A 113165-nucleotide genomic window follows, 5' to 3' on the forward strand; every position below is an offset into this window, starting at 1 on the left:
GAGGAGACACCTGATGAAACGTAAGGGCATGTATTTGTTGATTGCCTTGGCCCTGAGCGGCGTGGGAGCGGTTCATGCGCAGGACACGGCTGCGCCGGACAGCGCCACGACGAGCACGCCGAGCTACGACGGGCGCTGGTACATCGCGCCGACGATCGGTGGCTACTACAACGACACCGACCGGAACACGAACAGCCGCCAGGTCTACTACGGTCTGGGGGTGGGCCGGTTCGTGTCGCCGAACGCATCGATCGACCTGTTCATCGACCGCACCAGCCGCGACCGTGACGGCGGCGGCAGCTGGGCGAACAACAACTACGGTGTGGCGGCGCGTTTCTACGCGGGTGAGTGGAACGCGTGGCGTCCGTACCTGCTGGCGGGCGTGATGGGCAGCTACCACACCAACAGCGGCGACCGCGGCTGGGCGCCGGCGGCGGAGCTGGGCGGCGGCGTGTCCAAGACGATCACGGACAGCTCGGACATCCGCATCGAGGCGGGCTACCGGTACGACTGGGACGACAAGTCGCAGCGCAAGGAAGACGGCTACGGCGACTGGTTCCTGGGCTTCAGCCTGGTGTCGCGCTTCGGCGAGCCGGCGGCCGCGCCGACCCCGCCGCCGCCGCCGCCGGTCAACGACTGCTCGACGAAGGACAGCGACGGCGACGGCGTGAACGACTGCGACGACAAGTGCCCGGCGACGCCGGCGGGCACGATCGTGGGTCCGGACGGCTGCCCGCAGAAGGTGGTGATCGACCTGCGTGGCGTGAACTTCAAGTTCGACTACCCGAAGAAGGGCCACGTGAAGGCGGAGGAGATCGGCAAGGCGCTGGCCGAGCCGACGAGCGACTCGATCGCGATCCTGGACCAGGCGGTGGATACGCTGAAGCGGTATCCGGACGTGAAGGTGACGGTGGCGGGCTACACGGACTCGGTGGGTACGGATGCGTACAACCAGAGCCTGTCGGAGCGTCGTGCGCAGATCGTGTACGACTACTTGACCAGCCACGGGATCGACGCGAGCCGTCTGCAGGGTCCGATCGGTCATGGCGAGAACGACCCGATCGACAGCAACGACACGGATGCCGGGCGTGCGCGCAACCGCCGCACGGAGCTGCAGGTGCAGCAGTAAGTCGTCCGGTCGCCTTGGTGACGGAGAAAACCCCGCTAATGGCGGGGTTTTCTTTTGGGTCTGATTAAAAATTGACCACTGCGCCCGGATCGGGGGTTTGGGGACGGGTCCAAAATCCTGAACAAGGGCTCACCGGCTATTATCTTTGCGTAGAGTTCCCGTGTGCGAACCGCTTAACGGTTTTGCTACACTTCGCCACGCTTGCTGTAGGGAAGCGGATGTCAAGCAAAGGGCAAAGGGCGAGGTCCTGAGGCTGGTTGGCAGTTCCGACGCGTTATCCGTCTGGGGTGGAACGGACGCGAATATCCAATAAACAAAGGAGACACCTGATGAAACGTAAGGGCATGTATTTGTTGATTGCCTTGGCCCTGAGCGGCGTGGGAGCGGTTCATGCGCAGGACACGGCTGCGCCGGACAGCGCCACGACGAGCACGCCGAGCTACGACGGGCGCTGGTACATCGCGCCGACGATCGGTGGCTACTACAACGACACCGACCGGAACACGAACAGCCGCCAGGTCTACTACGGTCTGGGGGTGGGCCGGTTCGTGTCGCCGAACGCATCGATCGACCTGTTCATCGACCGCACCAGCCGCGACCGTGACGGCGGCGGCAGCTGGGCGAACAACAACTACGGTGTGGCGGCGCGTTTCTACGCGGGTGAGTGGAACGCGTGGCGTCCGTACCTGCTGGCGGGCGTGATGGGCAGCTACCACACCAACAGCGGCGACCGCGGCTGGGCGCCGGCGGCGGAGCTGGGCGGCGGCGTGTCCAAGACGATCACGGACAGCTCGGACATCCGCATCGAGGCGGGCTACCGGTACGACTGGGACGACAAGTCGCAGCGCAAGGAAGACGGCTACGGCGACTGGTTCCTGGGCTTCAGCCTGGTGTCGCGCTTCGGCGAGCCGGCGGCCGCGCCGACCCCGCCGCCGCCGCCGCCGGTCAACGACTGCTCGACGAAGGACAGCGACGGCGACGGCGTGAACGACTGCGACGACAAGTGCCCGGCGACGCCGGCGGGCACGATCGTGGGTCCGGACGGCTGCCCGCAGAAGGTGGTGATCGACCTGCGTGGCGTGAACTTCAAGTTCGACTACCCGAAGAAGGGCCACGTGAAGGCGGAGGAGATCGGCAAGGCGCTGGCCGAGCCGACGAGCGACTCGATCGCGATCCTGGACCAGGCGGTGGATACGCTGAAGCGGTATCCGGACGTGAAGGTGACGGTGGCGGGCTACACGGACTCGGTGGGTACGGATGCGTACAACCAGAGCCTGTCGGAGCGTCGTGCGCAGATCGTGTACGACTACCTGACCAGCCACGGGATCGACGCGAGCCGTCTGCAGGGTCCGATCGGTCATGGCGAGAACGACCCGATCGACAGCAACGACACGGATGCCGGGCGTGCGCGCAACCGCCGCACGGAGCTGCAGGTGCAGCAGTAAGTCCGGTCGCTGCAGTGACGAGGAAAGCCCGGCGCATGCCGGGCTTTCTTTTTGGCGGCAGGCCGTCGCCCGGATGTCGCCGCCGGCACGCCGGCGACACGATGCCTAAACCGGCGGCCGTCGCCGGATGCCATGATGGAGGCCGTGCGACCGTGCCGGGTTCGACAGCATGCCGCGGCCGCCCGAAGATACCCCCATGCCCCGCTCGCCCGCCACGACTCCACGCCACGGCCTTGCCCGCGTGCTCAGCAAGCTCGGCGCCTGCTCGCGCAGCCAGGCCGAGCGCGCCGTGCGCGAGGGGCGCGTCTGCGTGGACGGCCGTCCGGTGCGCGACCCGCAATGGCCCACGTCGCCGGAGCGCCACCGCATCACCCTGGACGACGTGCCGGTCGCTGCCGCGCGGCGCGTGTACCTCGCGCTGAACAAGCCCCGCGGCGTGGTCACCACCGCGGCCGACGAGCGCGGCCGCGCCACGGTCTACGACCTGCTCGCGGCGGCGGGCCTGCCCTGGCTGGGGCCGGTGGGCCGGCTGGACAAGGCCAGCGAGGGCCTGCTGCTGCTGAGCAACGACACCGCGTGGGCCGCGGCGCTCACCGACCCCGCGCGGCACGTGGACAAGACCTATCACGTGCAGATCGACGCCGTGCCGGACGACACCCTGCTGGAGCGGCTGGCGTCCGGCGTGGTGGAAGGCGGCGAGCGGCTGGCCGCGAAGCGCGTTGTCCTGCTGCGCCGCGGGGAGAAGCATGCCTGGCTGGAGATCGTGCTGGACGAGGGCCGCAACCGGCACATCCGCCGCCTGCTCGCGGCCTGCGGCATCGGCGTGCTGCGCCTGGTGCGGACGGCGATAGGGCCGCTCGCGCTGGGCGAACTGCCGAAGGGGCAATGGCGGCACCTGCGCCCGGAGGAGGTGGACCAGCTGGCCCGGGCGGCAGGGAGCGCGGCGAAGCGCCGCGAGGCATGGTCCACCCAGGCTCCGGTGCGCTAAGGTCGGGCCGCCGCGGAAGCGGCCCGCACGACAGCGAGCGTGCGCTCGACGGCCGGATGGACGCCACCGGCGGGAGGGAGCCGGGCGTAGACGGTGTTGCGGCAGGGCGAGCCTGGCTTGCGCACGGCGGCCACCTCGCCGCGCCGCGGGTAGCGTGCGAGGCAGTCGGCGGGCACGATGGACAGGCCACGCCCCGCCGCCACCCAGTCCAGCACTTCCTCCAGCTCCTCGAAATGGGCGGCCACGTCGAGCTGTCCCGGGCTGGCGCCCAGCACCTGGGTGAACCAGGTCGCGAAGACGTAGTCGCTCTCGTCGTAGGTGACGAAGCGCATGCGCCGCAACGCGGCGAGGTCCAGCGCCGGCGCGGGCGAGTGCGCCGGCGCCGCCAGCACGATCTCCTCCGTGCCGACCGGCCGGCAATCCAGCCGGCTGCGCGCCGGCAGCACGTGCACGAAGCCGAGGTCGCAGGCGCCGTCCTCCACTTCGCGCGCCACGTCGTCCGCGGTGGGGAAGCGCATGCGGATCGGCAGGTCGGCCAGCGGGCCGTCGCGGAACAGCGGCAGCAGGACGTAGCGCCCGTACCCGCTCACCGCCGCGATGCGCAGCGGCGGCGCATGGTCCGGCGCCGGCTCCCGCAGCGCGTCGCGCACGCGCGTCCAGTCGCGGCCCATGTCGCGGCAGCAGCCGAACAGGCGCCGGCCGGCCGGGTTCGGCCGTAGCCGGCCGTTGCCGCGCTCGAACAGGGGCAGGCCCAGCGCCTCCTCCAGCCGGCGCAGCTGGTAGCTCACCGCCTGCCCGGTGCGGTGCAGCTCCGCGGCGGCGGCCGGGCGGCCGACCTATGCGCTGGAACGCGCGCCGAGCTTCGGCACGCCGCTGGAGGAGCGCAAGCCGAGCGCGACGGTGCAGGTCGGCTACTTCCACCTGCGCCCCGGCACCGAGGCGCGCTTCCGCCGCGCGCTGGAGGCGGCGCACGCCGCCCTGGCCCGGCTGCCGGGCGCGCCGGCGCACACCTGGTACCGGCTGGTCGCCGGCGGGGACCAGCCGCAGTACCTGCTGATGGTGGCGCGTGCGGACTGGGCCAGCTACGACCGCTTCGACCGCGACGTGCCGGCCCTGCTGGCCGGCGACGCCGATGCGCTGGCGGCTTTCGCCGCCGCGGTCGCCGCGGTCGAGACGGAAAGCTGGCGCTACCGCGCCGACCTCAGCAACCTGCCGTGAGCCCGGCGCCGGCTCAGCCGGCGAGCACGCCCAGCCGGCGGCCCACGCGGGTAAAAGCGTCGATGGCGCGGTCCAGGTGCTCGCGGGTGTGCGCCGCGCTCATCTGCGTGCGGATGCGCGCCTGGCCCTGCGGCACCACCGGGTAGAAGAAGCCGGTGACGTAGATGCCTTCCTCCAGCAGCGCGGCGGCCATCGCCTGCGCCTTGGGCGCGTCGTAGATCATCACCGGCACGATCGGGTGCACGCCTGGCTTGATGTCGAAGCCGGCGGCGGCCATGCGCTCGCGGAAGTAGGCGGTGTTCTCCTGCACGCGCGCGCGCAGCTCGCCGGCCGAGACCAGCATGTCGAACACCTTGATCGCCGCGGCCACCACGTGCGGCGGCAGCGAGTTGGAGAACAGGTACGGCCTGGAGCGCTGGCGCAGCAGCTCGATCACCTCGGCCGGGCCGGTGGTGAAGCCGCCCAGCGCGCCGCCCAGCGCCTTGCCCAGCGTGCCGGTGAAGATGTCGATCTTGTCCAGCACGCCGTGCACCTCGGCCGAGCCGCGGCCGGTGGCGCCGAGGAAGCCGGTGGCGTGGCACTCGTCGATGTGCACCATCGCGCCGTACTTCTCGGCCAGCGCGGCGATCCGGTCGAGCGGCGCGATGAAGCCGTCCATCGAGAACGAGCCGTCGCTGGTGATCAGCTTGGTGCGCGCGCCGGCGGCGTCGGCGGCCTGCAGCTGCTTCTCCAGGTCCGCCATGTCGCAGTTGGCGTAGCGGAAGCGCCTGGCCTTGCACAGGCGGATGCCGTCGATGATCGAGGCGTGGTTGAGCGCGTCGGAGATCACCGCGTCCTCCTCGCCCAGCAGCGGCTCGTACAGGCCGCCGTTGGCGTCGAAGCAGGCGGCGTAGAGGATGGTGTCCTCGGTGCCGAAGAAGTCGGCGATCTTCTTCTCCAGCTGCTTGTGCAGGTCCTGCGTGCCGCAGATGAAGCGCACCGAGGCCATGCCGAAGCCGTGGGTGTCCAGCGCCTGCTTGGCGGCGGCGATCACCTCCGGGTGGTCGGCCAGGCCCAGGTAGTTGTTGGCGCAGAAGTTGAGCACCTTGCGGCCGCCTTCCAGCTCGATCTCGGCCGACTGCGGCGAGACGATGACGCGCTCGCCCTTGAACAGGCCCTGCGCGCGGATGGAATCGAGTTCGGCGGCGTAGCGGTCGCGGGCGGTGTAGGTCACGGTAGGTCTCCGGTCGGGTGGGGCGCTGCGGGATGGGTGCAGGGCGCCCGTTTTCTCTTGGCCGTCATTTCCGCGGAAGCGGGAATCCGTCGGGCCATGTTCTCGCCCGAGGGCGAAACGGTTTCCGCTTCCGCGGGAATGACGCCGGCCCAGTGCAGGCGGGGTCGCAGGGAAGCCGCCGCCTCAGGTCCAGCTGCAGACCACCTTGCCGCACTGGCCGGCGTCCATCAGGTCGAAGCCGCGCTGGAAGTCGTCGATGGCGATCTGGTGGGTGAGCACCTTCTGCAGCGGGAAGCCGGTGAGCACCATCTGGGTCATCTTGTACCAGGTCTCGTACATCCGGCGGCCGTAGATGCCCTGCAGGGTGAGGCCCTTGAAGATCACCTTGTCCCAGTCGATGCCGGCGCCCTTGGGCAGGATGCCGAGCAGGGCGATCCTGCCGCCGTGGTACATGCAGTCGAGCATGTCGTTGAAGGCGCGCGGGTTGCCGCTCATCTCCAGGCCCACGTCGAAGCCTTCCATGTGCAGGTCGGACATCACGTCCTTCAGCGACTGGTTGGCCACGTTCACCACGCGCGTGGCGCCCATGTCGGCGGCCAGCTTCAAGCGGTAGTCGTTGACGTCGGTGACCACCACGTTGCGCGCGCCCACGTGCTTGGCGATGCCGGCGGCGATGATGCCGATCGGGCCGGCGCCGGTGATCAGCACGTCCTCGCCGATCAGGTCGAACTCCAGCGCGCAGTGCGCGGCGTTGCCGTAGGGGTCGAAGAAGGCGGCCAGCTCGGACGGGATCGGGTCCGGGATCGGCCACAGGTTGGAGGCCGGCATGGTCATGTACTCGGCGAACGCGCCGTTGCGGTTCACGCCGATGCCGATGGTGTTCGGGCACAGGTGCTGGCGTCCCGCGCGGCAGTTGCGGCAGTGGCCGCACACGATGTGGCCCTCGGCCGAGACGCGGTCGCCGACCTTGTAGCCGGTGACGCCGGGGCCGATCTCCACGATGCGGCCGACGAACTCGTGGCCGATGGTCAGGCCGGGCTTGATGACGCGCTGGCTCCACTCGTCCCACTTGTAGATGTGCAGGTCGGTGCCGCAGATGGCGGTCTTCTCGATCTTGATCAGCACCTCGTTCGGGCCGACCTGCGGCACCGGCACCTCCTCCATCCAGATGCCTTTCTCGGGGTGGCGCTTGACCAGGGCTTTCATCGTCTGCGGCATGGGGATGTCCGTCGGCAGGCCCGCGTGGCGGGCGGGGAAACGTCCATTATAGAGGCCGCCGGTGCAGCGACGCCTTGCGCGCTGCGGCATCGGCCCGGGCCGCCGCCTACAATGCGCCGATGCCTGCCGACCGCCGTCCGCCCGCCGTGTTCCTGATGGGGCCCACCGCCTCGGGCAAGACCGCGCTCGCCTGCGCGCTGCGGGAACGCTTCCCGGTCGAGCTGGTGAGCGTGGACTCGGCGCTGGTCTACCGCGGCATGGACATCGGCACCGCCAAGCCCGACGCGGCCACGCTGGCCCGGCACCCGCACGCGCTGCTCGACCTGCGCGACCCGGCCGAGCCGTACTCGGCGGCGGACTTCCGCGCCGACGCGCTGGCGGCGATGCGTGCGATCGGCGCGCGGGGCCGCGTGCCGCTGCTGGTCGGCGGCACCGGGCTGTACTTCCGCGCGCTGCAGCGCGGGCTGTCGGCGCTGCCGGAAGCCGAGCCGGCGATCCGCGGGCGGCTGGCCGCGGCGGCGGCGGCGCACGGCTGGCCGTTCCTGCACGCGCGGCTGGCGCGGCTGGACCCGGCGGCGGCGGCGCGGATCGGCCCCAACGACGCGCAGCGGCTGCAGCGCGCGCTGGAGGTGATCGAGCTCACCGGGCGGCCGCTGTCCGAACAGCAGCGCGGCGGCAGCGGCGAGCCCTTTCCCTGGCGCGTGCTCAAGCTGGCCCTGCTGCCGGGCGACCGCCGCCCGCTGCACGAGCGGATCGCCCGCCGCTTCGACGCCATGCTCGCGGCGGGCTTCCTGGACGAGGTGCGCGCCCTGCGCGCGCGCGGCGACCTGCATCCGGACCTGCCCGCCATGCGCGCGGTGGGCTACCGCCAGGCCTGGGAGCACCTGGACGGCATCACCGACGCGGCGGCCTTCCGCGACCGCGGCGTCTACGCCACCCGCCAGCTCGCCAAGCGGCAGGTCACCTGGCTGCGCGGCGAGCTGGACGCCCGCGCGCTCGATCCGGAAAGCCCGCGGCTGCCCGAAACCGCCGCCGCCGCCTTGGAACTGTTCCTGGGCGCCCCCATCTAGCCGTCCCGGGCAACGGCCGGGACTGCGCAGCAGGCCACATCAATGCTGTTCCCCATGCCATTTGAAACCGGCTAACATCCCCTTGTCTTGGGCCGGGCGCCGCGTGCGTCTTTCTCCGGCCCGCCGTTTGCGAGGGGGGAAACAACAATGTCCAAAGGGCAGTCATTGCAAGATCCATTTCTCAACGCACTGCGCCGCGAGCGCGTGCCGGTAGCCATCTATCTCGTCAACGGCATCAAGCTGCAGGGCACGATCGAATCGTTCGACCAGTTCGTCGTCCTGCTACGCAACCAGGTGAGCCAGATGGTCTACAAGCACGCCATCTCGACCGTGGTGCCCAGTCGCAACGTCCGCGTCGGCAACGGCCACGACGGCCATGGCCACGAAGGCCATGCCGACGCGCACCCCACGTCCGCCGAGGCGGAAGGCTGATCGATTCTGTTTGACCGTCAGAAGAAGGGCGAACGCGCCGTCCTGGTGCTGCCGCATTCGCGCGGGGAGAGCGACGCGGCGCGGCGGGCGGAGGAATTCGCCGAGCTGGTGAAGTCGGCCGGCGCCGAGGTGCTGGGTAGCGTCTCGGCGCGGGTCGAGCAGCCCAATCCGCGCTACTACATCGGTTCCGGCAAGGCCGAGGAGGTCGCCGAGATGGTGCGCGCGCTCGGCGCCGACCTGGTGCTGGTCGACCACCAGCTATCGCCGGTGCAGGAGCGCAACCTGGAGAAGCTGCTCAACGTCCGCGTGATCGACCGCGCGGGCCTGATCCTGGACATCTTCGCCCAGCGCGCCCGCTCGCACGAGGGCAAGCTGGAAGTGGAGCTGGCCCAGCTCAAGCACCTGGCCACCCGCCTGGTGCGCGGCTGGACCCACCTGGAGCGCCAGCGCGGCGGCGCGATCGGCCTGCGCGGCCCGGGCGAGACCCAGCTGGAAACCGACCGCCGCCTGCTCGGCGAGCGCGTGAAGATGCTCACCAGGCGGCTGGAGAAGGTGCAGACCCAGCGCGGCCAGCAGCGCCGCGCGCGCCTGCGCAACACCGTGCCGCGGGTGGCGCTGGTGGGCTATACCAACGCGGGCAAGTCCACCCTGTTCAATGCGCTGACCGCCGGCGAGGTGTACGCGGCCGACCAGCTGTTCGCCACGCTCGACCCCACCGTGCGCCGCATCGAGGACCTGTCCTGCGGGCCGGCCGTGCTGGCCGACACCGTGGGCTTCGTGCGCGACCTGCCGCACGACCTGGTCGCCGCCTTCCGCGGCACGCTGGCCGAGGCGCGCGACGCCGACCTGCTGCTGCACGTCAGCGACGCCGCCGACGAGGAGCGCGAGCACCTGCGCCAGGTGGTCGACCAGGTGCTGGAGGAGATCGGCGCCGGCGACATCCCGCAGCTGCGGGTGATGAACAAGATCGACGTCCTCCCGGCCGGCGCGGCATCGGCCGGCGCCGACGGCGAAGAGCGGGAAACCGCCGTTTCCGGGCGGGACGCCGGGGCCCGGAACACGTCGCCGCGCATCGACCGCGACGCGCAGGGCCGGCCGCACACCGTGTGGCTGTCCGCCGCCACCGGCGCGGGCCTGGACCTGCTGCGCGAGGCGCTGGGCGAGCTGCTGGGCGGCGACCGCGTGCGCTCGGAGCTGCGCCTGCCGCTCACCGCCGGGCGCCTGCACGCCAGGCTGAAGGCGGCCGGGGCGATCGCCGGGGAGCGCGTGGACGAGGACGGCTGGCACCTGTCGATCGACGCGCCGCGCGCGGTGCTCAGCGCACTGGGTGGCGCGGAGGCGGAGCCGGTGCGCGCGCTGCTGGGCGGGATGCGGGCCGACGCGGGCTGAGCGCCGCCGGCCGCCGTGCCGCCACCGCGGCCTGAACAACGCACCGCATCGCGCTTCGTCATCCCGGCGCAGGCCGGGATCCGGTGGCGACAAGGCCCGGCCAGGCCGCACCGTCCCTGGATGGCGCGCTGCGCTCGCCTCCGCGGGGTCGTCCGCTGCGCGGACGTTCTGCGCGCTTCGCGCTGACCCGGCCTGCGCCGGAACGGCGACGGAGAGCATGCCGCTGGCGTGAAGCCGCGGTCATCCGCGGCCCAGGGGCATCCAGCGCGACATCCGCTATCCGGATGCGAAACCCGCGATCCCTCCAGCCCGCAAAAGGATGCCCCCGAACACCGGGGGCATCGCGCGGGCAGGCCGGGGAGGGCGCCTGCTCAGAACCAGAAGCCCAGCTGCACGCCGTAGGTGCGCGGCGGCAGGTACTGCGAGGTGAAGGCCACCGTGCCGTCGGCCAGCAGCGTGCTGCCGGCGGCGCTGCTCTTGACCTTGCCGTCGGACACGTTCTGCACGTAGGCGTTGACGTACCACTTGTCGCCCGGCTCGGTGTAGCGCAGCGAGACGTCGCCGCGGACGTAGGACTTCTGCTTGTCGCCGGCGCCGAAGTTGAACCAGCTCAGCCACTGCGCGCTCTGGTACTGCGCGCTCAGGCGCGGGGTCAGGCGGCCGCCGTTGCCCAGCACGAAGTCGTGCTCGTAGATGGCGGTGAGCGAGACGTTCGGCGCGTGCGGCAGGTCGTTGCCGGAGATGTCCATGCAGTTGTTGCTGATGGTCGATTCCGGAGGGCAGGCGGTCGGCACGTAGTAGTCGTTGCTGGCCGCGTACTTCTCCGTGCCGAGCTTCTTCTCCGGGATCCACGACAGGATCAGGTTGGCGCGGTCGTTGGCCTGCGAGTAGGCCAGCTCGGACTCGAAGCCGGCCACCTTGGTCTTGCCGCCGACGTTGGCGAAGCCCAGGCCGTGCGTGCCGTCGGGGTAGGTGACCGGCGCGGACAGCTGGTAGTTCTTGAACACCTCGTAGTAGGCCGCGCTGTTCCAGGTCAGGTGGCCGTCGAGGAAGGCGAACTTGGCGCCGATCTCGTAGTTGGTCAGCGTCTCGGGCTTGTACAGCGCGCCGCCGTCCTGCGTGCCGCCGGACTTGTAGCCGGTGGAGACGCTGGCGTAGATCAGGCCGTCCGGGCCCAGGTCGTGGTCCACGCGCACCAGCCAGGTCGGCTTGCTCTTGCTGTAGGTGGCGTCGTTGCGCTGGCTGATGCTGAAGCCGACGTCGCCGGGCTGCTCGCCGGGCGAGATCGGCAGCTGCGGGTAGGCCGGGTCGTAGGCCCAGCCCCAGTTGATGCCGCCGTTGTTCTCGCGCCGGTCGTGCGACCAGCGCGCGCCGCCGGTGAGGCGCCAGCTGTCGCTGATGTGCCAGGTGGCCTGGCCGAAGACCGCGGCGGTGGACACCACTTCCTCCGGCTGGATGAACGAGCCCTGCCAGTTCACGGTGCCCTGCTGGGTGCCGTTCATGATCGGGATGTCGAAGCGGATGTTGTTGTTCTCGTGCGCGTAGTACAGGCCGAGGATCCAGTCCAGCGCGTTCTCGCCGGTGGACTTCAGGTCCAGCTCGTGGCTGTAGCTCTTGTAGTTGGAGAAGTTGGTGCGGTCCTCCTGGTACACGCCATTGGTGGCGAAGCTGGTCGGCACGTTGACGCCGGCGTCCTGGTCGTAGTCGCTCTTGCCGGAGTAGCGGTTGAAGCCGGCCACGTAGGTCAGCTGCACGCCGTCGCCGATGTTCCAGTCCATGCGGCTGCGCACCGTGTGCGAGGTGCGGTCCAGATACGGCGCCACGTCGATCAGCGCCGACCAGAAGTCCTGGCCCGGGCGCGGATGCTGCATCAGGTTCATGCTGGGCGTGCCGCGGTCGGCGAAGTACTCGTAGGACAGGTCCCACAGGAAGCTGTCGGAAGGCTGCCAGCGCGCGCTCACGCGGGCGGCCGACTGGTCCTGCGCGTCGTACTTCTTGCCCTTCTGCACGAACAGGTTGGTATTGATCGGCTGGAAGGCGGCCGGGTCGCCGCCGGCGGCGAGGTAGTTCGCGCGCTGCTGGTCCACCGCGGGGATCTGGCCGACCGGGTTCTGGTAGTCGACGTAGCCGTCGTGCTGCTCGTGCACCGCCGCCACGCGCATGGCAAAGGTGCTGCTGACCGGCAGGTTCACCGCGGCGCGCACGCCGCTCTGGTTGAAGTTGCCCGCCTCGACCATGCCGTTGCCGTAGAAGCCGCCGCCGATGTCGGGCTTGGCGGTGGTGAAGCTGATCGCGCCGGCGGTGGAGTTGCGGCCCCACAGCGTGCCCTGCGGGCCGCGCAGCACTTCCACGCCGTCCATGTCCAGCAGCAGGCCGGCGGCGGCCTCGGCGCGCGGGGTGTACACGCCGTCGACGAAGGTGGCGACCTCGGGGTCGGCGTACTCGGTCTTGGCCGAATCGTTGCCGATGCCGCGCAAGGTCAGCGTGACCACGCCGTGGTCGCCCTGCGAGGTGCCCTGCAGGCCGGGCACCAGCTTGACGATGTCCTGCACGGTCATCACGCGCTCCTTGTCGAGCGTGTCGGCCGTGATCGCGCTGACCGCGACCGGCGTCTTCTGCAGCGGGGTCTCGCGCTTGGTGGCGCTGACCTCGATGGCATCGAGCTGTTTGACCTTCCTGGCCTGGTCCTGCTTGTTCGCCTGGTCCTGCGGCGAGGCGTCCTGGCCCGCCGCGAGGGCGGGGCCGGTGGCGAGTACGGCGGTCAAGGCCACGTACAGCGCCGAGTAGCGCAGCTTCATTTCGCTTCCCCTCCAAAGTCGTTCCGAATATGGATGCCGTCGGCGTGAAAGGCGTCGAACGGCTTTGCCCCGTGCCATCTGACAGCGCTGTCATTTCCCGATCTGACAGCGCTGTCATGGTTTGATGGTATTGTGATCCGCGACGCAATGCTTGACGCATAGCAGCAAGCCTGGGAGGGCGGCGATGGCACGGTTGCGCAAGATACTGATCGTGGGCGGCGGCGCGGCCGGCTGGCTGGTCGCCTGCTACCTGGCCAAGGCGGTGAACGCGGCCGCGCCGGACGCGATCCGGGTGGAGCTGGTGGAGTCGCCCGGCATCGGCCTGCTGGGCGTGGGCGAGGCGACCTTCCCGTCGATCCGCGGCACGCTGTCGGCGATCGGCCTGGACGAACGCCGCTTCCTCGCCGGCGCCACCGCGACCTACAAGCAGGGCATCCACTACCGCCACTGGGTGCGGCCGCCCGGCGCGCCCGGTGCCGACCACTTCTTCCATCCGTTCAACGCGCCCAGCCAGCGGCCCGGCGGCCCCGAGCTGCTGCCCTACTGGCTGCTGGGCGAGGCGCCCGCCGGCCTGTCGTTCGCCGAGGCGGTGTCGATGCAGACCCTGCTGGTCGGGCACAACCGCGCGCCCAAGCGCCTGCGCGACCCGGACTACCAGGGGCCGCTCAACCACGCCTACCACTTCGACGCGGCGCTGTTCGCCCGCGTGCTCGCCGAGCACGGCGAGCGGACCCTGGGGGTGAGGCGGCACCTGGCCACCATCGGGCGCGTCGAGCTGGACGAGGGCGGCGCGATCGCCGGCGTGGTCACCGCCGAGCTCGGCACGTTCAGCGCCGACCTCTACGTCGACTGCACCGGGCTGCGCAGCCTGCTCAGCGGCGGCGCCATGCGCTCGCCGTTCCGCAGCCGCCGCGACGTGCTGTTCGCCGACCGCGCGGTGGCGATGCAGGTGCCGTACCCGTCGCCGGACGCGCCGATTCCCTCCTGCACCATCGCCACCGCGCAGGAGGCCGGCTGGATCTGGGACATCGGCCTGCAGCGGCGCCGCGGTACCGGCTACGTGTACTCCTCGCGCCACACCAGCCAGGAGCGCGCGGAGGAGGTGTTCCGCCGCTACCTCGGCCCCGCCGCCGAGGGCGTCGAGCCGCTGCACATCAGGTTCGAGACCGGCTACCGCCCGCAGCACTGGCGCAGGAACTGCGTGGCGGTGGGCCTGGCCGGCGGCTTCGTGGAGCCGCTGGAATCCACCGGCATCGCGCTGGTCGAGCTGGGCGCGTACCTGCTCACCCACCTGCTGCCCGGCGACACCGGCGACATGGAGCGGGCCGCGCGCCACTACAACGAGATGATGGTGGCCCGCTACGAGCGCATCATCGACTTCATCAAGATGCACTACTGCCTGAGCCAGCGCCGCGACGCGCCGTTCTGGGCCGACAACGCCGATCCGGCGGGCATCCCCGACGCGCTGAGGGACAAGCTGGCGCAATGGCGCCACCGCCCGCCGCACCGGCTGGACTTCGTCGGCGACCTGGAGATGTTCCTGGTCTCCAGCTGGCAGTACGTGCTGTACGGCATGGAGTTCAGGACCGACCTCGAACCGATGCGCAGCGCCTATCCGCGCGCGGAGGAGGCGCGGCGCGAGTTCGCGATGATCCAGCTGGCCGCGCGCCAGGCCCTGGGCGACCTGCCCGGGCACCGCGAGCTGGTCGAGGGCCTGTGCCGCGAGCACGCGCAACGCGGCCGGGACGCGGCCGCGGCGGCGGCCGGCTGAGGGCGGGACATGCCCCGGCGGGCGAACCGCCGGGGGCAATCTGCTAACATTCGCGGTTGGGCCGCCTCATCGCGCCTGATTCTCCCCCTCACCGCGATCCGCCACCGCCGACCCGTCACCATGCCGAATGCCCGTTCGACCCATGCCCGGCCGTCCGCGTCGGTCCGTCCCCTGCCTGCGGGAGCCTGAGCCCATGGCCTGGAACGAGCCCGGCAGCAACGGCCAGCGCGATCCCTGGAACCGCAACCGCCCCTCCGGCGACAAGCACGGCCTGGAGCAGGCCTGGCGCCAGCTCAAGGCCAGGCTCGGCAAGTTCGGCGGCGGTCCCGGCGGCCTGGCCACCATCGTGCTGGCCTTCGTGCTCGCCTGGCTGCTGTGGAGCGCCTGCGTGGTGGTCGGCCCCACCGAGTCCGGCGTGGTGCTGCGCTTCGGCCAGTACGCCCGCACCCTCGGCCCGGGCCTGCACTTCAAGCTGCCGCGGCCGATCGAGAGCGTGGCCAAGGTCGAGACCACCCGCGTGCGCTCGGTGGCCGGCAACGTGCGCATGCTGACCCGCGACGAGAACATCATCACCATCGACTTCACCGTGCAGTACCAGGCACTCGACGCGCGCAAGTACCTGTACTCGGTGGACAACATCGACACCACCATCGCCGCCGCCGCCGAGGCCGCGGTGCGCACGGTGATCGGCCAGAGCACGATGGACCAGATCCTCTCCGGCCAGGGCTCGGCGCTGGTGGCCGACGCCGGCAAGACGCTGCAGCACACCCTGGACGGCTACGACTCGGGCGTGCGCGTGACCGAGGTGAGCTTCCAGAACGTCGCCCCGCCGCAGGAAGTGAAGGACGCCTTCGACGACGTCAACAAGGCCCGCGAGGACAAGCAGAGCGCGGAGAACAACGCGCTGGCCTACGCCAGCAAGGTGGTGCCGATCGCCCGCGGCGACGCCGCGCGCATCGCCGCCGAGGCCGAGGGCTACAAGGCCGAGCGCATCGCCCGCGCGCAGGGCGACGCCGAGCGCTTCAGCCTGCTGCTGAAGGAATACCGGGCCGCGCCCGAGGTCACCCGCCGCCGCCTGTGGCTGGAGACGATGGAGCAGGTGCTGGCCGACAACGCCAAGGTGATCGACGGCTCCGGCGGCCGCAACATCATCAACCTGCCGTCCGCCCCGGCGGCCGCGGCGCCGCCGGCCGTGCAGGCCGACGCCGCGCAGGGCGGCGCCACCGAGGCCAAGCCATGAAGATCGGAGCCGTGGTCCTGGCCGTGCTGCTGGTGCTGCTCGGCCTCAACAGCGCCTTCGTGGTGAACGAGGGGCAGAACGCGCTGCTGCTGCAGTTCGGCCGCATCGTGCGCACCGACTACAGGCCGGGCCTGCACTTCAAGCTGCCGCTGCTGCAGCAGGTGATCCGCCTGGACGACCGCATCCTGGAGCTGGACGCCGACTCGGAGCGCTACTTCACCTCCGAGAAGAAGAGCGTCGTGGTCGACTTCTACGTGAAGTGGCGCATCGCCGACAACGCCGCCTACTACCGCGCCACCCGGGGCGACCAGGCGCAGGCCGTGCAGCGCCTCACCCCGATCGTGAAGGACGCGCTGCGCTTCGAGTTCAACGCGCGCGACCTGCAGGAGCTGGTCTCCGGCGGCCGCAAGGACATTTCCGAGCGCGTGCGCCAGCTCACCGACGCCTCCGCGCGCAGGAACCTGGGCATCGCCGTGGTGGACGTGCGCATCAAGCGCATCGACCTGCCGGAGGAGGTGAGCGAGTCGGTCTACAAGCGCATGCGCGCCGAGCGCCTGCAGCTGGCCAACGAGCTGCGCTACACCGGCCAGGAGGCCGCCGAGAAGATCCAGGCCGACGCCGACCGTCAGGGCCAGGTGCTGCGCGCCGACGCCGAGCGCGACGCTGCCCGCACGCGCGGCGAGGGCGACGCCCAGGCCGCCGCGATCTACGCGCAGGCCTACGGGCAGGACCCGGAGTTCTTCGCCTTCTACCGCAGCCTGGGCGCCTACCGCGCCGCCTTCGGGGACGGCAAGGGCGTGATCGTGCTGAAGCCGGACGCCGAGCTGCTGCGCTACTTCAACGACGCCGGCGCCAGGCGCTGAGGCCGCCGCGATGCCGCGCGAGCTCTACGCCGCCCTGTGCCTGGTCCTGGTCGTCGAGGGCCTGCTGCTGTTCGCGGCGCCGCGCGGCTGGCAGGCCATGGTGCGCGAGGCGATGAAGCTGCCGCCGCGCATCTTGCGCCTGTGCGGCGCCGGCGCGATGGTGCTCGGCCTGCTGGCGCTGCGGCTGGTCCACTGAGCCTGCACGGCCTTTCGATTCCATTCCCACCACAAGGCTCCCCGCGGAGCGCACCCGAACGAGCGAGAAGATCATGGGCAAGTCAGTCGTCATCCTAGGAGCCCAGTGGGGCGACGAAGGCAAGGGCAAGATCGTCGACCTGCTGACCGAGCGGGTCGGCGCGGTCGCGCGCTTCCAGGGCGGCCACAACGCCGGCCACACCCTGGTCATCAAGGGCAAGAAGACCGTGCTGCACCTGATCCCCTCGGGCATCCTGCGCGACGACGCGCTGTGCCTGATCGGCAACGGCGTGGTGCTGTCGCCGGCCGCGCTCAAGCAGGAGATCGAGGAGCTGGAGGCGCAGGGCGTGCACGTGCGCTCGCGCCTGAAGATCAGCCCGGCCACGCCGCTGATCATGCCCTACCACATCGCCGTGGATAAGGCGCGCGAGGCCGCCGCCGGCAAGGGCGCGATCGGCACCACCGGCCGCGGCATCGGCCCGGCCTACGAGGACAAGGTGGCCCGCCGCTCGATCCGCGTGGCCGACCTGATGTACCCGCACGAGCTGCCGGAGAAGGTCCGGGCGGCGGTGGACTACCACAACTTCATCCTCACCCAGTGGCTGAAGGCGGAGGCGGTGGACTACCAGCAGGTGCTGGACGACGCGCTGGCCTACGGCGAGTTCATCCGTCCGATGGTGGACGACGTCGCCACCATCCTGCACGACGTGCGCAAGAGCGGCGGCCACATCCTGTACGAGGGCGCGCAGGGCGCGCTGCTGGACATCGACCACGGCACCTATCCCTACGTCACCTCGTCCAACACCACCGTCGGCGGCGCGCTGGCCGGCACCGGCGTGGGCGCGGGCGACATCGACTACGTGCTGGGCATCTGCAAGGCCTACGCCACGCGCGTGGGCGGCGGCCCGTTCCCCACCGAGCTGCACGACGAGATGGGCGAGCGCCTGCGCAAGGTCGGCAACGAGTTCGGCGCCAGCACCGGCCGCCCGCGCCGCTGCGGCTGGATCGACCTGGTGGCGCTCAAGCGCGCGGTGCAGATCAACGGCATCAACGGCCTGGCCATCACCAAGCTGGACGTGCTCGACGGCCTACCCAGCATCAAGGTGTGCATCGCCTACGAATACCGCGGCAAGCGCCGCGAGCTGGCGCCGCTGGACGCCGACGGCTGGGCCGAATGCAAGCCGGTCTACCTGGAATTCCCCGGCTGGGAGGAATCCACCGCCGGCATCCGCGAGTGGGACAAGCTGCCCGCCGCCGCCCGCGCCTACCTGCGCGCGGTGGAGGAACTGTCCGGCTGCAAGCTCTCCATCGTCGCCACCGGCGCCGACCGCGAGGACACCATCGTGCTGGACGATCCGTTCGCCTGAGCGGCATGCCGCACCGGGAACGGAGAAGCCCCGCCTCGAGCGGGGCTTTTTCGTGGGGAGCACGCATGCCGGGCGCCCGCGGGCCGCATTCGTGCGGCAACCGACGGGCTCGGCGCCGGCGCACGGCCGCCGCCGGTTCGATACCTCCGCGCCGCCGCCGGCCGGCGGCCCGGTCGGAAGGCCGTGCCGGTCATGAATGTGAGCGTCTGCTTTGCCGCGATTTCACGGCCGCGGTACCCGGGTTCGCCTAGAACGGACTCGGCCGCAATTCCGCGGCGTCGGAGGTTGTCATGGACAAGAATCGCATCGAAGGCACCAAGCACGAGATCAAGGGCACCATCAAAGAAGGCGTGGGCAAGGTCACCGGCAACCCGCTGAAGCAGGCGGCGGGCAACATCGAGAAGAATGCCGGCAAGGTACAGAAGGAAGTCGGCAGGGAGCTGGACCGCCAGCGCGAGGCCGAGCGCCGTCACTGAGCAGTTCGTCCGGGATGGGCAGCGCAAGGTGCCCGCCGGATCGATCCCGCGCAGGAAAGCATGGGCCCGCCATGGCGGGCCTTCGCTTTGTCCGCTTGGTGCCGGATGGAATCCGCCGCTTGCGCCGACGCCGACAGGATTGCGGTCCCGGACGAGGGAACGATTCTCCTTCCGGCCACGGTCGATGCGGCGGCGCCGAAGGCCGGGTCCGGGCCGGGCAGGGCACCGGCCCACGCTGCAGCGTGTCCCGCCATCGCTTTCGCCGCTTCGCCTGCGCATGACCTGTGGCCATGGGCCGCTTCACTGCCTGCGGGCGGCGGGCGCATCCAGTTCCTGCCTTCGGCTTGCTGCGTGGCTCCGCGCCGCGCGGCAGCAGGGTGGCACACGCCTTCGCCCGTGCGCCGGGCGGCCTTGTCGTGCGGCGGCCGGCATGCATGTTCGTATTCGGGAGCGATGCGGGCGGTTGAGCGGGGGCCATGACTTCCGGCGGTGTCCGCGGCCGGCCGGCGGGCCGCACCATGGGCGTATTTCGCACCCATTCCCGGCGACGGTACGCCGGGAGCACCGTCACGAGGACACGTCCCATGCGCAGACACCTGGTATCCGCCATCGCCCTGGCCCTGGCCGGCGCTTCCTTCGCCGGCCTGGCGACCACGCCCGCCGCCGCGCCCCGGGCCCGGCAGCAGGTCACCACCCAGCTGCCGCGCACCGTGCGGCCCACGCACTACGCGGTGGCGGTGACGCCGCATGCCGACAAGCTGGCTTTCGACGGCACCGTGGCGGTGGACGTGCAGGTGCTCAAGCCCACCGCCAGCATCATGCTGAACGCGATCGACATGGCGTTCTCCTCGGTGAAGCTGGCCGCCGCCGACGGCAAGGCCGCCTTCCCGGCACCGAAGGTGAGCGTGGACGGGAAGGCGCAGACCGCCACCTTCACCTTCGCCAGGCCGATCGCGCCGGGCAGCTACACGCTGACCATGGCCTACACCGGCAAGATCGGCACCCAGGCCAACGGCCTGTTCGCGATCGACTACGACACCGCCTCGGGCAAGAAGCGCGCGCTGTACACCCAGTTCGAGAACTCCGACGCGCGCCGCTTCATCCCCTCGTGGGACGAGCCGGCGTACAAGGCCACCTTCGACCTCAGCGTGACCGTGCCGGCCGGCGAGATGGCGGTGAGCAACATGCCGGTGGCCGCGCGGACCGACCTCGGCAACGGCCTGGCCAGGGTGACCTTCCAGACCTCGCCGAAGATGTCCACCTACCTGCTGTTCTTCGGCCTGGGCGACTTCGAGCGCGCCACCACCACGGTGGACGGCACCGAGATCGGCGTGATCACGCAGAAGGGCAAGCGCGACCAGGCGGCCTTCACGCTGGAGTCGGCCAGCGCCGTGCTGAAGGAATACAACGACTACTTCGGCGTGCCGTACCCGCTGCCGAAGCTGGACAACATCGCCTCGCCGGGGCAGAGCCAGTTCTTCTCGGCGATGGAGAACTGGGGCGCGATCTTCACCTTCGAGTACGCGCTGCTGCTCGACCCGTCGATCTCCACCCAGGGCGACAGGGAGCAGGTGTTCAACACCGCCGCGCACGAGATGGCGCACCAGTGGTTCGGCGACCTGGTGACCATGGCCTGGTGGGACGACCTGTGGCTCAACGAGGGCTTCGCTTCGTGGATGGCTGGCCGCATCACCGAGAAGCTGCACCCGGAATGGAACACCAGGCTCGACGCGATCGGCGTGCGCGAGGGCGCGATGTCGCGCGACGCGGTGGCCACCACGCATCCGGTGGTGCAGCACGTGGAGACGGTGGAGCAGGCCAGCCAGGCCTTCGACGCGATCACCTACGCCAAGGGCGAGGCGGTGATCCGCATGCTGGAGGGCTACGTCGGCCCCGAGGCCTGGCGCCAGGGCGTGCGCGACTACATCAAGGCGCACGCCTACGGCAACACCGTGTCCGACGACCTGTGGCACGCGATGGACGGCGTGGCCGGCGGCAAGCCGATCACCACGGTGGCGCACGACTTCACGCTGCAGCCGGGCGTGCCGCTGATCGAGGTGGACTCGGCCCTGTGCAGCGGCGGCGCGACCACCGTCAGGCTGACCCAGGGCGAGTTCACCAAGGACCGCCCGGGCAAGCGGCCGCTGCGCTGGCACGTGCCGGTGATCGCGCAGGTGGTGGGCCACGCCGCCGCCAGCACGCTGGTGGACGGCCAGGCCACGCTGAAGCTGGAAGGCTGCGGCCCGGTGCTGGTCAACGCCGGGCAGAGCGGCTACTACCGCACGCTGTACGCGCCGACGCAGTTCGCGGCGCTGAAGGACGGCTTCACCAGGCTGGCGCCGATCGACCAGCTCGGCCTGATGGGCGACACCTGGGCGCAGGGCATGGCCGGCCTGCAGCCGGTGTCCGATTTCCTCGACCTGGCCAAGGCCACGCCGGCGGATGCCGACCCGGAGATCTGGGCCGAGGTGGCCGGCAGTTTCGCCAGCCTGGACGCCTACTACCGCGGCGACAAGGCGCGGCAGGCGCGCTTCCGCGCCTACGCGGTGAGGCAGCTCAAGCCGGCGTTCGAGCGCCTGGGCTGGCAGTCGCGCAAGGGCGAGAGCACCTCCGCCACGCTGCTGCGCACGCAGCTGATCGGCGTGCTGGCCGAGCTGGGCGACCAGGACGTGCTGAACGAGGCGCGCCGCCGCTACGAGGCGCAGTCGAGCGACCGGGACGCGGTGCCGGCCGAGCTGCGCAAGACCATCCTGGCCATCGTGGCGACCCACGCCGACGCCGCCACCTGGGACAAGCTGCACGCGCAGGCCAAGGCGGAGAAGACCCCGCTGATCAAGGACCACCTGTACGACATGCTGGCCCTGGCCGAGGACGCGGCGCTGGCCCGGCGCGCGCTGGACCTGGCGCTCACCGACGAGCCGGGCGCCACCAACAGCGCCGGCATGATCGCCGCGGTGGGCTACCGCCACCCGGAGCTGGCCTACGACTTCGCCATGGCGCACCGCGCGCAGGTGGACAAGCTGGTCGACTCCACCTCCAGCAGCCGCTACTACCCGGCGCTGGGCGGCAGCTCGTTCCAGCCGTCGATGATCGACAAGATCAAGGCCTACGAGCAGACCATCGCGCCGAGCTCGCGCCGCGCGGCGGAAACCGTGATCGCCAACATCAAGTACCGCATGATGATCCGCAACGAGCGCCTGCCGGCGGTGGACGCCTGGCTGCAGAAGAACGGCGGCTGATCACCGCGCGGCCTGCCATCCAGGCGTCGAGGGAAGGCCCCGTGCGGGGCCTTTCTTCTGGGCGCTTCCCGCTCGTCATTCCTGCGCGGTGCTTTTCAACAGCCGAAGGGGTGACCAGCAGAATGCGGTACCTTTGCGTTCCATGGCCTGCAGGCGCTGGATGCGAGTTTTTGCCGGGGTGGGCAAAATCAGCAATGGCCTTCCGGAGACTGAGCGCCGGAATTAGGCTATGGCCGTAGCCGGATGTCGTCGTCGAACAGAGGGGGAGCCATGAACGTCTTTCCTAGGTTCTTTGCGGGGGCCGCAGCGGCCGTGTGCTTGGCGCAGCCCGCATGGGCGGACTGGCGGCCGGCCAATCCCGACGTTGCCGCGGCGGCGAAGGATGCGCGAATCGCCGCCGCCCTGAACGCGGTGAACGCGATCGATCGCGCCGCCGTCCGCGATGACCACGCCGCCTTCGCCGCGCTTCTGGCCGATGACCTGGCCGTCAACAACCCCCAGAACGGCGTGTCCGTGCGCGGCGCGACCGCCCAGCGCAGCGCTGCCGGCAAGATCAGCTACGTCCGTTACGACAGGATCGTGGAATACGCAGGGCTGCGCGATGGCATGGTCCTGCTGATGGGAGAGGAGATCGTCCAGCCCAGGGGCGACGGCAACGCGCCGGCCAGTGAAGTCCATCGGCGCTTCACCGACCTCTGGAAGCCGGTGGGCGGAAGCTGGCGTCTTACGGCCAGGCAGGCAACCATCATCAACCGCCCCTAGAGCGCCCCGGTCCGCGCCGTTGCCGTTCAGTGGCAGCCGCTGCGGCGGCATTCGGCGGAGATCGAAAGACAAAGGCCCCCACGGGGCCTTTGCCTCGAAGCGTGGATGATCGGGCGTGTCAGGCCACGTTCGGCTCGCTGAAGGCCTCGATCTCGCCCTTGAACGCCTCCACCGGCACGCAGCTGCAGAACACGTTCTTGTCGCCGTAGACGTTGTCCACGCGCGCCACCGGGGGCCAGTACTTCTGCCGCTTCAGCGAGGGCAGCGGGAAGGCGGCCAGCTCGCGCGGGTAGGCGTGGGTCCACGCGGTCGCGGACACCTGGGTGGCGGTGTGCGGGGCGTGCTTGAGCGGGTTGTCCTCGCGGTCGAGCTTGCCCTGCTCCACCGCGCGGATCTCCTCGCGGATCTGGATCATCGCGTCGACGAAGCGGTCCAGCTCGTGCTTGGACTCGCTCTCGGTCGGCTCGACCATCAGCGTGCCGGCCACCGGGAAGGACAGCGTGGGCGCGTGGAAGCCGAAGTCGATCAGGCGCTTGGCCACGTCCTCGGCGCTGATCCCGGTGGCGTCCTTGAGCGGGCGCAGGTCGAGGATGCACTCGTGCGCCACCAGGCCGTTGCGGCCGGTGTAGAGCGTCTCGTAGTGCGGCGCCAGCCGCCTGGCGACGTAGTTGGCGTTGAGCAGCGCGACCTGGGTGGCCTTGCGCAGCCCGGCGGCGCCCATCAGGGTGATGTACATCCAGCTGATCGGCAGGATCGAGGCCGAGCCGAAGCTGGCGGCGGAGACCATGCCCACGTGGTTTTGTTGAGAAGTGCGGCCATGGATGGCCGCTTTTTGATCTTCGCCGACATGGATGTCGGCATAAGTACGCGGCAGGAACGGAGCCAGATGCGATTTCACCGCGCACGGCCCCGCGCCCGGACCGCCGCCGCCGTGCGGGATGCAGAAGGTCTTGTGCAGGTTGAGGTGCGAGACGTCCGAGCCCCACTTGCCCGGCTTGGCCAGGCCGACCAGCGCGTTCATGTTGGCGCCGTCGGTGTACACCTGGCCGCCGTGCCTGTGCACGATCTGGCAGATCTCCACCACGTCCTCCTCGAACACGCCGTGGGTGGAGGGGTAGGTCATCATGATCGCGGCGAGGCGGTCGGAATACTTCTCGGCCGCGCGGCGGATGTCCTCCACGTCCACGTTGCCGTTGGCGTCGCACTTGGTCACCACCACCTGCATGCCGCACAGCTGCGCGGAGGCCGGGTTGGTGCCGTGGGCGGACTCCGGGATCAGGCAGATGTCGCGGTGGCCCTCGCCGCGCGCGCGGTGGTAGGCACGGATCGCCAGCAGGCCCGCGTACTCGCCCTGCGCGCCGGAGTTGGGTTGCAGGCTCACCGCGTCGTAGCCGGTGCATTCCACCAGCATCGCCTCCAGGCCGTCGATCAGCTCCTTGTAGCCCTGCGTCTGCGCGGCGGGGGCGAGCGGGTGGATGTTGGCGAACTCAGGCCAGGTCACCGGGATCATCTCGGCGGTGGCGTTGAGCTTCATGGTGCACGAGCCCAGCGGGATCATCGTGCGGTCCATCGCCAGGTCCTTGTCGGCGAGCTGGCGCATGTAGCGCAGCAGCTCGTGCTCGCTGTGGTGGGTGTTGAACACCGGGTGGGCGAGGAACTTGCTCTTGCGCCGCAGGGCGGCCGGCAGTGCGTCCGGCGTGGCGGCGTCGAGCGCGTCGATGTCGCCCGCGTCGGTGCCGAACAGGGCGGCCAGCGCCGCCACGTCCTCGCGGGTGGTGGTCTCGTCCAGGCTGATGCCCAGGCTGCCGGCGTCGATGCGGCGCAGGTTGATGCGCGCCGCCTCAGCCCTGGCGTGGACCGCCGCGGCGTCGACGCCGGTGACGTGCAGGGTGTCGAAGAAGTCGCCGCCCACGGCGACGCCGGCCTTGCGCAGCGCGGCAGCCAGGATCGCGGCCAGGCGGTGGGTGCGGCGGGCGATCCGGGTCAGCCCCTCGGGGCCGTGGTAGACCGCGTACATCGAGGCCATCACCGCCAGCAGCACCTGCGCGGTGCAGATGTTGGAGGTGGCCTTCTCGCGGCGGATGTGCTGCTCGCGGGTCTGCAGGGTGAGGCGGTAGGCCTTGTTGCCCTCGGCGTCGATCGACACGCCGATCAGGCGGCCGGGCATGTTGCGCTTGTAGGCGTCGCGGCAGGCCATGAAGGCCGCGTGCGGGCCGCCGAAGCCGAACGGCACGCCGAAGCGCTGGCTGTTGCCCACCACGATGTCCGCGCCCCACTCGCCGGGTGCGGCGATCAGGGTGAGCGCCAGCAGGTCGGTCGCCACCGCCACCAGCGCGCCGCGCGCGTGCGCGGCCTCGGCCAGCGCACGGTAGTCGCCGATGCGGCCGAAGGTGTCCGGGTACTGCAAGAGGATGCCGAAGCTGTCCACCGTGGCCGCCTCGGCGTCCTCGCCCACGTGCAGCGCGATGCCCAGCGGCTCGGCGCGGGTGCGCAGCACCTCCAGCGTCTGCGGGTGCACGCCCCGGGACACGAAGAACACGTTGGACTTGCTCTTGGCCGAGCGCCTGGCCAGCGTCATCGCCTCGGCCGCCGCGGTGCCCTCGTCGAGCAGGGATGCGTTGGCGATCTCCATGCCGGTCAGGTCGGCGCACAGGGTCTGGAAGTTGATCAGCGCCTCCATGCGGCCCTGCGAGATCTCCGCCTGGTACGGCGTGTAGGCGGTGTACCAGGCCGGGTTCTCCAGGATGTTGCGCAGGATGACGTTGGGCGTGTGGGTGCCGTAGTAGCCCTGGCCGATGAAGCTGCGGAACACCTGGTTCCTGGCGGCGATGGCGCGGATCTTCGCCAGCGCCTCCACCTCGGTGACCGCGGCGGGCAGGGCCAGCGGCGCGGCGGACTTGATGCTGGCCGGCACGATCGCGTCGGTCAGCGATTCCAGCGAATCGTGGCCGACCACGCGCAGCATCTGCGCGATCTCGGCGTCGTTGGGGCCGATGTGGCGCTCGACGAAGGCGCCGTGGTCTTCGAGGTCGCGCAGGGAAGTGTTCTGGCTCATGGCAAGGGCGTCCGACAGGCAACGTGCGAAGCCGCACGCGGGGCGCCCCTCTGTCCTTTTGCCTGAGAGTTTGGAAGCGCGGACGCTTCGTGCCCCTTCGGCGCCGGATCGAACCGGTCTCTCCAGAGTGTGTCTTGCGCGCGGTGGTATCGGGGCCTGAGCGATTACGGGCGTTGCGCCTTCGGCAGCGGCTGCTCGCCGCTTCTCCCACCGTGTGCCAAGCGCCGGATTATACAGCCCGCGGGCCGGCTGTTGCCGGCCGCCGCGCCGCGCGTTCAACTAGGCGCCTTCCCCGACGCCCGGAGCGGACACCATGCCCCCCTTCAGGCTCCGCCAGCTCGACCATGTGGTGCTTCGCGTGCGCGACCTGGCCGCGATGCAGGCCTTCTACTGCGACGTGCTCGGCTGCCGCGTGGAGCGGCGCCAGGACGAGCTCGGCCTGGTGCAGCTGCGTGCCGGCGCCTCGCTGATCGACCTGGTCGGCGTCGACGGCAAGCTCGGACGCCAGGGCGGCGCGGCGCCCGGCGCCGAGGGGCACAACGTGGATCACGTGTGCCTCAGCGTGGAGGGTTACGACGAGGCCGCCATCCGTGCCCACCTCGAAGCCCACGGCGCGTGCGTGGGCGAGACCGGGCTGCGCTACGGCGCGGAGGGCGAGGGGCCCTCGCTGTACCTGTACGACCCGCAGGGCAACATGGTCGAGCTGAAGGGCCCGGCCATTTCGCCGCCGGCGGACGGCAGCGCGGGCACGTAGGGGCCGCGCCGCCGCTCCCGCCGAACCGCTATGCTGGGGCTTCCCCGCCTTGCTCCCCGCCGCCGATGAACGTGCCCGCCCTGCCTTCCGACGCCGAACTGCGCGACCTGGCCGAACAGGTGGCTGCGGAGGTGCGCCAGCAGAAGCTGATGCTGGTCACCGCCGAATCCTGCACCGGCGGCTGGATTGCCAAGACGCTGACCGACCTGCCGGGCAGCTCGGCCTGGTTCGAGGCCGGCGTGGTGGCCTACAGCTATGAGGCCAAGGAGGCGCTGCTGGGCGTCAACCCGCGCACGCTGGAGCGCCTGGGCGCGGTGAGCGAGGAGACCGCGCTGGAGATGGTCTCCGGCGCACTGGCGCGCTTCGGCGCCGGCGTGGCGGTGGCGGTCACCGGCATCGCCGGCCCCTCCGGCGGCACGCCGGACAAGCCGGTGGGCACCGTGTGGATCGGCTGGAAGCGCCGCGGCGGCTACGCCCACGCGCAGCTGTTCCACTTCCCCGGCGACCGCGAGGCGGTGCGGCGACAGACCGTGGCGGCGGCGCTCGTCGGCGTGCGGAAAGCGCTGACAGCCTGACGAGCCGCGCGCCGCCCCGGACCGGCTTGACCGCTGTGGGATACTTCGTGGCCTGCCGGCTTATCGCAGCCCGTGAGACGACGGATGGGCATCATGCCCTCCATTCCACATCCCAACCAGAGACTTACCGTGATGGATGACAACAAGCGCAAGGCCCTCGCCTCGGCCCTCGGCCAGATCGAAAAGCAGTTCGGCAAGGGCGCGGTGATGCGCCTGGGCGACCGCAGCGACGACGCGGTCGACACCGTGTCCACCGGCTCGCTGGGCCTGGACATCGCGCTCGGCGTGGGCGGCCTGCCGCGCGGCCGCGTGATCGAGATCTACGGCCCGGAGTCCTCCGGCAAGACCACGCTCACCCTGCAGGTGATCGCCAACTGCCAGAAGAACGGCGGCACCGCCGCCTTCGTCGACGCCGAGCACGCGCTCGATCCCTCCTACGCCGCCAAGCTGGGCGTCAACGTGGACGACCTGCTGGTCAGCCAGCCCGACACCGGCGAGCAGGCGCTGGAGATCGCCGACATGCTGGTGCGCTCGGGCGCGGTGGACGTGGTGGTGGTGGACTCGGTGGCCGCGCTCACGCCCAAGGCCGAGATCGAGGGCGAGATGGGCGACTCCCACGTCGGCCTGCACGCGCGCCTGATGAGCCAGGCGCTGCGCAAGCTCACCGCCAACATCAAGAAGTCCAACTGCCTGGTCATCTTCATCAACCAGATCCGCATGAAGATCGGCGTGATGTTCGGCAACCCCGAGACCACCACCGGCGGCAACGCGCTGAAGTTCTACGCCTCGGTGCGCCTGGACATCCGCCGCATCGGCGCGGTGAAGAAGGGCGAGGAGGTGATCGGCTCGGAGACCCGCGTCAAGGTGGTCAAGAACAAGGTGGCGCCGCCGTTCCGACAGGCCGAGTTCGAGATCCTCTACGGCGAGGGCACCTCGCGCGAGGGCGAGATCATCGAGCTGGGCGTGGCGCAGGGCCTGATCGACAAGTCCGGCGCCTGGTACAGCTACAAGGGCGAGCGCATCGGCCAGGGCAAGGAGAACGTGCGCCAGTTCCTCAAGGACAACCCGGCCGTCGCCGACGAGATCGACCGCGAGCTGCGCGCGCGCCTGCTGGTGAACGGCGGCAACTCGCCGCTGCCGGCGGTCGAGGTGGAGGAAGCGTAACGCCCCGTCCTTGCTGTTCCCTCTCCCCGCCGGGGAGAGGGCCAGGGTGAGGGGCCGGCCCTGCGCAAACGGTGGCCAAGGCCGGCTCCGTTGCCGGGCAGAAACCAGCCTGCCACTCACCTCCGTCCTCTTCCCCCGGCGGGAAGAGCAGGCCAGGAGCATGAAGCGCAAATCCGCCGATCCCGACGCCAGCCCGAAAAGCGCCGACAAATCCAAGCCCAGCGCCTACGCCAAGGCGCTGGGCCTGCTCGCGCGCCGCGAGCATTCCCGCCGCGAGCTGGGCCAGAAGCTGCGGCGCGGCGGCTACGCCGGCGACGAGGCCGACGAGGCGCTGGCCCGCCTGGGCGAGCAGCGCTACCAGGACGACGGGCGCTTCGCCGAGGTGCTGATCCGCAACCGCATCGCCCAGGGCTACGGCCCGGCCCGGCTGCGCGCGGAACTCAAGAACCACGGCCTGCCGGACGCGCGCATCCGCGCCCTGCTGGAGGCCGCCGAGGCCGACTGGGACGCCGCGGCGACGGCCCAGCTGCAACGCCGCTTCGGCCCCGCCGGCAGGGCCGCCGATCCCGCCGAACGGGCCCGCCGCGCCCAGTTCCTCTTGCGCCGGGGCTTCTCCGCCGCCACAGTACGGCGTGTTACCCACGCCGACGTGGACGACGCCGACGCCGATTCCTGACGCCCGGGAAGCCGGCCATCCGGCGTCGCCGCGGCGTGGCCTTTTTCGCAGCTTGCCGCCACGACGCATGAAAACCGCCGACATCCGCTCCGCCTTCCTCGACTTCTTCCGCGCGAAGGGCCACACCATCGTGCCGTCCAGCTCGCTGGTGCCCGCCAGCGACCCGACGCTGCTGTTCACCAACTCCGGCATGGTGCAGTTCAAGAACGTGTTCCTGGGCTCGGAGAAGCTGCCCTACGTGCGCGCCGCCGACGTGCAGCGCTGCCTGCGCGCGGGCGGCAAGCACAACGACCTGGATTCGGTGGGCTACACCGCGCGCCACCACACCTTCTTCGAGATGCTGGGCAACTGGTCGTTCGGCGACTACTTCAAGCGCGAGGCGATCGCCTGGGCGTGGGAGCTGCTCACCCAGGTGTTCAAGCTGCCGGCCGAGCGGCTGTGGGTCACCGTCTACCACACCGACGACGAGGCCTACCGGATCTGGCACGAGGAGATCGGCGTGCCGGCCGGGCGCATCGTGCGCATCGGCGACAACAAGGGCGCGCCGTTCGCCTCCGACAACTTCTGGCAGATGGCCGACACCGGCCCGTGCGGCCCCTGCACCGAGATCTTCTACGACCACGGCCCGGAGGTCGCCGGCGGCCCGCCCGGCTCGCCGGACGAGGACGGCGACCGCTACATCGAGATCTGGAACCTGGTGTTCATGCAGTTCGACCGCGCGCCGGACGGCACGCTCACCCCGCTGCCGGCGCCCTGCGTGGACACCGGCATGGGCCTGGAGCGCCTGGCCGCCGTGCTGCAGCACGTGCACTCCAACTACGAGATCGACCTGTTCCAGCACCTGATCCGGGTCGCGGCGGGACTGACCGGCACCGGGGATCTCGCCAACAAGTCGCTGCGCGTGATCGCCGACCATATCCGCGCGTGCAGCTTCCTGATCGTGGACGGCGTGCTGCCGTCGAACGAGGGGCGCGGTTACGTGCTGCGCCGCATCATCCGCCGCGCGCTGCGGCACGGCTGGATGCTCGGCGTGCGCGGCGACTTCTTCTGGAAGATGGTGCAGCCGCTGGTCGAGGAGATGGGCGAGGCCTACCCGGAGCTGAAGGAGAAGCAGCGCTTCGTCGAGGACGCCCTGCGCACCGAGGAGCAGCGCTTCGGCGAGACGCTGGAGCACGGCATGCGCGTGTTCGACGAGGTGGCCGCGAAGTCGGGCAGCACGATCCCCGGCGCCGACGCCTTCCGCCTGTACGACACCTACGGCTTCCCGGTCGACCTCACCGCCGACATCGCGCGCGAGCGCGGCCTCTCGGTGGACATGGCCGGCTTCGAGCAGGCGATGGAGCAGCAGCGCGAGCGCGCCCGCGCCGCCAGCCGCTTCGAGGCCAAGGGCCAGATGCCGGCCGAGCTGGCCAGCCAGCTCGCGCCCACCGCCTTCCTCGGCTACGAGACGCTGGCCACGCAGGGCTGCAAGGTGGCCGGCATCGTGCGCGAGGGCAAGCAGGTGGCCGAGCTCGCCGAGGGCGAGGAAGGCCTGGTGATCCTCGACCGCACGCCGTTCTACGCCGAATCCGGCGGCCAGGTGGGCGACACCGGCGCGCTGGCCAACGGCAACGGCCGCTTCGAGGTGCGCGACACGATCAAGATGGGCGGCGTGTTCTTCGGCCATGCCGGCCGCTGGCACGGCGCGCGGCCGCTGAAGGCCGGCGACGCGGTGGACGCGCAGGTGGACGCCGCGCGCCGCCAGGCCATCGTGCTCAACCACTCCGCCACCCACCTGCTGCACGCTGCGCTGCGCAAGGTGCTGGGCACGCACGTCACGCAGAAGGGCTCGCTGGTGGCACCCGACCGCCTGCGCTTCGACTTCGCCCACCACAAGCCGGTGGGCCGCGAGGAACTGGCGCGGATCGAGGCGCTGGTGAACGCCGAGGTGCGCCGCAACGCCGAGGCCGAGGTGCGCCACATGGCCTACGACGACGCCATCGCCTTCGGCGCGATGGCGCTGTTCGGCGAGAAGTACGGCGACGAGGTGCGCGTGCTGAGGATGGGCGAGTTCTCCACCGAGCTGTGCGGCGGCACGCACGTGGGCCGCACCGGCGACATCGGCCTGTTCAAGATCGTCGCCGAGTCCGGCGTGGCCTCCGGCGTGCGCCGCATCGAGGCGGTGACCGGCGACGGCGCGCTGGCCTACGTGGCCGACGAGGAGCGCCGCCTGGGCGAGCTGTCGCAGCTGCTGTCCAGCGGCGGCGACGACGCGGTGGAGAAGCTGCGCCAGCTGCTCGATCGGCAGAAGAGGCTGGAGCGCGAGCTGGAGTCGCTGCGCGCCAAGGCGGCTGGCTCGGCCACCGCGGACCTCGCCGGTTCCGCCCGCGACGTGGACGGCATCAAGGTGGTGGCGGCGCGGCTGGAGGGCTTCGACGCCAAGGCGCTGCGCGACAGCGTGGACCAGCTCAAGCAGCAGCTGAAGAATTGCGTGGTGCTGCTGGCCGGCGCCGCCGACGGCAAGGTGTCCCTGGTGGCCGGCGTGCACGGCGCGGCGCTGGGCCGCATCAAGGCGGGCGACGTGGTGGCCCACGTCGCCCGGCAGATCGACGGCAAGGGCGGCGGTCGGCCGGACCTGGCGCAGGGTGGCGGCAGCGACAGCGCACAGCTGCCGCAGCTGCTGTCGGCACTCCCGGAATGGCTTTCCACGCAGCTGGGGGCGGCTGCATAGGCCATAAGTCATAGGGGGTGACTGCCGGGTAAATGCGTTGCGTGTCTGCTCGGCGCTCGGCTAGTATCCTACGAATGTGCATTGTCAAAGACGGCAATCGCACCGGTCCGGCGCCTCGCGCCGAATCGCGCGCCGGGGAAGGCGGTAGGGCCTTCGACGGACACAACGTCGAGCTGTCTGGCGTCGGGACTCAGGGGTGAGGTCTCCCGCCATGCAGGCCTGAGACCAACAGCATCATGGAGTACAAACATGTTGATTCTGACCCGCAGGGTCGGTGAAACCCTGATGATCGGCGACGAGGTGACCGTCACCGTTCTCGGCGTAAAGGGCAACCAGGTGCGCATCGGCATCAATGCGCCCAAGAACGTAGCCGTGCATCGCGAAGAGATCTACCAGCGCATCAAGGGCGAGCACGAGGGCGAGGCCACGCCGGGCGAATCCGGCGACCACTGAGCCGGAGGCTTTACCTCGACCGCCGCGGCCGGTATTCTTGCCGGCTCCGCCGCAAGGCGGATCATACCCGGAGAGATGCCCGAGAGGCCGAAGGGGCTCCCCTGCTAAGGGAGTATAGGGTCAAAAGCCTTATCGAGGGTTCGAATCCCTCTCTCTCCGCCAGTACCGAGAAACCCCTGTTTCTACAGGGGTTTTTGCTTTTCTGAGGAAGGGCTTGTCGCTCCAAATATCGCTCCACAAGCGAGCCGATATGCGCATCCCCAACTATCTACAGGGGGCTGAGTATGGCTAGGGATAGCGTTCCAACTGCGTCAATGATCCTCAAGGCCAAGCGCCATGAGGGGATGAACCGCGACCGTCAGGCTTTCGCGCTGCCCGGCCTCCGGCTGCACCTTACGCAGTCAGTTGTGCTGTGTCTGCGGTGTGCAACCGAGCTTGGCGGCCACCGACTGGATCGTGGCCCACTCCGACGGATGGTCAGGCTCTGGTGCTGCCGCACCATGCGCGCAGCTCGCTCCCGGACTTCCTTCGAACACTTCTGCTTCGTCATCGCTCCATCCTCTCAAGGTTCGGAGCCTCCGACAAAGCCGGGGCGGTTCAATCAGGCGCAGTAGCACGCCGCGCTCGTGAGCCCACGTGACCATGGTTCTCCCGCAGAACTCCTTGCCATTGTCCGAGCGGATGACCTTCGGCAATCCTCGGCTCAACGCCAGACGTTCGAGCACGCGGACGACGCAGTGGCCGGAAATCGCACGCTCCGTCTCGATCTCGACCGCTTCGTGCGTGGCGTCGTCGACGACGGTCAGGCACTTGATCACGCGACTGTCGGCCGTGCGGTCGAACACGAAGTCCATCGACCACACTTCGTTGGCTTGCGCGGGGCGTTCCAGCGGCTGCCGTTCGCCGATCGGGATCTTCTTGCGCTTGCGCCGGCGAGTCTGCAGATGGGCTTTGCGGTTTAGCCGCTCGACCCGCTTGTAGTTTGTTCTCTCACCCACCTGGCGCAACTGGAGATGGATCATCCCCACGCCGCAGCGGCGATGCCGATGCGCCAGGGCGATGATCTTCTGGCGCAACGCCACGTCCCGGCCCGGGCGCGGCGAATAGCGTAACGTGCTCCCACTCAGCTGCTGGGCTGGCAGCTCTCGCGCAGCGGCAAGGCCAGTACGGCGGCGGCGCTGGAGCAGGCGCTGATCATCCGCTTCGGAACGTTGGAACGGGTGCAGAGCCCCTTCCTGCTGCGCTCGGACAACGGCCTGGTGTTCATCAGCCGCGACTGCATCCGGCGGGTGCGCAGCTACGGTGTGCGCCAGGAGTTCACCCCGCACTGCCCGCAGCAGAACGGGATGGTGGAGCGTCTCATCCGCACGCTGAAGGAGCAGTGCGCCTACCGCCATCGCTTCGAAAGCCAGCAGCACGCCAGCCGCGTGATCGGCGACTGGAGCCAGTTCTACAACCACCGGCGTCCGCACCAAGCGCAGGGCATGAAGACATCCGCCGAGGCGTATGCTTTAGGGCCATGACCTGTGCAGAAACCGCTGGGTCATTACAACGCTTCCGAAGCGGCGAGCCTTCACACGCTAGGTTCCGGGGAGTGCTGCCGCCCAGGTCTGACCTTACAATGACGCACTGCTGCAAACTGTCGGTCAACTCCGTGCATGCCTCAGATTCTGAGAACATCGCACGTTATAGCGCATGCGTGAGGCGCCACCACGAGAATCGCAATGAAGAAAGATAAGCAGTTGGATTTGTTAGATGTAGCAAGTGAAACCGAAGTTGGGGCGAAGAAGAAAAAGCGGACGCAGGGGGGAGTGGCGACGAGCGATGTTGTGATGTCGGCGCATTTTTCGGGGAATGCTGACGTATTTCCCCAGATTTTGGCGCTACATGTTCCCGAGGGGGCGAAGATTGCAGACACGACCTACGGTAGTGGTGTGTTCTGGAAAAAGGTCGACCTATCGAAATATGAGCTGTTGGCGACTGACATCGCGCAAGGCATCGATTGCCGCAAGCTGCCGTATGACTCTGAAAGTCTAGATGCCGCCGTCCTCGATCCTCCCTATATGGAAGGTCTGCTTCGTGCGTCTAAGGAGCACAAAGCAGGCGGAGGGTCTCATTCCGCATTCCGTAGCTACTACTCGAACGGGGATGAGACGCATGGTGAAGGTCCCAAATACCACGCGGCGGTAGTCGATTTATACTACCGTGCGGGAGAGGAAGCTCACCGAGTTTTGAAGCCGAAAGGCGTTTATATTGTCAAATGTCAAGATGAGGTCTCGGCAAATCGTCAATGGTTGACGCACGTTGAGATAATCAACCATTACGAAAAAATAGGTTTTTATGCCAAGGATATCTTCGTAACGATGCGTTTGAATGCGAGTGTATCACGGTTAAAAAAACAGGTCCACGCTCGCAAGAATCATAGTTATTTCTTGGTGTTCGTGAAGGTGCCAAAAGGCAAGACCGTTTTGCAGATGAAAAGCTAATCGGTAACAATTACGGTATCCTTCCCGTCGTCCCGGTTAGTTTTTTCAATAATAATGGGGCCGTCTTGGTTCCGCTCGTTTACCAGCTCGTCTAAGAGTTCGAAGGGATTTTCGGTGAATGGAGGGCGTGGCGGCCACTCGACCGGAACCAGTGAAGCGATGAGTTGTTCGCGTTGCGCTGGGGTGTATTTCTTGAATGTCGAGGTGGGCAGGTCGCGGTTTTTTGCAAAGGCAAATTTCCACGTATCACCAAACGCGAAGCAGTTGACGGCAAGCAAATCAAATTCACCGCGAAGGAGCAAGGTGGTGTTGAGTTCGGTGCCGTCTGGGGAATTTGACAATCCGCCGATCACTCCCGTCCACCTGCGCTTTACCCGTCCAACGCCCATCTTCTGCCTGTCGACACATCGCTGTTTGCAGGCTCTTAACCTCAATCGTGAGTGTTTGGCCCTTATATTTGATCCGCCTATCTCCCTTCTTCTTACGGTCATGGTCGTCGTCCTTGTCCACTTCGGTGATGGAGGGGTGATCCAAAAAAGCGTCGTGAAATTTGCGCTCAGCCACATAGCCTAAAATCATTCCGCGCAAACTAGGATTTTGATCAATAAGGTCGCTAAGGTTTTCTTCGGTGATACCCCAGCGTTCGAAAATTAAAGGCTTCTTGTCGCTCATCCTGTCCTACCGATTTCGGCAATAACGTCCATTGGGTCAATGCCGAGAACGGTGCACACATCGAGGAACTCGACAACATCGAGCCCGCGCTCGCCCGATTCATATTTGGACACGAACGATTGAGGGCGACCAAGCGCAGTTGCGACCTGTTGCTGGGTAAGACCTCGGCGAGTGCGTGCCTCAGTGAGGGCCTTTTCAAGGCGGTTGTAGCGATCATCTCTCGGCATGCGCCCATCGTCCTATCCTGAATTTGGATATCCCAAATCAGGATCATGGCGGCCATGGTTGACCTTGACGGCAACTAGCAAGGCGGACGAAGTTCGGGACACGTTTCAGGGGCACGTTTTGGGAACCGACAGGCGTTGGGGTTGTGGGTTACGATCACGTCCCTCCGTACTTTCGCCAAGTCGATCAAGGGCCCTGAGACGTCGGGGCTTTTGTTATGAGCGTATCCGTGCGCTCAGCCCTCCGCCCTACCAAGCCGATTGCGCCCTGCCGCCTTCGCCTCGTAGAGCGCCTCGTCCGCCGCCTTGAGCAGCCTTTCCAGGTCGCGGTGCCGGCCACGCTGGAACGCGGCGACGCCCGCGCTCGCGGTGACGGTGCGGGACGGGTGGTTGCCGGCGTGCAGGATCTGCAACCCGCCGACCCGGGCGCGCAGCGCCTCGACGATCTCGCCGGCCCTTTCGGCGGCCGTTCCCTCGAACAGCATCAGGAATTCCTCGCCGCCGTAGCGGCCGACCGTGACGCCCGCGTGCGCGAGGGCGCCGTTCCGCAGCGTCGCGCCCACCGCCGAAAGGCAGTCGTCGCCGGCCAGGTGGCCGTAGGTGTCGTTGAACGCCTTGAAGTGGTCGATGTCCATCATCGCCACCGCCAGGGCCTCGCCCTGCTCGACGGCGCGCTCCCAGGCGCGCTCGAGCGCGCGCTGGATGCCGCGCCGGTTGGCCAGTCCGGTCAGTTCGTCCTGGAAGACCGACTGCTGCAGGCTGCGGCGCAGGACGCGCCGCTCGTCCTCCACCGACAGGTGGTGGGCGGTGAGCAGCGCGTTGCGCGCGCCGTAGGCCACCACGGCGAGCAGGATCATGACGCGCGCCAGCACGGGCTCGGAGGGCAGCAGCACGAGCGCCAGCCCGGTGAGCGCCAGGCTCAGCGCGAAGGGCACGATGCTCGCCGTCAGGTTGACGGTCAGCCGCGACGGCCGGTAGCCGCGCAGCCATGCCCTGCGGCGGCTCAGCAGGACGCCGAGCACGGCGGGCGGCACGGCATGGAGCAGCTCGGGCAGGTAGGACTCGCTGGCGAGGATGAGGCGGTTGTGCGCGCCGGCGCAGAGCGCGTCCAGCCAGGCGTAGCTGGCCAGCACGAAGAAGAAGCGCCGCTCGTCGGCGCGCCGGCTGGCCAGCAGGCGCAGCGTGGCGAAGGCGGCGACGAAGAGGTCCATGCCGTCGAACATGCGCGACAGGAACAGGGCCGCCGCCGGGCTCTGGCCGGAGGGCGGCAGCTGGACGTGGAGCAGGTCGTAGAACAGCCAGGCGATCGACGCGGCGAGGATGCCGTCGATCAGGTTGGTCCAGCGCGCGACCGGCGAGCCGGGGTTGTAGGAGGCGGCGACCACCATCAGCAGGGCGGACACGCAGAAATGGAACGCCGGGTCGACGGCCACCAGGGTGCCGTCGGTGTGGACCCAGGCGTCGGCCGCGAGCAGGGCGTAGGCCGCCAGCTTGGCGCACAGGGCCAGCAGCAGGATGCGCCAGAAGGGCCGGTTGTGGGTGACGCTGAGCCGGCTGCGCTGCCAGCACAGGCAGAGCGTCAGGCCGTACATCGCCACGACCAGCAGGTAGCTGCGCAGCAGGGCGTCGGCCGGCGCCAGCGCGACCACCCACAGCTGGGCGGCGAGGAGCAGCGCGTAGATGCGGGGCGTCCACTGCTGGGTTTTCATGGCCAGCGGTCCTGGGTGGTGCCCGTCGAACCGAGGCCTTCGCTGCAACGGCGCAGCGTGGGCCGCCATGCGGCACCGGCGCGGGGCGGCGGCTGCAATCCTCGGCCAGGGCGGCGCGGGAAGTAAAGGGCGTCCTGCGGATCCTGCGAGGCAGGTCGCCGGAAGGGCGCGGCGCGGCTCAGCCCGGCGCCAGCCCGCGCAGCTCCACGCCCTCGGGCGCCACCCGCAGCACCGAGCCCTGCTCGTACCAGTCGCCCAGCACGATGCGCTCGGCGGGGCGGCCGTCGAGCTCGAAGCGGTGGATCGCGGGGCGGTGGGTGTGGCCGTGGATCAGCCGCGTGACGCCGGCCTTGCGCATCGCCCCGGCGACGGCATCGGCGTTGACGTCCATGATGCTTTCCATGGTGCTGCCGGTGTGCGCCTTGCTGTCGGCGCGCGCCTTGGCGGCGAAGGCGCGGCGCGCCTCCAGCGGCATGGCGAGGATCTGCGCCTTCCACTCCGGCGTGCGCACCTGCCGGCGCACGGCCTGGTAGGCGAGGTCGTCGGTGCACAGCACGTCGCCGTGCATCAGCAGGGTGGGGCGGCCGTACAGGTCGTGCACGATACCGTCCTGCAGCAGCTCGAAGCCGGCGCGGCGGGCGTAGTCCTCGCCGAGCAGGAAGTCGCGGTTGCCCGCCATGAAGTACACCGGCACGCCGGCCTCGCGCACCGCGCGCGTGGCGCGGGCGATGCGCGCGGGCAGCTCGGCGTCGTCGTCGTCGCCGATCCAGGCCTCGACCAGGTCGCCCAGGATGTAGAGGGCGTCGGCCTGCCGCACCTCGTCGCCGGCGAGGTAGCGCTCGAACAGCTCGGTGATCCGCGGCCGGCTGTCGTCCAGGTGCAGGTCGGCGATGAACAGGCTGGCCATGGCTCAGTGCCTGGCCTTGCCCGTCTTGGCCGGCGCGGCGGGCCTGGCCGTGGCGGACGGGACGGCGGGAGCGGCCGCCGGCGCCGCGCTGCCGGCCGGGGCGGCCTCGCCGACCACGCTGGCGCTCTCGATCACCACCAGCGGGTCGGGCACGTCGTTGGCGAAGGGGCCGAGCCCGCGCGTGGGCAGCGCGGCGATCCTGTCGACCACGTCCATGCCCTTGGCCACCTTGCCGAACACCGCGTAGCCCCAGGTCAGGCTGCTCTGGTTGCCGGCGTAGTCCAGGCGGCGGTTGTCGACCAGGTTGATGAAGAACTGCGCGGTGCCCGAGTTGGGGTCGGCGCCGCGCGCCACCGCCACGGTGCCGCGCAGGTTGGACAGGCCGTTGTCGGCCTCGCTGGGCACCGCGGCGTGGGTGCGCTTGGGTTGCAGGTCGCGGGTGTACAGGCCGCCCTGCACCAGGTAGCCGGGAATGGCGCGGTGGAACACCGTGCCGGCGTAGAAGCCGCTGCGCACGTACTGCAGGAAGTTGGCCACGCTCTTGGGCGCCTTGTCCGGGTACAGCTCCAGCGTGATGTCGCCCTGGCTGGTGTGCAGCAGCACCTGCGGGTGCGGCGCGGCCGGCGCGGTCTGGGCTCCCGCGGCGAGGGACAGGCAGAGCAGCAGCGAGGCGGGCAGGAAACGGTTCATGGCGTCACGGAAGGTCGGCGGCATCCGCGCATGATACGCGCGCATGGCGCCGCATGGACCCTGCGCTCAGGTCGGCAGGATGGCGAGCGCGAGGCCGAGCTCGGCCATCGGCGCGCGCTCCTGCTCCAGGTCGGCCTCGCTGAGCGGGTGCTGCTCCAGCCACGCGGCGGGCAGCGCCAGGCGCAGGCGCTGGCTGGTGGCGGCGAGCCTGAGCGGCGGCAGCGACTCGGCGCGCCGCGCGCGGCGGAACAGCACGGCCAGGCGCAGCAGCGCGGTGATCTGCCGGGCCAGCTGGCGGTAGCGCTGCGGCAGCGCGGAGAACACCGCCTTGTCCGGCTTGCGCCGGTGCGATTCGACGATGGCGGCGAGCAGCTGCTGTTCCTGCCGCGAGAAGCCGGCCAGGTCGGCATGGCGCAGGATGTAGGCGCCGTGGTGGTGGTGCTGGCTGTGCGCGATGGCCAGGCCGATCTCGTGCACGCGCGCGGCCCAGGACAGCCACTCGCGCGCCTCGCCGTCCAGCTTCCACGCCGGCGCCACCTGGTCGAACAGCTGCAGCGCGGTGGCTTCCACCCGGCGCGCCTGCGCGCGGTCGACGCCGTAGCGGTTCGCCAGCGCGTCGATGCTGGCGGTGCGCGGGTCGCTGCCGCCGGCGCGGCCGAGCAGGTCCCACAGCAGGCCCTCGCGCATCGAACTCTCGCACACGCGCATGCGCTCGATGCCCAGCGCCTCGAACGCCGCCTCGAAGATCGCCACCGCGCCGGCGATCACCGGCGCGCGGTCCTCGGTCAGGCCGGGCAGGCGGATCGCCTCGACCTGGCCCTGCTCGATCAGCGCGTCGCGCACGGCGGCGAGCGCGGCCGGGGTGACGCCGTCGTCGGAGAGCTTCATCGCCTGCACCACCGAGCCGATCGCCTTGGCGCTGCCGGAGGAGCCGTAGGTGTCCTGCCAGCCCGACTCGCGGTAGTCCTCGGCGAACTGCTGCAGCAGCACGCCCAGCTCGGCGCGCGCGCGCTGCCAGCGCTTGCGGGTGAGCTTGCCGCCGGGGAAGAAGTGCAGCGTGGAGGCGATGCAGCCGGCCTGCACGCTCTCGGTGTGCAGCGGCGCCACGCCGCGGCCGATGATGAATTCGGTGCTGCCGCCGCCGACGTCGATCACCAGCCGCGGCTCGCGCGAGGCGGGCAGGTCGTGCGCCACGCCGAGGAAGATCAGGCGGCCCTCCTCGCGGCCGGAGACGATCTCCACCGGATGGCCCAGCGCGGACTCCGCCGCGGCCAGGAAGGCCTGCGGCGAGGCCAGCCGGCGCACCGTGTTGGTCGCCACCGCGCGCACGCGCGCCGACGGGATGCCGGCGATGCGCTGGCCGAAGCGGGCCAGGGAGGCCAGCGCGCGGGCGCGGTGGGCGGTGTCCAGCGTGCCGTCGGCGCGCAGGCCGGCGGCCAGGCGCACGGTGTCGCGCAGGCGGTCGATCACCCGCGGCTCGCCGTGCTCGACGCGGGCCACCACCATGTGGAAGCTGTTGGAGCCGAGGTCGACGGCGGCGATCAGCTCGCCGTCGCGGATCTGCATCTGGTCGCCTTGGCTCACGCGGTGCTCCTTGCGGACGAGGCCGGGATTCTCGCATGCCGTGGCGCGACCGCGGCGGGACCCGTCGCCGCGGGCCGCGTGCGGCATGCGCGGCGCGCGGCCGCGCCGGAACGCCGCGTCACGCGCCGCACAGCCGCTCCAGCAGGGTCTGCTGCGCGTTGTGCGGCGGCTGCTCGCCGGGCGTGGCGCGCACGTAGCGGCCGTCGCCGCCGAGCAGCCAGGCCTGGGTGTTGTCGGCCAGGCCGTTGGCCAGCGTCTCCTCGAACACGCGCGCGGCCAGCGCCGGGTCGAGGATCGGGAAGGCCACCTCGATGCGGCGCATCAGGTTGCGCTCCATCCAGTCGGCGCTGCCGCAGTACAGCTCGCTGTCGCCGTCGTTGTAGAACCAGTACACGCGGCTGTGCTCGAGGAAGCGGCCGACGATGGAGCGCACGCGGATGCGCTCGGAGACGCCCGGCAGCCCGGGGCGCAGGGTGCAGGCGCCGCGCACGATCAGGTCGATCTCCACGCCGGCCTGCGAGGCGCGGTACAGCGCCTGGATCACGTGCGCCTCGTTGAGCGCGTTGAGCTTGGCGACGATGCGCGCCGGCTTGCCGGCCTGGGCGTGCGCGGTCTCGCGCTCGATCTTCGCCATCACGCTCTTGTACAGCGTGAACGGCGACTGCAGCAGGCGCCGGAGGTGGATCACCGGCCCCAGCCCGGAGAGCTGCTGGAACACCTTGTGCAGGTCCTCGGTGATCTCCGGCTGCGCGGTCATCAGGCCGATGTCGGTGTACACGCGGCTGTTGGCCTGGTGGTAGTTGCCGGTGGACAGGTGCGCGTAGCGGCGCAGCGCGCCGCCCTCGCGGCGCACGATCAGCATCATCTTGGCGTGGGTCTTGTAGCCCACCACGCCGTACACCACCTGCACGCCCACCTCCTGCAGGCGCGTGGCGAGGCGGATGTTGGCCTCCTCGTCGAAGCGCGCGCGCAGCTCGATCACCACGGTGACGTCCTTGCCGTTGCGCGCGGCCTCCACCAGCAGGTCCACCAGCGGGGTGTCCTCGCCGGCGCGGTAGAGCGTCTGCTTGATCGCCAGCACGTCCGGGTCGGCGCTGGCCTGGCGCAGCAGCTCGACCACCGCGCCGAAGCTCTCGTAGGGATGGTGCAGCAGCACGTCGCGCTGGCCGATCGCCTCGAACATGCAGCGCCCCGGCCCGATCGCCGGCGGCTGGCGCGGGGTGAAGCGCGGGAACTTGAGGTCGGGCCGGTCCACCCAGTCGTACACCAGCCCGGCGCGGATGATGTTCACCGGGCCGTCGCAGCGGTAGACGTCGGCCTCCTCCAGCTCGAAGTTGTTGACCAGCATCCGGGTGATCGCCTTCGGGCAGTCGTCGGCGATCTCCAGCCGCACCGGCCGCGCGTAGCCGCGCCCGGCCAGCTCCTCGCTGAGCGCGCGGGCCAGGTTCTCCACCTCGGCCTCCTCCACCATCAGCTCGCTGTTGCGGGTGACGCGGAACTGGTAGGAGCCGACCACCTTGAAGCCGGGGAACATCAGGTCGACGAAGGCCTGCAGCAGCTCGGCCAGGAACACGAAGTCGTCGCCGCCGCCGTCCACCTCGGGCGGGATGCGGATGATCCGCGGCAGCGAGCGCGGCGCGCGCACCAGCGCCATGTGCCCCTCGTGGCCGAAGGCGTCGCGGCCCTTGAGCACCACCGCGATGTTGAGCGTCTTGTTGAGGATGCGCGGGAACGGGTGCGCCGGGTCCAGCCCCAGCGGCGACAGCACCGGCAGCACCTCGTGCTCGAAGTAGCCCTGCAGCCAGCGGCGCTGGCGCTCGCTCCAGCGGTCGCGGGTGAGGAAGCGGATGCCCTCGGCCTCCAGCTGCGGCCCCAGCTCGCCGCGCCAGGTGGCGTACTGCTCGCCGACCAGGTCGAGCACGCGGGCGCGGATGCGCGCGAGCAGCTCGCCGGAAGGGATGCCGTCCGGCCCCGGCGCCGCCGAGCCGTACATGTGGTGGTGCTTGAGCATCGCCACGCGCACCTCGAAGAACTCGTCGAGGTTGTTGGCCACGATGCTGAGGTAGCGCAGCCGTTCCAGCAGCGGCACGGCGGGATCGTGCGCCATCGCCAGCACGCGGAAGTTGAACTCCAGCGCGGCCAGCTCGCGGCTCAGGTACAGCTCGGGCGCGGCCAGGTCGGGGGTGGCGAGGGCGGCGGTCGGCGGGGGCTTGCGGGTCATGCGGTCATTCTGGCCGATGCCGGCGGGCAGTACATGCCGCAGTGCCGCGCGGGACGGCGGCGGTTCAGATCTCCTCGCCGTTGCCCGGCTCGAGCAGCCGCTCGGACCCGAAGTGGCAGGCGAAGGTGGAGCCCCGGCCGGGCGCGCTGTCGATGGTCAGCCGCGCCTGGTGCAGGTTCAGCACGTGCTTGACGATGGACAGGCCCAGCCCGGTGCCGCCGCTCTCGCGCGAGCGGCTGGAGGAGACGCGGTAGAAGCGCTCGGTGAGCCGCGCCAGGTGCGCGGCGGGGATGCCGTAGCCGGTGTCGGCGACCGAGTAGACCGCGCCGCCCGGCTCGCGCCGCCAGCGGATCGAGATCTCGCCGCCGGTCGGGGTGTAGCGCACGGCGTTGCTGACCAGGTTGGACAGCGCGCTGTGCAGCTCCTTGGGCGAGCCGAGCAGGTCGGCCGCGGCGGTGGACTCCACGCTGATGCGGTGGCGGCCCTGGCTGAGCGCCTCGGCCTCCTTGCGCAGCGTGGCCAGCAGCGGCGCCATCGGCACGCGCTCCTCGGTGATCCGCTCCTGCGTCTCCAGCCGCGACAGCGTGAGCAGGTCCTCGACGATCTGGCCCATGCGCTTGGACTGGGTGCGCATCTCGCCGAGCACGGGCGCCAGCTCGGGCACGTCCTCGGGGTCGAGCAGCTCCAGGTAGCCGTGGATCACGGTGAGCGGCGTGCGCAGCTCGTGCGAGACGTTGGCGACGAAGTCGCGGCGCACCTGTTCCAGCCGCGCCAGGTCGCTGATGTCGCGCGCGATCAGCAGGCGCTGGCCGCGGCCGAAGGCGAGCAGGGTGGCGTTGAGATGGCCGTCCGGGCGGCCCGGCGCGGGGATGTCGTTGAGCGGCTCGCGCGCGCCGTCCTGCAGCCAGGCGGCCAGCGCGGTGCCCAGCAGCCGCTCGTGCAGGCGCACGCCGCGGTCCTGCGGGCGGCGCAGCCCGAGCAGGCGCTCGGCGGCGTGGTTGAACCAGCGCACGCGCTGGTCGTCGTCCATCAGGACCACGGCGTCCGGCAGGCTGCCGGCGGCGCTGCGCAGGTCGCGCAGACTGGAGGCGAGGCGGCGGGAGCGCGTCATGAAACGGTCATGCTGCAAGGGTGAGGGGGCTTGGCCGGGCATGATGGAGCGGGCCGGATGACCGTTTCGGGACAGCAGCGCGACAACTTCCGCCACGGCGACGACCGCCACGCCCAGCGCGGCATGGCCCAGCCACGCGCCGGCGAGTCCGCCGGCGGCCAGCGCGGCGGCGAGGGCGAGCGGGAGTTTCCAGCGGGCGGGGGGCGGCGTCATCGGGCGGTCGGCGGCGGGCGATCCAGCATCGGCAATCGCGGGGCGTCCGGCAAGCGCGGGCGGGGCTGGGCGATCCTCGAAGATTCGGGATCGCGGCTGGAGGCCGCTCCCACAAGCTTGCGGCAGCCCTGCGGGAGCGGCCTCCGGCCGCGACAGCCAGGCATCGCATCCCGTCCCGGACCGTTCCCCGGCGCGCTCAGGGACTGGCCGAGAAGCGGTAGCCCGAGCCGCGCACGGTCTGCACCATGCCGTCCAGCTGCCACGGCTCCAGCGTCTTGCGCAGGCGGCGGATGTGCACGTCCACCGTGCGCTCCTCCACGTACACGCTGCCGCCCCACACGTGGTCGAGCAGCTGCGCGCGGGTGTAGACGCGCTCGGGGTGGGTCATGAAGAAGTACAGCAGGCGGTACTCGGTGGGGCCGATCGGCACCGACTCGTCGCCGGCGAACACGCGGTGCGCCGGGCCGTCGATGCGCAGGCCGCCGATCTCCACCACGCCGGAGCCGTCGTCGCCCTGGCTGCGCCGCAGCACCGCCTTGATCCGCGCGATCAGCTCGCGGGTGGAGAACGGCTTGACCACGTAGTCGTCCACGCCGGCCTCCAGGCCGTTGACGCGATCCATCTCCTCGCCGCGCGCGGTGAGCATGATGATCGGGATCTCCCGGCTCAGCTCCTCCTTGCGCAGGCGCCGCGCCAGTTCCAGGCCGCTCATGCCGGGCAGCATCCAGTCGAGCAGGATCAGGTCCGGCACCTGCTCGGCGATGGCCATCTGCGCGGCGCGCGCGTCGGCCGCCTGCGCGGCCTCCATGCCGGCCTTGCGCAGGGCGAAGGCGACCATGTCGCGGATCGAGGCTTCGTCTTCGACGATCAGGATGCGCTTGTGCACGCGGGTGTCTGCCGTGGCTTGTGACGCGATTATTGCAGCGGCCCAATGTTACGCGGCGATGACATGCGCGGCCGCGCCGGCGCCGGTCAGCCGCCGCCCGCGCTAAAGCACAGCCGGCCCGTGCAGCCCTGCGCGGGAGACGACTGCAATTGCTGCGGATGGTCGGGGTTGTCCTCGGTCTGGATCTTGCGCTTGCGCAGCTCCATCACCAGCGGGGTGAGCTGCGCGATGCGGCCCTGGATGCGCGCGCGCGCGTAGTAGTCCAGGTCGTCGCGCCTGAGCAGGCGCCTGAGCTGTTCCAGCGCGTCGAACGGGCGGCCGGAGAGGTAGCTGGCGTCCGCATACGCCTCGCCCGCGCGCACGCCGTCGCCGGCCTTCTCGCTGGCGCGGGCGTAGGTGCGGTAGATGTCCGGCTCGTCGCTGTCGTCGAGCAGCGGGCGCAGCAGGTTGGCGGCGGCGGCGGCCTCGTCCTTGCCGCCGCCCTCGCTGAGCGCCTTGGCGTAGGCCAGCGCCACCGCGCGGTTGCGCGGCGAGCGGGCGCTGAGGTCGCGGTAGATGGCCAGGGCGTCGGCGCGCCGGCCGGCCTGCAGCTCCGCCTCGGCCTGGGCCAGCTGCAGGACCTGGTTGCCGGGATGGGCCGCCAGCAGCGGCTGCAGCTGGGCCAGCGCCAGCGCGCCGCGGTCGCTGCGCGCCAGCGCCAGCGCGTAGCCGTAGCGGTTGGCCGGCGTGTCGAACTCCGGGTGCTTGGCCAGGCTGGAGCCGTAGTAGGTAGCCAGCTTGGCCGCGTCGCCGGACAGCACGCGCACGCGCTCGCGCATCAGCGCATAGGTGTCCAGGCCGCCCGCGCCGCCGGGGCGCGGCTGCAGCGCGGTCGGGTCCTTCAGGTAGGCCATCGGCGCGGTGGCCTTCTCCCACTGCTCGCGGGTCAGGGTGGAGCCGGCGGGGCGCAGCTTCTGCTGCGCGGCGAGCACGTCGGCGCGCGCCCTGGCGTCGCTGATGCGCGCGGGGAACACCGGGTGGTCCTGCAGCAGCGCCGGCACGTCGCCGCCGGCGCCGGCGCGCAGGGTGTCCTGCATGTGCTCGAAGAACGAGGCCATCGCGTGCGGGTCGAAGCCGGCGTTGGCCAGGGTCTGGATGCCGACCCGGTCCGCCTCGGTCTCGTCCTTGCGGGTGAAGTTGATCTCGCGCTGTGCCAGCAGCCCCTGGCCGCCCATCAGCACCGCCGCCGGCGCGTCGCCGGAATGCGAGCCGGCGCCCGCGGCGATCGCGCCCAGCAGCACCAGCGCCAGCAGCGGCGCGTTCTTCCTGGAGTCCTCGAAGGCGCGCTGCAGGTGGTTCTGGTTGATGTGGCCGATCTCGTGCGCGATCACGCCGGCCAGCTCGCTCTCGTTGCGGGTGAGCACGATCAGGCCGGAGTTCACCGCGATGTAGCCGCCCGGCGCGGCGAAGGCGTTGATCACGTCGTCCTTGACGATGAAGAACGAGAAATGGTCCTTCGGCTTCTCGCTGCCGGCCACCAGCCGGTAGCCGAGGTCGTTGATGTAGTCGTCCAGCAGCGGGTCGTCCAGCACCATGTCCAGCGCGCGCATCTGGCGCAGCATGGCGGCGCCGTAGTCCTGCGCGTCCTGCGGCGAGATCAGCGCGTCGGCCGAGCTGCCCAGGTCGGGCAGGCGCACGCCGTCCTGCGCGGCGGCGCCGGCGGCGGACACGAGGGCGGCGGCGAGCAGCAGCGGCCGCAGGAACGGAGCGGGGCGTCGTTTAGCCATGGCCATAGGCGGTTGACGATACCACTGGGACCGCGCCGCGCGCCGCCGGTTCAGCGCCGCTTGCATCCGCTCCGCCTAGCCCCCACATTGCGCGGCTGCAACCGCTTCCCGGAGGCGCTCCATGCCCAAGATCGAGATCTTTTCCACCGCCGTCTGCCCCTACTGCGTGGCCGCCAAGAACCTGCTCAGGGCCAAGGGGCTGGAGTGGAGCGAGGTGCGCGTGGACAGCGACCCGGCGCAGCGCGAGCTGATGCTGGAGCGCAGCGGCGGCCGCCGCACGGTGCCGCAGATCTTCGTCAACGGCCGGCACGTGGGCGGCTACGACGACCTGGTGGCCGCCGACCGCAGCGGCCGGCTGGCCGAGTTGCTCGGGAGCGCGGCATGAGCGGGGGCGCGGAGAAGGACCGCGTGGCCGAGTTCACCGCGTTCCGCCAGCGCATGAACGAGCGCATCCTGGCCGAGGACAACCAGGTGGTGCGGCGCTTCTTCGCGCTGGACACGCAGACCTACAAGCCGGGCGCGCTGGACGTGAAGACCAAGGAGCTGCTCGGCCTGGTCGCCTCGCTGGTGCTGCGCTGCGACGACTGCATCAGCTACCACGTCGCCCAGTGCAAGGACGCCGGCGTGACGCGCGAGGAGTTCTTCGAGGCGTTCGGCGTGGGGCTGGTGGTGGGCGGCTCCATCGTGATCCCGCACCTGCGCCGCGCGGTGGACTTCCTCGACCGGCTGGAAGGCGGCGCCGTCGCGGCGGAAACCTGCGCCGACCACGCCTGAGGCGATCGGCTCCCGCTCCCCTCCGGGGAGCGGGCCGGGGTGAGGGGCCGGGGCTTGCGGAAGCGCCCGATACGTCCGGCTCCGCCCGTCCCCTCATCCGCCTGCCGGCACCTTCTCCCCGGCGGGGCGAAGGTCTCGGCCATGAATGCCACGGCATGTCCCGGGCCACCACGCCGGCGCCGCTGACGACGGAGGACTCGCCGACCCGTGTACGCCTTGCTTCCTCATCTCTTCCGGGGAGAGGAGGAAAGCGCGGAGCATGCGAGTTCCTGCAACGCTCCGTGCGAGGATTTGCAACGTCCCGACCGGGCCCGCGCCTGTTCGTTGCCGGCCATATCGGCGATAATCGCAAGGTTATCGACCCCTCGCGCCTCCCCCGGCGGCGGTCGACCGGTTCATTCCAAGGAGTTCCCCCATGAGCAAGACCATCGCGGTGATCCCGGGCGACGGCATCGGCCCGGAGATCATGACCGCCACGCTGCGCGTGCTCGACGCGCTGGACTGCGGCCTGGCCTACGACTTCGTCGACGCGGGCATGGTGGCGCTGGAGAAGCACGGCGACCTGCTGCCCCCGGCCACGCTGGACAAGATCGCCGAGCACAAGGTGGCGCTGAAGGGCCCGCTGACCACGCCGATCGGCGGCGGCTTCACCTCGATCAACGTGACGCTGCGCCGGCACTTCGACCTGTACGCCAACGTGCGCCCGGCGATCAGCTTCCCCGGCACCAAGGCGCGCTACGAGAACATCGACATCATCACCGTGCGCGAGAACACCGAGGGCGCGTACCTGTCCGAGGGCCAGACCCTGTCCGAGGACGGCGAGGTGGCCACCTCGATGGTGCGCAACACCCGCAAGGGCAGCGCGCGCATCGTGCGCTACGCCTTCGAGATGGCGGTGAAGAAGGGCCGCAGGAAGGTCACCGCGGTGCACAAGGCCAACATCATCAAGACCGCCTCGGGCCTGTTCCTCAACGTGGCGCGCGAGATCGCCAAGGAATACCCGCAGATCGAGTTCAACGAGATGATCGTGGACAACGCCTGCATGCAGCTGGTGATGAAGCCCGAGCAGTTCGACGTGATCGTCACCACCAACCTGTTCGGCGACATCCTCTCCGACCTGTGCGCCGGCCTGGTCGGCGGCCTGGGCCTGGCGCCGGGCGACAACATCGGCGAGCACGCGGCGATCTTCGAGGCGGTGCACGGCTCGGCGCCGGACATCGCCGGCAAGGGCATCGCCAATCCCTGCGCGCTGCTGCTGGCCGCGGCCGACATGCTCGACCACCTGGGCATGGTGGAGAAGGGCGCGAGGATCCGCCAGGCGATCCGCGACGCGCTGGTCCACGACCGCGACGCGGTGACGCCGGACCTGGGCGGCAAGGGCGGCACGCAGAGCTTCGGCGAGGCGATCGCGCGGCGCGTGCAGGCCTGAGCGCAGGCTCGTTCCGCGAACGGAAGGGCCGCGGCGGCGTCCGCGGCCCTTCCGTTTCGGGGACCGCCGGCGACGGGCTGGGATGCCGGCGGAGCAAGCCTGCATGCCGCCGCCCTTTCCGCGATGCCACTGACGCCCTGGACCTTCGTCTATTTCGCCGCCGCCGTGCAGGCCGCGCTGCTGGGCGTGGCGCTGTGGCGGCGCCCGGCCAACCGCGCGGCCGACCGCCTGCTCGCCGTGTGGGTGGCGCTGGCCGGCGCGGACCTGGCGGTGAAGGCGCTGTACTGGCACCTGCTGTCGCCGGAGTGGTTCCGCGCCTACCGCCTCGTCGCGCTGTTCCCGTTCCTCTACGGCAGCCTGTTCTACCTGTACGTGCGCGCGCTCACCCAGGGGCGCGGGTTGGTCCAGAAGCCGGTGCCGTAGCCGGTGTCCAGCGTCCGCGAACGGCTGTAGGCCGCCCAGCCCCCGGGCAGGATGCGCCGCCCGCCCGCCACGCCGTCGTCCAGGTAGAGCTGGCCGAAGCGGGCGAAGTCGCGCGCGGAGGCGTGCATGAAGCCGGAGCCGAGCAGGGTGCCGGCGGCGTCGGTCTCGATCACCGAGTGGTTCATGCCCAGCGGCGCGAACAGTTCGCGGCGGGCGAAGTCCCCGGCGCCGACGGCGGTGCCGCCGGTGGCGTCGCCGACCAGCTTCGACGGCAGCGCGAAGCCGAGGTTGCTGTAGCCCCACGCGGTGCCCGGCGGATGCGCCAGCGGGATGCGCGCCGCGTAGGCGGCCGAATCGGCCTCGCGGAACCACATGTGGGTGGCGGGGTCCACCGGGCCGTCGGTCTCGTCGAAGGGCAGGCCGCTGTCCATGCGCAGCAGCTGGTCGACGGTGATGGCGTGGTGCGGGTCCGCCGGCGAGGCCCAGGCGGCGAGCGGCGCGGGCTGGTCCGGCCGCAGCCGGCCCTGGCGCACCAGGACGCCGACCAGCGCCTGGGTGACTTGGTGACCGAGTGGCCCCAGATCGGCGTCTGCGGGCCGTAGCCGGGGGCGTAGCGCTCGGCGATCAGCTTGCCGTCGTGCAGCACCACCACCGCCTTGGTCAGGCGCGGATGGGCCGGGTCGGGCTCGGCGAAGGCGAGATCGAGCGCGCGGCGCAGCGCCGGATCGGCGGGCTCGACGACGGCGGTGCCGAAGGCGTCGGGAGTCTCCGTTTCCTTGAAGCCGGCGGCCTCGGGCACCGGGCCGTCGCCGTGCATCACCAGGCAGCCCAGGCCCTCGCGGTACACCGCCCGGGCGGGGAACAGGCCCAGCACGTTGCTGCGCACCTCGTGGCGCGGGCGGTCCACCGCATAGCGCACGGCCCAGCCGATGGCGCCCATCAGCGGCCGCTGTTCCTCGGCATAGACCCGGTCGGGATCGACTTTCGAGACGAAGGCCGCCGCGTACAGCGAGCGGCTCACCGAGCCGGTGGCGATATGCAGCGCCTCGCGGTTCAGCAGCACGACGCCGGCCGCGGCGGCGTGCAGCGAGGCGGCCAGCACGGCGACGGGACGGCGCCAGCCGATGGACGATGGATGCGACATGGACCCTCCTGGGGTGCGGACGAGGCGGCCAGGATGGGCGGCCGGGCCCGCCGGGTCGTCCGATCCGGCGGATTCGTACGGCCGTACCGTGACTTCGGACGGCCGGCGGCGGCCGGGGCGCCCCGCCGCAAAAAGGCGCCTCCCCCTGCAGGCCGGGGGAAGCGCCGCCGTCATCGCCCGAACATGCCGGGCCGGTAGCCGCCGGCCTCGGTGCGGGCGGCGATGTTGAGGCGGTTCCAGCCGTTGATCAGGGTCACCAGCAGGGTGAGCTGGACCAGCTCCTCCTCGCTGAACTGCGCGCGGACCTCCTCGTGCAGCGCGTCCGGCACGGCGTCGTGCCCGCCCAGGCGGGTGAGCGCCTCGGCCCAGGCCAGCGCGGCGCGTTCGCGCGGGCTGTAGAGCGCGGTCTCGCGCCAGGCCGGCAGCAGATACAGGCGCTGCTCGGTCTCGCCGGCGGCGCGCGCGTCCTTGCTGTGCATGTCCAGGCAGAAGGCGCAGCCGTTGATCTGCGAGACGCGCATGTCCACCAGCTCGCGCAGCGCCGGCTCCAGGCTGCCGGCGCGGATGCTCTTGCCCAGCGCGAACAGCGGCTGCAGGGCGGCGAAGTGTTGCTGGAAATCGAAGCGGGACATGGGAACTCCTCGGGGGAAGGCGCGGCCGGGATTGGCCGCGTCCGGCGCAAGGACGTTCCAGCCGCCGGCTTCGTGACCGCGGGGCGCCGGGTTCGGCGGCGCCTGCGCCGGTGCAGCCGGGCCAGGCGCGCGCACTTCGCGCAGTCGGGATGGCGATAGAGACGGATCGTGGCCATGGGGTCCTCGTGCGACAGGGTTGGCCGGGGTGGCCAACTCAGTGCAGGGACGCGGGCCTTTCCGCGCGCGTGGCCGCGAGCAGGCGCTCCAGCTTGGCCGGGTTGCGCAGGGCATGGACCGCGACGATGCGCTCGCCGTCGCATTCCAGCCACATCGCCGTGGTCAGCGCGTCGCCCATCCAGGTGAGCAGGGCGGGCATGCCGTTGAGCATGACGATGGAGTGGCGCGGACGGTAGGGGCGGAGGTTGCGGGCGATCTGCAGGTACAGCCGCGCCAGCCGCTCGGCGCCGTGCAGCGGGCGCAGCGTGGCGGTGGCCTGGCCGCCGCCGTCGGCGATGTGCACCGCGTCCTCGGCGAACAGCGCACGCAGGCACTCCAGGCTGGGCCGCTCCATCGCGGCGACCAGTCGTTCCAGCAGCCGCCGCTGCGCGGCGGCGCCGACGCGGAAGCGCGGCCGCCCCTCGCGCAGCCGCGCCTTGGCGCGGTGCACGCGCTGGCGGCAGGCGTCCTCGGCGATGCCCAGCATCGCGGCGGCCTCGGCGTGGCTGTAGTCGAACACCTCGTGCAGCAGGAAGGCGGCGCGTTCCTCCGGGCTCAGCCGTTCCAGCAGCGCAAGGAAGGACAGGGTGAGCGTCTCGTCGCGCTCCAGCGCGGCGTCGGGGTGCTCGGACTCGGCCACCAGCGGCTCGGGCAGCCACGGGCCGGGGTAGTGCTCGCGCTCGGTCCTGGCGCGGCGCAGGCGGTCCAGCGCCAGGCGCGTGGTCACGGTGACCAGCCAGGCCTCCGGGTCGTCCAGCGCGGCGGCGTCCTGCGCGTGCCAGCGCAGCCAGGCGTCGTGCAGCACGTCCTCGGCGTCGGCGGGCGTGCCGAGCATGCGGTAGGCCAGCCCGAACAGGCGCGAGCGGTGCTGCTGGAACAGGGCGGTCTGCGGGTCCATGGGATGCTCCTGCGGGAGGGATGCAGCCAGGACGCGCGGGGCGCGCGGAACGTGACCGGCCGGTCAGCGCACCAGCGGCCAGGGCGCCAGGAACACCAGCCAGATCAGCAGCACGATGCCGGCGTACTTGACCGCGCGGAACAGCCTCGGGTGCTTCTTCTTGAACGCGCGGTTGCGCTCGCGGTTGCGCTGGTTGAGCGCGAACAGGCGGTTGACGAAGCCGGTCCGCTCCTCCGGCGACTCGGTGTTCGGCGAGGCGGTGATCTTGCCCATGAAGGCGCCCACGCGCTTGTTGACCGCGCGCATCAGGCGCGAGCGCAGCGGGCGCTCCACGTCGGCGAACAGGATCACCCGGGTCTGGTCGGTCTTGTTCTCCACCCAGTGCACGTAGGTCTCGTCGAACACCACGTCCTTGCCGTCGCCCCAGGCGTGCTCCTCGCCGTCGACGAAGATGCGGCAGTCGCGCGAGTTGGGCGTGATCAGGCCCAGGTGGTAGCGCAGCGAGCCGGCGAACGGGTCGCGGTGCGGGTTGAGCTTGGAGTGCGGCGCCAGCGTGGCGAACATCGCCGCCTTGATGCTGGGGATGGAGTTGAGCAGCGCCACCGTCCTCGGGCACAGCGCCTCGGCCGAGGCCAGCGGCTCGCCGTACCACTTCAGGTAGAAGCGCTTCCAGCCCTGCTTGAAGAAGCTGTTGAAGCTGGCGTCGTTGTGCTTCTCGGCGGCGCGGATGCGACCCTCGTCGAGCAGCGCCAGCGCCTCCTCGCGGATGGCCTGCCAGTTCTGCTGCAGCAGGTCCAGTTGCGGGAAGCCGCGGCGGTCCAGGATCGGCTTCGCCGGCACCGCCGAGAAGGCGTACATCAGCAGGTTGTACGGGGCGAAGATCGCCGAGTGGTCCACCAGCTGGCGGTCGAAGCGCAGCCGCGCGCGCCCGCGCAGGTGCACCAGCAGCACGCACAGCGCGAAGGCGAGCAGGATGCAGAGGACGACGAGGCGGGGACCGAAGATGCTCATGGTGTTCCGGACGGTTCGGCGGGCGCGGGCGGACGGGCGCGCGGGACGCGCCTAGGATAGCGCCGCGGCGCCGCGGGAGGGTGCGGCTCAGTGCCCCAGCACGTGCACGCGGCCGCCGCCCGGACGGTAGCCGCGGCCCAGCGCGCGGCGCACGTAGGCGGTCGCGCGGCGCACCGCCGAGCGCGGCGCGCGGCCCCTGGCCAGCTCGGCGGCCACCGCCGAGGCCAGCGTGCAGCCGGTGCCGTGGAACTCCTGCGGCAGGCGCGGGTGGCGCAGTTCCAGCCGGCCGCGCCCGTCGTAGTAGCGGTCCACCACCTCGCGGCCGCCGGCGTGGCCGCCCTTGAGCAGCACCGCGCGCGCCCCCAGCGCCAGCAGCGCCTCGCCTGTGCGGTCGAAGTCGGCCGGCCTGCGGATCGGCCGGCCCAGCAGCGCCTCGGCCTCGGGCAGGTTGGGGGTGAGCACGTCGGCCAGCGGGATCAGCTCCTCCACCAGCACGGCGACCGCGTCGGCGTCGAGCAGGCGCGCGCCGCTGGTGGCGATCATCACCGGGTCCACCACCAGCCAGGCCGGCTTGCGCGCGGCCATCTCGCGCGCGACCAGCCGCGTGATCGCGGCGCTGCCGAGCATGCCGGTCTTGACCGCCGCGACCGGGAAGTCGTCGAACACCGCGGCGATCTGGCTGCGGATGTGCTTCAGCGGCACCGGATGCACCGCGGTCACGCCGCGGGTGTTCTGCGAGGTGATCGCCGCGACCGCCGACAGCCCGTGCACGCCCAGCGCCTGGAAGGTCTTGAGGTCGGCCTGGATGCCCGCGCCGCCGCCGGAGTCGGAGCCGGCGATGGTGAGGGCGATGGGAGGGGGAATGCGGGGCATCGGATCTGCGTGGAAGGGTGTTGGGTGAACCGAACGTGCTCGCCACCGGATGCCCGCCTGCGCCGGCATGACGTCTCCGATCACTTTGGGCCGGTTCCGGTCCCGGCCGCCTACAGCGCCTCCGACGCGAAATCCGCCAGCCGCGAGCGCTCGCCCCGGCGCAGGGTGATGTGCGCCGAGTGCGTCCAGCCCTTGAAGCGGTCCACCGCGTAGGTGAGGCCGGAGGTGGTCTCGGTGAGGTAGGGCGTGTCGATCTGCTCCACGTTGCCCAGGCAGACGATCTTGGTGCCGGGGCCGGCGCGGGTGATCAGGGTCTTCATCTGCTTGGAGGTGAGGTTCTGCGCCTCGTCGATGATCAGGTAGCGGTTGAGGAAGGTGCGCCCGCGCATGAAGTTGAGCGAGCGGATCTTGATGCGCGAGGCGAGCAGGTCGTTGGTGGCCTGGCGGCCCCAGGCGCCGCCCTCCTCGGGATTGGCGAGCACCTCCAGGTTGTCGGTGAGCGCGCCCATCCACGGCGTCATCTTCTCCTCCTCGGTGCCGGGCAGGAAGCCGATGTCCTCGCCCACCGAGACGGTGGCGCGGGTCATGATGATCTCGCGGTAGCGCTGCTGGTCCATCACCTGCGCCAGGCCCGCGGCCAGCGCCAGCAGGGTCTTGCCGGTGCCGGCGGTGCCGAGCAGGGTGACGAAGTCCACCTCCGGGTCCATCAGCACGTTGAGCGCGAAGTTCTGCTCGCGGTTGCGCGCGGCGATGCCCCACACGCTGTGGTTGGCGTGGCTGTGGTCGTCCAGCAGCGCCAGCGTGGCCTGCGCGCCGTCGGCCTGCAGCACGCGCAGCTCCACGCTGTTCTCGCCGGGCAGGTACAGGCACTGGTTGGGATACCACTCCTCGTCCGCGCGCGGCGCGAGCCTGTAGAAGGTGCGGCCGCGCTCGTTCCACGACTCCACCTCCGGGTGGCGCTCCCAGAAGTCCTCCGGCAGCTCGGCCGAGCCGGTGTAGAGCAGGGCGAAGTCGTCCAGCGCGCGGTCGTTCTCGTAGTCCTCCGCGTGGATGCCGTAGATCTTCGCCTTGATGCGCAGGTTGATGTCCTTGCTGACCAGCACCACCGCGCGGTCGGGGTTCTGGTCGCGCAGCTCGATCACCGCCGAGAGGATCTGGTTGTCGGCCTTGCCGTGGCCGTTGGTGGTGCGCTGCTGGAAGTACAGCCGGCCCACCCCGTCGCCGCGGCGCAGGTTGAGCCCCTCGGGGCTGGCCAGCTCCAGGCCGTTGCTGATGCCGTGCCCGTTGCCGCGCTCGATCAGCTCGTTGAGGAAGCGGCTGACCTGGCGGCCGTTGCGCGAGACTTCCGAGCCGCCTTTCTTCTTCTCGTCCAGCTCCTCCAGCACCGTCATCGGGATGAAGATGTCGTGCTCCTCGAAGCGGAACAGCGACGTCGGGTCGTGCAGCAGCACGTTCGTGTCGAGCGCGTAGATGCGCTTGCTTCCGGTCATGCGGAAGGGGCCTCGCTGGTTGGGAACGGACGGGAAGGCGCGCGCACGCCGCGCGCGCCGGCGGAGCCGCGCCGCGCGGCCGCTGCGGTGGACCGGACGGCGCGGCGGATCACTGGGCGGGGATGGCGTCGAGCACGGCCTGCGCGTGGCCGGGCACCTTCACGTTGCGCCACTCCCGCGCGAGCCGGCCCTGCGGGTCGATCAGGAAGGTGCTGCGCACCACGCCGAGGTGGCGCTTGCCGTAGAGCACCTTCTCGTGGATCACGTCGAAGGCCTTGCACCAGGCCTCGTCGGTGTCGGCGACCAGCGGGAACGGCAGTTCCTGCCTGGCGGCGAAGCTGGCGTGGGAGCGGGCCGAGTCGCGCGAGACGCCGACGATCTCGGCGCCGCGCCGGCGGAACTGCGGATAGAGGTCGCGGAAGTCGCGCGCCTCACTGGTGCAGCCGGGCGTGGAGTCCTTGGGATAGAAGTACACCACGATCCAGTGGCCTTTCAGGTCGTCGAGCTTGAGGGTGCCGCCGTCGCCGGTGGTGCCTGCGAGCTTGGGCGGCTTCTTGCCGATTTCAGGCATGCGTTCTCCGGAGGCCGGGCGGCCTCGTCTGCGGTTGCGAGGGGAGGGAGGAGGCGTGCGCGGCGCGGCGGCGCGGTCGCGGCGGGGCGTGCGGGCTTGGGTCCGGACTCGGCATGGCCTCGATCCCGTGGAGTCGGGCAGAGCCTAGCGCGGCGGCGGGCCGCTCGAACAGCCTTGCCAGCCGCCGCGCATCGCGCGATGCTCAGAATTTCACCGGGTCCATGATGGCGTCCAGGTTCAGGCCGTCGCACAGTTCCAGGAAGTCGTCGCGCAGCGCGGCCAGGTGCAACTCCGCTGGGATGCCGATGGTGATCTGCGCCTGGAACATCTCCGCCCCGGTCTGCAGCGCCTGGTAGCGCATCGAGGAAAGCTGCTCCACGCGGATGTCGTGGTGGCTGAAGAACTCCACGATCTTGACCAGGATGCCGGGGCGGTCGGCCGCCACCACCTCCACCAGGTACGGCAGCAGGTGGCCGCTGGGCTCGCGCGGGCCGGTGCGGTAGTGCTGCAGGTGCAGCTCCGGGTCGCGGCCGAGCTTGGCGAGCGCGGTCTCCAGCTTGGCCACCGCGTCCCAGGAGCCGCTCGCCAGCAGCATCAGCGAGGCGTCGTTGCCGATCGTCGAGACGCGCGCGTCGGCCAGGTTGCAGCCCGCGTCGGCGATGCGCTTGGCCAGGCCCAGCAGCGGGGCCCGCGAGGCCGGGGTCAGCGTATGGATCAGCAACTGGTGGTCGTTGCCGGCACGCGAAGGGGGACGGTTCAAGGGAAGCCTGCCTGCTGTATGCGGATGCTTGCGGCGCCAGGGCGGGCCGCGAAGGGCTCCGGCCAGCTTACTTGCCCGTCGCGCGAGGCCGCAAGTAACATCCGGAGTTCGGATTTCGGCGGAATCTTGCCTTGGACATTCGCGGAAGCATCTGCGCGCTGGCCACCCCGTTCACGGCGGACGGCGCGCTCGACCTGGAGGCTTTCGGCCGGCTGGTCGACCACCAGCTCGCCGGCGGCACGCAGGCGGTGGTCGTGGCCGGTTCCACCGGCGAGGCGCACATGCTCGAACACGACGAGTACGAGCGCCTGCTCGCCTTCGCGCTGGAGCGCGTGGCCGGGCGCGTGCCGGTGATCGCCGGCACCGGCGAGGCCGGCACCGCCAAGACCGTCGCGCTGACCCGCCGCGCCAGGGCGCTGGGCGCCGACGCCGCGCTGGTGGTGGCGCCGTACTACGTGCGGCCGACCCAGGAGGGCCTGCGCCGGCACTTCCTCGAGGTGGCCGAGCGCGGCGGCCTGCCGGTGATCCTCTACAACGTGCCCGCGCGCACCGCCTGCGACCTGCTGCCGGAGACCACGGCGGCGCTGCGCGAGCACCCGGCCATCGTCGGCATCAAGGAGGCGCGCGCCGACGCCGAGCGCATCCGCGCCACCGCGGAACTTGCGCGCCCGGATTTCGTCTATCTGTCCGGCGACGACGGCACCGCCGGGCAGGCCATGCTGGCCGGCGCGGCGGGCACCGTCTCGGTGGTGGCCAACCTCGTGCCGCAGGCGTTCCGCGCGCTGTGCGACGCGGCCACCGCCGGCGACGCCGCCGGCACGGCGCGCCGCCACGCCGCGCTCGAACCGCTGGTGCAGGCGCTCAACTGCGCGCCGAATCCGATCGCGGTGAAGGCGGGCCTGCCGCTGCTGGGGCTGGGCACGGCGACCCCGCGCCTGCCGCTGGTGGCGCTGGAGGACCCGGCGGCGCTGGCGCGGCTGCGCGAGGCGCTGGCGACTCTGGCATCCTTGGCGCGGGCCGCATAGCCGCCATCCTTCGTTCCTGCACACGCACGATCCACTCACGGAATCCGCTTACATGAAGAAAACCTCGCTCGTCGTCGCCCTGCCGGCCCTGGCCATCGCGGGCCTGCTGCTCTCGGGCTGCGGCATGTTCCGCTCGACGAAGGCTTGGGAAACCGCCAAGCAGGAGTCGCCGCTGGAAATCCCGCCGGGCCTCGACACGCCGTCCGCCAGCGAGGCGCTGGTGATCCCGCCGCCGGGCGCCAACCAGCCGACCGCCAACGGCGCCACCTCGCGCTTCGGCGCGAACGGCGGCACCATCACCGACGGCTTCGTGCTGAACGACACGGTGGACAACGCCTACCGCCGCGTCGGCGAGGCGCTGGAAGGCGGCACGCTCGGCCAGGTGCTGTCGCACGACGATGCCGCCCACAGCTACGTCCTGAGCGTGACCGCCTCGCCGGTGCCGCGCGAGAGGCCGGGTTTCTTCGGCCGCATGTTCGGCCACAAGAGCGAGGACGCCGGCGACGCGCCCGACGCCAAGCCGCACCAGGTGCAGCTCACCGTCAGCAGCAGCGGCAGCAGCGCCAGCGAGGTCCGCGCGCAGGGCAACGTCGGCGCGGTGGCGCGCCTGATCGACGGCCTGCGCGGCCGCCTGGGCGTCGGCTACAAGTAGGGCGCTTCGCCATGCGCATGCGAAAAAGCCGCCCGGTGGGCGGCTTTTTTTTCATGAGAGGCGAGGTACGGCTTGCGTGCGGGAGAAAGGCCGTCCCGGCCCGATGCCTTGTCGCTGTCGCGGCCGGAGACCGCTCCCACACGATTTGCGGGATCGCGGGAGGCCGCCTCAGCGCTGCAGGTATTCGAGCTTGTTGGGCTGGCCTTCCCAGTCCTTGGCGTCGGGCAGGGCGTCCTTGCGCTCGGTGATCACCGGCCAGGCCTTGGCCAGCTCGGCGTTGAGCGCGACGAAGTTCTCCTGGCCGGCCGGCACGTCGTCTTCCGGGTAGATCGCGTTGATCGGGCACTCCGGCTCGCACAGGGTGCAGTCGATGCACTCGTCCGGATCGATCACCAGGAAGTTGGGGCCTTCATGGAAGGCGTCGACCGGGCACACCTCGACGCAGTCGGTGTACTTGCACTTGATGCAGTTGTCGGTGACGACGAAGGTCATTGGAACGTGTCTTCTCGGTAACGCCGCCTAGTATGACCGCAACCGGGCTTTGGTGAGAAGTGGAACGCGCGCTCCGCGCACCGGCATGCAGTCGCGTCGCGCTTTTCCGGTGGCGCTGTTCGCGGGCGGTTTCGTGCAGGCATCAGCTGCGCGCGACCATCAGCCACGCGGCCGTCGGCATGCGCATACGCATACGCGATACGAGGCAAGCACCCGGCCACCCGGAAACAGAAAAAAACAAGGATCCCGGCCCACCCGGCCCGGAGTATGCTTTTCTTGAAAAGTGCGGCCATGGATGGCCGCTTCTGGCGCCAGGGCGAAGCGTAGCGTGCAAAAACTGCTACCCGCTCGAGCTTGCCGCGATCACGGACGATCGCAAAGGCGACCTCCATGGATGGCCGCTTCTGGCGCCAGGGCGAAGCGCAGCATGCAAAAACTGCTACCGGCCCCGAGCTTGCCGCGATCACGGACGATCGCAAAAAGAAATGGCGCTCCCTACGAGGTTCGAACTCGTGTTCCCGCCTTGAGAGGGCGGTGTCCTGGGCCACTAGACGAAGGGAGCGTTGTCCGGCGAGGCGCGCTAGTATAGCGGAATTGTTTCGCCCGGCAATGCCCGGGAGCGAAGCTTCCCGCTTCGCGTTCCGGCATGGCGACGGCCCGCACGGGCACGGCGCCGCGCCGTGCGGTGGACCACGGCCAAGGGCGCGGCGCGCCCGTGAAGGATTCCGGACGCTTGAACCAGGAAGCCAGTACAGAGGCGAAACCCGTGTTGCGCATCATCCCGCGCGAGCAGCACGTCATCTCCCGCAAGAACATCAGCAAGGCCGCGCTGCGCGTGCTCTACCGCCTGCACGAGGCCGGCTACGACGCCTTCCTGGTCGGCGGCGCGGTGCGCGACCTGCTGCTGGGCGGGCATCCCAAGGACTTCGACGTCGCCACCAACGCGACGCCGGAGGAGGTGAAGAAGCTGTTCCGCAACTGCCGGCTGATCGGCCGGCGCTTCCGCCTCGCGCACGTGGTCTACGGCGACGAGATCGTCGAGGTGGCCACCTTCCGCGGCACCGGCGAGGAAGGCGGCGAGGGCGACGGCGACCGCCACATCGTGGACGGGCGCATCGTGCGCGACAACGTGTGGGGCACCATCGAGGAGGACGCGCTGCGCCGCGACTTCCGCGTCAACGCGATGTACTACGACATCGGCGACTTCTCCGTGCGCGACTACGTCGGCGGCATGCAGGACGTCGAGAACAAGGTGCTGCACCTGATCGGCGACCCGGCCACGCGCTACCGCGAGGACCCGGTGCGCATGCTGCGCGCGGTGCGGCTGGCGGCCAAGCTCGGCTTCCGCATCGACGCGAAGGCGGCCGCGCCGTTCGAGGAGCTGGGGCCGCTGCTGGCCGAGGCCTCGCCGGCGCGGCTGTTCGACGAGTCGCTGAAGATGTTCCTGGCCGGCCACGGCCTGGAGAGCTTCCGCCTGCTGGAGCAGACCGGGCTGCTCGGGTTCATGTTTCCCGCCGTGGCGCGCGCGCTCAAGCGCGGCGACGAGGCGCTGCGCGCCCTGATCGAGCAGGGGCTGTCCAACACCGACGCGCGCGTGGCCGAGGGCAAGTCGGTCACGCCGGCGTTCCTGTTCGCGGTGCTGCTGTGGGGCGAGGTGCGCGACCTGGCGCACGCCTGGATGGCCAAGGGCCTGGACGGCAACGAGGCGTGGGCGCGCGCCGCCGCGCACGTGGTGGGCGAGCAGTGCCAGCGCGTGGCGATCCCGCGCCGCTTCACCCTCACCATGGAGGAGATCTGGTCGCTGCAGCCGCGCTTCGAGCAGATCCAGCGCAAGAAGGTGTTCCGCCTGATGGCGCACCCGCGCTTCCGCGCCGCCTTCGACTTCCTGCTGCTGCGCGCCGCCGAGTCGCCCGCGGTGCGCGAGCTGGGCCGGTGGTGGGAGCACGCCCAGCAGCTGCCGCACGAGGTGCTGGCGGCGGCGCTGCCGGCCAGCGGCGGCCACGCGGGGGAACCCGCCGCGGCGGCGGCAGGCCCGGGCGCCGCGCGCAAGCGGCGGCGCCGCCGCCGTCCCGGCGGCAAGCCTTCCGCATGACGCTGGCCTACGTCGCGCTGGGCGGCAACCTGGGCGAGCCGCGCCGCCAGCTGGAGGACGCGCTGGCGGCGCTGGCGCGGCTGCCGTCCACGCGGCTGCTCGCGCGCTCGCGCTTCTACCGCACGCCGCCGTGGGGCGTGACCGCGCAGCCGCCGTTCCTCAACGCCGCCGCGGAACTCGACACCGCGCTGTCGCCGCACGCGCTGCTCGACGCCCTGCTAGACATCGAGCGCCGGGCCGGCCGCACGCGCGACGGCGGGCGCTGGGGGCCACGCACGCTGGACCTGGACCTCCTGCACATGGACGGCGTGGCGATGCACGACGGGCGCCTGACCCTGCCGCATCCGCGCATCGCCGGCCGCGCCTTCGTGCTGCTGCCGCTGGCCGAGCTGGCGCCGCGGCTGGAGCTGCCGGGGCAGGGACGGGTGGACGCGCTGCTGGCCGCCGCCGACGCCGCCGGCTGCGAGCCGCTGCTTGAGCCGGCGCATCCGGGGGCCGGATAATCGGCCTTCGCATCATCGAGGAAACGCCGTGTACGTGGACAACGCCAGCGCTCCCGCCCGCAAGCCGGTCACCGTGCCGGGGCTGCGCGCGATGAAGGCCGAAGGGCGCAGGATCGTGATGCTCACCGCCTACGACGCCAGCTTCGCCGCGCAGCTGGAGGCGGCCGGCGTGGACGTGGCGCTGGTCGGCGATTCGCTCGGCATGGTGGTGCAGGGACACAGGAGCACGCTGCCGGTGACGCTGGACCAGATGGTCTACCACACCGCCGCGGTGGCGCGTGGCCTGTCCGCCACGCTGCTGGTGGCCGACCTGCCGTTCATGGCCGATCGCGGCGTGTCCCATGCGCTGGAGGCCGGCGCGCGGCTGCTCGGCGAGGGCGGCGCGGCGATGGTGAAGATCGAGGGCGCCGCGGCGCACGTCCTGCAGGCGATCGAGGCGCTCGCCGCGCGCGCGGTGCCGGTGTGCGCGCACCTGGGTCTCACCCCGCAGTCGGTGCACAAGTTCGGCGGCTTCCGCATCCAGGGCCGCGCGCAGGACGCCGCGGACCGCGTGGTGGAGCAGGCGCTGGCGGTGCAGGCCGCGGGCGCCGACCTGCTGGTGCTGGAAGGCGTGCCCACCGCGCTGGGCGAGCGCGTCACCCGCGCGGTGGAGATCCCGGTGGTCGGCATCGGCGCGGGACCGCACTGCGACGGCCAGGTGCTGGTCTGCTACGACATGCTGGGCATCACGCCGGGCAAGCGGCCCAAGTTCAGCAAGGATTTCCTCGCCGGGCGCGGCTCCGTCGCCGCGGCGATCGCCGCCTACGCCGACGAGGTGCGCAGCGGCGCGTTCCCGGCCCCCGAACACGGCTTCAACTAGACGAGCGATTCCATGCAGACAGTGCAAGACGCCGCGGGGCTGCGCGCGGCGATCCGCGGGTGGCGCGCGCAGGGCCAGACGGTGAGCCTGGTGCCCACCATGGGCAACCTGCACGCCGGCCACTACTCGCTGATCCGGCTGGCGCGCGCGCGCGCCGAGCGCGTGGTGGCCAGCGTGTTCGTCAACCCCACCCAGTTCGGGCCGAACGAGGACTTCGAGCGCTACCCGCGCACGCTGGCGCAGGACCAGGCCGGGCTGGCCGAGCACGGCTGCGACCTGCTGTTCGCGCCGGACGTGGCGACGATGTACCCGTACGGCCCGCAGCACGGCGTCAGCATCCACGTGCCGCAGATCACCGACGTGCTGGAGGGCGCGCACCGCCCGGGCCACTTCGACGGCGTGGCCACGGTGGTGTGCAAGCTGTTCAACCTGGTGCAGCCGGACATCGCGGTGTTCGGCCAGAAGGACTACCAGCAGCTGAAGGTGATCGAGCGCATGGTGCGCGACCTGGCGCTGCCGGTGAAGGTGCTCGCCGCGCCGACCCAGCGCGCCGACGACGGCCTGGCGCTGAGCTCGCGCAACCAGTACCTCTCCGCGGAGGAGCGCGCCCTGGCGCCGGCGATCCACGAGACGCTGCAGCAGATGCGCGAGCTGGTGGCGAACAAGGGCCACGCCTGGCGGGTGGTGGAGCAGGCGGCCTTCTCCAAGCTGGAGCGCGCGGGCTTCGTGCCCGACTACGCGGCCATCCGCCGCGCCGAGGACCTGTCCGAGCCCGGCCCGGACGAGCGCGCGGGCCTGGTGGCGCTGATCGCCGCGCGGCTGGGCGGCACCCGGCTGATCGACAACTTGCCGTTCGACTGAACCGCCCCCATCTGCCTTCCAGGGCCGCGTTGTTGCGGCGCAATGCCGCGCGGTCCGATAATGACGGGCTAGGCAGGCCGTCCCTGCGGGAAGTGGAAGTCATGCACCTGAACATGCTCAAGGCGAAGATCCATCGCGCCACCGTCACCCAGGCGGAGCTGCACTACGAGGGCTCGATCGCCATCGACGGCCTGCTGCTGGACGCCGCGGGCATCCGCGAGTACGAGCAGATCCACGCCTGGGACATCAACAACGGCCAGCGCTTCGTCACCTACGCGCTGCGCGCCGAGGAAGGCTCCGGGATCGTCTCGGTGAACGGCAGCGCCGCGCGCAGCGTGCAGGTGGGCGACCTGGTCATCGTCGCCGCCTTCGCGCAGCTCGACGAGGCGGAGCTGGCCAAGTTCCAGCCCACCCTGGTGTACGTGGACGCGGCCAACCGCATCACCCACACCAACCGCTCCATCCCCAAGCAGATGGCCGCGGCCTGAGGCGTCCGCGCCGCCGCCGCGCCGGTTGGATTCCGCCGGCGCTGCGATAAGATCGGGCATTCGACCGCCGACCGCCGGGTGCCCATGACCGCCGATCCCCGTTCCCTGTTCGCCGACCACGCGCAGCGCCTGGCCGGCACCACGCTGCGCGAACTGCTCGCGGACCCGTCGCGCAACGCGCGCCTGCGCCAGCGCCTCGGGCCGATCCTGCTCGACCTCGGCCGGCAGAAGCTGGACCTGGCGGCGCTCGACGCGCTGGGCGCCCACGTCGAGGCCGGGGACTGGCAGCGCGCGCGCGACGCGATGTTCGCCGGCGCGCCGATCAACGCCTCCGAGCAGCGCGCGGTGCTGCACACGGCACTGCGCGCCGAGGGTTCGAGCCTGCCCTCGCCGGCGCCGGCCGAGGTGCTCCACGAGATCGGCGAGGTGCTGGCGCGGATGGAGGAGCTGGCGAACGCGCTCGGTCAGGGCGAGGGCGGCCGGCTCGGGCTCGCCGACGGCATCACCGACGTGGTCAACATCGGCATCGGCGGCTCCGACCTCGGGCCGCGGCTGGCGGTGCGCGCGCTGACCCCGTTCCACGCCGGCCGGCTGCGCAGCCACTTCCTCACCAACGTGGACGGGCAGGCCGCGTACGAGCTGATGCGCGCGCTCGACCCGAAGCGCACGCTGGTGGTGATGGTTTCCAAGACCTTCACCACCCAGGAAACCCTGCTCAACGGCAACGTGCTGCGCGAATGGGTCGCCGCGGCCTACGCGGGCGACGAGCGCCAGGCGGTGGCGCGCCACTTCGTGGCGGTCAGCGCGAACGTCGGCGCGGCCGCCGCCTGGGGCATCCCGGCCGCGCACGTCTACCCGATGTGGGACTTCGTCGGCGGCCGCTTCTCGCTGTGGTCGGCGGTGGGGCTGTCGCTGGCGCTGGCCGTCGGCATGGACCACTTCCGCGCCATGCTCGCCGGCGCGGCGCAGGTGGACGACCACTTCCGCACCGCGCCGTGGCAGCGCAACCTGCCGGTGCTGCTGGCGCTGGTCGAGTTCTGGAACCGCAACGTGCAGGGCCGCGCCAGCCGCGCGGTGGTGCCCTACGCCGACCTGCTTTCCGACCTGACCGCCTACCTGCAGCAGCTGGAGATGGAGAGCCTGGGCAAGCGGGTCACGCCGCAGGGCGAGCCGGTGGCGCAGGCCACCGTGCCGGTGGTGTGGGGCAGCGTGGGCACCAACGCGCAGCACGCCTACTTCCAGGCGCTGCACCAGGGCACCGACGTGGTGCCGCTGGAGTTCATCGGCGTGGCGCGGCCGGCGCATCCGCTCAGGGCCAACCACGACGCGCTGCTGTCCAACCTGCTGGCGCAGGCGGCGGCGCTGGCGCTGGGCAAGACCTTCGAGGAGGCGCTGGCCGAGTCCGGCGGCGACCCCGTGCTGGCCGCGCAGCGCACCTTCCCCGGCGACCGGCCGAGCACGGTGATCCTGCTCGACGCGCTCACGCCGGCGAGCTTCGGCGCGCTGGTCGCGCTGTACGAGCACAAGGTGTTCATGCTCGGCCACCTGTGGGGCATCAACGCCTTCGACCAGTGGGGCGTGGAGCTGGGCAAGTCGATCGCGCGGCAGATCCTGCCGGCGCTGGCCGACGGCGACGCGGCGGCGCTGGACCCGGCCACCCGCGCGCTGGTGGCGGAGATCCGCGAGCGGCGCGAAGTGGCGGGCTGAGCGGGCGCTTCCCGATCCGGACGCGCGCACTTCGCGGTGCGCCACCCATTTCCCTCACCGTCATTCCGGCGAAAGCCGGAATCCAGTCTCAATCATGTTGTGCGAAGCACTCGAAACAGGTGTTGCCGCGCTTCGCGGGACGCACTCGACTGGATTCCGGCTTCCGCCGGAATGACAGGCAAGGGCGGCGCCGTGCCCGAACCGGAACGACTCAGCCGCCCTGCCGCGCCAGCGCCCACGCCACGTGCTCGCGCACGACTGCCGAGGGATGCCCGCTGCGCGCCCGCAGCGCCGCGCGCACCGCGTCCGAGCGCGGCGCGTTGCCCAGTGCCACCGCGATGTTGCGCAGCCAGCCCTCGTAGCCGGCGCGGCGGATCGCCATGCCCTCGGTGCGCCGGAGGAACTCCTCCTCGCTCCAGCCGAACAGCTCCACCAGCTTCGCCCCGTCCAGGCGGTGCCGCGGCGCGAAGTCCGGCTCGGCGGCTTCCTGCGCGAACTTGTTCCACGGGCAGACCAGCTGGCAGTCGTCGCAGCCGAAGATGCGGTTGCCGATCGGCGCGCGCAGTTCCTCCGGGATCGAGCCCTTCAGTTCGATGGTGAGGTAGGAGATGCAGCGCCGCGCGTCCAGCCGGTAGGGCGCGACGATCGCCCGCGTGGGGCAGACGTCGAGGCAGCGCCGGCAGCTGCCGCAGTGCGCCGTCGCCGGTTCGTCCACCGGCAGCGGCAGGTCGGTGTACAGCTCGCCGAGGAAGAAGTACGAGCCGGCGCGGCGGTTGATCAGCACGGTGTGCTTGCCGATCCAGCCCAGCCCGGCGTTGCGCGCCAGCGCCTTCTCCAGCACCGGCGCGGAATCGACGTAGGCGCGGAAGCCGAACTCGCCGACCGCCGCGCGGATGCGCTCGGCCAGCTTCTGCAGGCGGTGGCGCATCAGCTTGTGGTAGTCGCGGCCCAGTGCATAGCGCGCCACGTAGCCGGCCTCGGCGTCGCCCAGCACCTCCCAGGCGTTGCGCGTGCCCGGCGGCACGTAGTCCATGCGCACCGAGATCACCCGCCGCGTGCCCGGCTCCAGCTCCGCCGGCCGGCTGCGCTTGCGGCCGTGGCGGGCCATGTACGCCATCTCGCCGTGCAGGCCGTCGCCGAGCCAGCGCTCCAGGTGGCGCTCGTCCTCGCCCAGGTCGACGCCGCTGATGCCGGCCTCGGCGAAGCCGAGCTCGCGCGCCCAGCGCTTGATGTCGCGGGCGAGGGCGGCGTAGTCGGGGGCGGCGATGGTCATGCGCGCATTGTAGATGCCGCCGGCGCATGCGCCGTCCCTATAATCGGCCGATGACCGCGAACACGCAGGGACTGGCCCTCCACACCGTCGAGCAGGCGCGCGCGCTGGACCGGCGCGCCATCGACGGGCTCGGCATCGCCGGCTTCGAGCTGATGCGCCGCGCCGCGGCGGCGGCGCTGGCCGCGCTGCGCCGGCGCTGGCCGCAGGCGCAGCGGCTCCTGGTCTGCTGCGGCCCCGGCAACAACGGCGGCGACGGCTACCTGCTCGCCGCGCTGGCGCGCGAGGACGGCCTGCGCGTCGAGGTGGTGGAGCTGTCCGCCGCGGCGCGCGGCGACGCCGCGCTGGCGCGCGAGGCGTGCGTGCGCGCCGGCGTGGCGCCGCGCCAATGGGAGGACGACGGGACGCTGCCCCACGCCGACGTGGTGGTGGACGCGCTCTACGGCACCGGCCTGCGCCGCGCGCCGGAAGGCGCGGCGGCGGCGCTGGTCGCGCGGATCAACGCGGCGGGCGCGCCGGTGCTCGCGGTCGACGTGCCCTCCGGCGTCGACGCCGACACCGGCCGGGTGCCCGGCGCCGCGGTGCGCGCGGACGTCACGGTGACCTTCATCGTCGCCAAGCGCGGCCTGTACACCGGCGGCGCGCCCGCGCACACCGGCGTGGTCGAGCTCGACGCGCTCGGGCTGCCGGCCGCGCTGTTCCGGGACGCGCCGCCCGACGCGCGGCTGCTGGCCGCGCAGGCGCTGCCGCCGCGCGCGCGCGACGCGCACAAGGGCGACAACGGCCACGTGCTGGCGATCGGCGGCGACCGCGGCACCGCCGGCGCGATCCGCCTGTGCGGCGAGGCGGCGCTGCGCGCCGGCGCCGGCCTGGTCAGCGTGGCGACGCAGGCCGAGCACATCGCCGCGCTGAACGCCGCGCGCCCGGAGCTGATGGCGCACGCGGTGAACGGCCCGCAGGCGCTGCAGCCGCTGCTCGCGCGCGCCGGCGTGCTGGCGCTGGGGCCGGGCCTGGGGCAGGGCGCCTGGGGCCACGCGCTGTGGCTGGCCGCGCTGGACAGCGGCAAGCCGCTGGTGCTCGACGCCGACGGCCTCAACCTGCTGGCGCGCGATCCGCGCCGCTTCGCGCAGCCGGCCGTGCTGACCCCGCATCCGGGCGAGGCCGCGCGCCTGCTCGGCGCGACCGTGGCGCAGGTGCAGGCCGACCGCTTCGCCGCCGCGCGCGCGCTGGCCGCGCGCTACGGCGCGGTGGCGGTGCTGAAGGGCGCGGGCAGCCTGGTCGCCGAGCCGGATGGACGTCTGGACGTCTGTCCGTGGGGCAACCCCGGCATGGCCTCCGGCGGCATGGGCGACCTGCTCACCGGCATCGTCGCCGCCCTGCTGGCGCAGGGCTGCTCCGCACCGGAGGCGGCGCGCCTGGGCGTGGGGCTGCACGCGCGCGCCGGCGACCTGGCCGTGCGCGGCGAGGGCGAGCGCGGCCTGCTGGCCAGCGACCTGCTGGCGCCGCTGCGCCGCCTGCTCAACGGGATCGCGGCATGAGCGCGCGGCAGGTCGAACTGCCCGACGAGCAGGCCACCGGGGCGCTGGCGCAGGCGCTGGCCGCGGCGCTGGACGGCGGCCTGGTGATCCTGCTGCACGGCGAGCTGGGCGCGGGCAAGACCAGTTTCGCCCGCGCGCTGCTGCGCGCGCTGGGCGTGGGCGAGCGGATCAAGAGCCCGACCTACAGCCTGGTCGAGTCCTACCGCCTGCCGGGCGGCACGGCCTGGCACCTGGACCTCTACCGCATCGCCGACCCGGCCGAGCTGGAATGGCTGGGCCTGGACGCGCTGGCCGACCCGTCCGCGCTGGTGCTGGTGGAATGGCCCGAGCGCGGCGAGGGTGCGCTGCCGCCGCCGGACCTGCGCATCCGCCTGGACTACGCCGGCGGCGGCCGCCGCGCCGAGCTCGAGGCCGCCAGCCCGCGCGGCGCGCGGCTGCTGGAGCGGCTGGGCTGAGGGCGCCCTCGCGGCCGCCGCGCCGCGCGGCCGAACGTAAGTGACGGCTCCGTATGGAAAAAATGCGGCCGGTCCATGGCCGAAAGTCCGCTTGCCGTCGAAGCGCTTGCGAGCGATAGCTTGATAACCTCTGACGAATACCCTGCAGGTTATGGATATTCAAGGGAAAAGTGCTTGCAATCCCAAGGGCGCTGGGGTTCAATGCGGCGCCATGGGCGGATCGCTGACACGGTGGGGCATCCTGGGACTCGCGGCGCTGGCGGCGGCCACGCCGCTGCGCGCGCCGCAGGCGGCCGAGGTCAAGGCCGCGCGGGTCTGGGCCGGCCCGGAATACACCCGCGTCGTGTTCGACCTGTCCGGCCCGCTGGACTACAAGCTGAGCCGCCAGGGCGACCGCGTCGTGCTCGAGCTGGCGTCCAGCCGGCTGGCCGGCGCCTTCGGCGCGCCGGCGGCGACCGGGTTGTTCAAGGGCCTGAGCAGCGCCCGCGCCGGCGGCGCGCTGCGCCTGGCGGCCCAGGCCGCGCCCGACAGCCGCCCCAGGAGCTTCCTGCTCAAGCCGGCCGGCGACTACGGCTACCGGCTGGTGCTGGACCTGTACCCCGGCAAGGCCTCCGCGCCGCCGCCGGCGCGGGCCGCCGGAAGCGCGGCGGCCACGGCCGACGCCAGCGCCCCCGACGCGGTGAAGGACGATCCGGCGCCGGTGATGGCGGCCCTGCGCAGCGCGCGCAACGGCACGCTGACCACGCGCCAGGCCGCGCTGCTGCTGAAGGGCGACCGCAAGGTGGTGGTGGCGATCGACGCCGGCCACGGCGGCGAGGACCCCGGCGCGCACGGCCCCGGCGGCACGCTGGAGAAGAACGTCACCCTGGCGGTGGCGCGCGCGCTGGCCGCCGAGATCAACAAGCAGCCCGGCATGCAGGCCGTGCTGACCCGCGACGGCGACTACTTCATCCCGCTCAAGCGGCGCTACCAGATCGCCCGCGAGAAGAACGCGGACATGTTCGTGTCGATCCACGCCGACGCCTTCACCAGCGGCGACGCGCGCGGCTCGTCGGTATGGGTGCTGTCGCCGCGCGGCAAGACCTCGGAGGCGGCGCGCTGGCTGGCCGACCGCGAGAACAGCGCGGACCTGATCGGCGGCGTGTCGCTGGACGACAAGGACGACAGCCTCGCCGCCGTGCTGCTGGACATGCAGCAGGGCTACGCGATGCAGGCCAGCGAGGCGATCGCCGGCAACGTGCTGCGCGCGCTGGGCCAGCTCGGCCCCACCCACCGCGGCTACGTGGAGCGCGCCAACTTCGTGGTGCTGCGCTCGCCCGACGTGCCCTCGATCCTGGTCGAGACGGCGTTCATCAGCAATCCGGCGGAGGAGCGCAAGCTGCGCGACCCCGCGCACCAGAGGGAGCTGGCGCAGGCGGTGATGGGCGGCGTGCGCAGCTATTTCGAGTCCACGCCGCCGCCGGGCACCTGGTTCGCCGCGCAGGCGGCGCGCCGCAGCGGCCTGCTGGCCGTCGCCGACGCGGCGCGCGACGACGACCGCGCCGCGCCGGCCGGCACGGCGCCGGACAGGCCGTCGAGGCCGGCCAGGCAGACCGGCGCGGTCGCCTCGGCGTCCGCCGCTTCCCGCGCCGACGACGGCGTGCGCGACCTGCACCGCGTCGGCCGGGGCGAGAGCCTGCGCAGCATCGCGCGGCAGTACGGCGTGAGCGTCGGCGCGCTGAAGAACGCCAACAACATGCAGAACGACACCGTGCGCGTGGGCGCGGTGCTGGCCATCCCGGCCGGCTAGCATCAAGGTTCCGTTCCGGCCGGCCCCTCGTCTGCCTGCCGGCGCCTTCTCCCGGAGGGAGAAGGGTTCACTGGCAAACGCATCGCCCCTGGCACCCCTCTCCCCTCGGGAGAGGGGTGAGGGTGCGATCCGGCGCGCTTCCGGCCCTTTGCGCACCTTTTGCGCCGCCCGGTCCGAACGACGCCTCGCTTTCGCCGCCCGCCGCCCTCGCTTAAGCTTCGCGGATGCCTGCCATCCGCGTGCTCCCTCCCGACCTCGTCAACCAGATCGCCGCCGGCGAAGTGATCGAGCGGCCGTCCTCGGTGGTGAAGGAGCTGGTGGAGAACAGCCTGGACGCCGGCGCCGGCCGCATCGAGGTGGACATCGAGCAGGGCGGCGCGCGGCTGATCCGCGTGCGCGACGACGGCGGCGGCATCCCGCCCGAGCAGCTGCCGCTGGCGGTGGCCTCGCACGCCACCAGCAAGATCGGCAGCTTCGACGACCTGGAGCGCGTGGCCAGCATGGGCTTCCGCGGCGAGGCGCTGGCCTCGGTGTCGTCGGTGGCGCGCTTCGCGCTCACCTCGCGCACGGCGGGCAGCGACGCCGCGTTCCGCATCGAGGTGGACGGCGGCAAGGTGCAGGCCGCGCGGCCCGCGCAGCACCCGCCGGGCACCAGCGTGGAGGTGCGCGACCTGTTCTACAACGTGCCGGCGCGGCGGAAGTTCCTGCGCGCCGAGCGCACCGAGTTCGCGCACATCGACGACCTCCTGAAGTCGCTGGCGCTGGCGCGCGGCGACGTGGAGTTCCGCCTCAGCCACAACGGCCGGCCGGTGCGCGTGTGGAAGGCCGCGCGCGACGAGCAGGCCGCGCTGGCGCGCGTGGCCGAGGTGCTGGGCGAGGATTTCCCCGCGCAGAGCCTGCGCATCGAGCAGGCCGCGGCGGGCCTGCGGCTGTCCGGCTGGGTGGGCCTGCCCACCGCCTCGCGCGCGCAGGCCGACGCGCAGTACTTCTACGTCAACGGCCGCCTGGTGCGCGACCGCGTGGTGGCGCACGCGGTGCGCCAGGCCTACGCCGACGTGCTGTTCCACGGCCGTCACCCGGCCTTCGTGCTGTACCTGGAGCTCGACCCGGCCGGGGTGGACGTGAACGTGCATCCGGCCAAGCACGAGGTGCGCTTCCGCGAGCAGCGGCTGGTGCACGACTTCCTGTTCCGCAGCCTGCACGAGGCGCTGGCGCAGACGCGCGCGGGGCAGGTGTCCTCGCAGGCGCAGCTGGACGAGGGCGCGCTGCGCATGGCGGTGGCCTCGGCGCCGGTGGCGTCCCCGTCCGCGCCGGCCGCTTCCGCGCGGCCGTGGCCGCAGGCGGCCAGCCAGAGCCGCCTCGCGCTCGGCGTGCGCGACGAGCCGCTGGCGGACTACGCCGCGCTGCTTGGCGAGCCGCCCGCGCCGTTCTCCGCCGCTTCGCCCGCGCCGCTGCCGGAAGCGGCACCGGGCGAGCCGCCGCCGCTGGGCTTCGCCATCGCCCAGCTCAAGGGCATCTACATCCTCGCCGAGAATGCGCACGGCCTGGTGCTGGTGGACATGCACGCGGCGCACGAGCGCATCACCTACGAGAAGCTCAAGGCCGGCCGCGCGTGCAGCAACCTGCGCTCGCAGATGCTGCTGGTGCCGCTCAGCCTCGCGGTGAGCGCGAAGGAGGCCGCCGCCGCCGAGGAGCATGCCGAGGCGCTGGCCGAGTGGGGCCTGGAGCTGTCGCGCAGCGGCCCGTCCTCGGTGGTGGTGCGGCGCATCCCCGCGCTGCTGGAGGGCGCCGACGTCGGCCAGCTCGCGCGCGACGTGCTGGCGGAGCTGGCCCAGCACGGCAGCTCGCGCCGCCTGCAGGAACTGGAGAACGAGCTGCTCTCCACCATGGCCTGCCACGGCTCGGTGCGCGCCGGCCGCCGGCTCGGCGTGCCGGAGATGAACGCGCTGCTGCGCGAGATGGAGGCCACCGAGCGTTCCGGCCAGTGCAACCACGGCCGCCCGACCTGGACGCAGCTGAGCCTGGCCGAGCTGGACCGGCTGTTCCTGCGCGGCCGCTGAGCCCTTGCCGTCATTCCTCCGGCGCAGACCGAATCCAGTCGCGGTTGCGTCCGCCATGGCTCCGTTCCGCCCCTGCCTTGTCGTCTTGCCGCGAAAATCCAGCGGGATCGCCACTGGATTCCGGCCTGCGCCGGAATGACGGCGGGGAAGCCGCGCGGCCGGGCGTGCATATGCTTATGCCCATGCGCCGTTTGCCCTGGCGGCGAATGGACGTCCATACTGCCATTTCCGAATCCATCGCCGGGGCGGCCATGCAGCGTACTATCATCCTCGCTTTCGCCCTCAGCCTTGGAGTCGCCGCCGTGCATGCCCAGTCGTCCGGACCCACCGCCGCCGAGATCGTCCAGCAGGCGCACGACTGGCAGCGGCAGCGCCTGGCCCGGCTCACCGCGCCCGACGGCTGGCTCAGCCTGATCGGGCTGGAATGGCTGGCGCCGGGCGACAACCGCGTGGGCAGCGCCGCCGACAACGACATCGTGCTCAAGGCCGGCCCCGCGCACCTGGGCGTGGTGACGCTGGCGCAGGACGGCGGCGTGCGCATCGCGCTGGCGCCCAACAGCGGCGCCACCATCGACGGCAAGCCGCTGCGCGAGGCCGAGCTGGTCGACGACGCGAAGGCGGGCGCGCACGGGCCGACCACGGTGGCCTTCGGCAGCGCCAGCTTCTACGTGATCGACCGCGACGGCCGCAGGGCGCTGCGCGTCAAGGATGCCAACGCGCAGACACGCACGCACTTCTTGGGCCTGGACTACTACCCGGTCGACCCGTCCTGGCGCATCGAGGCCGACTGGGTGCCGTTCAAGCCCGCGCACAAGCTGGAGATCGGCAACGTGCTGGGCAGCATCGACGCGGTGGACGTGCCGGGCAAGGCGGTGTTCCGCCGCGACGGCCGGACCTTCGAGCTGCTGCCCTACCAGGAGGAGCCGGGCGGCGAGCTGTTCTTCGTGCTGGCCGACCGCACCTCCGGCAAGGAGACCTACGGCGCCGCGCGCTTCCTCTACGCCGCGCTGCCGGCCGGCGGCATCGACCAGCCGGGCAAGGTGGTGCTGGACTTCAACCGCGCCTACAACCCGCCGTGCGCCTTCACCCCGTTCGCCACCTGCCCGCTGGCGCCGCCGGAGAACCGGCTGGACATCGCCATCACCGCCGGAGAGAAGAAGTACCGTGGCTCGCACTACTGAGCGCCTCGCGCTCGCCGCGCTGCTGCTCGGTGCCGTCGCCGTCCACGCGGCCGACGCGCCGGCCGACTACGCGCGGCAGGTCGCCAAGGCCCGCGCCGAACGGGTGGAGCGCCTGCGGGCGCCCGACGGCTACCTGGCGCTGACCGCCTCCGGCTGGCTGGAACCGGGCGACAACAGCGTGGGCAGCGCGGCCGACAACCGTTTCCAGGTGCCGGACGCGCCGGCGCACCTGGGCGTGCTGCACCTGGGGGCCGATGGCGCCGTCGAGCTGCGGCTGGCCGGGACGCGCGGCATCACCGTCGACGGCAAACCGGCAGCGGACGCGACCGTGCCGCTGCGCACGCAGGGCGCGGACGAAAAGCAGAAGCCGACTCGCGTGGGCTTCGGCGCCAGCTATCTCTACGTGGTGCAGAACGGCGACAAGCGCGGCCTGCGCGCGAAGAACAACGACGCGCCGCTGCGCACGCACTTCCCCGGTTTCGACTATTTCCCGGTCGACCCGTCCTGGCGCATCGAGGCGCGCTGGGTGCCATCCAGGCCGCAGGAGCACCTGCGCATTGCCTACGTCACCGGCACCGAGGCGGACGTGCCGGTACCCGGCAAGGCGGTGTTCGAGCGCGACGGGCAGACCTACGAGCTGCGTCCCATCGAGGAGGACGGCCGCCTGTTCTTCATCTTCGGCGACCGCACCGCCGGCAGGCTCACCTACGGCGGCGCGCGCTTCCTCTACGCGGGCGCGCCGAAGGACGGCAAGGTGCTGCTCGACTTCAACCTGGCCGAGAACCCGCCGTGCGCGATCACACCGCACGTGGTGTGCCCGCTGGCGCCGCCGGAGAACCGGCTGAAGCTGGCGGTGACCGCGGGCGAGCTGAAGTTCAGCGGCGGCGGGCACTGAGCGCCGCCGCCGCGCGGCGTCAGCGGCCCTTGAACGCCGCCTTGCGCTTCTCCAGGAACGCGCCGGTGCCCTCGCGCATGTCCTCGGTGGCGAACATCAGGGCGAAGCCCTGCGTCTCGAACTCCAGGCCCTGGTCCAGCGGCGTCTCGCCGCCCTGCAGCACCGCGTCGAGGATGCCGGCGGCGGCCAGCGGCGCGGCGGCGGCGAGCTGGTCGGCCAGCGCGTCCACCGTCTCGTCCAGCGCCTCCGCCGCCACCACGCGGTTGACGATGCCCAGCTCGTAGGCGCGCTGCGCCGTGACCGGCGCGCCGGTCAGGCACAGCTCCAGCGCCGCGCCGCGTCCGGCCAGGCGCAGCAGGCGCTGGGTGCCGCCGAAGCCGGGGATCAGGCCGAGGTTGATTTCCGGCTGGCCGAACCTGGCCTTCTCGCTGGCCACGCGCAGGTGGCAGGCCATCGCCAGCTCCATGCCGCCGCCCAGCGCGAAGCCCTGCACGCGCGCGACCACCGGCTTGCCGAGTCGCTCGATGCTCGTCATCAGCCGCTGCCCGGCGCGCGAGAAGCCCTGCGCCTGCGCCGGCGTGTAGCCGTGCATCTCGGCGATGTCGGCGCCGGCCACGAAGGCCTTGTCGCCCGCGCCGGCCAGCACCACCGCGCGCACCGCGTCGTCCTGCGCGGCCTGCGCGAAGGCGATGCCCAGCTCGTTGAGGGTGTCGCGGTTGAGCGCGTTGAGCTTGTCGGGGCGGTTCACGGTGATCGTGCGCACCGCGCCGCGGTTGCCGATCTCGAGGTTGCGATAGGCCATGGGAACTCCTTGAGCTGGCGAAGCCCGAGATGGTAGCAGCGGGAACCTTTGCCGCCCGCGGGGTTCTCAGAAGCGTCGCCGCGCGACGCTGCACGACCGGCGCAAACCGCACTAGGATGCACGGGTTGCGCCCGCTCAATCCGGAGGAACGGCATGACTCGACTGCGCTGGTTGGCTTGCGGACTGCTCACGCTGGCGGGGGCCGCGCAGGCGCAGAGCGGCGGCGCGGCGGTGCCCGCCGCGGCCACCGCGGCGAAGCTGGACAAGCACAAGCTGTCCTACGCGATCGGCTACCAGATCGGCAGCCAGTTCGCCGGCGGCGAGCCGGACGTGGACCTGGCCACCATGCAGAAGGCGATGCAGGACGCCTACGACAAGCGCCCGCCCGGCGTGCCGATCCAGGACATGCGCGACCAGCTGCGCGCGCTCGACGAGATGATGCACGCCAAGGCGGTGGCCGAGTTCCGGCGCATCGCCGCGGCCAACGCCAAGCGCAGCGCCGACTACCTGCAGAAGAACGCCAGGCAGCCGGGCGTGGTGCAGCTGCCTTCGGGCATCCAGTACGCGGTGATCAAGAAGGGCGACGGCAAGGCCAGCCCCACCGTGGCCAGCACGGTCACGGTCAACTACCGCGGCATGCTGGTGGACGGCACCGAGTTCGACAGCTCCTGGGCGCACGGCGCGCCGGTGAACTACCCGGTCAGCCGGATGATCCCCGGCTGGCAGGACGTGATCCCGCGCATGCACGTGGGCGACCGCTGGAAGGTGGTGATCCCGCCGCAGCTGGCCTACGGCGAGCGCGGCGAGCTGCCGCGCATCGGCCCGAACGAGGCGCTGGTGTTCGACATCGAGCTGCTCGACATCAAGTGACGCGGGCGCTGCCGGCGACGCCCGCCATCGGCTAGCATGGCGGGGATGTCCGACGCAGCGCCAGCCCCAGCCGTTCCTCCGCTCACCCCGTGCATCGGCGTCTGCCGGCTGGACCCCCGCGGCTACTGCATCGGCTGCCTGCGCAGCGGCGAGGAGATCGCCCGCTGGCGCGGCATGGACGACGCCGAGCGGCGGCGCTACATGGCCGAGATCCTGCCCGCGCGGCGGAGGGCGCGGTGAACGCCCCGCTGCTGGACGCGCTGCAGGGCGCGCTGCGCCCGCTCGCCGACCCGCCGCAGGGACCGGGCTGGAACCACGCGGAGATGGCCGAGTTGCTCGGCGACGCGCCGCGCCGCCCGGCCGCCGTGCTGCTCGGCCTGCGCGAGGGCGTGCAGCCGCGGCTGGTGCTCACGGTGCGCAACGACAGCCTGCAGTCGCACGCCGGCCAGGTCGCCTTTCCCGGCGGGCGCAGCGACCCGGACGACGCCGACGCGGTGGCCACCGCGCTGCGCGAGAGCGAGGAGGAGATCGGCCTGGCGCGCCACTGGGTGACCCCGCTGGGCTTCCTCGACCGCTTCGAGACGATCAGCGGCTACACCGTCACGCCGGTGGTGGCGCGCGTGGCCGCGAGCGCGCTGCTGCGGCCCGCGCCGGCCGAGGTGGCGGAGGTGTTCGAGGTGCCGCTGGAGTTCTTCCTGGAGCCGGCCAACCTGCGCCGCTACACGATGGAATTCCGCGGGCACCGCCGCCCGATGGTCGAGTTCGTCCACGGCGGCCACCGCATCTGGGGCGCCACCGCGGCGATGCTGCTGAACCTGCTGACGAGGATGGGCCGCGCATGAAGACCTGCGACACGCTGATCGCCGCCGCCGAGCTGGCCGCGCTGCCGGCCGGGAAAGTGCTGGTCGTCGACTGCCGCCACGAGCTGGCCGATCCGGGCAAGGGCCGGCACGACTACCTGGCCGGGCACATCCCCGGCGCGGTGTTCGCCGACCTGGACACGGACCTCGCCGATCTCTCCCGCGTCGCCGCGGGCCTGGGCCGGCACCCGCTGCCTTCGGCGGCGACGTTCAGCGCCGCGCTGGGCCGCTGGGGCTGGCGGCCCGGCCTGCAGGTGGTGGGCTACGACGCCGCCGGCGGCGCGCTGGCCGCGGCACGGCTGTGGTGGCTGCTGCGCCTGTGCGGCGTGCGCGAGGCGGCGGTGCTCGACGGCGGCCTCGCCGCGTGGCAGGCCGCCGGGCTGCCGCTGGAGACGGCGGTGCCCGTGCGCGCGCCCACCCGGGTGGCGCTCGACTACGACCCGCGGCAGGTGATCCTCGACTCCGCCGCGCTCGCGGCCGTGCCGCTGCTGCTGGACGCGCGCGCCGCGCCGCGCTACCGCGGCGAGGTGGAGCCGATCGACCGCGCCGCCGGCCACGTGCCGGGCGCGCGCAACCGCCCGTACACCGAGAATCTCGGCGCGGACGGCCGCTTCAAGCCCGCCGCGGCGCTGCGCGAGGAGTTCGGGCGCCTGCTCGCCGGCCGCGCGCCGGCCGAGGTCGTGCACATGTGCGGCTCGGGCGTCACCGCCTGCCACAACCTGCTGGCGATGGAGCACGCCGGGCTCGTCGGCTCGCGGCTGTACGCGCCCTCGTGGAGCGGCTGGGTCAGCGACCCGTCGCGGCCGGTGGCGACCGGCGAAGGCTGAACTGCCCCCCTCTCCCTCCGGAGGGGCTAGGGGTGAGGGTGCGGCCGGAGCGCGACACCCATCCCTGTCGGCAAGCCGCCATTCCCCGCTCTGCGCGAACCCTCGCCCGCCTGCCGGCACCCTCTCCCGGAGGGAGGCATTCCCGAGGGACAGGGGCGAGGCGCCGAGCACGCTGCTGCGAGCCCGCCACTGGAAGCATGGCTCCGCAAGTCTCCCGGCAAGCACTGCTCACCCCGGCTTCTTGCCCTTCAGCCGCTCCACCAGCTGCGCCAGCACCGCCTGCGCCTCCGGCTGGAAGAACGCCTCGACGAAGTCGTCCAGCGGCAGCGCGTCGGGATCGCGCCAGGCGGCGGACAGGTCGGCGCGCGCGGTCCGCCGGGTCGTGAGCATGGCCTGCGGCGGTAGCGCCAGCAGCTCGCGCAGCCAGTGCAGCGCGCGGACCGTCACCTGCTCGACGGCGGCGAGCTCGTCGACGAAGCCGCAGGCCAGCGCCTCGGCCGATTCGATCATCGCGCCGGCCACCAGCAGCCGCTCCGCGCGGTAGGTGCCGACCAGGCGGCGCAGCGCGTGCTGGATGCAGTCGGGCACGATCAGGCCCACCTGCACCTCGTTGAGGCCGATGCGGTAGGGCCCCTCGGCCATCACGCGGTAGTCGCAGAACAGCGCCAGCACGGCGCCGCCGGCCGGGCTGTGGCCGGTCACCGCGGCGACCACCGGCACCGGCGAGCAGGCCAGCGTGGAGGCGGTGTGGAAGAACGCGCGCCAGAACGCGCGCACGCCGTCGCGGTCGCGCCCGAGCAGGGCCGGCACGTCCACGCCGGCGGAGAACATGCCCGGCGCGCCGGACAGCACGATGCCGCGCGCCCCGCCGGCCGGCGCCTGCGCCACCGCCTCGCGCAGCGCGGCCAGCAGGTCCTGGTTCAGCGCGTTGACCGGCGGCCGCGCCAGCCGGATTTCTACGATGTCGCCGTCGTGGGGAAAGATGTCGAGCATGCGGGCTCCGTCACTGGGGTTGCTGGTCCGCCGTCCACGCATAGCGGACGGCGTAGTCGAGGGTGGCCTTGCCGCCGGCCGGCACCGGGACGCGGAACTCCAGCGTGTCGGGCGTCTGCCGCTCCGGCCTGGCCGAGGACGACAGCAGCGTCCATTGCCGCCAGCGGTCCGGGTGCACGCGCACCGTCACCGTGCGCGCCGCCTCGCCGGCGTTGCTCAGCGTGACGCGGAAGGCCTCGTCCATGCTGCGGCCCTGGCGGTCCAGCTTGAACGCGGTGCGCTCGCGCGCGGCGCGCAGGTCGAACACGGTGCCGAGCGCGAGCGTGGCGCGGCCGCCCCTGGGCGTGTCGTCCAGGCGTCCCTCGCCGATGAACTGCGGCGCGCCGCCGCCGGCGGCGAGCACGCGCAGGGTGCCGGCCGGCAGGCTGTCGAAGGCGTCGAAGGCCAGCGTGCCGGTGACGCTTTCGTTGCTTTCCGGGCCGCCGAAGTCCGGCGCGACGACCGGCCGCGGCGGCGACCAGGCGTTGCCCGCCTCGTACAGCGCGGTGCGCTCGCAGTCGAGCGTGCGCGGCGCGTACAGCGGCACCTGGGTCAGGCTGCCGTCGGCCAGGTCGACCGCGCCGGGCAGGGTATAGCTGCGGTAGTCGTCGAGCTGGGCCTGGCGCGGCAGCGCGGGCGCGGCGGCGACGGCGAAGGACTGCGCCTTCAGCATCGGCCGCGGCCCGCCGCCGCTGTCGATGCGCGGCGCGCCCGCCACCAGGGTGAGCCCGACGCTGCGCCAGTCGCGGCCGCTGCGGTTGGCGATGCTGGCCTGCGCGGCGAACCGCATGCGGCAGGCCGGTCCCGGTTCCAGCGTCGCGGTGTACGCCGCGCGCCAGCCGAGGCCGGCGGTCGGGTAGCCCAGCACCGCGTCGGCGGCGCCGGCGCGCGCGGCGTCGACCTGCAGCTCCAGCCGCGAGCCGGTGGCGATGCCGGCGCGGGTGCGCAGCGCGGCGTAGTTGCGCACCACGCTGGTGGTGCCGTCGCCGCCGCGCACCAGCAGGCCGTCGTCGGCGCGCAGCAGGGTGCCGCCGGCGATCAGCTGGCCGTTGTCGCCGACGATCTCGACCGGCTGCCCGACCAGCCCGGCGAGCGCGGCGGTGGACGACTGGCCCAGCGCCTGCACGCGCTTGGACAGCACCGTCGCGCGCTCGCCGAGGTCCAGCGCCAGCGCCTCGCCGTCGACGAAGGCGGGCAGGTCGTCCACGTGCAGGGTCTGCGCGCCGGCCTTGAGGTCGAGGCGCCTGGATTCGCGCACCACGGCGTAGCCGCTCTGCAGGGGCGCGTTGTCGGCGCCGGCGAACAGCGCGGCGTCGTCGCTGCGGTACACCGTCAGCTCGGTCCTTGCCGCGGCGAAGGCCGCGGGGGCGAGGCCCAGGCCGCAGGCGAGGGCGAGGATGCGCGTTCGGGACGGTCTCATGGCGTTCTCCTTGCGATGGCCGTTCGATTCTTGCGCATCCTGCATGAAGCCGCGGCATCCGTGCGCGACCCGCGTCGCGTTCAGTCCGCCGGCGCGGCGGCGTCGCGGATCGCCTGCGGCAGCGGCACCGGGCGGCCGCTGGCCGGGTCCATCCACACCATCACCACGCGGCCGTCGCTGTACAGGCGGTCGGCGTGCCCGGCGTCGACGATGCGGTGGCCGATGGTCATCGAGCTGTTGCCCATCCGCTCGCAGAACAGCTCCACCTTCAGCTGCGCCGGCCATTCGATCGGCCGCCGGTAGTTGACCTCGCTGGCCGCCATCACCGGCATCGCGTGCTCGTCGAACCACGGGCCGGGCACGTGGCTCAGCCACTGCAGCCGCGCTTCCTCGAGGTAGGTGAGGTAGGTGGAGTTGTTGACGTGGTTGAACGCGTCCAGGTCGCGCCAGCGCACGCTGATCGCGGCCGTGTGCAGCGGCAGCGGCGCGGACGCCGCAGTGGCGCCGGCGGCGGCTTCGGTGGCGGTCCTGGCGGCGGACTTGCGCGGCTTGCGGCCGCCGGCGGTGCTGGAGTTCATGCCTGTTTCTTCTTCTTGCCCTTGGCGGCGGCCTTGCCTCCGCCGTTCTTCGCCTTCGCCGCGCGGGCGGGCTTGAGGTGGGGGGCGAGGAAGCGCCCGGTGTGCGAGCCCGGCGTGGCGGCCACCGTCTCCGGCGTGCCGGACACCAGGATGCGCCCGCCGCCCGCGCCGCCCTCGGGGCCGAGGTCGACGATCCAGTCGGCGGTCTTGATCACGTCGAGGTTGTGCTCGATCACCACCACGGTGTTGCCCTGGTCCACCAGCTGGTGCAGCACGTCGAGCAGCTGCTCGATGTCGTGGAAGTGCAGGCCGGTGGTGGGCTCGTCGAGGATGTACAGGGTGCGGCCGGTCTCCCGCTTGGACAGCTCCTTGGACAGCTTCACGCGCTGCGCCTCGCCGCCGGACAGGGTGGTCGCGCTCTGGCCGAGCTTGATGTAGTCCAGGCCCACCGCGCGCAGGGTGTCGAGCTTGCGCGCGATGGTGGGCACGTTCTCGAACAGCCTGAGCGCGTCCTCCACCGTCATGTCCAGCACGTCGGCGATGGTGTGGCCCTTGTAGTGGATCTCCAGCGTCTCGCGGTTGTAGCGCTTGCCGTGGCAGGCGTCGCAGGGCACGTACACGTCGGGGAGGAAGTGCATCTCCACCTTGATCATGCCGTCGCCCTCGCAGGCCTCGCAGCGGCCGCCGCGCACGTTGAAGCTGAAGCGGCCCGGCGTGTAGCCGCGCGCGCGCGCCTCCGGCACCTGCGCGAACAGCTCGCGCAGCGGGGTGAACAGCCCGGTGTAGGTGGCCGGGTTGGAGCGCGGCGTGCGGCCGATCGGCGACTGGTCGATGTCCACCACCTTGTCGAACAGCTCCAGCCCCTCGACCGACTGGTACGGCGCCGGCTGCGCGCTGGCGCCGTTGAGCTCGGCGGCGGCGAGGCGGAACAGGGTGTCGTTGACCAGGGTGGACTTGCCCGAGCCGGACACGCCGGTGACGCAGGTGAACAGCCCGGCGGGGATCGCCAGGTCCACGTGCCTGAGGTTGTTGCCGCTGGCGCCCTTGAGCCTGAGCCAGAGCTGCGGGTCGGGCTGGCGGCGCCGCTCGGGCACCTCGATGGCGCGCGCGCCGGAGAGGTACTGGCCGGTCAGCGAGCGCGGGGTGGCGAGGATGTCCCGCAGCGAGCCCTGCGCCACCACCTCGCCGCCGTGCACGCCGGCGCCGGGGCCGATGTCGAGGATGTGGTCGGCGGCGCGGATCGCGTCCTCGTCGTGCTCGACCACGATCACCGTGTTGCCGAGGTCGCGCAGGCGGGTGAGCGTGCCCAGCAGGCGCTCGTTGTCGCGCTGGTGCAGGCCGATCGAGGGCTCGTCCAGCACGTACATCACGCCGACCAGGCCGGCGCCGATCTGGCTGGCCAGGCGGATGCGCTGCGCCTCGCCGCCGGAGAGCGTGTCGGCCTGGCGGTCCAGGGTGAGGTAGTTGAGGCCCACGTCGTTGAGGAAGGTGAGGCGCTCGCGGATCTCCTTGACGACCTTCGCGGCGATCTCGCCGCGCCAGCCGGCGAGCCTGAGGTCCTCGAAGAAGGCCAGCGCGTCGTCGATCGAGCGGCGGGTCAGCGCGGGCAGCGACTGCTCGGCCACGAACACGTTGCGCGCCGAGCGGTTCAGGCGCTGGCCCTCGCACTCGGGGCAGGGATGGTCGCTGATGTACTTGGCCAGCTCCTCGCGCACCGCGGGCGACTCGGTTTCCTTGTAGCGCCGCTCCAGGTTGGGCAGGATGCCCTCGAAGGGGTGCTCGCGGGTGACCCGGCCGCCGCGCTCGGTGAGGTAGCGGAAGGCGATGCGCTCCCTGCCGCTGCCGTACAGGATCGCCTGCTGGGTGGCCTTGGGCAGGTCCTGCCAGCGCGCGTCCACGTCGAAGCCGTAGTGCGCGGCCAGCGACTGCAGCATCTGGAAGTAGTGCGGGTTGCGCCGGTCCCAGCCGCGGATCGCGCCGCCGGCCAGCGACAGTTCCGGGTGGCCGACCACGCGCGCGGGGTCGAACACCTGGGTCACGCCCAGGCCGTCGCAGGCCGGGCAGGCGCCGATCGGCGAGTTGAAGGAGAACAGGCGCGGCTCCAGCTCGGGCAGCGAGTAGTCGCACACCGGGCAGGAGTAGCGCGAGGAGAACAGCTGCTGCTTCGCCGAAGGGTCGTCCATGTCGGCCAGCAGCACCAGGCCGTCGCCCAGGCGCAGCGCGGTCTCGAACGACTCGGCCAGGCGCTGCTTGATGTCCTCGCGCGGGCGGAAGCGGTCCACCACCACCTCGATGGTGTGCTTGATGCGCAGGCCCAGCGGCGGCACCGCGTCCAGGTCGTGCACCTGGCCGTCCACGCGGGCGCGCACGAAGCCCTGCGCGCGCAGCTGCTCGAACACCTGCACGTGCTCGCCCTTGCGCTCGCGCACCACCGGGGCGAGCAGCATGTAGCGCCGCTCCGGGTCGAGCGCGAGGGTGGCGTCCACCATCTGGCTCACCGTCTGCGCCTCCAGCGGGATGCCGTGGTCGGGGCAGCGCGGCGTGCCCACGCGGGCGTACAGCAGGCGCAGGTAGTCGTACACCTCGGTGATCGTGCCCACGGTGGAGCGCGGGTTGTGCGAGGTGGACTTCTGCTCGATCGAGATCGCCGGCGACAGGCCCTCGATGTGGTCGACGTCGGGCTTCTCCATCATCGACAGGAACTGCCGCGCGTAGGCCGACAGCGACTCGACGTAGCGCCGCTGCCCCTCCGCGTAGATGGTGTCGAAGGCCAGCGAGGACTTGCCCGAGCCGGACAGGCCGGTGATCACGATCAGGCGATCGCGCGGCAGGTCCAGGTCGATGTTCTTGAGATTGTGCGTGCGGGCGCCGCGGATGCGAATGGTGTCCATCGCGTGGGGATATGGGGGTGGATTCCACACTATACCAACCTGGACAGGTCAGTTATTGCCGCTTCAGCGGAAAAGTTCCGGCGGGCGACCCGATGTGGCTAAATGCGTGGCTCGCCTGGCCGCCCGGCCGCCGCCTGGAGTCCCCCCGCATGCGCCTGTCGAACCGGATCGGCCTGCTGTTCGCGCTGTGCGCCGCCTGCGGGCCCGCGGCGGCCGCGCTGGCGTCCAGCGAGCAGCAGGTGCGCGACCTGTTCGAGGCGATGCACATGCAGCAGACCCTGGGCCAGATGAACGCGCAGATGGCCGGCATGATGCAGAAGAAGCTGCCCTGCGTGCCGGCCGAGTACTGGCAGGGCTTCATCGACGGCGACGGCGCCAGGGCGGTGGTGGACCGCATGGTGCCGGTGTTCCAGCGCCACTTCAGTGCCGAGGAGATCGACGGCCTGCTGAAGTTCTACCGCTCGCCGCTGGGCCAGAAGGTGCTCACCGAGATGCCGGCGGCGATGGCCGAGGCGGTGCAGGCCGGGCAGCAGTGGGGCCAGGAGCGCACCAAGACCATGCTGGCGGAGCTGCAGAAGAAGGGCACGCTGAACGCGCAGGGGCGCTGCCCGGCCGCCGTGGCGGCCGATGAGGAATCCGCGGCGGCGCCGGCCAAGCCGGCCCGGAAATCCACCCGGCACCACAAGGCGCCTGCGCACAAGGCCAAGCCCGCGACCAGGGCCAAGCCGGCCGGCAAGGCCGCCGCCAAGCCTGCGGCCAAGCCCGCCGCGACCCAGCCGGCCGCGAAGGGCACGGCCCAGAAGAAGAAAAGCGCGGCCCAGCCGTCCGGAACGGCCGACGGCACGCCCTGAGCCTGTTCACGATCCCTGCGCCGGAGCCGTCGGTGGTCCGGTATCGCGGCCGCAGGCCGCTCCCACAGGGGCCTCCGCCAGCCTTGTGGGAGCGGCCTGCGGCCGCGATGCCCCGCCAGCGCGCCCCGGCGCAGGGCACGGCAGGATTTGAACCGGCCCCAAGCCGGTCCGGCTGGTCAGGAATTGACCAGCTCGCTGCGGCCCGGCTACAATCGCGCGTTCGACCCGGCCGAAACGCCGGGTCGGGACACCCAAGAGAATAACGACAGAAGGGATATTCCCATGAGTTACGCAGTCATCAAGACCGGCGGCAAGCAGTACCGCGTCCAGCAGGGCGACGTCCTGCGCGTGGAGCTGCTGGACGCCGAGGAAGGCGCCAGCGTGAGCTTCGACCAGGTGCTGCTGGTCGGCTCGGGCGAGTCGATCACCGTCGGCGCGCCGACCGTGGCCGGCGCCACCGTCTCCGCCACCGTGCGCAGGCACGGCCGCGCCGACAAGGTGCGCATCATCAAGTTCCGCCGCCGCAAGCACCACAAGAAGCAGCAGGGGCATCGGCAGCACTTCACCGAAGTCGAGATCACGGGCATCAACGCCTGATACAAGCCGGAGTAGACAGTCATGGCACACAAAAAAGGCGTAGGTTCGTCCCGCAACGGTCGAGACTCCAACCCGAAGTACCTGGGCGTGAAGGTGTACGGCGGCCAGGCCATCGAGGCCGGCAACATCATCGTGCGCCAGCGCGGCACCAAGTTCCATGCCGGCACCGGCGTGGGCCTGGGCCGCGACCACACCCTGTACGCGCTGGTCGACGGCACGGTCGAGTTCAAGACCCGCGGCGAGAACAACCGCAAGTACGTCAACGTCGTCAAGGGCTGACAAGCCCCGCGGCGCTTCCGCGAAGGCCCCGCTTCGGCGGGGCCTTTGCTTTGGGGAACAGGGAACGGGGAACGTGGTGATTCCGGTTACCCTTGTCTCTACGCTCTCCCCGTTCCCCGTTCCCCGTTCCCCGTTCCCCGTTCCCCGTTCCCCGTTCCCCGTTCCCCGTTCCCCGTTCCCCGTTCCCCGTTCCCCGTTCCCGGTCCCGAACTATGAAATTCGTCGACGAAGCCATCATCAAGGTCCAGGCCGGCGACGGCGGCAACGGCTGCGCCAGCTTCCGGCGCGAGAAGTTCATCCCGTTCGGCGGTCCGGACGGCGGCGACGGCGGCGACGGCGGCTCGGTGTGGCTGGTCGCCGACGAGGGCCTCAACACCCTGATCGACTTCCGCCACCAGCGCGTGTTCAAGGCGCAGCGCGGCCAGAACGGCATGGGCAGCGACATGTACGGCAAGGGCGGCGAGGACACCGTGGTCCGCGTGCCGGTGGGCACCGTGGTCACCAACGTCGACACCGGCGAGGTGATCGGCGACCTCACCGCGCACGGCCAGCGCCTGCTGGTGGCGCAGGGCGGCAAGGGCGGGCTGGGCAACATCCACTTCAAGAGCTCGGTGAACCGCGCGCCGCGCAAGGCCACGCCGGGCACGCCGGGCGAGGTGCGCGAGCTCAAGCTGGAGCTGAAGCTGCTGGCCGACGTGGGCCTGCTCGGCTTCCCCAACGCGGGCAAGTCCACCTTCATCCGCGCGGTGTCGGCGGCGACGCCGCGCGTGGCCGACTACCCGTTCACCACGCTGCATCCCAGCCTCGGCGTGGTCAGCCTGGGCACCGACCAGAGCTTCGTGATCGCCGACATCCCGGGCCTGATCGAGGGCGCCGCCGAGGGCGCCGGGCTGGGCATCCAGTTCCTGCGCCACGTGGCGCGCACGCGCCTGCTGCTGCACCTGGTGGACGTCGCGCCGATCGACGGCAGCGACCCGGCCGAGCAGGTGCGGGCGATCGAGCAGGAGCTGGCCAAGTTCGACCCGGAGCTGCTGCGGCGCCCGCGCTGGCTGGTGCTCAACAAGGCCGACGTGCTGCCCGCGGACGAGCGCCAGGCGGTGGCCGAGGCCATCGTCCGGCGGCTGGGCTGGACGCAGCCGTGGTTCCTGGTCTCGGCGATCGCGCGCGAGAACACCATGGCGGTGTGCCAGCAGGTGCAGCGCTTCTTCGAGTCGCAGCGGCAGGCGCGCGAGGAGCGCACCGGCATGGCGCCGGGCGACGTGCGGCTGCGCGGCGAGGACGAGGCGCGCTGAGCGGTCGTCGCTGCGCGGCGCGCCCGCCCGGCCCGCGCCGGAACGGCGGGCAAAGAAAAGCCGCCGGGCGCGCAGGCCCGGCGGCTTCCGGGAACCGGCCCGGCGATCAGAAGCGGTAGGTCACCTTGCCGTACCAGTAGCGGCCGTTGAAGCCGAACGGCGACAGCGCGGAGTACTGCAGGCCGTCGGCGCGGTCCTCGTAGACGTTGTAGAGCGCGGCCTTGGTCGGGTACTGGTTGGTGACGTTGTCGCCGCCCAGGGTGAAGGTCCACGCATCCCAGGTATAGCTGGCCGCAAGGTCGAGCAGCCAGCGCGCCGAGAACTTCTGGTCCTCGTCGGGCGTGTCGCCGATGCGGGTGACCGAGCCGTAGCGGGTCAGGTTGGCGTGCAGGCCGAAGCCGCCCGCCGTCCAGTCGCCGCCGAGCACGTACTTGGTGTGCGGCGAGGCGGAGGTGAGCAGGCCCTCGCTGGCGCGGCCGAAGGCCGGGGTGGACACCTCCAGCACCTTGGTCTTGTTGTAGTTGCCGCTGGCGGTGAGGCCGAGCCGGCCCCAGGCGTCCAGGTCCCACTGGTAGTTCAGGATCAGGTCGGCGCCGCGGGTGCGGGTGGCCGCGCCGTTGACGAAGAACTGCACCGCGGTGACCTGGCCGATCGGCTCGTCCAGCGCGATTTGGTCGGAGTACAGGATCTGGTTCCAGATGCGGATCTGGTACAGGTCCAGCGTGGCGCTGAAGGCGTTGCTCGGCTGCCAGACGCCGCCGACGCTGTAGTTGGCGGATTTCTCCGGCTTGAGCGGCTTGGCGCCCAGCGCGACCGCCACCGGGTCGGAGGTGCGGTAGGTGCCGATCTGCGCGAGCTGGCCGTTCTGGATCAGCGTCACCACCGACTCGTAGTTCTGCTGCGCCAGCGACGGCGCGCGGAAGCCGTTGGAGGCGGTGCCGCGCAGGGCGAAGCTGTCGGTGAGCTGGTAGCGCGCGGAGAGCTTGCCCGAGCGGGTGGAGCCGGCGTCGCTGTAGTCCTCGTAGCGCGCCGCCACGCCGGCGGAGAAGCGCTCGGACAGGTCGGTCTCCAGGTCCACGTAGGCGGCCTCGCTGTGCCGCGAGAACGAGCCGGCCACTTCCGGCGACAGGCCGGGGAACACCTGCGAGCCGCCGGGGTAGGGATTGCCGGTGTCCGGGTTGATGGTGTCCGGATCGAAGTAGTACGAATCCGGCTCGCCGGCGTCGATCACGTACTTCTCGTGGCGGTATTCGCCGCCGAAGGCCAGGGTCACCGGGTTCGGCAGGAAGCGCCATTCGAGCTCCCTGGTGAAGTCCAGGTTCACCACGCCCTGCTTGTTGTGGAAGGCGCCGGCGTTGAAGTAGGTGGGCGAGTAGCCCAGCGAATGCCAGAGGTTGGTGTTGATCGAGTCCTGGATGTCGAAGGTGAGGTCGTTCTGGCCGTAGTCGGCCGAGAGGTCCCAGTTCCAGCCGCCGGCGGTCCTGCCGCGGATGCCCAGCACCGCGGCGTAGTCGTTGGTGGGGTTGACGATCTGCGGCAGGAAGCCGTTCGGGTAGACCGCGGCGACGTTGCGGTCGGTGTTGTTCCAGGCGCGGTAGTAGCCGTTGGAGGTGACGTCGCGGCGGCTCAGGTCGAGGTAGCCGTAGAGGTCGACGTTCGGCGCGAGGCCGTAGCCGAAGTTCAGCAGCGACTGGTAGGTCTTCACCGCCGGGTCGCCGTAGCGCTCGTAGGGGATGCCGCTGGGGTTGGGCGCGCCGGCGAGGGTGGTGGAGCGGTCGGCGTTCTCGGCGCGGTTGGTGTTCATGGTGTTCTGGTAGTTCCACGACAGCCGCAGCCAGCCCGGCGCGGCGCCGCCCTTGCCGTCGCCGCCGAGCGGGATGCCGACCGAGCCCTCGATGCCGTTCTGTGCGCCGTCGCCCTTGTCCATGACGCCGCCGCCGGCGGTGACGCTGTTGCCGCCTTCCGGCGCGCCCTTCTTCAGCACGATGTTGACCACGCCGGCGATGGCGTCGGAACCGTACTGCGCGGAGGCGCCGTCGCGCAGCACCTCGATGTGGTCGATCGCGGAGATCGGGATCGAGTTGAGGTCCACCGGCGCGGAGCCGCGACCGACCGAGGCGTTGTAGTTGACCAGCGCCGAGGTGTGGTAGCGCTTGCCGTCCACCAGCACCAGCACGTCGTCCGGCGACAGGCCGCGCAGCGTGGCGGGCCGCAGCGCGTCGTTGCCGTCGTTGATGGCCGGGCGCGGGAAGTCCAGCGACGGCAGCAGCTTGCCCAGCGCGCTGGCCAGGTCGGTGCTGCCGGTCGAGGCGAGATCCTTGGGCGTGAGGATGTCGATCGGCGAGAGCGATTCGGCGACGGTGCGCGTGGTCGAGCGGGTGCCGGTGACCACGACCTGTTGCAGTTGCTTGGCGTCCTGCGGCTGCGCAGGAGCGTTCTCGTCGGCGCGGGTGGCGCCGCTCAGCGCCAGGAGCAGCATGGCGTAGAGCGGCGTATGGCGGACATGGGTCAGCTTCGATACGGACATATCGCGTGATCTCCCCGTGGAATGGATGCGGATGGCGCGGCGGCTCCCCCCGCCGCGGGCGCCCGCGGCGCCTGTCGGTCACGCTAGGGATTCGTGTTGCATTGCGTCAATACGGGCGGGAAGGTATAAGCTGGATGGCCGTCCCATGGGATTTTCATGGGGGAGTTTTCATGTTGCGGAACGGAAGTGCCGAGGCTCTTCCGGCCGTGGCCGGATGGCATCCGCAGGCAGGCCGGCGCCGGTACGGGGAAGGGGCGCGTTGCCGGCATGGGAGGAACGGCGGGTCGCCGGCCCGCCGGCGATCGCGCATGATGGGGCCTTCCGGCTTTCCGGCCGCCGCTACGGACGACTGCTCGATGCCTTCCCGCCGCGACTTCCTCAAGACCTCGATGCTGGCCGCCGGCGCGCTGGCCGTGCCGCGCCTGGCGCCCGCCGCCGCCGCGCGCGCGCAGGGCGCGCTGCCCGCCGCCGGCGGCGCGCGGGTGGTCTCCACCTGGGACTTCGGCGTGGCGGCCAACCGCGCCGCCTGGGCGCTGCTGTCCCAGGGCGGCAAGGCGCTGGACGCGGTGGAGGCCGGCGTGCAGGTGCCCGAGGCGGACCTGGCCAACCACAGCGTGGGCAAGGGCGGCTATCCCGACCGCGACGGCCGCGTCACGCTGGACGCCAGCATCATGGACGGCGACGGCCGCTGCGGTGCGGTGGCCTGCCTTGAGCGCATCGCGCATCCGGTCAAGGTGGCGCGCCGGGTGATGGAGGCCACGCCGCACGTGCTGCTGGTCGGCGACGGCGCGCTGCAGTTCGCGCGCGAGCAGGGCTTCCCGGAGGAGAACCTGCTCACCCCGGAAGCCGAGCAGGCCTGGCGCGAATGGCTGAAGACGGCGAAGTACAAGCCCGTCGCCAACAGCGAGAACCTCGACTACCGCCGCAGCCTGCCGGGCGGCAAGGACAACCACGACACCATCGGCATGCTGGCGCTGGACGCCCACGGCCATCTGGCCGGCGCCTGCACCACCAGCGGCATGGCGTGGAAGCTGCACGGCCGCGTGGGCGACAGCCCGATCATCGGCGCCGGCCTGTACGTGGACGGCGAGGTCGGCGGCGCCACCTCCACCGGGGTGGGCGAGGAGGTGATCCGCAACGCCGGCAGCTTCCTGGTGGTGGAGCTGATGCGCCAGGGCCGCAGCCCGCAGGAGGCCTGCGAGGAGGCGGTGCGGCGCATCGTGAAGAAGCGGCCCGACGGCGCCAAGGAATTGCAGGTGGGCTTCCTCGCGCTGCGCCGCGACGGCGCGGTGGGCGCGCACGCGATCCAGCAGGGCTTCACCTACGCCGTGTGCGACGCCCTGCGGCAGGACCGCCTGCTGGCCTCGCCCAGCGTGTACGCCACGAGCTTCTCCTGATGGCGAGGGCGCTGCTGGAGGTCGCCGCCGGCTCGCTGGCCTCGGCGCTGGCGGCGCAGGAGGGCGGCGCCGACCGCGTGGAGCTGTGCGGCAGCCTGGCCGGCGGCGGCGTCACGCCCTCGTATGGGCTGATCGCCGCGGCGCGCGAGCGGCTGCGCATCCCGCTGTACGTGCTGGTGCGCCCGCGCGCCGGCGACTTCCTCTACGACGACGCCGAGCTGGACGCGATGTGCCGCGACGTCGAGGCCTGCGCGCGGCTGGGCTGCGACGGCGTGGCGATCGGCGCGCTGGACGCCGACGGCGAGGTGGACCAGGCGCGCTGCCGGGCGCTGGTGGCCGCGGCGGGCAAGCTCGGCGTGACTTTCCACCGCGCCTTCGACGCTGCGCGACACCCCTCGCGCGCGCTGGAGGAGATCGTCGCGCTGGGCTGCGAGCGGGTGCTGACCTCGGGCGGTCGCGCCGACGCGCTGGAAGGGGCGCCGGCGATCGCCGCGCTGGCCGCGCAGGCGGCCGGGCGCATCCGCGTGATGGCCGGCGCCGGCATCCGCCCGGACAACCTCGCGGCGGTGGCGGCGCGCAGCCACGCCGACGAGTTCCACGCCTCGGCGCGCGCGCTGCGCCGCTCGGCGATGCACTGGCGCAACGAGCAGCTGCGCGACCTGGCGCCCGACCGCGAGGAAAGCGACGCGGCGACCGTGGCGGCCCTCGCCGCGGCGCTGCGCGGGGCGGCGCCACGGGACTGATCCCGGGCGGTGTCCGGTGTGCCTGCGACGCAGGACGATCGGTGCCGGCGTCGCTCCTCCCCCGTCATTCCGGCGCAAGCCGGGCTCCAGTGACTGTGAGGCCCGGGTATGCCATGTCGCTGCCGGAATCACGGTCCTGGACCAGGTTCGGGACAGGTGCGCCGGGGATGGCGGCGCGGACATCGCGGCCGGAGGCCGCTCCCACACCGCAAGGTTGCGGCCGGTGCTGGTCGGATGCCGGGTCAACGCATGCGGCCCGCCGGCAAAGGCCGCGCAACGGTCAAAGAAAAAGCCGGCTCGCGCCGGCTCTTCCACCAACCCGGAGGCGTCGCGCGCCGGCTTAGGCCAGCTCGCGGATCTTCGCGTTGAGGCGGCTCTTGTGGCGAGCGGCCTTGTTCTTGTGGATCAGGCCACGGGCGGCGTAGCGGTCCATCACCGGCTGCGCGGCGGCGAAGGCGGCCACGGCGGCGGCCTTGTCCTTGGCCTCGATGGCCTTGACGACCTTCTTGAGGGCGGTGCGCACCATGGAGCGGGCGCTGACGTTGCGCAGGCGGCGCTGCTCGGACTGGCGCGCGCGCTTCTTCGCGGACTTGATGTTGGCCAAGGTAGAACTCCGGAAAGGATTGTCTGGGTTGGAAAAAGGCGGCAATTATGGGGCGAATCCGCCATTGCGTCAACCGCTTGGCCGCCACCGGCCCGGCTCCCGCCACCGTTCCGGCCGCCTTCCGCCCGCGGGTGCTGTCGCGCGGGCACCGGCCGCTGTCACACTAGCGCCCTTTGGGCGCGCCGCGCCCGCGCGATCCCCAAGGTGACCCGAGCCGCATGAAGTCCCCCAGCATGTTCCGTGGGCTGCTCTCCTTCAGCAGCATGACGATGGTCTCGCGCGTGCTCGGGCTGGTCCGGGACATGTCGATCAACGCGGCGTTCGGCGCCAACGCGGCCACCGATGCGTTCTGGGTGGCCTTCCGCATCCCCAACTTCATGCGCCGGCTGTTCGCCGAGGGCTCGTTCTCCACCGCCTTCGTGCCGGTGTTCACCGAGGTCAAGGAGAAGGGCAGCCACGCCGACCTGAAGAACCTGATGGCGCGCGTGTCCGGCACCCTGGGCGGCGTGCTGCTGGTGGTGACCGCGCTGGGCATCCTGTTCGCGCCGCAGGTGGCCGCGCTGTTCTCGCAGGGCGCGGCCGACACGCCGGAGAAGTTCGCGCTCACCACCGCGCTGCTGCGGCTGACCTTCCCGTTCCTGCTGTTCGTCTCGCTGACCGCGCTGTGCGGCGGCGCGCTCAACAGCTTCCACCGCTTCGGCCTGCCGGCGCTGACGCCGGTGATCCTCAACCTGTGCATGATCGCCGGCGCGCTGTGGCTGTCGAAGCGGCTGCACACGCCGATCCTGGCGATGGGCTGGGCGGTGCTGGCAGCGGGCGTGCTGCAGCTCCTGTTCCAGCTGCCGGCGCTGCGCGGGCTGGACCTGCTGGCGCTGCCGCGCTGGGGCTGGAGCCACCCCGACGTGCGCCGCATCCTGCGCCTGATGGTGCCCACCCTGTTCGGCTCCTCGGTGGCGCAGATCAACCTGCTGCTGGACACGGTGATCGCCTCCTACCTGATCACCGGCGCGCAGAGCTGGCTGTCGCAGGCCGACCGCTTCCTGGAGCTGCCGCTGGGCGTGTTCGGCGTGGCGCTGGGCACGGTGATCCTGCCCTCGCTGTCGCGCCACCACGTGGCGACCGACCGCGAGGGTTTCTCGAAGGCGCTGGACTGGGGCCTGCGCACCACGCTGCTGATCGCGGTGCCGGCGATGTTCGGCCTGATGCTGCTGGCCGGGCCGCTGGTGGCCACGCTGTTCCAGCACGGCCGCTTCACGCCGTTCGACACGCGCATGGCCACGCTCTCGGTCACCGCGCTGAGCTTCGGCCTGCCGGCCTTCGCCCTGGTCAAGGTGCTGCTGCCGGCGTTCTACGCGCGCCAGGACACCCGCACGCCGGTGCGCGCGGGCGTGGCCTCGCTGGTGGCCAACATGGTGCTCAACCTGGCGTTCCTGGCGCTGCTGTTCGCGCTGTGGGCCACGCCGGAGCAGCACGCGCTGCCCTGGCTGCAGGCGCTGGCGGCGGTGCCGGGCCTGCACATGGCGCTGGGCCTGGCCAGCGCCACGGCCAGCTACCTCAACCTGGCGCTGCTGTGGTACTGGCTGCGCCGGGCCGGCGTGTACCGGCGCCAGCCGGGCTGGGCGCGCCAGCTGCTGCGGCTGGCGCTGGCCTGCGCCGCGATGGTGGCCGTGCTGCTGCTGGGCCGCTGGCTGTGGCCGGACTGGAGCCACGCGCCGGCGCTCACCCGGGTCTGGCACCTGGCCGCGCTGGTGGCGGCGGGCGGGGCCACCTACGTGGCTGTACTGTTCGCGGCCGGCTTCCGGCTGCGCGAGCTGCGGGGGAGTTGATTGCGATCTCACCTGATCGCCAAGACCCAAAAGCGGCCATCCATGGCCGCACTTTTCATGGAACCCGGCTCCCGGCGGGCATCGCTTGCGGAAGCCGGCCCGCTATACTCGCGCGATGATGAGACTTTCCCGGGACGTCGCGGGACCGTGCCTGGCCCCCGGCGGCAGCGTGATCGCGGTCGGCGCCTTCGACGGCCTGCACCGCGGCCATCAGGCCCTGCTGGCGCAGGTGCGCGCACGCGCGCAGGCGCTGGGCTGCGCGCCGGTGGCGGTGAGCTTCGAGCCGCTGCCGCGGGCGTACTTCTCGAAGGAGCCGGTGCCGCGGCTGTCGGGCGTGCGCGAGAAGCTCAAGGGCTTCGCGGCCGCCGGCATGGCGCACACGCTGCTGCTGCGCTTCGACGCGGCGCTGACCGCGATGCCGGCGGAGGACTTCGTGCGCCGCGTGCTGGTCGAGCGGCTGGCCGCGCGAGAGGTGTGGGTGGGCGCCGACTTCCGCTTCGGCCACAAGCGCGCCGGCGACGTGGCGCTGCTGGAACGCATGGGCGCGGAGCTGGGCTTCGCCGCGTGCACCATGCCCACCGTGCTGCTGGACGGCACCCGCGTCTCGGCCAGCCGCGTGCGCGCGCTGCTGGCGGCCGGCGAGTTCGCCGGCGCGGCGCCGCTGCTCGGCCGGCCGTTCGTGATCGAGGGCAAGGTCGAGTACGGCAACCAGCTCGGCCGCACGCTGGGCTTCCCCACCGCCAACATCCACCTGCGCAACCGGGTCAGCCCCATCCACGGCATCTTCGCCGTGCGCGCGGGCCTGGGCGAGGGCGAGTGCAGCTGGCCGGGCGTGGCCAGCCTGGGCGTGCGGCCCACCGTGAACCAGGTCGCCGAGCCGCTGCTGGAGGTGCACCTGTTCGACTTCGAGGGCGACCTCTACGGCCAGCGCATGGCGGTGGAGTTCGTCGCCAAGCTGCGCGACGAGCGGAAGTTCGACGGCCTGGATGCGCTGAAGGCGCAGATGGCTCATGATGCGCGCTCGGCCCGGGAGATCCTGGGCATGAACCCGATCCTGGCCCGCGCATGAGCGTCCGCGACAAGTCCAACCCGCAGCACACCGTCCGCAGCCGCGCCAGCGCGGCCGCGGCGATCATGATTATTTGAAGGCATCCGCCCGCAGCGCGTGCGCCTGCCGCCGCGCGCGGCGGGCGGCGAGACAGCGCTTCGGAGTCCGTCGGGGCCTCGGGGCGCGGGAACGGCGGCCGCCGCAGGCGGCGCCCACGGCAAGGCACCCGAAGCGATGACCAAGGACTACAAGAGCACGATCAACCTGCCGCAGACGGACTTCCCGATGCGCGGCGACCTGCCCAGGCGCGAGCCGGGCTGGCTGGCCGAGTGGGAGCGGGCGGGACGCTACGCGCAGATCCAGGCGAAGACCGCCGGCCGCGACAAGGCCTTCGTGCTGCATGACGGACCGCCCTACGCCAACGGCGCCATCCACATCGGCCACGCGGTCAACAAGATCCTCAAGGACATGGTGGTCAAGTCCAGGCTGCTGGCCGGCTGCCGCGCGCCCTACGTGCCGGGCTGGGACTGCCACGGCCTGCCGATCGAGATCGCGGTGGAGAAGCAGTTCGGCAAGCCGGGCGAGAAGCTCGACGCGCGCGCGTTCCGGCAGAAGTGCCGCGAGTACGCGCAGAGCCAGATCGACACCCAGCGCGCCGACTTCAAGCGCCTGGGCGTGCTGGGCGACTGGGAGCGCCCGTACCGCACGATGGACTTCCGCTTCGAGGCCGACATGCTGCGCGCGCTCGCGCGCATCGTCGCCAACGGCCACGTGGTGCGCGGCGCCAAGCCGGTGTACTGGTGCTTCGACTGCGGCTCGGCGCTGGCCGAGGCGGAGATCGAGTACGGCGACAAGGTCTCGCCCGCGGTGGACGTGGCCTATGACGCGGTCGATCCCGGGGCGCTGGCGGCGAAGTTCGGCGTGGACGCGGGCGACGCCATCGTCGCCGTCCCGATCTGGACCACCACGCCGTGGACGCTGCCGGCCAGCCAGGCGGTGTCGCTGGGCGCGGAGCTGGACTACGCGCTGGTCGAAGGGCCCTCGCGCGGCGGCCGACGCGTGCTGCTGGTGATCGCCAGCGCCCTGGTCGACAAGGTGCTCGCGCGCTATGCCCCTCCTCCTCCGGGGGAGGGTGCCCGCAGGGCGGGAGAGGGTGCGGGCGGAGCGCAGCCTTCCGGTTTCGCCGAACCCTCGCCCCCGGCCCCTCTCCCGGAGGGAGAGGGAGGCAGGGTGCTCGGCCACGCCAGCGGCGCCGCGCTCAACGGCGTGAAGCTGCGCCATCCGTTCTACGACCGCGAAGTGCCGGTGCTGCTCGGCGAGCACGTCAGCGCCGAGGACGGCACCGGCGCCGTGCACACCGCGCCCGACCACGGCGTGGAGGACTTCGTGGTCTCCCGCGCGCACGGCATCGGCACGCTGAACCTAGTCGACGGCCGCGGCGTCTATCGCGCCGACACGCCGGCTGCCGACGGCGTCGAGCTGGCCGGCATGCACGTGTGGAAGGCCAACGAGGCGCTCGTCGAGCTGCTGCGCGCGCGCGGCGTGCTGCTGGCCTTCGCCAAGATCGAGCACAGCTACCCCAACTGCTGGCGGCACAAGACGCCGGTGATCTACCGCACCACGCCGCAGTGGTTCATCGGCATGGAGCAGGCCGGGCTGCGCGACGCCGCGCTGGCCTCGATCAGGCGCGTGCGCTGGGTGCCCTCGTGGGGCGAGGAGCGCATCGCCGGCATGGTGGCCGGGCGTCCGGACTGGTGCATCAGCCGCCAGCGCACCTGGGGCGTGCCGATCGCGCTGTTCGTGCACAAGGCCACGCAGGAGCCGCACCCGGACTCGGTGGCGCTGCTGGAGCAGGTGGCCCGGCGGGTGGAGCAGGGCGGCATCGACGCCTGGTACGAGCTGGACGCGGCCGAGCTGCTCGGCGACCAGGCCGGCGACTACGAGAAGGTCACCGACGTATTGGACGTGTGGTTCGACTCCGGCGTCACCCACTTCGGCGTGATCGGCCAACGCCCCGAGCTGCAGCAGGGCGACGCGCGCGAGTACACCGTGATGTACCTGGAAGGCTCGGACCAGCACCGCGGCTGGTTCCAGTCCTCGCTGCTCACCTCGGCCGCGATCCACGGCCGCGCGCCCTACGACCACGTGCTCACCCACGGCTTCACCGTGGACGCCCAGGGCCGCAAGATGTCCAAGTCGCTGGGCAACGTGGTGGCGCCGCAGAAGGTGATGGACACGCTGGGCGCCGACGTGCTGCGCCTGTGGGTGGCCTCGGCCGACTACCGCAACGAGATGAGCGTCTCCGACGAGATCCTGAAGCGCGTGTCCGACGGCTACCGCCGCCTGCGCAACACCGCGCGCTTCCTGCTCGGCAACCTCGACGGCTTCGATCCCGCGAAGCACCTGGTCGCGGTGGAGGACAGCCTGCCGCTGGACCAGTGGGCGGTGCAGCAGGCCCACGACGTGCAGCAGGCGGTGATCGCCGCCTACGAGCGCTACGACTTCCCGGAGATCGTCGCCCGCGTGCAGAACTTCTGCACCAACGAGATGGGCGCGCTGTACCTGGACATCACCAAGGACCGCCTCTACACCATGCCGACCGGCAGCCACGGCCGGCGCAGCGCGCAGAGCGCAATGTACCGCATCGCCGAGGCGCTGGTGCGCTGGTTGGCGCCGGTCCTGAGCTTCACCGCCGAGGAGATCTGGCGGCACCTGCCCGGCGAGCGCGGCGAGAGCGTGCTGTTCGAGACCTGGTACGACGGCCTGGCGGCCACGCAGGGCACGCCCGAGCAGCGCCGCTGGTGGGCCGACCTGCTGGCGATCCGCGACGCCGCCGCGCGCGTGCTGGAGGGCATGCGCAAGGCCGAGCGGATCGGCGCCGCGCTGGAGGCGAAGCTGGCGATCCACGCCGACGCGGCCACCGTGGCGCGTTACGCGCCGGCGGCGGAGGAACTGCGCTTCTTCTTCATCACCTCGGACGTGCGGCTGGACCTGGCCGGCGGCCAGCCGGCGGACGCCGTGCCCGCCGAGCTGGAGGGCGCCGAGGCGTGGGTGTCCGCCACGGTCGGCGAGGCACCCAAGTGCGTGCGCTGCTGGCACCGCCGCGACGACGTCGGCAGCCACCCGGAGCACCCGGAGCTGTGCGGGCGCTGCGTGAGCAACGTGGAGGGCCCGGGCGAAACCCGCCGCTGGTTCTGATCCGCACCGCTTTTCCCTCTCCCCGGAGGGGAGAGGGCAGGGTGAGGGACCATCCTGGCGACAAGCTTCCCCACCGTCGTTCCGGCGCAGGCCGGAATCCAGTCGCGGGACGCCCGGCGGCCGCGATCCGGCCCGGCCGGCGCCGATGGATGTAATGTTCGTTGCCCCGAGCCATGGCGTCGCCGGCTTCCGGCCAGCGCCGGAGCGACGGACAAAGCATGGGGACGGCCCTTTCGCCAGGCCGGCCCCTCACCCCAACCCTCTCCCCGGAGGGGAGAGGGCGTAAACCACCTTCGTATGATCGACCCATGACAGCGAAACCCAACGCCTTGCCCTGGCTGCTGCTCTCCGCCGCGGTGGTGGCGCTCGACCAGCTCAGCAAGTGGTGGGCGCTGACCGCGCTGCAGCCGCCGGGCACGCCGCATCCGGTGATCCCCGGCCTGCTCGACTGGACGCTGGCCTTCAACACCGGCGCGGCCTTCAGCTTCCTCGCCGACGGCAGCGGCTGGCAGCGCTGGTTCTTCGTGGTGCTGGCGCTGGCCATCGGCGCGGTGCTGGTGCTGTGGCTGGCGCGCACGCCGCGCCGCGACTGGCGCACCGCCGCGCCGCTGGCGCTGGTGGTGGGCGGGGCGTTCGGCAACGTGGTCGACCGCCTGCACGCCGCGCAGGTCACCGACTTCATCCACGTGCACTACCGGCAGTGGAGCTACCCGGTGTTCAACGTGGCCGACTGCGCCATCACGGTGGGCGCGGTGATGCTGGTCGCGTTCGGGCTGTTCGGCGGCAAGGCCGGCGGCGCCGTGCGATAATCCGCGGCCTGCCGAGAGCGCAGCGGCGCCTGGGCGCCGTGCCCGCGGAAGCGGGCATCATCCGGAACGGACGGCACGGCTTCCCGCCCCGCGCGGGAACGTTGCCGCCCCAGAAGCCCCCGACGAGGTCTGCCTTGGACATCCTGCTCGCCAACCCCCGCGGCTTCTGCGCCGGCGTGGACCGCGCCATCGCCATCGTCGAGCGCGCGCTGGAGTCCTACGGCGCGCCGATCTACGTGCGCCACGAGGTGGTGCACAACCGCTACGTGGTGGACAGGCTGCGTGCCGGCGGCGCGCTGTTCGTGGAGGAGCTGCACGAGGTGCCCGATGGCGCCACGGTGATCTTCAGCGCGCACGGCGTCTCGCAGGCGGTGCGCGAGGAGGCGGCCCGGCGCGACCTCAAGGTGTTCGACGCCACCTGCCCGCTGGTCACCAAGGTGCACATGGAGGTGGCGCGCCTGGGGCGCATCGGCCGCAGCGTGGTGCTGATCGGCCACGCCGGCCACCCGGAGGTGGAGGGCACGATGGGGCAGTGGAACCCGGCCAACGCCGGCGAGATCCTGCTGGTGGAGTCGGTGGAGGACGTCGCCCGGCTGGCGCCGAGGCAGCCGCACCTCCTTTCCTACGTCACCCAGACCACGCTGTCGGTGGACGACACCAAGGTCATCATCGAAGCGCTGCGCGCGAGGTTCCCCGACATCGAGGGCCCGCGCAAGGACGACATCTGCTACGCCACGCAGAACCGCCAGGACGCGGTGCGCCGCCTGGCCGACGCGGTGGACCTGGTGCTGGTGGTCGGCTCGGTCAACAGCTCCAATTCCAACCGCCTGCGCGAGCTGGCCGAGAAGCAGGGCGTGCGCGCCTACCTGATCGACGGCGCCGAGCACATCGAGCGCGCCTGGCTGGACGGCGTGCGCCGGATCGGCCTCACCGCCGGCGCCTCCGCGCCGGAGAAGCTGGTGCGCGACGTGATCGCCCGCCTGCAATCCTGGGGCGCCGGCGAGGTGCGCGAGCTGGACGGCGAGCCGGAAACCATCACCTTCGCATTGCCGAAGGAGCTGCGCATGGCCGGAGGCTCGCCCAGCCGGCTTTGATGCGTTTCTCCCTCTCCCCTCCGGGGAGAGGGTCGGGGTGAGGGCCATGCGTGCGACAACAGCCTTGCCTGTGCGAAGGCGATCTTGCCTATGTGAAACGCCACCGCGAGCCCGCCCCCTCACCTCGGTCCTCTCCCCGGAGGGGAGAGGAGGTCAAAGCAGGGCCTTGCGCTTCGTTTGGCCGTCTTTCCCCTCAACCACGCTCCGGAACACCGCCACAGCAAAAAGGCCCGCATCGCTGCGGGCCTTTCCGTTCCAAGCTGGTGCCGGAAATAGGATTCGAACCTACGACCTACGCATTACGAATCGCTGCGCGCGCATCTTGCCATGATTTGGTATCAGATGGCCTAAGTGCGCTTACAGCAAGGGAAAACCGCGACCTAATGAGGCTTCAGGGGCACTTACGGCGCGTCTGAACACGGCACCTTGTGGTGCGAAACCGTGTCCGTGCCGTGGCCCTGCCACCCACGGAGCCAGCATGAAGTCGAAGATCACCCAGTCCCTCGTCGAGAGGGCGCCGAAGCCCGAGCCGGGCAAGTCGGTCCTGTACGCCGACACCGAGATGAGGGGGTTCTACCTCATCGTCACCCCCACCAAGCGCAGCTTCTACGTGCAGTCCCTCGTCAACGGCCGTCAGGTCAGGACGAAGCTGGGCGACCACCCGGCGATGGATGCCAAGCAGGCCCGCGACGCCGCCCGGCAGACGCTGGTCGGAATGCGCGGCGGGGTCAACCCGAACGAGGAGCGCCGCCGGGCGCGTGCGCGCGGGATCACCCTGCGCGAGGCGCTCGACCTCCACCTGGCGGCCAAGCCGCTGTCCCCGAGGACCAAGGACGACTACCGCTATAACTGCGAGCAGTACCTGGCCGACTGGCTCGACCGCCCGCTGGCCGAGCTCGGCGGGGACCGATCGGGCGTGCGCGACAGGCACCGCAGGATCACCGAGCGGCACGGCGCGCCCTCGGCAGACAATGCCTTCCGCATCTTCAGGGCCGTGTACAACCGGGGCCTGCGCGAGCACCCGGACCTGCCGCCGAACCCCTGCGGGAACGTGGACTACCACGGGCTGCGACGGCGCAAGGTGGACGCGCCGACGGACAGGCTCAAGGCGTGGGGCAAGGCGGTGCTCGGCCTCCACCCGGTGCGGCGGGACCTGCACCTCTTCATGGTGCTCACGGGCATGCGGCGCACGTCTGCCTGCGAGGCACGCGCATCCGACCTGGACCTCGCCTCCGGGCGCCTGCACGTCCCGAAGCCCAAGGGCGGGTCGACCCGAGCGTTCGACCTGCCCCTGTCCGGGCCGCTCGCCGACCTGCTCGGCCACCGCGTCGCGGAGAACCCGCGCCTGCACCGCAAGAGCCCGTGGCTGTTTCCCGCCGAGTCGAAGTCGGGCCACGTCGCCGAGGTCGCGCAGCACGAACTGGACGGCCTGACGGGGCACGCGCTGCGGCACACGTTCGCCACACTGGCGGTGCAGGCGGGCGTCCCGCTGCTGGAGCTCAAGTACCTGCTCAACCACGCGGCGAGCAACGTCACGATGGGCTACATCCATGTCGGTCCCGAGCACCTGCGCAAGCACCAGGAGACGGCGTCGCGATACATCCTCGAACAGCTTGGCCTCGAGCACGAACCGGGACAGTGGCCGCCGAGGCTCAAGGAATAGCCGCACGGCCTCACCAGGCGACCCAGGTCGCGTCCGGGGCCGTGCGGCCTGATACCGAGCAGCCCAGACCGGATCGAGCCGCACGGGCTCACCGGGGAGTCCGGGCGCAATGTTGGTATCAGCGCGAGAACACCTCGGGCATTATTTGATTCGTCGGCGCCACCAGCCGCCGACGCCAGGCTTTCGGTGGCCTACAAGACCGAGACCCGCCCCGCCGACTGAGGGGAGCAAACGGGTTCATCTCTGCGACGCACAGCAGGCAGTCCCCGCACGGCACGTCGCCGCGCGGGGATCGCACCTGCACGGAGTCCAGAAGATGGCCTACGAACCCAAGAAGTTCTCCCCAGCGGAGCTCGCCGAGCTCCACGCACTCCCCGACGACTCGCTGTTGACCGCCCAGGAGGCTGCGGCCTTCCTGCGCCTGAAGTACGGAACGTTGGCCTGGTATCGCTGCCAGGGCGGCGGCCCGGCGTTCACCCGCGTCGGACCGAAGCTGATCCGCTACAAGCTGGGCGACCTGCGCGACTATGCCAAGGGCCAGCCGATGGGCGAAGGCGTCCGGCGCGCCGCGACGGCGATGCTCGCCGCCCGCACCTCCAACGCGGAGGGCTGACCGATGGCCGCACATGAAAACGCCCACGGCGTGCTAGACCGTGGGCGCAAGGTTACAACCGACCGGGAGACGGAGCCTGCCAGAGCTCACGGGGTCAATGATGCCGAGCGGCGTCCCGTCGATACGCCATCGTTTGAGGCCGCTTCCGACTACCGCCGCGTCCGCCTCGACCTGATCCCCCTGCGCCGCCGCGACAAGATGCCCGCGGACAAGCGCTGGCAGGAGCGCAGCTACGACCAGGGCGAGGTGCTGGAGCGCGCGAGGCGCGACGGCCTGAACCTGGGCGTGCGCCTTCCCGCCGACGTGGTCGTGGTGGACGTGGACCCGCGCAACTTCCCCGCGGGGCGCGACAGTCTGGCCGAGCTGGCCGACGCCTTCGGCCTTCCGCTGGCGTCGGCGCCGCACGTCCTGACCGGCAACCAGTCCCACCCCGGCCACCACTTCTACTTCCGCAAGCCCGCGGGCGCCGTGCTGCTGGACAGCGTGGAGGGCTTCGAGGGCGTCGAGTTCAAGTCGCTGGGCCGGCAGGTCGTCGCCCCCGGCTCGGTGCACCCGACCGGCGGCCTGTACCGCTGGGCGCCCGACTCGCCGCCGCTGCACGACATGCCGGACCTGCCCGCGCGGCTGGTCGAGGCCGCGCGCAGGCCGGATCGACCCAAGAAGCAGGCAGCCGGTGCGGGCGAGCTGACCCCGGAGCAGCTCGCCAAGACCCTGGAGCAGCTCGACCCGTGCGACTTCGGCGAGAAGCAGCACGACCGCTGGCGGGACCTGATGATGGCCTGCCACTTCGCGACCAATGGCGAGGGGCGGCAGGAGTTCATCGACTGGTGCATGGGCGACGGCGACTACCGCGGCCAGGAGTGGAAAGTCGGACGCCGCTGGGACTCGCTGCACGCCGACCGGGACGAGGCCGTCACCACGGCGACCCTGCAGATGTTCCTGCAGGAGGTTGGCGGCGGCATCGCGCCGCCCGACGCGGCCGAAGACTTCGACGTGTGGGACGAGGTCGAGCCGATCGAGACGCGCGCCCGCAGGCGCTTCCTCAACGTGAACGACCTGAAGGCGCTGCCGCCGCCGCGGTGGCTCGTGCCCGGCCTGCTGGTCGAGGACAGCGTCGCGGCCATCTACGGCGCGCCCGAATCGGGCAAGTCGTTCCTTGCACTCGACATCGCGATGGCCGTCGCGGGCGGCGTGGACTGGCACGGCCGCCGGGTCACCGACGGCGGCGTCCTGTACGTCGCGGCGGAGGGCGCGTCTGGCCTTGGCAAGCGCGTCCGCGCGTGGGAGATCGACCGCGGCATCGACGTGGGCAAGTTCCCGCTCTGGCTTGACCACGGCGAGATCAACCTGGCCGCCGAGCGCGACGGCGGCGTCCGCGCCTTCGTCAGCGACGTGGTCGAGGAGCTCGGGCCGCTGCGCCTGGTCGTCATCGACACGCTGAACCAGACGGCTGCGGGCGCCGACGAGAACTCGGCGAAAGACATGGGTCGCTACATCGCGAGCATGAAGCGCATCCGCGACGAGACGGGCGCGACCGTCGTGGTCGTGCACCACTCCGGCAAGGACCCCGGCAAGGGCATGCGCGGCAGCTCGTCTCTGCTCGGGGCAATGGACACCACCGTCGAGGTGATCCGCGACAAGGAAATGCGCGCCATCACCGTGACCGTGCACAAGCAGAAGGACGCGGAGCGCGAACCGCCGATGCGGTTCAACCTGGAGCGCGTGGACCTTCCGGGGGAACCCGACTGGAATGGCAGGCCGCCGTCGTCTCTCGTGCTCCGTCCGACCGTGATGGTTGACGCTGCCTCCGACTTCGGGGGCGAGGCGACAGCGAATGGGCTGACTGCCCTGGCGTGCGAGCTGGGCGCAGCGGGCGGGACGGTGAAGGCGTCCGAGCTGCTCGACGCCGCCACCAAGCGCCTAGGCATGAGCAAGAGCTCGGCGCAGCGCGCGGTGGCAGACAAGATCCCCGAGGGTCGCATCGACGCCGTGCGCGCAAGCTGGGACGGTCGCCACTTCTGGCTGTGGTGCGAGCGCGTCGGCAAGCACTCCACGGCGCCGAAGGTGGTGCACGTCGAGGCCGCGTCATGAACGCCCGCGAAGTCTCCTGAAGTCTGATTTTGGAGTCTGAAGACTTCGGAGACTTCGCGGCGGCCTGAAGTCTGAAGTCTGTTCCGAATCAGCAGCTTATGCGCCCACTCGATTCGCAGACTTCGGACGAGACTTCGGCCACGGCAGACGAGACTTCGCAGCTTTCACTTTCTTAGGAAAGTGAAAGCGAAGTCTGCCCGGAGTCTGATTCTTGAATAACCCCACAAGGAGCGAGAGCGTGGACGGATGCGTCCAACCTTGCGTGCCGTGTCCCTCGCGCGCGAGGCGAACTTTCCAAGTCGTCCCGCCGATGCGCGCCGCCTAATCAGACATGAGAGGGCCGACGCCATCCAAGCCATTGATCCGACTGCTTGAACGATGGCGTGCCTGCGCGCGTAAGCACGACACCATCACGCCGTAAGCCACTTTTCACCCCGGAGGCGACCGTGCTTTCCATCCCGAACACCTTCACGCCCGAGCGGCGCGAGCTGTTCTTCCAGGTGCTGGAGGACACGTGCTCGCCCAAGCAGGCCGCCGCCGCGGCGGGCATCAGCAGGCAGACGGCCTTCTACCACAAGGCCAACGACGTCGAGTTCCGCACCCGGTGGGAGAAGGCGGTCGAGGTCGCCCTGGACTCGCTGCTCGACGAGGCGTACAGGCGCGCCGCGCTCGGGTACGACGAACCCGTGATCCACCAGGGGCGACTCGCCACGACCTCCGACCCGGCGACCGGCGAGGAGCGGCCGCTGACGGTGCGCAAGCACAGCGACAGGCTCCTGGAGGTCCTCCTGAAGTTCCGCTACGGCGAGCAGATGGCGGACAGGCTGCGCGTCAAGGTCGAGGACACGGGCCTGTCGGCAGACGCCCTGCTGGCGATGCCCGCCGACGAGCGCGCCCAGCTCGTGGCGCTGCTCTCCAAGTACAACGCGGCGCGGCCGCACGACGAGGAGCACGACGATGAGTGACAGGCTGAGCGTCGCCGAGGCCCTGGCCAAGGCGGAGCAGATCGAGGTCATGCTGGGCGCGATCCACGACACGGCGCCCGAGGCGGTCGAGGCGATGGGCGGGCGCGACGCCCTGGCCCGGCGCAGCGAGATGACGTGTCTCGGCCCGGTGCCGCGCCTGGACGCGGACGAGTGGGAGCGCATGTCGCTGGAGTACGAGGCGCGGCGCGAGCATGGCAGCGTCAACCGGGGGCACTAACGGGCACGCGGTCGCCGTCGAGGTGGACGGGGTGCGATACCCCTCCGCCAGGTCGGCGGCCCAGGCGCTCGGCGTGGGCTACAGCATGGTCACGGCCCGCGCGCACGACCCCAGGCACCCTAACTACCGCTGGCTCGGCGCGACGCCCGGCCGGCGTGAGCTGACGCCCGAGGACAGGCGCATCGCGAGGCCCCTCACCGAGCCCGAGCGGTGGCCGAACGACGGCGGCGCGCGACGCGCCCCCGTGATGGACCTCAACTACGACCCGCCCAGGGTCGTGCGCCGGGTCGGCTGGCTCCGCTGCATGTGCTGCGGGCGGCCCCACTTCTCCGAGGACGTGGCCCGCGCCCGCATATGCCTGGACTGCGGCGGCGCCGGCGGCATGCCGACCGGGCCGCGCCCCGACTGGGACGCCTGACAATCCATCGGTGGGCGGCGCGAGGCCAAGCCCATGATTCGCAAGCCGCAGTGATGGCGGCAGCTTCGAGGGAAACACGTCCGGGAAACGATGGCGTTCGCGGCCAGCGCACCCCGACACATTGAACGCATCCGGTCAGCGCATTGGCGCGCAGACCACCCCACGGCTGGGGATGCGCTCGTGACAGGCGACCGGAGGACCACAACCCTCACAGGAGCCAACGAGCCATGAAGATCACCCTCAGCGACACCCCCCTCCTCAGCACCCAGCAGATCGGCGAGCTCGCCTCGACCCTGGACCTGCTGCACAAGCGCACCCTCGCCGCGATCGAGCGGCTGAACAAGGACATCGCGACCCGCAAGCAGCAGATCGCCGCGCGCTGGAAGAGCGCCCCCGGCATCGGCGGGGCTGACGTCGCCCGCTTCGCCGAGCACGAGACCGTCGCCACCGTCCGCGAGATCAAGGACAACTCCAAGGCCGAGCTGGACAAGATCCTGAAGGACGCGGGCGCGCCGCACGCACAGCTGATCGGCCAGCGCCAGTTCTACGACTCCCCGGCCAAGGTCCTGGCCCGCGCGGCCCTGGGCGACCCGAAGCGCACCGAGTACCTCCAGCAGCTCCAGCACGCAGGTCCCGCCGAACTCGGCCACATGGCCCAGGTCGCCGTCGGCACGCGCAACGTCGCCCTGGCCTCCGCCGTGCTGTCCCTGATCGACCGCATGCCCAGCAAGGACCGCCCGGTCGGCCCGGTCGAGCTGGCGTCGGCGATGAAGCAGGACGACTTCCTGAAGGTGCAGGAGTACATCAAGCTGGGCGACGCGCGCCTCCAGGGCATCCTGGTCGCCATCCGCGCCTGGAACGCCGGCAAGTCGAACTCGCTCAGCTCGGTGCAGCTCGCCATGCGCGAGCAGGAGATCGACCACGACCTGATCGGGGGCGACGGCGATGACTGACCGACGCGCCCACTATCCACCGTGCCACCCGGCGATGCTGGCACTCGCGGCACTGGTCGCGGCGATCCAGCACAGGTGCGACCCGTTCCCCGAGCTGGAGGCCGCCGCGGCCCGTAACGGCGTGACGGTCGGGTCCGAGGAGTTCGACGAGGCCGCGGCCCTGGCCGGGCAGCCCTACTGCCGCGCGCTGGACCTGTACGTGGACCGAGACACCAAGCGCAGGGCGGACGCCCTGGGGTCGGGGATGGCGCACCTGGCCTTCCTCCCGGCCTGACCCGAGCAAACGCGGCCGGGTTGGTTAGGTGCGCAGAGGGCAACGGGTGGCCCGGCCGTGTTTCGGAGGGGATGTCCTGAGGGCGTCCCCTTCTTTTTCATGCGCTTAGGCAGTCCTACCCGCCGACGGGCAATTTGAACCCCTCAATTCTGGGCCTGCCCCGGCTCCCGTATCTCACCCGGCGCGACACGATGCCCCTACAACCCCAACCGTAGGAGAGCACCATGAAGCTGGAAGATATGCCCATCAAGGAACTGCTGGCCCTGCACAACCGCATCGCCGACAAGCCGGCCGGCCCCAAGACGTTCGCGACCCGGGCGAAGCTCGTGGCCCGGATCGAGCAGGTCGCGGCAGCCAAGGACATCGACCTGGCCGCGTCCGGGCAGCCGAAGAAGCCCAAGGCGACCGCGAAGCGCGCAGAGCCGAAGGCCGACGCTGTCGAGGCTCCCGAGGCCACCGAGAAGAAGTCCCAAGGCAGGGGCATCGGCGCGCTCGCCCGCGCGATCCTGATGGACCCTGCGGGCTACCCGCACGCCCTCATCGCGGCGATGGTCAACGCGCAGGTGGACGGCGCGGCGTGCACCGATAAGAGCGTCCGCTGGTATGCGAACGACATGCGCAAGAAGGGCGTCGAGGTGCCGCCCCGTCAGAAACACCACCCGGCAGACATGGACGAGCAGCAGTCGGCCGAGGCGCTGTCCACGGTGACCGTCGTCACCGAGGGGACCGAGTGATGTCAGTCCTCGCCGCTCACCAACCCCGCGAAGCGGGCAGCCCCGAGAATGTGCGCCTGCGTCGCATCCTTAACGCGCGCCTTCATCATCGCTGCATCGACGAAGGCCCACACGTCGTCTGCGGACACGTCGGACGGGGCGAGGCCCGCGCACATCGCGAAGAACTGCTCGACATCTACGAAGGAGACGCGGACATTCTTCTCGTCGGCGACCCTGTCCACGTACTCGGCTCCGCGGGCCGCTCCCTGCGACCGCGGGCCGCAGACGAAATAGAAGGAGCCGAGTCCAGCGGCGGCAGACTTGGCCGCAGCGTGGCCGACGTCGTTGGCGTTGAACTCCTTGTCCTTGACCTCCGCCGCGTAGGCCAGCGTCTCGTCGGTCAGGACGTCCACGTCGAGCACCTCGTTGGACGAGGAGCCGGCTTGATTCACGGGGTGGACCTTGACCTCGAAGTCCCGCCCCGTGCCGCGACCAAGCAGGAAGAACGCGAGGCCGGTGACGATCGCGCACGACTCGCCCTCGCAGGACTGAGCGACAGCGGCGCTCACAAACTTGGTCAGCACCTTGTGGAGCGTGGCGTCGCCGTCAAGCTCGGCGGCCTCGCCGACAAGCGACTCGCGCTGAAGGGTGAAGTAGATCGCATCGATGAGGGCGCTCTCGGCGTCGGCCGCGTCCCTCAGACCGCCGAGGATGTCGATGCACTTCTCGAGGATGCTGCGGTCGTACCCGCGCCGCACAGCGTTCTCATGAGTGAGCGCGGTGTAGCGCGCCGGTTTGTTGAGGTAAGGCTCGTTGGAGCGGCCGAGCTTGCCGGCAAGCTGGTTCGGGTCACGATCGAAATCGACGACGACCTTGTGGCAGAGCGAGCGCGAGTCGAACGCGCCGTCCAGGTCGGCTCCCGCCTGAAGCGCAAGCCCGTGGGCGCGGCCATTGGTGGCCTTCGCGAGAAGGTTCGTCAGCAGGATGTACCGATAGGTGAGGTGGCGCCCCAGCATGACGTCCGAGATGGCGTTGCTCTTCGCGTGGCGCGGCCGGAAGCCGTCGGCCTTCGCGGCAGAAATTGCGCTCTCAAGCTTCTCGCGGGCTGCCCCGTGGTCGATAATGGCCTGCGTCAAGATGGAATTCCCCCTAGTGTAGGGGTTCAGACGATGCCCCGCGACGCGCGGCAAGTCAAGATGAATAGCGGAGACCACTCCGCCTCTACGGTTTTGAGAGGTAATCGATGAAGGCTGTTTCCCTTTTCACAGGCGCCGGGGGCATGGACGTCGGATTCATTCAAGCTGGGTTCGATGTCGTGTGGGCCAACGACATCGACAAGGACGCCTGCGAGACCTACCGCCTCAACCATGGTGACCATATCCATCACGGGAGCATCGACGACCTCATGCCCGAGCTGGAGGCGCTCGGGCGTGCCGGGGACATCGCCTGCCTGTTCGGCGGCCCGCCCTGCCAAGGCTTTTCCGTGGCCGGCAAGATGGACGCCCGCGACCCTCGAAGCAAGCTCGTCTGGTCCTACATGGAAGCACTCAAGCTGATCCGACCTGCCGCCTTCGTAATGGAGAACGTCAAGGCGTTGGCAATGCTGCAGAAGTTTCGCGCCGTCCGCGAAGGCCTGTTCAAGGAGGCCCACAAGTTGGGCTACAACGTGGAGCTGGTCGTCCTCAACTCCAAGGACTTCGGCGTCCCGCAGGGGCGCGAACGCATGTTCCTCGTCGGCTTCCGCGACAGGCCCAACCGCTTCCGCGACCTGATCGGCGACCACATGCGCCCGGCGCCGAAGCTCCGGGACGTCCTGCTCGGCGTGGGCAAAATCGGCTCGCCCACGAACAACCGGATATGCCGCGCCAAGGTCACCGCCGCCGCGAGTCCCGTGATGCGCCGCTCACCCTACGCTGGGATGCTTTTCAACGGGCAGGGGCGACCACTGAACCTCGACGGGCACGCCTCCACCTTGCCCGCGAGCATGGGCGGCAACAGGACACCGATCATCGACGACGCCGCGCTCTACGATGGCGCAACGCCGTGGGTCGAGGAGTACCACGCGCACCTGATGGACGGCGGTGAGCCGATCGATTGGCAGACGGTGCCCGAGCGGCTCCGCCGCCTAACCGTGGACGAGGCGATCGCCATCCAGACGTTCCCGCGGGACTACAAGTTCGCAGGCCCGCAGAGCTCGGTGTTCAAGCAGATCGGAAACGCCGTGCCGTGCATGCTGGCCGAGGCGGTCGCCTCGGTGGTGTTCAAGCTGCTCTCCGAAAGCCCGAGCGCGACGAAGAGGCGACGAAGAACGTCCGACGAGCTGGAGTTGGAGATCGCGTAAAGAAGGGCCGCCGACATGGCGGCCCTTCTCATTTTCGGATCGCCAACTACGCTCGCACGCCTGCCGTCAATCAACGAATTGATGCCTGCAAATAAGGGCTCCATGCGCGTTTGACAAACCGAATACTGCATCCCATCGCGATGACATCGGGTCAGCCGGGGACGCCCGGCTCCCATCAACCGACGATTAGAGGAGCAGTAACCATGAGTACCAACAACGAAAGCGAGGCCCGCGTTCCGGGCATCTACGAGCTGGCGCGCAACCACCTGACGCAGCACAGGAACGGATTTGCCTCCGGCGACGCCGTCTGGGTTGTGTCGGCCTGGACGCGCCTGCTCGACGGCCTGCCCGAGGACATCAACTACGACGGAGAGGGGGCGGGCTCGCTGTTCGAGACGATCATCGAGGACGTCGGCGACGAGGCCGCCTTCAGCGCGCTTGACGAGGAGGACGAGTCTAACGACCGGGCCCAAACCTGCATCGAGCTGGCGAAGGCATACGGCCTGGACGACTGGCCGCGCCTCGCGCTACGCGACTACCTGATCGCATTCGACGGCATGAGCAAGGAAAGGGCCGAAGCGGCCTCACGTCGCGCCTGGAACAACGCCCGAGCCGCCTACGACTGCTTCAAGCTCGCCGACGGACAGCCCGAGAAAAAGGCCGCGTGAGGAAATGACCAACATGACCGCAAAGAACGAAGTCGGAAGCGCCCGACGCTACCTCCGCGGAACCGTGCCGGTCCGCCTCCACCTCCGCGCATGCCGCACGAACCTCGACAGGGGCGACTACCAGCTGCTGCTGTCCATCGCCGACCGCATCGACGAGCTCGCAGCCTCGGAGCCGCCGGACTTCAATGCGCTGGAAGTGCTCCTGAGCGAAGCGAGCAAGGCCATCGCCCTCGTCAAGCTGCGGACCGATCCGACCGTCGAAACCACCGAAACCACCGAAACCACCATCTAGGAGAAAGACACCATGTCAAACGCCAACAACATCGCCAAGCTGGTCTACGAGAACGTCATGAACACCAACCTGCGCGAGATCGAGCTTGTAGGACTGGAGATGGAACACGCGTCCGGCGTCCGCGCCATCGCGGCCGAAGCTGCGATGCGGGAGCGTGGAGGCCGCGAGCACTTCGACGCCGACGGACTGTACGAAGCCGTTGACGGGCTGGTCGGCCACGACAGGCTATTCGAGTCGTACAACGACCCGAGCAACCCGAACTTCGAGGACGGGAGCCTCGAACTCGGCCAGGGCTGCCCGTTCGGTTCGCTCGACGCCTACCTCGACCTGCGCGAACTGTTCGGCGAGGAGTGGCTCTCGCTGACCATGATGGAGTACGCCAAGCGGCTGGCCGAAGGCGAGCTGCGTGGCGCGGGTGAGGCACAGGTGGCGGAGCTGGTGAGCCGCGCCCGCGAGGAGTACGCCAAGGCGCGCGCCGCCGACTTCGAATGCTCCCTGGCGAGCAACAGGAAGCGGGCGGCGTAACGGCCGCAAAAGCAAGAAGGGCAGCCCACGGGCTGCCCTTCTTGTCTCATTGGTGCCGGAGATAGGAATCGAACCTACGACCCCATCATTACGAATGACGTGCTCTACCAACTGAGCTACTCCGGCGAAACTTGTTCAAACTGTGTTCGTGACTTGCCTAGCGTACCGCACCGGGCGCCCGAAAGCCTTGCCGCGCATAGCTTCCGTCTCCGTCACCACGACAACCACGTCGCGATTACGAATGCGCCGCTCTACCAACTGAGCTATTCCGGCGGAGAACCAACGATTCTACGGAGGGCGGATAGAGGGCGCAAGCGCCGTGCCGGTTCGCCAGCCGGCCGGCCGGGCCGTATCCGGCCATGGCCCCATGCCCCAAATCCGACGTCGCCTCGACCTTGTGATGCCGTTCCATCGGAGCTGTGAGGCGGCGCAAGCCAGCCCCGGTCCGGCAAACCGCTCGTCGGCCGAATGCCGCCGCTTGTCGGCCGGACACTGGCAACGGGCTGGCTGGCGAGGTGAAAGTTCCGTTGGGGTATCAGGGAGAATTTCCATGCAACTTCTGTCGCGTCAGCGGGGCATCTCGCTGATCGAGGTGCTGATGGCCGTGCTCATTTTCAGCATCGGCCTGATCGGCCTGGCCGGGCTGCTGGTCATGGCCACGCGGTCCAACCATGCCGCCTACCTGCGTACCCAGGCCATCTTCCTGGCCGGCAACATGGCCGACCGCATGAGCGCCAACCCGGTCGGCGTGTGGAACGGTAGCTACGACTCGACGAGCTACCCCGTCAGCGCCAGCACGGCGGCCAACAACGACTGCAGCGCCGGCTGCACGCCCGATGCGCTGGCCAGCTCGGACCAGCGCGCCTGGAGCCGCCAGCTCAAGACGTTCCTGCCGGGCGTATCCGCCACGATCAAGTGCGACAAGACCAGTGCGGGCTATACCCCGGCAAGCTGGATTCCTCCCTCGAGCAGTTCGTCGGCGCCGGCGCCGACGCCCGGACAGATCGGCATGCGTCCGCCTTATGGCGGTAGCTGCGCGATGCACATCGCGTGGACCGAGCAGGGCAACGGCAGCAAGCTCGCCCGTTCCGCCTCGACGCAGAGCTTTG

102 protein-coding genes, 3 tRNA genes, 2 pseudogenes and 1 riboswitch (1 of these 108 cut by a window edge) are annotated in these 113165 nt (G+C 71.1%); of the genes and pseudogenes, 70 read left to right on the forward strand and 37 right to left on the reverse strand.

Features of this window, described 5'->3' with window-relative positions; translation table 11 throughout:
- The first annotated feature begins 13 nt into the window (after positions 1-13).
- The 3 genes from C7456_RS00385 (at position 14) to C7456_RS00395 (ending at position 3562) form a co-directional block, all read left to right on the forward strand.
- Positions 14-1129 carry an OmpA family protein gene (locus C7456_RS00385; protein ID WP_109721802.1) on the forward strand — a complete coding sequence of 372 codons (1116 nt, stop codon included), beginning with the start codon at positions 14-16 and terminating at the stop codon, positions 1127-1129.
- Between the two features lie 329 nt (positions 1130-1458).
- Complete coding sequence (locus tag C7456_RS00390; protein WP_109721802.1) at positions 1459-2574, forward strand: OmpA family protein; 1116 nt, start codon at positions 1459-1461, stop codon at positions 2572-2574.
- Between the two features lie 196 nt (positions 2575-2770).
- Positions 2771-3562, forward strand: a complete 792-nt coding sequence (locus tag C7456_RS00395; protein ID WP_245889726.1) for a pseudouridine synthase — start codon at positions 2771-2773, stop codon at positions 3560-3562.
- Here C7456_RS00395 and C7456_RS00400 read toward each other — a convergent pair.
- Positions 3559-4350, reverse strand: a complete 792-nt coding sequence (locus C7456_RS00400) for a LysR family transcriptional regulator (RefSeq protein WP_109721804.1) — start codon at positions 4348-4350, stop codon at positions 3559-3561. The two genes, C7456_RS00395 and C7456_RS00400, sit on opposite strands and share 4 nt — an antisense overlap.
- Before the next feature lie 10 nt (positions 4351-4360).
- Here C7456_RS00400 and C7456_RS00405 point away from each other — a divergent pair, with 10 nt between their 5' ends.
- Entirely contained in the window at positions 4361-4780 is a 420-nt protein-coding gene (locus C7456_RS00405) for a hypothetical protein (protein WP_109721805.1), read from the forward strand.
- A gap of 13 nt (positions 4781-4793) precedes the next feature.
- Here C7456_RS00405 and kbl read toward each other — a convergent pair whose 3' ends face one another.
- Together kbl and tdh are read right to left on the reverse strand one after the other, a co-directional pair.
- Entirely contained in the window at positions 4794-5993 is a 1200-nt protein-coding gene (gene kbl / locus C7456_RS00410; RefSeq protein ID WP_109721806.1) for a glycine C-acetyltransferase, read from the reverse strand.
- Positions 5994-6176: 183 nt separating this feature from the next.
- Positions 6177-7199, reverse strand: coding sequence for an L-threonine 3-dehydrogenase (gene tdh / locus C7456_RS00415; protein ID WP_109722102.1), 1023 nt, complete (start codon positions 7197-7199; stop codon positions 6177-6179).
- A gap of 131 nt (positions 7200-7330) precedes the next feature.
- Between tdh and miaA the strand changes: the two genes are divergently transcribed.
- The 3 genes from miaA to hflX all read left to right on the forward strand — a co-directional run bounded on the left by miaA (position 7331) and on the right by hflX (position 10102).
- On the forward strand, positions 7331-8281 hold the full coding sequence (gene miaA / locus C7456_RS00420; protein WP_109721807.1) for a tRNA (adenosine(37)-N6)-dimethylallyltransferase MiaA: 951 nt from the start codon (positions 7331-7333) through the stop codon (positions 8279-8281).
- 147 nt (positions 8282-8428) lie between these two features.
- The gene (hfq, locus tag C7456_RS00425) at positions 8429-8713 is read left to right on the forward strand and encodes an RNA chaperone Hfq (RefSeq protein WP_109721808.1); all 285 of its coding nucleotides are present in this window, start codon (positions 8429-8431) and stop codon (positions 8711-8713) included.
- 6 nt (positions 8714-8719) lie between these two features.
- Positions 8720-10102 carry a ribosome rescue GTPase HflX gene (hflX, locus tag C7456_RS00430; RefSeq protein WP_109721809.1) on the forward strand — a complete coding sequence of 461 codons (1383 nt, stop codon included), beginning with the start codon at positions 8720-8722 and terminating at the stop codon, positions 10100-10102.
- 371 nt (positions 10103-10473) lie between these two features.
- On the opposite strand, the gene C7456_RS00435 is transcribed toward hflX, so the two are convergent.
- Positions 10474-12900: a TonB-dependent receptor gene (locus C7456_RS00435; RefSeq protein ID WP_109721810.1), complete on the reverse strand. Its 2427-nt coding sequence runs from the start codon at positions 12898-12900 to the stop codon at positions 10474-10476.
- Between the two features lie 184 nt (positions 12901-13084).
- On the opposite strand from C7456_RS00435, the gene C7456_RS00440 reads away from it, so the two are divergent.
- The 8 genes from C7456_RS00440 to C7456_RS00475 all read left to right on the forward strand — a co-directional run bounded on the left by C7456_RS00440 (position 13085) and on the right by C7456_RS00475 (position 22813).
- Positions 13085-14671, forward strand: coding sequence for a tryptophan halogenase family protein (locus tag C7456_RS00440; RefSeq protein WP_109721811.1), 1587 nt, complete (start codon positions 13085-13087; stop codon positions 14669-14671).
- 193 nt (positions 14672-14864) lie between these two features.
- Entirely contained in the window at positions 14865-15911 is a 1047-nt protein-coding gene (gene hflK, locus C7456_RS00445; RefSeq protein WP_109721812.1) for an FtsH protease activity modulator HflK, read from the forward strand.
- A complete protein-coding gene (gene hflC / locus C7456_RS00450) occupies positions 15908-16774 on the forward strand; it encodes a protease modulator HflC (RefSeq protein WP_109721813.1) in 867 nt (288 codons plus the stop codon). Before hflK ends, hflC begins: the two co-directional genes overlap by 4 nt.
- Positions 16775-16784: 10 nt before the next feature.
- Positions 16785-16970: a DUF2065 family protein gene (locus C7456_RS00455; protein ID WP_109721814.1), complete on the forward strand. Its 186-nt coding sequence runs from the start codon at positions 16785-16787 to the stop codon at positions 16968-16970.
- A 73-nt stretch (positions 16971-17043) separates the two neighbouring features.
- Positions 17044-18336 carry an adenylosuccinate synthase gene (locus tag C7456_RS00460; RefSeq protein ID WP_109721815.1) on the forward strand — a complete coding sequence of 431 codons (1293 nt, stop codon included), beginning with the start codon at positions 17044-17046 and terminating at the stop codon, positions 18334-18336.
- Positions 18337-18626: 290 nt separating this feature from the next.
- On the forward strand, positions 18627-18812 hold the full coding sequence (locus C7456_RS00465; RefSeq protein WP_109721816.1) for a CsbD family protein: 186 nt from the start codon (positions 18627-18629) through the stop codon (positions 18810-18812).
- 584 nt (positions 18813-19396) lie between these two features.
- Positions 19397-22051, forward strand: coding sequence for a M1 family metallopeptidase (locus C7456_RS00470; protein WP_109721817.1), 2655 nt, complete (start codon positions 19397-19399; stop codon positions 22049-22051).
- Between the two features lie 270 nt (positions 22052-22321).
- Positions 22322-22813, forward strand: a complete 492-nt coding sequence (locus tag C7456_RS00475; protein WP_170120136.1) for a DUF4440 domain-containing protein — start codon at positions 22322-22324, stop codon at positions 22811-22813.
- Between the two features lie 118 nt (positions 22814-22931).
- Here C7456_RS00475 and gcvP read toward each other — a convergent pair whose 3' ends face one another.
- Positions 22932-25868, reverse strand: a complete 2937-nt coding sequence (gene gcvP, locus C7456_RS00480) for an aminomethyl-transferring glycine dehydrogenase (RefSeq protein WP_109721819.1) — start codon at positions 25866-25868, stop codon at positions 22932-22934.
- A 40-nt stretch (positions 25869-25908) separates the two neighbouring features.
- Positions 25909-26004: riboswitch (glycine riboswitch) on the reverse strand.
- A 177-nt stretch (positions 26005-26181) separates the two neighbouring features.
- Between gcvP and C7456_RS00485 the strand changes: the two genes are divergently transcribed.
- The 7 genes from C7456_RS00485 (at position 26182) to C7456_RS00515 (ending at position 32362) form a co-directional block, all read left to right on the forward strand.
- Positions 26182-26622, forward strand: a complete 441-nt coding sequence (locus tag C7456_RS00485; protein ID WP_109721820.1) for a VOC family protein — start codon at positions 26182-26184, stop codon at positions 26620-26622.
- Positions 26623-26687: 65 nt separating this feature from the next.
- A complete protein-coding gene (locus C7456_RS00490) occupies positions 26688-27197 on the forward strand; it encodes a CinA family protein (protein WP_109721821.1) in 510 nt (169 codons plus the stop codon).
- A gap of 132 nt (positions 27198-27329) precedes the next feature.
- Entirely contained in the window at positions 27330-28361 is a 1032-nt protein-coding gene (recA, locus tag C7456_RS00495) for a recombinase RecA (RefSeq protein WP_109721822.1), read from the forward strand.
- 160 nt (positions 28362-28521) lie between these two features.
- Positions 28522-29037 carry a regulatory protein RecX gene (locus C7456_RS00500; RefSeq protein WP_109721823.1) on the forward strand — a complete coding sequence of 172 codons (516 nt, stop codon included), beginning with the start codon at positions 28522-28524 and terminating at the stop codon, positions 29035-29037.
- A 67-nt stretch (positions 29038-29104) separates the two neighbouring features.
- A complete protein-coding gene (gene alaS / locus C7456_RS00505; protein WP_109721824.1) occupies positions 29105-31747 on the forward strand; it encodes an alanine--tRNA ligase in 2643 nt (880 codons plus the stop codon).
- Positions 31748-31996: 249 nt separating this feature from the next.
- The gene (csrA, locus tag C7456_RS00510) at positions 31997-32200 is read left to right on the forward strand and encodes a carbon storage regulator CsrA (protein WP_109721825.1); all 204 of its coding nucleotides are present in this window, start codon (positions 31997-31999) and stop codon (positions 32198-32200) included.
- A gap of 69 nt (positions 32201-32269) precedes the next feature.
- A tRNA-Ser gene (locus tag C7456_RS00515) sits at positions 32270-32362 on the forward strand.
- Between the two features lie 431 nt (positions 32363-32793).
- On the opposite strand, the pseudogene C7456_RS00520 reads toward C7456_RS00515, so the two are convergent.
- Positions 32794-33324, reverse strand: a pseudogene (locus C7456_RS00520) (DDE-type integrase/transposase/recombinase); the annotation flags it as partial.
- A gap of 96 nt (positions 33325-33420) precedes the next feature.
- Here C7456_RS00520 and C7456_RS00525 point away from each other — a divergent pair.
- Together C7456_RS00525 and C7456_RS00530 are read left to right on the forward strand one after the other, a co-directional pair.
- Positions 33421-33723 carry an integrase core domain-containing protein gene (locus C7456_RS00525; RefSeq protein ID WP_245889727.1) on the forward strand — a complete coding sequence of 101 codons (303 nt, stop codon included), beginning with the start codon at positions 33421-33423 and terminating at the stop codon, positions 33721-33723.
- A 201-nt stretch (positions 33724-33924) separates the two neighbouring features.
- Positions 33925-34686: a DNA methyltransferase gene (locus C7456_RS00530; RefSeq protein WP_109721827.1), complete on the forward strand. Its 762-nt coding sequence runs from the start codon at positions 33925-33927 to the stop codon at positions 34684-34686.
- On the opposite strand, the gene C7456_RS16760 is transcribed toward C7456_RS00530, so the two are convergent.
- The 11 genes from C7456_RS16760 to C7456_RS00575 form a co-directional block, all read right to left on the reverse strand.
- A complete protein-coding gene (locus C7456_RS16760) occupies positions 34683-34988 on the reverse strand; it encodes a hypothetical protein (protein ID WP_170120137.1) in 306 nt (101 codons plus the stop codon). The two genes, C7456_RS00530 and C7456_RS16760, sit on opposite strands and share 4 nt — an antisense overlap.
- Entirely contained in the window at positions 34972-35358 is a 387-nt protein-coding gene (locus C7456_RS16765; protein WP_139942795.1) for a hypothetical protein, read from the reverse strand. Before C7456_RS16765 ends, C7456_RS16760 begins: the two co-directional genes overlap by 17 nt.
- Positions 35355-35585: a helix-turn-helix domain-containing protein gene (locus tag C7456_RS00535; RefSeq protein WP_109721828.1), complete on the reverse strand. Its 231-nt coding sequence runs from the start codon at positions 35583-35585 to the stop codon at positions 35355-35357. The genes C7456_RS16765 and C7456_RS00535 overlap by 4 nt, the downstream gene beginning before the upstream one ends.
- Before the next feature lie 233 nt (positions 35586-35818).
- Entirely contained in the window at positions 35819-37291 is a 1473-nt protein-coding gene (locus C7456_RS00540; protein ID WP_109721829.1) for a GGDEF domain-containing protein, read from the reverse strand.
- A 178-nt stretch (positions 37292-37469) separates the two neighbouring features.
- Positions 37470-38198 (reverse strand): UDP-2,3-diacylglucosamine diphosphatase, encoded by a 729-nt coding sequence (gene lpxH / locus C7456_RS00545; protein WP_109721830.1) that lies wholly within the window; start codon positions 38196-38198, stop codon positions 37470-37472.
- Positions 38199-38201: 3 nt separating this feature from the next.
- On the reverse strand, positions 38202-38888 hold the full coding sequence (locus tag C7456_RS00550; RefSeq protein WP_109722103.1) for a peptidylprolyl isomerase: 687 nt from the start codon (positions 38886-38888) through the stop codon (positions 38202-38204).
- Between the two features lie 66 nt (positions 38889-38954).
- Positions 38955-40454, reverse strand: coding sequence for a Ppx/GppA phosphatase family protein (locus C7456_RS00555; protein ID WP_425454610.1), 1500 nt, complete (start codon positions 40452-40454; stop codon positions 38955-38957).
- A 136-nt stretch (positions 40455-40590) separates the two neighbouring features.
- Complete coding sequence (ppk1, locus tag C7456_RS00560; RefSeq protein ID WP_109721831.1) at positions 40591-42693, reverse strand: polyphosphate kinase 1; 2103 nt, start codon at positions 42691-42693, stop codon at positions 40591-40593.
- A gap of 64 nt (positions 42694-42757) precedes the next feature.
- Positions 42758-44017, reverse strand: a complete 1260-nt coding sequence (gene phoR, locus C7456_RS00565) for a phosphate regulon sensor histidine kinase PhoR (protein WP_109721832.1) — start codon at positions 44015-44017, stop codon at positions 42758-42760.
- Between the two features lie 196 nt (positions 44018-44213).
- The gene (gene phoB / locus C7456_RS00570) at positions 44214-44903 is read right to left on the reverse strand and encodes a phosphate regulon transcriptional regulator PhoB (RefSeq protein ID WP_109721833.1); all 690 of its coding nucleotides are present in this window, start codon (positions 44901-44903) and stop codon (positions 44214-44216) included.
- An 86-nt stretch (positions 44904-44989) separates the two neighbouring features.
- Positions 44990-46675, reverse strand: coding sequence for a M48 family metalloprotease (locus tag C7456_RS00575; protein WP_109721834.1), 1686 nt, complete (start codon positions 46673-46675; stop codon positions 44990-44992).
- A 115-nt stretch (positions 46676-46790) separates the two neighbouring features.
- On the opposite strand from C7456_RS00575, the gene grxC reads away from it, so the two are divergent.
- From grxC to C7456_RS00595, 4 genes are all read left to right on the forward strand, one after another.
- Positions 46791-47054, forward strand: a complete 264-nt coding sequence (gene grxC / locus C7456_RS00580) for a glutaredoxin 3 (protein WP_109721835.1) — start codon at positions 46791-46793, stop codon at positions 47052-47054.
- Positions 47051-47443: a carboxymuconolactone decarboxylase family protein gene (locus C7456_RS00585; RefSeq protein ID WP_109721836.1), complete on the forward strand. Its 393-nt coding sequence runs from the start codon at positions 47051-47053 to the stop codon at positions 47441-47443. Before grxC ends, C7456_RS00585 begins: the two co-directional genes overlap by 4 nt.
- 415 nt (positions 47444-47858) lie before the next feature.
- Entirely contained in the window at positions 47859-48872 is a 1014-nt protein-coding gene (locus tag C7456_RS00590) for an isocitrate dehydrogenase (protein ID WP_109721837.1), read from the forward strand.
- Positions 48873-48995: 123 nt separating this feature from the next.
- On the forward strand, positions 48996-49295 hold the full coding sequence (locus C7456_RS00595; RefSeq protein ID WP_245889728.1) for a hypothetical protein: 300 nt from the start codon (positions 48996-48998) through the stop codon (positions 49293-49295).
- On the opposite strand, the gene C7456_RS17410 is transcribed toward C7456_RS00595, so the two are convergent.
- From C7456_RS17410 to C7456_RS00635, 8 genes are all read right to left on the reverse strand, one after another.
- Entirely contained in the window at positions 49235-49828 is a 594-nt protein-coding gene (locus C7456_RS17410; protein ID WP_245889729.1) for a serine hydrolase domain-containing protein, read from the reverse strand. The genes C7456_RS00595 and C7456_RS17410 overlap by 61 nt on opposite strands.
- Before the next feature lie 781 nt (positions 49829-50609).
- Positions 50610-51071, reverse strand: a complete 462-nt coding sequence (locus C7456_RS00605; protein WP_109721838.1) for a carboxymuconolactone decarboxylase family protein — start codon at positions 51069-51071, stop codon at positions 50610-50612.
- 214 nt (positions 51072-51285) lie between these two features.
- Positions 51286-52185, reverse strand: coding sequence for an RNA polymerase sigma factor SigJ (gene sigJ, locus C7456_RS00610; RefSeq protein ID WP_109721839.1), 900 nt, complete (start codon positions 52183-52185; stop codon positions 51286-51288).
- A 63-nt stretch (positions 52186-52248) separates the two neighbouring features.
- The gene (locus tag C7456_RS00615) at positions 52249-53196 is read right to left on the reverse strand and encodes an aspartyl/asparaginyl beta-hydroxylase domain-containing protein (protein WP_109721840.1); all 948 of its coding nucleotides are present in this window, start codon (positions 53194-53196) and stop codon (positions 52249-52251) included.
- An 87-nt stretch (positions 53197-53283) separates the two neighbouring features.
- Positions 53284-54069, reverse strand: coding sequence for a bifunctional hydroxymethylpyrimidine kinase/phosphomethylpyrimidine kinase (thiD, locus tag C7456_RS00620; protein ID WP_109721841.1), 786 nt, complete (start codon positions 54067-54069; stop codon positions 53284-53286).
- 110 nt (positions 54070-54179) lie between these two features.
- On the reverse strand, positions 54180-55559 hold the full coding sequence (locus tag C7456_RS00625) for a PhoH family protein (RefSeq protein WP_109721842.1): 1380 nt from the start codon (positions 55557-55559) through the stop codon (positions 54180-54182).
- Between the two features lie 109 nt (positions 55560-55668).
- Positions 55669-56130, reverse strand: a complete 462-nt coding sequence (locus C7456_RS00630) for a peroxiredoxin (RefSeq protein ID WP_109721843.1) — start codon at positions 56128-56130, stop codon at positions 55669-55671.
- Between the two features lie 202 nt (positions 56131-56332).
- Entirely contained in the window at positions 56333-56890 is a 558-nt protein-coding gene (locus C7456_RS00635) for a glycine cleavage system transcriptional repressor (RefSeq protein WP_425454608.1), read from the reverse strand.
- Positions 56891-57021: 131 nt separating this feature from the next.
- Between C7456_RS00635 and dapA the strand changes: the two genes are divergently transcribed.
- Positions 57022-57915, forward strand: a complete 894-nt coding sequence (dapA, locus tag C7456_RS00640; protein ID WP_109721845.1) for a 4-hydroxy-tetrahydrodipicolinate synthase — start codon at positions 57022-57024, stop codon at positions 57913-57915.
- A gap of 52 nt (positions 57916-57967) precedes the next feature.
- A complete protein-coding gene (locus tag C7456_RS00645; protein WP_109721846.1) occupies positions 57968-58567 on the forward strand; it encodes a hypothetical protein in 600 nt (199 codons plus the stop codon).
- A gap of 168 nt (positions 58568-58735) precedes the next feature.
- On the opposite strand, the gene fdxA is transcribed toward C7456_RS00645, so the two are convergent.
- Together fdxA and C7456_RS00655 are read right to left on the reverse strand one after the other, a co-directional pair.
- Positions 58736-59059: a ferredoxin FdxA gene (gene fdxA, locus C7456_RS00650; RefSeq protein WP_109721847.1), complete on the reverse strand. Its 324-nt coding sequence runs from the start codon at positions 59057-59059 to the stop codon at positions 58736-58738.
- A 486-nt stretch (positions 59060-59545) separates the two neighbouring features.
- Positions 59546-59621: transfer RNA gene (locus C7456_RS00655), tRNA-Glu, on the reverse strand.
- 171 nt (positions 59622-59792) lie between these two features.
- On the opposite strand from C7456_RS00655, the gene pcnB reads away from it, so the two are divergent.
- The 6 genes from pcnB to pgi all read left to right on the forward strand — a co-directional run bounded on the left by pcnB (position 59793) and on the right by pgi (position 65569).
- A complete protein-coding gene (pcnB, locus tag C7456_RS00660; protein WP_109722105.1) occupies positions 59793-61151 on the forward strand; it encodes a polynucleotide adenylyltransferase PcnB in 1359 nt (452 codons plus the stop codon).
- Positions 61148-61654 carry a 2-amino-4-hydroxy-6-hydroxymethyldihydropteridine diphosphokinase gene (gene folK, locus C7456_RS00665; RefSeq protein WP_109721848.1) on the forward strand — a complete coding sequence of 169 codons (507 nt, stop codon included), beginning with the start codon at positions 61148-61150 and terminating at the stop codon, positions 61652-61654. Before pcnB ends, folK begins: the two co-directional genes overlap by 4 nt.
- A 28-nt stretch (positions 61655-61682) precedes the next feature.
- Complete coding sequence (panB, locus tag C7456_RS00670) at positions 61683-62513, forward strand: 3-methyl-2-oxobutanoate hydroxymethyltransferase (RefSeq protein ID WP_109721849.1); 831 nt, start codon at positions 61683-61685, stop codon at positions 62511-62513.
- A gap of 12 nt (positions 62514-62525) precedes the next feature.
- Positions 62526-63374, forward strand: a complete 849-nt coding sequence (gene panC, locus C7456_RS00675; protein WP_109721850.1) for a pantoate--beta-alanine ligase — start codon at positions 62526-62528, stop codon at positions 63372-63374.
- A 101-nt stretch (positions 63375-63475) separates the two neighbouring features.
- Positions 63476-63862: an aspartate 1-decarboxylase gene (gene panD / locus C7456_RS00680; protein ID WP_109721851.1), complete on the forward strand. Its 387-nt coding sequence runs from the start codon at positions 63476-63478 to the stop codon at positions 63860-63862.
- A gap of 84 nt (positions 63863-63946) precedes the next feature.
- Positions 63947-65569 carry a glucose-6-phosphate isomerase gene (pgi, locus tag C7456_RS00685; protein ID WP_109721852.1) on the forward strand — a complete coding sequence of 541 codons (1623 nt, stop codon included), beginning with the start codon at positions 63947-63949 and terminating at the stop codon, positions 65567-65569.
- A gap of 211 nt (positions 65570-65780) precedes the next feature.
- On the opposite strand, the gene queG is transcribed toward pgi, so the two are convergent.
- Positions 65781-66842 (reverse strand): tRNA epoxyqueuosine(34) reductase QueG, encoded by a 1062-nt coding sequence (gene queG / locus C7456_RS00690; RefSeq protein WP_109721853.1) that lies wholly within the window; start codon positions 66840-66842, stop codon positions 65781-65783.
- Positions 66843-66892: 50 nt separating this feature from the next.
- Between queG and C7456_RS00695 the strand changes: the two genes are divergently transcribed.
- The 6 genes from C7456_RS00695 (at position 66893) to C7456_RS00720 (ending at position 74757) form a co-directional block, all read left to right on the forward strand.
- Positions 66893-68377, forward strand: coding sequence for an NAD(P)H-hydrate dehydratase (locus C7456_RS00695; protein WP_109721854.1), 1485 nt, complete (start codon positions 66893-66895; stop codon positions 68375-68377).
- Positions 68374-68832: a tRNA (adenosine(37)-N6)-threonylcarbamoyltransferase complex ATPase subunit type 1 TsaE gene (tsaE, locus tag C7456_RS00700; protein ID WP_109721855.1), complete on the forward strand. Its 459-nt coding sequence runs from the start codon at positions 68374-68376 to the stop codon at positions 68830-68832. The genes C7456_RS00695 and tsaE overlap by 4 nt, the downstream gene beginning before the upstream one ends.
- A gap of 211 nt (positions 68833-69043) precedes the next feature.
- On the forward strand, positions 69044-70621 hold the full coding sequence (locus C7456_RS00705) for an N-acetylmuramoyl-L-alanine amidase (RefSeq protein ID WP_109721856.1): 1578 nt from the start codon (positions 69044-69046) through the stop codon (positions 70619-70621).
- A gap of 224 nt (positions 70622-70845) precedes the next feature.
- On the forward strand, positions 70846-72681 hold the full coding sequence (gene mutL, locus C7456_RS00710; RefSeq protein WP_109721857.1) for a DNA mismatch repair endonuclease MutL: 1836 nt from the start codon (positions 70846-70848) through the stop codon (positions 72679-72681).
- 251 nt (positions 72682-72932) lie between these two features.
- Complete coding sequence (locus C7456_RS00715; RefSeq protein ID WP_109721858.1) at positions 72933-73862, forward strand: DUF1684 domain-containing protein; 930 nt, start codon at positions 72933-72935, stop codon at positions 73860-73862.
- Complete coding sequence (locus C7456_RS00720; protein WP_109721859.1) at positions 73846-74757, forward strand: DUF1684 domain-containing protein; 912 nt, start codon at positions 73846-73848, stop codon at positions 74755-74757. Before C7456_RS00715 ends, C7456_RS00720 begins: the two co-directional genes overlap by 17 nt.
- A gap of 19 nt (positions 74758-74776) precedes the next feature.
- Here C7456_RS00720 and C7456_RS00725 read toward each other — a convergent pair whose 3' ends face one another.
- Positions 74777-75559 (reverse strand): enoyl-CoA hydratase/isomerase family protein, encoded by a 783-nt coding sequence (locus tag C7456_RS00725; protein WP_109721860.1) that lies wholly within the window; start codon positions 75557-75559, stop codon positions 74777-74779.
- A gap of 153 nt (positions 75560-75712) precedes the next feature.
- Between C7456_RS00725 and bamJ the strand changes: the two genes are divergently transcribed.
- The 3 genes and pseudogenes from bamJ (at position 75713) to C7456_RS00745 (ending at position 78116) form a co-directional block, all read left to right on the forward strand.
- Complete coding sequence (gene bamJ / locus C7456_RS00730) at positions 75713-76429, forward strand: BamJ family beta-barrel-assembly machinery protein (protein WP_109721861.1); 717 nt, start codon at positions 75713-75715, stop codon at positions 76427-76429.
- A gap of 45 nt (positions 76430-76474) precedes the next feature.
- Positions 76475-77271, forward strand: a pseudogene (locus tag C7456_RS00740) (NUDIX hydrolase).
- On the forward strand, positions 77268-78116 hold the full coding sequence (locus C7456_RS00745; RefSeq protein ID WP_109721863.1) for a sulfurtransferase: 849 nt from the start codon (positions 77268-77270) through the stop codon (positions 78114-78116). The pseudogene C7456_RS00740 and the gene C7456_RS00745 overlap by 4 nt, the downstream one beginning before the upstream one ends.
- Before the next feature lie 228 nt (positions 78117-78344).
- Here the strand turns inward: C7456_RS00745 and C7456_RS00750 are convergent, their stop codons facing one another.
- The 4 genes from C7456_RS00750 to uvrA all read right to left on the reverse strand — a co-directional run bounded on the left by C7456_RS00750 (position 78345) and on the right by uvrA (position 84037).
- Positions 78345-79109 (reverse strand): enoyl-CoA hydratase/isomerase family protein, encoded by a 765-nt coding sequence (locus tag C7456_RS00750; RefSeq protein ID WP_109721864.1) that lies wholly within the window; start codon positions 79107-79109, stop codon positions 78345-78347.
- A gap of 10 nt (positions 79110-79119) precedes the next feature.
- Positions 79120-80568 (reverse strand): DUF4139 domain-containing protein, encoded by a 1449-nt coding sequence (locus C7456_RS00755; protein ID WP_109722107.1) that lies wholly within the window; start codon positions 80566-80568, stop codon positions 79120-79122.
- 80 nt (positions 80569-80648) lie between these two features.
- Complete coding sequence (locus tag C7456_RS00760; protein WP_109721865.1) at positions 80649-81146, reverse strand: acyl-CoA thioesterase; 498 nt, start codon at positions 81144-81146, stop codon at positions 80649-80651.
- The gene (gene uvrA, locus C7456_RS00765) at positions 81143-84037 is read right to left on the reverse strand and encodes an excinuclease ABC subunit UvrA (RefSeq protein ID WP_109721866.1); all 2895 of its coding nucleotides are present in this window, start codon (positions 84035-84037) and stop codon (positions 81143-81145) included. Before uvrA ends, C7456_RS00760 begins: the two co-directional genes overlap by 4 nt.
- Before the next feature lie 149 nt (positions 84038-84186).
- Here uvrA and C7456_RS00770 point away from each other — a divergent pair, with 149 nt between their 5' ends.
- The 4 genes from C7456_RS00770 (at position 84187) to cgtA (ending at position 87056) form a co-directional block, all read left to right on the forward strand.
- Positions 84187-84888 carry a DUF2059 domain-containing protein gene (locus C7456_RS00770; protein ID WP_109721867.1) on the forward strand — a complete coding sequence of 234 codons (702 nt, stop codon included), beginning with the start codon at positions 84187-84189 and terminating at the stop codon, positions 84886-84888.
- 282 nt (positions 84889-85170) lie between these two features.
- The gene (rplU, locus tag C7456_RS00775) at positions 85171-85485 is read left to right on the forward strand and encodes a 50S ribosomal protein L21 (protein WP_109721868.1); all 315 of its coding nucleotides are present in this window, start codon (positions 85171-85173) and stop codon (positions 85483-85485) included.
- A 21-nt stretch (positions 85486-85506) separates the two neighbouring features.
- Complete coding sequence (rpmA, locus tag C7456_RS00780; protein ID WP_109721869.1) at positions 85507-85764, forward strand: 50S ribosomal protein L27; 258 nt, start codon at positions 85507-85509, stop codon at positions 85762-85764.
- A gap of 212 nt (positions 85765-85976) precedes the next feature.
- Positions 85977-87056, forward strand: a complete 1080-nt coding sequence (gene cgtA, locus C7456_RS00790) for an Obg family GTPase CgtA (RefSeq protein ID WP_109721871.1) — start codon at positions 85977-85979, stop codon at positions 87054-87056.
- A gap of 106 nt (positions 87057-87162) precedes the next feature.
- Here the strand turns inward: cgtA and C7456_RS00795 are convergent, their stop codons facing one another.
- Complete coding sequence (locus tag C7456_RS00795; protein WP_109722108.1) at positions 87163-89535, reverse strand: TonB-dependent receptor plug domain-containing protein; 2373 nt, start codon at positions 89533-89535, stop codon at positions 87163-87165.
- Between the two features lie 404 nt (positions 89536-89939).
- On the opposite strand from C7456_RS00795, the gene C7456_RS00800 reads away from it, so the two are divergent.
- Together C7456_RS00800 and C7456_RS00805 are read left to right on the forward strand one after the other, a co-directional pair.
- Positions 89940-90980 (forward strand): glycosylasparaginase, encoded by a 1041-nt coding sequence (locus C7456_RS00800; RefSeq protein ID WP_109721872.1) that lies wholly within the window; start codon positions 89940-89942, stop codon positions 90978-90980.
- The gene (locus tag C7456_RS00805; protein WP_109721873.1) at positions 90980-91723 is read left to right on the forward strand and encodes a copper homeostasis protein CutC; all 744 of its coding nucleotides are present in this window, start codon (positions 90980-90982) and stop codon (positions 91721-91723) included. The genes C7456_RS00800 and C7456_RS00805 overlap by 1 nt, the downstream gene beginning before the upstream one ends.
- 340 nt (positions 91724-92063) lie before the next feature.
- Here the strand turns inward: C7456_RS00805 and rpsT are convergent, their stop codons facing one another.
- On the reverse strand, positions 92064-92327 hold the full coding sequence (gene rpsT, locus C7456_RS00810; protein WP_109721874.1) for a 30S ribosomal protein S20: 264 nt from the start codon (positions 92325-92327) through the stop codon (positions 92064-92066).
- Positions 92328-92560: 233 nt separating this feature from the next.
- Between rpsT and murJ the strand changes: the two genes are divergently transcribed.
- From murJ to C7456_RS00880, 14 genes are all read left to right on the forward strand, one after another.
- The gene (gene murJ, locus C7456_RS00815; protein WP_211306199.1) at positions 92561-94153 is read left to right on the forward strand and encodes a murein biosynthesis integral membrane protein MurJ; all 1593 of its coding nucleotides are present in this window, start codon (positions 92561-92563) and stop codon (positions 94151-94153) included.
- Between the two features lie 115 nt (positions 94154-94268).
- Entirely contained in the window at positions 94269-95222 is a 954-nt protein-coding gene (locus C7456_RS00820) for a bifunctional riboflavin kinase/FAD synthetase (RefSeq protein ID WP_109721876.1), read from the forward strand.
- 213 nt (positions 95223-95435) lie between these two features.
- Positions 95436-98399 carry an isoleucine--tRNA ligase gene (locus C7456_RS00825; RefSeq protein WP_109721877.1) on the forward strand — a complete coding sequence of 988 codons (2964 nt, stop codon included), beginning with the start codon at positions 95436-95438 and terminating at the stop codon, positions 98397-98399.
- A gap of 308 nt (positions 98400-98707) precedes the next feature.
- Positions 98708-99208: a signal peptidase II gene (gene lspA / locus C7456_RS00830; RefSeq protein WP_109721878.1), complete on the forward strand. Its 501-nt coding sequence runs from the start codon at positions 98708-98710 to the stop codon at positions 99206-99208.
- Positions 99209-99342: 134 nt separating this feature from the next.
- Positions 99343-100302: a 4-hydroxy-3-methylbut-2-enyl diphosphate reductase gene (gene ispH, locus C7456_RS00835; protein WP_109721879.1), complete on the forward strand. Its 960-nt coding sequence runs from the start codon at positions 99343-99345 to the stop codon at positions 100300-100302.
- 478 nt (positions 100303-100780) lie between these two features.
- The gene (locus tag C7456_RS00840; protein WP_109721880.1) at positions 100781-101965 is read left to right on the forward strand and encodes an integrase family protein; all 1185 of its coding nucleotides are present in this window, start codon (positions 100781-100783) and stop codon (positions 101963-101965) included.
- Positions 101966-102281: 316 nt separating this feature from the next.
- Positions 102282-102578, forward strand: coding sequence for a helix-turn-helix transcriptional regulator (locus C7456_RS00845; protein ID WP_109721881.1), 297 nt, complete (start codon positions 102282-102284; stop codon positions 102576-102578).
- A 3-nt stretch (positions 102579-102581) separates the two neighbouring features.
- Positions 102582-104669 carry an AAA family ATPase gene (locus C7456_RS00850; RefSeq protein ID WP_109721882.1) on the forward strand — a complete coding sequence of 696 codons (2088 nt, stop codon included), beginning with the start codon at positions 102582-102584 and terminating at the stop codon, positions 104667-104669.
- A gap of 446 nt (positions 104670-105115) precedes the next feature.
- A complete protein-coding gene (locus tag C7456_RS00855) occupies positions 105116-105634 on the forward strand; it encodes a hypothetical protein (RefSeq protein ID WP_109721883.1) in 519 nt (172 codons plus the stop codon).
- Positions 105627-105872: a hypothetical protein gene (locus C7456_RS00860; protein WP_109721884.1), complete on the forward strand. Its 246-nt coding sequence runs from the start codon at positions 105627-105629 to the stop codon at positions 105870-105872. The genes C7456_RS00855 and C7456_RS00860 overlap by 8 nt, the downstream gene beginning before the upstream one ends.
- A 73-nt stretch (positions 105873-105945) precedes the next feature.
- Positions 105946-106290, forward strand: coding sequence for a hypothetical protein (locus C7456_RS00865; protein ID WP_245889730.1), 345 nt, complete (start codon positions 105946-105948; stop codon positions 106288-106290).
- 227 nt (positions 106291-106517) lie between these two features.
- Positions 106518-107243, forward strand: a complete 726-nt coding sequence (locus tag C7456_RS00870) for a hypothetical protein (RefSeq protein ID WP_109721886.1) — start codon at positions 106518-106520, stop codon at positions 107241-107243.
- Positions 107236-107517, forward strand: coding sequence for a hypothetical protein (locus tag C7456_RS00875; RefSeq protein WP_245889731.1), 282 nt, complete (start codon positions 107236-107238; stop codon positions 107515-107517). Before C7456_RS00870 ends, C7456_RS00875 begins: the two co-directional genes overlap by 8 nt.
- A gap of 224 nt (positions 107518-107741) precedes the next feature.
- Positions 107742-108251, forward strand: coding sequence for a hypothetical protein (locus tag C7456_RS00880; RefSeq protein ID WP_109721888.1), 510 nt, complete (start codon positions 107742-107744; stop codon positions 108249-108251).
- Between the two features lie 2 nt (positions 108252-108253).
- Here the strand turns inward: C7456_RS00880 and C7456_RS00885 are convergent, their stop codons facing one another.
- The gene (locus tag C7456_RS00885; protein WP_170120139.1) at positions 108254-109366 is read right to left on the reverse strand and encodes a restriction endonuclease, SacI family; all 1113 of its coding nucleotides are present in this window, start codon (positions 109364-109366) and stop codon (positions 108254-108256) included.
- Between the two features lie 107 nt (positions 109367-109473).
- On the opposite strand from C7456_RS00885, the gene C7456_RS00890 reads away from it, so the two are divergent.
- The 4 genes from C7456_RS00890 (at position 109474) to C7456_RS00905 (ending at position 112056) form a co-directional block, all read left to right on the forward strand.
- A complete protein-coding gene (locus C7456_RS00890) occupies positions 109474-110571 on the forward strand; it encodes a DNA cytosine methyltransferase (protein WP_109721890.1) in 1098 nt (365 codons plus the stop codon).
- Between the two features lie 203 nt (positions 110572-110774).
- Positions 110775-111239, forward strand: a complete 465-nt coding sequence (locus C7456_RS00895; RefSeq protein ID WP_109721891.1) for a hypothetical protein — start codon at positions 110775-110777, stop codon at positions 111237-111239.
- Positions 111240-111252: 13 nt separating this feature from the next.
- The gene (locus C7456_RS00900; RefSeq protein WP_139942877.1) at positions 111253-111531 is read left to right on the forward strand and encodes a hypothetical protein; all 279 of its coding nucleotides are present in this window, start codon (positions 111253-111255) and stop codon (positions 111529-111531) included.
- A 12-nt stretch (positions 111532-111543) separates the two neighbouring features.
- Entirely contained in the window at positions 111544-112056 is a 513-nt protein-coding gene (locus C7456_RS00905) for a hypothetical protein (protein ID WP_109721893.1), read from the forward strand.
- Positions 112057-112106: 50 nt separating this feature from the next.
- Here the strand turns inward: C7456_RS00905 and C7456_RS00910 are convergent.
- A tRNA-Thr gene (locus C7456_RS00910) sits at positions 112107-112182 on the reverse strand.
- 424 nt (positions 112183-112606) lie between these two features.
- On the opposite strand from C7456_RS00910, the gene pilV reads away from it, so the two are divergent.
- Positions 112607-113165 carry the 5' portion of a type IV pilus modification protein PilV gene (pilV, locus tag C7456_RS00915; RefSeq protein WP_170120140.1) on the forward strand. It continues 20 nt past the right edge of the window, so 559 of the gene's 579 nt are visible here — the first part of the coding sequence; its start codon is at positions 112607-112609; the stop codon falls past the right edge of the window.

This window comes from Fulvimonas soli (genome assembly GCF_003148905.1).
GTDB lineage: Bacteria > Pseudomonadota > Gammaproteobacteria > Xanthomonadales > Rhodanobacteraceae > Fulvimonas > Fulvimonas soli.

Coding starts and splice junctions, on each gene's coding strand:
- C7456_RS00385 (WP_109721802.1), top strand. CDS start 14: ATGAAACGTAAGGGCATGTATTTGTTGATTGCCTTGGCCCTGAGCGGC.
- C7456_RS00390 (WP_109721802.1), top strand. CDS start 1,459: ATGAAACGTAAGGGCATGTATTTGTTGATTGCCTTGGCCCTGAGCGGC.
- C7456_RS00395 (WP_245889726.1), top strand. CDS start 2,771: ATGCCCCGCTCGCCCGCCACGACTCCACGCCACGGCCTTGCCCGCGTG.
- tdh (WP_109722102.1), bottom strand. CDS start 7,199: ATGAAAGCCCTGGTCAAGCGCCACCCCGAGAAAGGCATCTGGATGGAG.
- miaA (WP_109721807.1), top strand. CDS start 7,331: ATGCCTGCCGACCGCCGTCCGCCCGCCGTGTTCCTGATGGGGCCCACC.
- hfq (WP_109721808.1), top strand. CDS start 8,429: ATGTCCAAAGGGCAGTCATTGCAAGATCCATTTCTCAACGCACTGCGC.
- C7456_RS00435 (WP_109721810.1), bottom strand. CDS start 12,900: ATGAAGCTGCGCTACTCGGCGCTGTACGTGGCCTTGACCGCCGTACTC.
- C7456_RS00440 (WP_109721811.1), top strand. CDS start 13,085: ATGGCACGGTTGCGCAAGATACTGATCGTGGGCGGCGGCGCGGCCGGC.
- hflK (WP_109721812.1), top strand. CDS start 14,865: ATGGCCTGGAACGAGCCCGGCAGCAACGGCCAGCGCGATCCCTGGAAC.
- hflC (WP_109721813.1), top strand. CDS start 15,908: ATGAAGATCGGAGCCGTGGTCCTGGCCGTGCTGCTGGTGCTGCTCGGC.
- C7456_RS00455 (WP_109721814.1), top strand. CDS start 16,785: ATGCCGCGCGAGCTCTACGCCGCCCTGTGCCTGGTCCTGGTCGTCGAG.
- C7456_RS00460 (WP_109721815.1), top strand. CDS start 17,044: ATGGGCAAGTCAGTCGTCATCCTAGGAGCCCAGTGGGGCGACGAAGGC.
- C7456_RS00465 (WP_109721816.1), top strand. CDS start 18,627: ATGGACAAGAATCGCATCGAAGGCACCAAGCACGAGATCAAGGGCACC.
- C7456_RS00470 (WP_109721817.1), top strand. CDS start 19,397: ATGCGCAGACACCTGGTATCCGCCATCGCCCTGGCCCTGGCCGGCGCT.
- C7456_RS00475 (WP_170120136.1), top strand. CDS start 22,322: ATGAACGTCTTTCCTAGGTTCTTTGCGGGGGCCGCAGCGGCCGTGTGC.
- gcvP (WP_109721819.1), bottom strand. CDS start 25,868: ATGAGCCAGAACACTTCCCTGCGCGACCTCGAAGACCACGGCGCCTTC.
- C7456_RS00485 (WP_109721820.1), top strand. CDS start 26,182: ATGCCCCCCTTCAGGCTCCGCCAGCTCGACCATGTGGTGCTTCGCGTG.
- C7456_RS00490 (WP_109721821.1), top strand. CDS start 26,688: ATGAACGTGCCCGCCCTGCCTTCCGACGCCGAACTGCGCGACCTGGCC.
- recA (WP_109721822.1), top strand. CDS start 27,330: ATGGATGACAACAAGCGCAAGGCCCTCGCCTCGGCCCTCGGCCAGATC.
- C7456_RS00500 (WP_109721823.1), top strand. CDS start 28,522: ATGAAGCGCAAATCCGCCGATCCCGACGCCAGCCCGAAAAGCGCCGAC.
- alaS (WP_109721824.1), top strand. CDS start 29,105: ATGAAAACCGCCGACATCCGCTCCGCCTTCCTCGACTTCTTCCGCGCG.
- csrA (WP_109721825.1), top strand. CDS start 31,997: ATGTTGATTCTGACCCGCAGGGTCGGTGAAACCCTGATGATCGGCGAC.
- C7456_RS00530 (WP_109721827.1), top strand. CDS start 33,925: ATGAAGAAAGATAAGCAGTTGGATTTGTTAGATGTAGCAAGTGAAACC.
- C7456_RS16765 (WP_139942795.1), bottom strand. CDS start 35,358: ATGAGCGACAAGAAGCCTTTAATTTTCGAACGCTGGGGTATCACCGAA.
- C7456_RS00535 (WP_109721828.1), bottom strand. CDS start 35,585: ATGCCGAGAGATGATCGCTACAACCGCCTTGAAAAGGCCCTCACTGAG.
- C7456_RS00540 (WP_109721829.1), bottom strand. CDS start 37,291: ATGAAAACCCAGCAGTGGACGCCCCGCATCTACGCGCTGCTCCTCGCC.
- lpxH (WP_109721830.1), bottom strand. CDS start 38,198: ATGGCCAGCCTGTTCATCGCCGACCTGCACCTGGACGACAGCCGGCCG.
- C7456_RS00550 (WP_109722103.1), bottom strand. CDS start 38,888: ATGAACCGTTTCCTGCCCGCCTCGCTGCTGCTCTGCCTGTCCCTCGCC.
- C7456_RS00555 (WP_425454610.1), bottom strand. CDS start 40,454: ATGCAGATCCGCGACGGCGAGCTGATCGCCGCCGTCGACCTCGGCTCC.
- ppk1 (WP_109721831.1), bottom strand. CDS start 42,693: ATGACCCGCAAGCCCCCGCCGACCGCCGCCCTCGCCACCCCCGACCTG.
- phoR (WP_109721832.1), bottom strand. CDS start 44,017: ATGACGCCGCCCCCCGCCCGCTGGAAACTCCCGCTCGCCCTCGCCGCC.
- C7456_RS00575 (WP_109721834.1), bottom strand. CDS start 46,675: ATGGCCATGGCTAAACGACGCCCCGCTCCGTTCCTGCGGCCGCTGCTG.
- grxC (WP_109721835.1), top strand. CDS start 46,791: ATGCCCAAGATCGAGATCTTTTCCACCGCCGTCTGCCCCTACTGCGTG.
- C7456_RS00585 (WP_109721836.1), top strand. CDS start 47,051: ATGAGCGGGGGCGCGGAGAAGGACCGCGTGGCCGAGTTCACCGCGTTC.
- C7456_RS00590 (WP_109721837.1), top strand. CDS start 47,859: ATGAGCAAGACCATCGCGGTGATCCCGGGCGACGGCATCGGCCCGGAG.
- C7456_RS00595 (WP_245889728.1), top strand. CDS start 48,996: ATGCCACTGACGCCCTGGACCTTCGTCTATTTCGCCGCCGCCGTGCAG.
- C7456_RS00605 (WP_109721838.1), bottom strand. CDS start 51,071: ATGTCCCGCTTCGATTTCCAGCAACACTTCGCCGCCCTGCAGCCGCTG.
- sigJ (WP_109721839.1), bottom strand. CDS start 52,185: ATGGACCCGCAGACCGCCCTGTTCCAGCAGCACCGCTCGCGCCTGTTC.
- C7456_RS00615 (WP_109721840.1), bottom strand. CDS start 53,196: ATGAGCATCTTCGGTCCCCGCCTCGTCGTCCTCTGCATCCTGCTCGCC.
- thiD (WP_109721841.1), bottom strand. CDS start 54,069: ATGCCCCGCATTCCCCCTCCCATCGCCCTCACCATCGCCGGCTCCGAC.
- C7456_RS00625 (WP_109721842.1), bottom strand. CDS start 55,559: ATGACCGGAAGCAAGCGCATCTACGCGCTCGACACGAACGTGCTGCTG.
- C7456_RS00630 (WP_109721843.1), bottom strand. CDS start 56,130: ATGCCTGAAATCGGCAAGAAGCCGCCCAAGCTCGCAGGCACCACCGGC.
- C7456_RS00645 (WP_109721846.1), top strand. CDS start 57,968: ATGAAGAAAACCTCGCTCGTCGTCGCCCTGCCGGCCCTGGCCATCGCG.
- fdxA (WP_109721847.1), bottom strand. CDS start 59,059: ATGACCTTCGTCGTCACCGACAACTGCATCAAGTGCAAGTACACCGAC.
- folK (WP_109721848.1), top strand. CDS start 61,148: ATGACGCTGGCCTACGTCGCGCTGGGCGGCAACCTGGGCGAGCCGCGC.
- panC (WP_109721850.1), top strand. CDS start 62,526: ATGCAGACAGTGCAAGACGCCGCGGGGCTGCGCGCGGCGATCCGCGGG.
- panD (WP_109721851.1), top strand. CDS start 63,476: ATGCACCTGAACATGCTCAAGGCGAAGATCCATCGCGCCACCGTCACC.
- pgi (WP_109721852.1), top strand. CDS start 63,947: ATGACCGCCGATCCCCGTTCCCTGTTCGCCGACCACGCGCAGCGCCTG.
- queG (WP_109721853.1), bottom strand. CDS start 66,842: ATGACCATCGCCGCCCCCGACTACGCCGCCCTCGCCCGCGACATCAAG.
- C7456_RS00695 (WP_109721854.1), top strand. CDS start 66,893: ATGACCGCGAACACGCAGGGACTGGCCCTCCACACCGTCGAGCAGGCG.
- tsaE (WP_109721855.1), top strand. CDS start 68,374: ATGAGCGCGCGGCAGGTCGAACTGCCCGACGAGCAGGCCACCGGGGCG.
- C7456_RS00705 (WP_109721856.1), top strand. CDS start 69,044: ATGGGCGGATCGCTGACACGGTGGGGCATCCTGGGACTCGCGGCGCTG.
- mutL (WP_109721857.1), top strand. CDS start 70,846: ATGCCTGCCATCCGCGTGCTCCCTCCCGACCTCGTCAACCAGATCGCC.
- C7456_RS00715 (WP_109721858.1), top strand. CDS start 72,933: ATGCAGCGTACTATCATCCTCGCTTTCGCCCTCAGCCTTGGAGTCGCC.
- C7456_RS00725 (WP_109721860.1), bottom strand. CDS start 75,559: ATGGCCTATCGCAACCTCGAGATCGGCAACCGCGGCGCGGTGCGCACG.
- bamJ (WP_109721861.1), top strand. CDS start 75,713: ATGACTCGACTGCGCTGGTTGGCTTGCGGACTGCTCACGCTGGCGGGG.
- C7456_RS00745 (WP_109721863.1), top strand. CDS start 77,268: ATGAAGACCTGCGACACGCTGATCGCCGCCGCCGAGCTGGCCGCGCTG.
- C7456_RS00750 (WP_109721864.1), bottom strand. CDS start 79,109: ATGCTCGACATCTTTCCCCACGACGGCGACATCGTAGAAATCCGGCTG.
- C7456_RS00755 (WP_109722107.1), bottom strand. CDS start 80,568: ATGAGACCGTCCCGAACGCGCATCCTCGCCCTCGCCTGCGGCCTGGGC.
- C7456_RS00760 (WP_109721865.1), bottom strand. CDS start 81,146: ATGAACTCCAGCACCGCCGGCGGCCGCAAGCCGCGCAAGTCCGCCGCC.
- uvrA (WP_109721866.1), bottom strand. CDS start 84,037: ATGGACACCATTCGCATCCGCGGCGCCCGCACGCACAATCTCAAGAAC.
- C7456_RS00770 (WP_109721867.1), top strand. CDS start 84,187: ATGCGCCTGTCGAACCGGATCGGCCTGCTGTTCGCGCTGTGCGCCGCC.
- rplU (WP_109721868.1), top strand. CDS start 85,171: ATGAGTTACGCAGTCATCAAGACCGGCGGCAAGCAGTACCGCGTCCAG.
- rpmA (WP_109721869.1), top strand. CDS start 85,507: ATGGCACACAAAAAAGGCGTAGGTTCGTCCCGCAACGGTCGAGACTCC.
- cgtA (WP_109721871.1), top strand. CDS start 85,977: ATGAAATTCGTCGACGAAGCCATCATCAAGGTCCAGGCCGGCGACGGC.
- C7456_RS00795 (WP_109722108.1), bottom strand. CDS start 89,535: ATGCTGCTCCTGGCGCTGAGCGGCGCCACCCGCGCCGACGAGAACGCT.
- C7456_RS00800 (WP_109721872.1), top strand. CDS start 89,940: ATGCCTTCCCGCCGCGACTTCCTCAAGACCTCGATGCTGGCCGCCGGC.
- C7456_RS00805 (WP_109721873.1), top strand. CDS start 90,980: ATGGCGAGGGCGCTGCTGGAGGTCGCCGCCGGCTCGCTGGCCTCGGCG.
- murJ (WP_211306199.1), top strand. CDS start 92,561: ATGTTCCGTGGGCTGCTCTCCTTCAGCAGCATGACGATGGTCTCGCGC.
- C7456_RS00820 (WP_109721876.1), top strand. CDS start 94,269: ATGATGAGACTTTCCCGGGACGTCGCGGGACCGTGCCTGGCCCCCGGC.
- C7456_RS00825 (WP_109721877.1), top strand. CDS start 95,436: ATGACCAAGGACTACAAGAGCACGATCAACCTGCCGCAGACGGACTTC.
- lspA (WP_109721878.1), top strand. CDS start 98,708: ATGACAGCGAAACCCAACGCCTTGCCCTGGCTGCTGCTCTCCGCCGCG.
- C7456_RS00840 (WP_109721880.1), top strand. CDS start 100,781: ATGAAGTCGAAGATCACCCAGTCCCTCGTCGAGAGGGCGCCGAAGCCC.
- C7456_RS00845 (WP_109721881.1), top strand. CDS start 102,282: ATGGCCTACGAACCCAAGAAGTTCTCCCCAGCGGAGCTCGCCGAGCTC.
- C7456_RS00850 (WP_109721882.1), top strand. CDS start 102,582: ATGGCCGCACATGAAAACGCCCACGGCGTGCTAGACCGTGGGCGCAAG.
- C7456_RS00860 (WP_109721884.1), top strand. CDS start 105,627: ATGAGTGACAGGCTGAGCGTCGCCGAGGCCCTGGCCAAGGCGGAGCAG.
- C7456_RS00870 (WP_109721886.1), top strand. CDS start 106,518: ATGAAGATCACCCTCAGCGACACCCCCCTCCTCAGCACCCAGCAGATC.
- C7456_RS00875 (WP_245889731.1), top strand. CDS start 107,236: ATGACTGACCGACGCGCCCACTATCCACCGTGCCACCCGGCGATGCTG.
- C7456_RS00880 (WP_109721888.1), top strand. CDS start 107,742: ATGAAGCTGGAAGATATGCCCATCAAGGAACTGCTGGCCCTGCACAAC.
- C7456_RS00890 (WP_109721890.1), top strand. CDS start 109,474: ATGAAGGCTGTTTCCCTTTTCACAGGCGCCGGGGGCATGGACGTCGGA.
- C7456_RS00895 (WP_109721891.1), top strand. CDS start 110,775: ATGAGTACCAACAACGAAAGCGAGGCCCGCGTTCCGGGCATCTACGAG.
- C7456_RS00900 (WP_139942877.1), top strand. CDS start 111,253: ATGACCGCAAAGAACGAAGTCGGAAGCGCCCGACGCTACCTCCGCGGA.
- C7456_RS00905 (WP_109721893.1), top strand. CDS start 111,544: ATGTCAAACGCCAACAACATCGCCAAGCTGGTCTACGAGAACGTCATG.